Genomic DNA, 112,354 nt, shown 5'->3' on the forward strand with positions numbered 1-112,354 from the left:
GCGTCGGTATTCACACTAACAGCAGCAGGGGCGGTAATGGTCGGATTTTGGTTATCCGTAACGGTTACGATTTGGGTATCGGTAGCGGTATTTCCACTGCCGTCTGTTACCGTCCAAGTAACGGTAGTTGCGCCAAGTGGGAAAATGGCAGGTGCGTTATTGGTAACCGAAGCCACAGAACAATTATCTGCCGTCGTCGGCGTTCCCAAAGCCACACCCGAAGCGGTGCAAAGTCCTGCATCAGCATTGACATTGACAGCAGCAGGGGCGGTAATGGTCGGATTTTGGCTATCCGTAACGGTTACAACTTGCGTAGCCGTTGCGATATTGCCGCTTCCGTCTGTTACTGTCCAAGTAACGGTAGTATTGCCAAGTGGGAAAGTAGCAGGTGCATTATTGGTAACCGAAGCCACAGAACAGTTGTCTGCCGTCGTAGGCGTTCCCAAAGCCACACCCGAAGCGGTACAAAGAGTAGCGTCAGCATTGACATTGACAGCAGCAGGGGCGGTAATGGTCGGATTTACATTATCCGAAACCGTAACGGTGAAACTACAACTTTGTGAGAGCGTAGGACTTACGGCAGTAGCCGTAACGGTGGTAACGCCTAAATTGAAGACTGCGCCGTTTAGGGTGGTAAGTCCAGATGCCGTTGTTGCCCCAGTGAGGTCGTAGGTTAGTCCTGTTACGATAGCACTGACGGTACTGTTCCAAGTATTGTCGCTATGGGTATAAGTACAAGCAAGAGCGACTGTGTTGGCAGTTTGGTTGTCGACGCATCTTATCAGACCCAAAGGATTGGCAGCGTCAGAATATGTCCAAGAGTTTTGTAGGGCAGCCTCCGCAAGTGTGTGTGTCCGTGCGCTTAGGTTTGCCAAATCAGACCGAAATTCCCAAGGAGCAGCAATCGTATTATAGGAAGCCGTGCGCCAACGCTGTAATTGGGTCAAATCTTTGCCGTTGTCTAAATCGGAAAGCCAAGAGAGTGTCAAATCGCGCGTGCCGCCAGCGGTAGTTTCGAAAGTCCAATAGGAGGCAATGCTCGTATTTCCTGCTATGTTAATAATGCCTTGCGTCCCTGTACGACGTGTAAGGGTAACGTTGCCCACATCTGCGCCAGCACCCAAAGTAGCGTTTAGGAAAGTAGGCATCGCCCCTACTCCAATCGGACGCGCCTGCATGACGGCAGTACCTATGATGCGATTGGCGTTGGTTTCTGCGGGATTGAGGGCAGTAGGCGAAAAGAAGATGGTCGCCAAATCGGAAAACAAGTGTCCATTTGTCAGGTCTAATTGTGTATTTATCAAGACCTGATTTTGTAGTTGTAAATGATTGCCTCCGTTATTGACTTGCAAATTTGACAAAGCAATCTGATTTGTGCCTTCGACATTTTGCAGCGCACCACCCACAAAGCGCAACCAAGAACCATTTGCACCTGCAAAAGTACCGTTATTGACCAAGTCTTGTGTTAGCAGCAGTTCGCCACTTAGGGCGGTAGTAGAAGTAGCGGTGGCATTTGTCCATTCGCCACTGCGTACATAAGTACCTGTATTGATTTGTATGCTTGCCCCTTCGTTCCTGACAAACTGCGCCTTTAAGGGCAGCACCGTCAGCAAAAGCAGCAGAAGCAGTATTATTTTTTTCATGAGAGTAAAATTTAGAAGTTTCATTTGAAGAGGCAGGTAGGTGTTTTAGGTAAAAATGTCTTTTGAGGATTATTTGTATTACAAATAAAAAACTTATAAAACTAATTTTTAATAAATTTAATAAATAAATTATTTTTTATAATTTATTTGTTAAATTTATATATGAAAATTAAAGTTTAATGATAACTTATCTACTTTGATTTGCTTTCGCTACCAGAACAAATTGGTTGTTCTCCCTAAAAAGATTACAGGAAGGAGAGCAAAGCAAACTTTACGTCGCAGGTAAGTTACTCTGTTAGCCCTTATCAGAATACACCTTATCTACTATAAGGTCTGCCCACTCTGAAACAGCAACCAAACCGAAAGTTCCATCTTTTTTCTCCCTATAGATAAGGATGGATTGTGAAAAGACCCAAGGCACAAATAATCTGTCGTGCGCAGATTTATCAACTGTCACCTTTTGGGTATTTCTTTCAAAAGTAGAAGATGATTTCTCTAAAACGCTTTTTTGAGAAAAAGTGCCTTCAAGTTTAGCCGCAAGTTTTTTTCCTAACACTTTGTTGTTGGACTCTGCCTCAAGGCTAACTTTTAGAGACCAAAATGATTCGAGTGTTTCTTTGATGCTCGATTGAACATCTACTGTCCTTTCAGTATAGACACTAACACCTGCGGGAATAGATTGAGTTTCGCGAGGATTTGTATTGATAGCGTATCCAGCTACGGCAAAATACCTCTTGACAAAGTATTCTTTCTCATACAAGGTTTGGTATTTTGCATCACCTATGCCATCCCATTCGCGTTTATCAATTTCAATAACCTCGCTACGCCCTACGTAGATTTTTTTAGGTGGGTATTGATATGTTGAAGGAATTTTATCGTATGGGTTAAATTGGTGTGTAGCCTTTATCTCCTCACGAAACATTTCCCAATTTTGTACCATCTCACTTTCATGGTTCATTAGGGAAAGATATTCGGCATATTCGTTATCAAAGTTAATAGCTTGCTCTTGCTCTGAATCGGATAATGCCATTATGGTTATAGTTCTTGTGAACTCGTGTCCCTTGGGGGGAAGGTCTTCCCAACCTTCAACACGAAGGAAGCCAAATGATTTTAAGTGAGATTTATTACTTCCAGAAAAAGGAACATCCACTTTCAACTCTATTGAGCCAATATCTGACTTCCATCGACAAAAACATTCATACCCTGTCCATGTGCCATCTGCGGCACGAATGCCCAATACCTCGATTGTTTTACCTGACGGAACATTGATAGGAGCTCTGTTATCAACGTTATTGAGGTACCAAAATCCCCATTGTAGCCGAGGGTCGTCAACCTCAAGTGTTTTTCCTGTTGCGTTGTGAATATTCAACTTGAATATCCATTTGCGAGATTCTTCCAAACTCAGATTTTCCATTTGTAAAAAAAATATAGAATTGTGCCTACTCTGTTGAGTACGATTTTCAGCCTCCTCGTTTTAAACAGTTTGTTGAAAACTAACCTCTTGAAGGGTAAATACCTTCCAAACAAATGATGTAATTCAAACCTAAGTAAGGCTGCATATTATTGTGTGGTTGTGAACCACCAGCCGAACCAATTGAGGTAGGGGCAAGAGTTGTTGTTGGCGTTGCTCCTGTAACAAAAGAATGTCCTGTTACATTTGTTCCTTCCGAATCTTCTGTACCATTCCAAGTAGCAAGTAAGCCATTTTGAGGCGTACTTGTCGTTGCAGCTCCATTCGCAGCCTGTAATGTATGAGTGTGAGCAGGTATTTGGGGTGTTATGAGCGTAACAGTTGCTTGTCCACCCATTTCTCCTAATTGAATGTTTGGTAATCCAGGACCTTGACCTTGACTAAGAGGCACACGTCCACGCAAGTCGGGCAGAGCAAAAGTAGTCTGACCATTCCCACCATAAGTAGTTCCCAAAATAGAGAACAAGGCAGTGTTTTGAGCTATTGGCAATATTTGCCCTTCGCACAAAGCCCAGCCGCGGGGAGCAAAATTCCCTGCGAATAAAACAATTGAACCGATGAATGCTTCTAACATATTTGAAAAAATAAATGGTTGTGCTTACTCTATTCAGTACGATTTTCAGCGACCTCGTTTTTTACTTTACCCAAATGCAGGCTTAGTTGAGTTTAATGACCTCAAAAAAACCTGAGGCATCAGAAGTATTTGCACTTGTATTATTATGACGAACTCTTATTCGCACAACATCACCAGCGGTTAAAAAGGTGGTTACATGAACATTACCAGTTATAAGTGGTTCGGTAATATTTGTCGCTGTACCACGAGAAATAGAAGTGCCATTCACCTCTAAAAATAGGTTATGACCTTTAGGTAAGGAAGATGCTGCAAAATATGCGTTGATGTAATAAAGACCCGTAGTAGCTACCGTAAAAGTTTCTGTGGTTGTATTAAACTGACTTGACACATTCGTTGTAGGCGTTCCCCAAGCCACTGTTTCAAAGCCTGCGACAGTGTAACTTATGCCTCCCGTTTGGGGTACTCTCAATTGCAAGGTAGGTGTGCTGCCGCCGCCACTTGGAGTAGCCCATTGTGTATTATAGTCTGTGCCATCGATTTTCGTTAACACTTGCCCTGCTGTTCCTCCTGCGGGTACACCTACGCCTGCTGGTCCTGCTGCTCCTGTCGCACCCACAGGTCCCGCTGCGCCTGCTGCGCCGTTTGCACCATTGCATACGTATCGTGTAAGTGCCGCATTGATTTCGCCTGCTTCAAGTGTTCCGTTGTTGTTGGCATCTAAGCCAAATTGGATTCTTACGCCACCATTGGCACAGTTTGCGCCTGCGGGTTCGGCAGTGGTCAGGGAAAGAGAATTTAAGCCATTCGTACCATTTGCGCCTGCTGCTCCTGTCGCTCCCATGGGTCCTGCTGGTCCCATTGCTCCTGTCGCTCCCATGGGTCCTGCTGGTCCCATTGCGCCTGTCGCTCCCATGGGTCCTGCTGGTCCTGCTGCTCCTGTCGCTCCCACAGGTCCCGCTGCGCCTGCTGCGCCGTTTGCACCATTGCATACGTATCGCGTAAGTGCCGCATTGATTTCGCCTGCTTCAAGTGTTCCGTTGTTGTTGGCATCTAAGCCAAATTGGATTCTTACGCCACCATTGGCACAGTTTGCGCCTGCGGGTTCGGCAGTGGTCAGGGAAAGAGAATTTAAGCCATTCGTACCATTTGCGCCTGCTGCTCCTGTCGCTCCCATGGGTCCTGCTGATCCCATTGCGCCTGTCGCCCCTGCTGCACCGTTACAGACGTATCGCGTAAGTGCTGCATTGATTTCGCCTGCTTCAAGTGTTCCGTTGTTGTTGGCATCTAAGCCAAAATCAATTCTTACGCCACCATTTGTACAGTTTGCGCCTGCGGGTTCGGCAGTGGTCAGGGAAAGAGAATTTAAGCCATTCGTACCATTTGCTCCTGCTGCGCCTGCGGGACCGGCTACGCCTGCTGCGTTTATGAACACCCAAACTGTACCATTGAAATAGTAAAACCCTGCCGTTGCGTCTGTTTGGAAAATGAGCAAACCTATGGCGGGTGTGGCAATAAGGTCGCGTTGCGCTTGTGTCATACGCGGCACAAGCATGCCCTTATCGGTTGCTTTTACGTCTAAAATAGCCGAGCCATCAGCGGTAGAGTTGTCGTTATTGATGGCTACGCCTTGTGCGAAAGCGTTGTTTTTGAAAGCGAGCAAGCCTAAGAGTAAGGCTGCGGAATAAATTATTTTTTTCATTATTTTGAAAAATTATGATTAAATATTTGATTTTATTATAAAAATTTTAATCCTTTTTCAACAAAGCTTTGATTTGCTCAATTTCAGCTTTCATTGAACTGAGTTCGCTCTGCAAAGCTGCATTTTGAGTTTCGAGTGTTTTATTTTTCTCGTTCAACTCTTTCACGGATTGCACCAAAGGCATGATGAAATCAGTGTAGCGCAAGGAATAGACTTCTTTGTCGTTAGTCGGCACATCAATCCCCGTAAAATCGAAGCCTGCTTCTTTTGCCGCTTTTTCGACTTCTTGCGCCAAAAAGCCCATTTGACGTGTTTTTTCGATTTCGCTGTGGTCTATTTTGCTTACAAGCGAATCAGGTGTTCCCCAAATTTTATGCAGTTCGGTAGGGCGTACATTGTAGGTTACGGGATTGAGGCGTGTGATGAAATCCAAACCTTTTACGTTACTGCTTACGTTTGTTTTGTAGCGTGCGTCCGAGTAAGCGGTAATCGCGGTTACTTGTGCGCGGATTTGTGATACGGCGGTATTGCCCAAAAGCACTTGATTGCTTGCCGTGCATTGTGCATTAGCGATTCCAAAACCCAAAAGTGTTACGTTGGTGCGGGCAGTAGTAAGATTGGTATTAGCCCCTAAAGCCGTAACTTGAATATGGTTTGCAGTAGCCGTTAAAGTATTGTGACCAATAACGGTATTCTCAATACCGGTGCTAATGCCATTGCCTGCCTGCCTTCCAAAAAAAGAATTACTGTAACCTGTAGTATTATTCCTTCCCGTGTTATTTCCCACAAAAGTATTGGCATTACCTGTTGTGTTATCGTATCCTGCACTATTGCCTGAAAAATAGTTTAAAGCCCCCATTGTATTGGAATAGCCCGCATAATTGCCTGAGAAATAGTTGCTACCGCTTGTCGTATTGGAATACCCCGCCTGATAGCCTGAAAAATAATTTTGACTTCCCGTTGTATTGGAATACCCCGCCTGATAACCTGAGAAATGGTTATTTTGTCCCGACATATTGCTATATCCTGCCTGATAACCAACAAACATATTATTAGCATCTACTATTAAAGAACCATCTCCAAATATATCAATTTGCAAATCAGCATTTAAGCCCGCATCTTTTCCTATAAGGATACTGCCATCTGTACCTTGCCCAAGTTCCAAAATGCCTTTAGGCGTTAGGCGAGCTTTTTCGGTGTTATTGGTGCGAATCACAAAAGGTTCGTTGCTAATAGAGCCAATAAAGTCTGTGGCTGTGCTTGCATTACCCGTCAATCCCCAGCCGCTTGCGGCTGACGCACCTGATTGCAAGCGTACCCACGCCGTACCGTTCCAAAAGTAAAAACCGGGGGTTACGTCGCCGGCGGTTGCGGTGTTATAGACCAAAAGTGAAGCGGCGGGTGCGGCAACCGGTGCGGCAGTTGCGGTGCTTGTCAAGGCAACACGCGGCACGAGCATACCCTTGTCCGTTGCTTTTACGTCTAAAATAGCCGAGCCATCAGCGGTAGAGTTGTCGTTATTGATGGCTACGCCTTGTGCGAAAGCGAATGAGGCAGCAAGCGTAAAAAAGAGCGTCAGTAGAAGTTTTTGTATCGTAAGCATAGAGAATAGATTGGGGATAAGAGAAATGGCTTGAAATCGTCTGCAAGATGCAAAGCCTAAAAATTCCAAATTCGAGAGTGGCGTAAAAAGCCGTTTTTTGTCCGCGAAATGATAGAAAAAGTGGCGTAGAAAATTTTAAGCCTTCGGCGAGGCGTTTGAAAAAATAAGTTTTTGTAAAAAAACGATACCTAAAATGGGTCGCAGGCTGAAAAGAAAGGGTTTGAAAAACCGCGCCGAGGAGCAATGTCAGCAATGTTAAGTTTTGCCAAAGGCTTTGTTTTATCAAATTAGAAAGGAAATAAAATTTGGTCTGAAAGCCTTTTTTATTTTAATCTCACTGCGGATAAGGCAATACCTTATCTCTATATTCGCCCCTAATTTTTAGAATTTAACATCAGTGCAGGCAACGCCACAAAAAAGAAAGAATTTGAAAAACCTCGCCGACGGGCAACGCCCTCGGCGACGGTTTAAATGGTGTTTAAACGCTTTAAAAGTGGCTCTAAAAAATTCTTGCTAATCGGCACTTTATGTTTTTTGAGCGTAAGCATTTGTTCTTTCAAATCTATATCCTCTATGTAGGCAGCCTGAACGATATAACTCCTATGTACCTGCACAAATTCGGTCAGGGGCAGTTTTTCGGATAGCTCTTTTAAAGGCATGCGAATAGAAAAAACATCTTTTTCTGTATATAATTTTATGTATTTGTCATTACTTTCTACATATAAAATTTCACTTATCTTTACTTTTTCTAAGCGGCTTCCCGTCTTGACAAAAAAACTATCGCGCACCATGACATCTTGTTGCCAATTTACTTTTTCGTCTTGCATCGAGGCTTTGCCTGCATAGCGATAAAGGGCAATTTCTATCGTCCTTTGTAGCATTTTTTCATCAAAAGGTTTTACAATATAGGCAAAAGGACGCACCTCACGCGCCCTTTCAAAGGTTTTTTGGTCGCTAAAAGAAGTAATGAAGATAATCGGCACAGCAAATTGCGACTGACTTATCCTTCGCGCCACCTCTATACCGTCCATCGAACCTTTGATATTGATGTCTATCAGTGCCAAATCGGGCTTATTGGCGGCAAAAAGGCGCAACATTTCTTCGGCATTATCTACAATGCCTACTAATTGATAGCCCAGCTCATCAATAATTTGCTCAATCGTGAAAGCAAATAATTTTTCATCTTCTACGGCAAGAATTTTCATCTTTCTTTGTTTATGGTGGGTTTGTGGTGGTTTGAATTAGGAAAAAACACCTTTTGAAGGCACTTTAAAAGGTTTTTAAAGGCTGCAAGAAAGTAAAAAAGGTTTTCTCAAAAGGCAGAAATGGCGTAGAAAGTCTTTTTAGAGGCGTGAAAGATTTAAAAAGTGCCGTAGAAATTTTTAGGTAAAAAATAACTACAAGGCTTTTTCTTGACTTGGGATAGGAAATTTCAGCCTAAAAGTTGTCCCTTCGCCCAACTTACTTTCCACTGAAAGCTCGATATGATTCAGATTTGCAAATTCTTTACACAAATTTAGCCCTAAGCCTACCCCTTTTTCGCCTCGCAGTCCGCGCTCGGATTGAATTTGATTTGGCTCTTGGCTTTGTGCCAAAAGGCGTTTGATTTGCGTTTCGGGCATGCCGCTACCTGTGTCGCTGATGTAAAGCGCAACCGTTTTTCCCTCAAAAACAGTTTTGAGGCTTACTTTACCGCTTTCAGGCGTGTATTTGAGCGCATTGCTCACCAAATTTCGCAAAATGGTATGCACGTGATTGGGGTCGGCTTCAATGAAACAACCTTCGGGGGCAGGCGCAAGTTGCGCCTCCAACGAAACTTGATACGAAATACTCAAAGGCGTGTAGGTGCGAATAATCTCATCTATTTGCGAATATAAATCATATTTTTGTGGTTGAAATGAAACTTCTCCCTTTTGCACCAACGCCCAATTAAGCAAATTAGTCAGCAAATTATTTACATTTTCGGCGGCATCTTGAATCAAGACCCCCAATTCTTGTATGCGTTCGGGCTTATTTTTGCGCAAAAAGAAGTCTATTTGTTTCGAAATACCCTGAAAGGCGATAATGGGGCTTCGCAAATCGTGTGCGATGATGGCAAAAAGTTGGTCTTTCATCTGATTGAGGCTCTCTAATTTTTCGTTTTGTATGGAAATCTCCTCATTTTTTTCTGATAAAATTTGATTGACTTGTTTCCTTCGCTCTCGCTGACGGTAAATCACAACAACCAAAACAAGCAGCAAGCCCAAAATAAGCAGTGTTAAATAAAGCGCATTGTTTCGTAATTTAATTTCATTTTCTTTTAATAAAATTTGTGTTTCTTTTTCATTTAAGCGCAATAAATCTTCGGCATGTTCTTTTTCAGCCCTAATTTTGAGGTTTTGTGCTTCTAATTGTGCCTTTTGCGCCTGATTATAGAGGCTGTCGGCTTTTCGTTTGTCTTTTTCTTGTTGAGCTTCGGCAAAAAGGCGGTCGGCTTCGGCTTGTTTTTGTAGGATAAGAAGCTCTCGCTCGCGGTCTTGTTTTTCCAATCGTTCATTATCCAAACTTTTTTTCTGTAAAAGATTTTCTTGTTCTAATCGTTCATTCTCTAATTTTTTACGCTCCAAAAGCAGGGCATCTATTTGGTTTGATTTTTCTATGTTAAACAAACTATCACGATAAATTTGCTGTGATTTCTGATAGAAAAGAGCCTTTTGTAAGTCCCCAAGTGCTTCATAAGCCACTGCCAAACTGCCCATGTTATCGGCAATAGAAGCCATCGCATTGATTTCTTTGGCAATCTGCAACCCTTGTTCGGCATTTTCTATTGCCTTTTGATATTGCGTTGTCTTATTATAGATTGCGGCTAAGTTGTTGAAAATCATAGCTAAAAGTGCTTTATCGCCCGCCGCTTCTGCTTTTTTTCGCGCTTCTTCAAAGGTTTGTAGAGCAGCTTGATACTGTTTTTGTTCGTAAAAAGTTAGCCCCAAATTGTTGGTAGCCATAAGTTTTAGAGAGGCATGGGGGGAGGTTTCTATTGTTTTTTTTAAATAAAAAGCAGCACTATCATATTGTTTTTCTTGTAAATAGATTGCACCAATGTTATTACAAGCAAAGGCAATGTCGGAGGCAGTAGTAGCAATATAGTTACTTTTTTTGTAGTATTTTAAGGCTTCTTTAAAATCTTTCTGGTAGTAGAATATATTTCCCAAATTACTAAGCGCAGCAGGCAAGTTGTTTGTATCGTTTGATGTTTCACAGACTCGCAAAGCCATCTCAAAATGGGGAAAAGCCTCGTTATACCGTCCCAAACCCTGATATGATGCACCTAAGCCTGTATAAGTTGTAAAAAGCAGGTGTTTATTATCTATTTTTTCATATAATAAAATAGCTTTTTTGTAGGATAAAATAGCTTCTTCTAAGTTTCCTAAAAGCCTTAGAAAAAGTCCTGAATTGTTAAGGCTAATAATTTGTCCGTCAAAATCTCCTACTTGTTGATAGTGATAGTGGGCTTTTTGCATGGCTTCCAAACCTTTTTTGTGTTCGCTTTTGTAGTACCAATACATCGCCTCATTTCGTTTTGCCATAGCCGCACCATTTTCATGCTCGATTTCGCAGCTCAAAACGTATGCTTGTTGGCTAAAATAGAGCGCAGAGTCTAAATTTTGACTTATAAGTTGTTTACTTAATTCATTGAAAATATTTATTTTCTCAAAATTTGTAGATGATTTCTTTTGTAATATGTTTTGTAGGCTATCTATCAAGGCATTTTGTCCAAAAATAGAAAATGGGCAAGCATAAAAACTCCCAATTAGGAAATAGTATTGAAAAAATTTGAGTATCGTTTTCATGTGGCGAGGGATATGAGCGAAGGGAGATTTTTAGATAGAATTTTATCGTGTAGGTAGAAAAAATGATATTTTTAAGAGAAAACTTTATATATTTTATTATATAAAAAATAGTTAAATAAGATAAAAAATAAAGTTTCTCTTCTAATTGATAGCCCTGAATCCTATTTGCGGCAAAATACAAAATAATTTTCTACAAAGCAAAAACTACCTGAAATGTTTTTAAAATTTTCAGATAGTTTTTTATTTCGCTTAGTGAAGAAGTTAGTTTTTGATTTAAAGAGCTACTTCTCCCGCATAAAAAGGGTGTGAAACAGATTGCGTAGCGGATTTTTGCGCGTATCCGAAAGGGGCAGGCGTTCTAAGCCTAAGACGGCTTGGGTAAAATAGGCTTGGTAGCGTTCTTTGGTCGCTTTTCCTACTTCGAGTTGGTCGTAGATTTGGCGTATTGCAGCCACTTTTTCGGCGGGTTTTTGGTTTTCTTGTAGCCAATATTGCAGTTCTTTTGCCGTTTCGCCTTTGGCTTTTTCTAAGGCATCGAGCAGCAAATAGGTCTTTTTGTTTTCTATAATATCGCCGCCTACCTGTTTCCCAAAGGTTTTGGGGTCGCCATAGACATCTAAAAAATCGTCTTGCAACTGAAAGCCAATTCCTGCCTCTATCCCAATTTTACGCAAAAGATGGGCTTCTTCACTATTTGCCCCCCCCAAAATTCCGCCCAATTCTAAGGCAAAACCCAACAAAACGGCGGTTTTGAGTTCTATCATCTTCAAATAATCGCCTTTGCTGATGCCTTCGCTGGTCTCGAAATCCATGTCCAACTGCTGCCCCTCACAAACCTGCGCGGCACAGAGATTGAAGGCTTGTAAGACCGTTTTGAGATGAATATGTGGCACTTTTTCTAATAATAAATCATACACTTTGACAAGCATCACATCACCCGAAAGAATAGCCACATTCGGATTCCACTTTTGATGCACCGTCGCCTGATTCCTACGAAGGGGTGCATTGTCCATCAAATCGTCGTGTATGAGCGTAAAATTGTGAAAAACCTCGATAGAAATGGCAGGCACAAGGGCGTTTTGCCACTGATTATCAAAGAGTTGATAAGCTAATAGGCAAAGCATCGGGCGCAACCGTTTGCCGCCTAATTGCATCATGTAGCGCAAGGGGTCGTATAAATTAGCAGGACTTGTTCCAAATTCGAGCGCGACGATGTCTTTTTCAAGGGCTTCTAAAAGCACTTCGGGCGTAGGATTTTTCATGTCTTGGGTTTAAGAAAAAAAAAGCAGTTTTCAGATAAGTGGCAAAGTAAAATAAAATTTGGTAAGGTGCGTTTGTTTTGCGCCATTTTCTTGTTTTTCGGGTAGCATTTGGCTTTCTACCCAAATCATACCACCATTTTTTTGGACAAATTCATGACAAAGTAGCAATCCTAAGCCTGTTCCCTTTTCCCCTGCCGTTCCTTGTTGTGAATCGGCAAGGCGCAGAAAAAGCCTTTCTTTTTGCCTTGCTTCGATGCCCAAGCCCTGATTCGAAACCGTAAAAAGTGCCATTGGTTTGTGCTTTTGCTCGATTTTCTCTACTTTTATTTCTATTTCACTGCCTTCGAAGGCGTATTTTATCGCATTAGCAAGCAGATTGCGCAGCAAAAGTGCCAAGACCTGCCTTTCTGCCCAAATGCTTTCTTCTAATAATAGTTTAGTTTTTAATGTAAGTTTTTTATCTTCTAAATTTTTTTCAAAAAGTTTGCTTTTATTTTTAATATGAGTCATAGTTTCTTGTGGCAATATTTTTTCAGGCAATATAGCTGCTTGTTGCATTTGATTTTTTGCCCAAAAAAGCATATTTTCTAAAAGGTGTAAATTGACATTTACGTTGGTAGAAAGTTCTTTTAAAACACTTTCAAACTCTTTTTGGGTGAAAAGTCCGCGCTGGGCTAAGGCTAAAATGCCTTTCAAAGAGTGGAAAGGACTTTTTAAATCGTGTGCGATAATAGAAAAAAGGCGGTCTTTGGTCTGATGCAGTTGCGCCAACTTTTCATTTTGTGTCGTAATTTCTTCATTTTTTTCTGATAAAATCCGATTAACTCGCTTCTTTCTTTCGCGCTGCCTATACACTATCAAAACTAAGATAAGCAATAAAAAAAACAATTATAGAACCTAAATACAAAGCATAATTTCGCAATTTGATTTCACTTTCTTTTTCCGAAATTTGCAAAAGGCTTTCCGCTCGTTCTTTTTCTGTCCTAATTTTGAGATTTTGCGCTTCTAATTGTGCCTTTTGCGCCTGATTATAGAGGCTATCGGCTTTGCGTTTGTCTTTTTCTTGCTGGGCTAAGGCAAAAAGACGGTCGGCTTCGGCTTGTTTTTGTAGGATAAGCAGCTCTCGCTCGCGGTCTTGTTTTTCTAATCGTTCATTTTCCAAACTTTTTTTCTGTAAAAGATTTTCTTGTTCCAAACGCTCATTTTCTAATTTTTTGCGCTCCAAAAGCAGGGCATCTATTTGGTTTGATTTTTCTATATTAAACAAACTATCGCGATAATTTTGCTGTGCTTTCTGATAGAAAAGTGCCTTTTGTAAGTCCCCAAGTGCCTCATAAGCCACTGCCAAACTGCCCATGTTATCGGCAATAGAAGCCATCGCATTGATTTCTTTGGCAATTTGCAAACCTTGTTCGGCATTTTCTACCGCCTTTTGGTATTGCTTCGTCTGATTGTAGTTTGCCGCTAAGTTGTTGAAAATCATAGCTAATAGGGCTTTGTCACCTGCTGCTTCTGCTTTTTGGCGTGCTTCTTCAAAGGTTTGTAAAGCAGCTTGATATTGTTTTTGTTCGTAAAAAGTTAGCCCCAAATTGTTGGTAGCCATAAGTTTTAAAGAGGCATGTGGAGAAATTTCTATTGTTTTTTTTAAATAAAAAGCAGCACTGTCATATTGTTTTTCTTGTAAATAGATTGCGCCAATGTTGTTGCAGGCAAAGGCGATGTCGGCGGCAGTGGTAGCAATATAATTGCTTTTTTTGTAATATTTTAAGGCTTCTTTAAAGTCTTTCTGATAGTAGAAAATATTGCCTAAATTGCTAAGAGCGGCTGGCAAATTGTACGTATCATTTGAGGTTTCACAGATGCGCAAAGCCTTTTCAAAATAGGGTAAAGCCTCGCTATACTGCCCCAAACCTTGATAGGACGCACCTAAGCCCGTATAAGTTGCAAAAAAAAGTTGCTTTTTATCTGTTTTATCATACAATAAAATAGCTTTTTTGTAAGCTACAATAGCTTCTTTTAAATCTCCTAAAAGTCTTAGAAAAAGTCCTGAATTATTAAAAGTAACAATTTGTCCGTCGAAATCTTCTGTTTGTTGGTGATGATAGTTGGCTTTTTGCATGGCTTCTAATCCTTTTTTATAGTTGTTTGTATAGTACCAATACATTGCCTCATTTCGTTTTGCCATAGCCGCACCATTTTCATACCCAATGGAAAGGCTTTCTGTGTAGGCTTGTTGGCAGACCAATAACGCCGTATCCAAATTGACCGACTGCCAATATTTTCCTATTTGGTTCAAAATATCTATTTTTTCCTTTGCACTTATTTTCTGGCTCGATAAAACTTGCGTCAGACTATCAAGGGCTTGCCGCTGACACCAAACTGATGATTGTCCAAATAAAGTAAAAAAGTAGATGAAAAGTAATGTCAAAAAAAGATTGCGCATTTTTATAACAATTTGAGCATAACACAAAATAATTTTCATTTTGCCTAACGGCTCTAAAAATAAGGATTTTACCGTCAATAACAAATTTTAGTCTATGTTTCTGTTTCTAAAAGTGGCAAAGTAAAATAAAATTTGGTAAGGTGCGTTTGTTCTGCGCCATTTTCTTGTTTTTCGGGTAGCATTTGGCTTTCTACCCAAATCATACCACCATTTTTTTGGATAAATTCATGACAAAGTAGCAATCCTAAGCCTGTTCCCTTTTCCCCTGCCGTTCCTTGTTGTGAATCGGCAAGGCGTAGAAAAAGCCTTTCTTTTTGCTTTGCTTCGATGCCCAAGCCCTGATTCGAAACCGTAAAAAGTGCCATTGGTTTGTGCTTTTGCTCGATTTTCTCTACTTTTATTTCTATTTCACTGCCTTCGAAGGCGTATTTTATCGCATTAGCAAGCAGATTGCGCAGCAAAAGTGCCAAGACCTGCCTTTCTGCCCAAATGCTTTCTTCCAATAATATTTTAATTTTTAATGTCAGTTTTTTATCTTCTAAATTTTTTTCAAAAAGTTTACTTTTATTTTTAATATGAGTCATAATTTCTTGTGGCAATATTTTTTCAGGCAATATAGTTGCTTGTTGCATTTGATTTTTTGCCCAAAAAAGCATATTTTCTAAAAGGTGTAAATTGACATTTACGTTGGTAGAAAGTTCTTTTAAAACACTTTCAAATTCTTTTTGGGTGAAAAGTCCGCGCTGGGCTAAGGCTAAAATACCCTTCAAAGAGTGGAAAGGACTTTTTAAATCGTGTGCGATAATAGAAAAAAGGCGGTCTTTGGTCTGGTTTAGGGCTTCTAATTTGGCACTCTGTTCGGCGATTTGCTTATTTTTAGCAATAAGATTTTTATTATTACGCTTTTTTTCTTTCATATTGAAAAATATCAAAATCGCTACTACCAAAAGAAAAAGCGTCGTGAGCAGAAAAGAATATGTTAAGTTGCGCTGTTTGCTCAATTCTGCCTCCTTTTGTGCAGCTTTTTCCGCAAAGTGGGCGGCTTGAATCTCTTTTTCTTGGGCTAAAATTTGCCTTGCTAATTCGCTTTTGGTATAATTTTGTGCTAAATCTTGAATAGTAGAATCTTTTTCTTCCAACTCTACCAATCGCAAACGCGCCTCCAACTCTTTTTGTAACAGTGCTAATTCCGTCTGTTCTTTTTCAGAAAGTAAGATTTTTTGCTGATTTTCCGAATCGGTTTGTAATTTTTTCAATTTTTCTTGCTGCACTAATTCGTGAAAAGTACGGTAATAGTTGAAATAAAATTGTGTTTTTTCCAAATCGCCTTTTCGCTGATACGTTTCCGCCAACATGCCATAACAACTGCGAATTTGCTCCAAATCGTTGCGCTCTTTGGCTAAACTAAGGGCTTCTTCCAGCGAAGTCGCCGCCTCGTCGTACCTTTTGAGGTTGTTCTGCACAACGGCAATGTTGAGTAAAGAAGATAAAACCGTTTCTGAATTGCCATTTTTTCGTCTGCCTTCTAAGTTTTTCTGAAAAAAATACAAAGAAGAATCGTATAAATGCAAATCAGAATAAAGCATGGCTAAGTTGCTATAAATGCCATATTGCCCACTTTTATTTGCTACATTTTCATTTAAAAGCAAAGAATGGTTAAAATACGCAATGGCTTTATGTATTTGTTTGTGTTCCCAATAAATTAGGGCTACCTTGTTCATGAGGTCGCTTGCTCCTCGAAAATCCCTCTCTTGTGTGCGTTCTTGTGCGGCTTCCTTGTATTGCTGCACCTGTTTTTTTTCTGTTTCCGAAAGAGCAGTCGGAATAGGCACTGAAACTTTTTGGGGCGTTTGGCAGTAAATTGGTTCTGAATTTGAAAGAAAAAGAAAGAGCATCAGCATAATCTGAATACAAAAAGTTTTCAAATTATACACATGTATAGAAATAAAAACTACCATTAAAATTGAAGATTAAAAAGTCTATACTTGCAGGGGCTTTTGAATAAGACCTGTAACGAACTTGTGTTCGCTCATCAGACTTTGCATATCATCTCTTAGATGGGCTGCGGAGGAAAGAAATTTAATTTCGCAGTGTTTTTGTACTTCTTCGGGAAATTTTGAAAATTCTTTTACAAAAGCCGCACCGTCCATGCCGCTCATATTCATATCCAAGAGAATGAGGGTCGGAAAGTTTTGGTCTAAATTGCCTTTGGTGAGCTGTTTGCCAAGCCACTCTATCGAAACTTTTGCGTTGGAATGAACAAATACTTTTTGCGCCAAGCCTGCCGCTTGTAAGGTTTTTTGTGTAATGAGGTTGTCCATCTCGCTATCATCAATGAGCAAGACCAGACGATGTTTGGTAGTGATGTCCATAATGGGGGTAAAATTTGATGTTTTTTGGATATTTTTTTTAAAAAAGGGTAAGCACTCACGCAAAGATAGCAAAAAAGCATCTGCTCTTGTCAAAAGAGCCTTTGAAATATCATTAAAAGGGTTATTTTGAGCCGTTTGTCTATCCTCTACACTGATTTTTTGAGAAAAAATAGCCCAAGAACAGAATTTTACTTGTCTTGTATGACAAAATAGAGTAGCTTTGTCATATACTTGAATAAGACTTTAATTGCCATGAAAAAACAAAAAAAAATACAACTCTTAATTTTTTTTGCAGCTTTATGCCTTCTCTATGCACCACTTTGGGGGCAGAAACCCGATTCGCTACGGGTACGCAAACACATTGCAAGGCTTTGCGCTCCTGATATGCATGGGCGCGGATATGAGCAAAAAGGCGATAAAGTGGCTGCCGATTACATCAGTGCTGAATTTGAAAAGATAGGCTTAGAAAAATTTGGGACAACTTATTTTCAAAATTTCACAATTTCGGTGAACACTTTTTCTAAAAAAAAGATACAGTTACAGAAAGAAAAGCTAATTGTGGGCAAAGATTATTTGGTGAATCCTATCTCTATTTCGGGCAAAGGCAAGGGCGAAATTTACTACCTCGACTCGGCACAAATGACCTTTCTTTTAAAAGACAAAACTGCACAAACTCAATTTTTAAATCAAAATTTGTCTAAAAAAATAGTAGCCTATCCTGCCAATTTTTATGGTAAGGTGGTAGAACACGCACCTGAAATTTTGCGCCATTTCTATACCAGCAAGGCGGTTTTGAGCATAGAAAACAAGCTAACTGCGACCCTTTCACCCGAAGGATTTGCCCCTGCCACTTTTCAAGTTAGTAAAAAAATATTTGATTCTTTATATCAAATAGAAAAAGAGAAAGGTAAAAAGGTTACGGCAAAATTTCAACTTCAACACCAAACTTTGCCCCAATATCCCACTCAAAATGTGCTTGGATATGTGAAAGGAAAGAAGAATCCGCAACAGTGGCTCGTTTTTTCAGCACATTACGACCATTTGGGGCGCGTTAGTCCCGAACATTATTTTGCAGGCGCAAACGACAATGCCAGCGGAGTGGCGATGCTTTTAGAATTAGCCGCCTATTTCAAGGCAAATCCTGCCGATTATTCTGTGGCTTTTATTGCATTTGGCGCAGAAGAAATAGGATTAAAAGGTTCTTTGTATTACGTACAAAATCCTTATTTCCCACTCAAACAGATTAAGTTTTTAATGAATTTAGACCTACTTGGCACAGGCGATACAGGCGCAACGGTTGTAAATGCAACAATTTTTGAAAAAGAATTTGCATTATTACAAGAAATAAATAGAGAAAAACAGTTTCTACCTCAAATTCTCTCACGTGGCGAAGCTCCCAATTCTGACCATTACTTTTTCTTCCGCGCAGGCGTGCCTTGCTTTTTTATCTACCTTACGGGCGGCATACAAGCCTATCACGACATTTACGACCGCCCCGAAACGCTGCCGCTGACGCGCTTTGAGGAAACTTTTGCGCTATTGATTCAATTTATGTCTAAATTTTAAATTCAAATATATGAGTGCTTCACCTGTCTTTTCGCTGACTTCGCTCAAAAAAGATTTTGAGCCGCTTTCCACTTCCCACATGTTGGTGCGATTTCAGGATTGCGACCCTTTTGGGCATCTCAATAATATTCGCTACTTAGATTATTTTCTCAATGCACGTGATAATCAGGTTACGCACGATTATGGGGTGTCGCTTTACGATTTTATCCAAAAAGAGAAAAAAGGTTGGGTCATTTTAAAAAATGAAATTGCTTATCTACGCGCTGTGGCTTGCGGCAGCGAGGTTACGGTCAGGACGGCAACGGTCTATTTTTCAGACTATGAAGCGATTGTCGAGGGTAGAATGTTGGATAAAGAGCAGCAAAACTTACATGCGCTTTTTTGGATGCGTTTGGCATTTTTTGATACCACCACAGGGCGAAGAATCAAGCATGACCCTGAAATTCAGACTTTTTTTGAAGCCGTCCGCCTGAAAGAATTTGAAGCACAGGATACAACCTTCGACCAAAGATTGCAAGATTTGCAACAATATTACAGGGCTAAAAAAAGGCAATCCTAAGCGACACTTTTGCCAAAATGCAAAGGCTTGCCAAAACATTTTGAGCCTTAAAAGGTTTAAAGCAAATCCTTACCATTTAGGCAGAGGGTTTGCTACTGAATTTCGCTTTTATCTTAATAATTTGAACGTGAAAAATCCCTATTTTAATTCCAAAATATTGCTTTTTGGTGAGTATAGCATCATCAAAGATTCGATGGGGTTAGCTCTGCCTTACGACCTTTTTCAAGGGCGGCTTATTTTTAAAAATGTAACGCAGGTATCTTCTAAAATCTTACAATCGAATCAGGAACTTCGCACTTTCGTTCAATATTTAGAACAATTAACGAAACAAGATGATTTTCCCGTACAATTCGATTTTACCTCCCTGCATTTCGACCTCGAGCAGGGGCTTTTTTTCGAATCTACGATTCCGCAGGGTTTTGGCGTAGGCAGTTCGGGCGCACTCACAGCAGCACTTTATTACGGCTATGCGCGAAATAAAATTAAAATCAATGGGCATATTCCTACCCAAAATGAAATTTTAGAATTAAAGCGTATTTTTGCTAAAATGGAAAGCCACTTTCATGGGTCAAGTTCTGGCTTCGACCCGCTGATATGCTACCTCAATCGCCCCTTGCTTATCAAAAACAAGAGCGAAATAGAGGCTACCTCCCTGCCTGATTTTAAGGGAGATAGAGGGGCTATTTTTATCCTCAATACAGGACGCGCACGCCGTACAGAGCCGCTGGTGAGTCTTTTTTTAGAAAAATGCAAGAGCGATAATTTTGAAGTTGATAAACTAATTGAATATAATAACACCTGCATTAAATCGCTACTCACTGCCCAACTCGATACGCTTTTTGATACACTAAAAGAACTTTCTTATTTTCAGTACAAAAATTTGCAGCCCATGATTCCAACTTTGTACCGAAAAATGTGGAAACAAGGCTTACAAACAAATGATTACAACTTAAAACTTTGTGGAGCAGGCGGTGGTGGTTTTATTTTGGGTTTTACACAAAATTTAGAAAAAACCAAGACGCTATTAGCCGAGCAGCAAATTCGCATTGTTTGTGAGTTGTGAAAAATTGCTACTTTTGCTTTCTGAAAAATAGCTTTCACAACAAACTTTCAAGACCGTCTTTTTTTTTATTTGATATGATGCACTACTCTTTTTCGCAAACGCTTATCTCACAAATCCCCGACTTGCATACGGCGCGTTTTGCAGCAGGCATGGGAGCTACCATTTGCAGTTTTCGCGCTGCCGATTTTGGCTTGTCCGATTTAAAAGAAATTTGCGGTTGGCTGCAAGGCGTGGAAATTTGGGTAGAAAATCCGCCTCTGTCAGATTGGGAGAGCTATGATTTTGTAGCAGGTTTTGTTTTTGATAATGATTTTTATATAAAAAATAGGGCAGAAATTGAGGCTGCAAAAATAGAAAAAACGCTTGCCCTGCGGCTTACCTTGCCGAAAGTGGAAAGCGCAGTCTTTCCCATTGCCAACTTTTCGCAACTCATTTTGGCTTGTGAGAGCGGGCAGGCGTGGCAGAAACTAAATGTGGAGGGCTTGCAAGCCATTGGCTTTGAAGGCTTAGAAAGGGTTTTCATCGAGGGGCAGCCCGATTTTTATAGTTCCCTTTCGCCACAAGATTTTGATAAACAGCAAGTTGCGATTTCTGTGGCAGATTTAGCCGATTTTGAGCCGCTTTATGAGTGGTTTGAAAAATATGAAGCCTAATTTTTCAATTCAAGCCCTAAAAAATCCAACTTTGCTTTTGCAGTTTAGAACCCTGCGCACGATTTTTGCGTATAAAGCGCAAAACCTCATCTTAAAATTCAAACAAAATGTTGTACGCAGACCTCTTCCTCAACCTTTTAGGTACGCTCAATGGCGCAACAAGTGGTATCTTCTCCTTGCTTTGGGCAGCTTTGGCAATTTACGCACTCTACACCCTCTGGACTTCGGCAGCCGACTCCACTGCTAAGGTGCTTTGGTCTTTGGGCATCTTCTTTTTCCCCTTTATCGGTGCGATTTTGTACTTTGTTTTGGGCAGAAAATAGTCCCTTATTTTTCGGAAAATGCTACCGCAGCCTTTGGGTTGCGGTTGTTTTTTGTATAATAGATAAAACAAGATTTACACTTTTTAGCCGCGCTTATTTTTATGGACGACTTATGGGAAACGCTGGTAGAAGTCCTGGCTTCTTTTTTACCGCTCCGCCTTTGGCTCATACTGCTTTTGCTTATTTTGGCAGGAATTGGCTCTTTTATTTTTCTGACGGTTTGAAAGATAGCCTTTTATAGAAGGAAATTTTATAGTTAAACGTTTTTAAAAAAAAAAAGCACCCACAAAATTTTGTAAGTGCTTTTCCAATCTAATTTAAGAAAATAACTTTGCTTACGCCAATACTTCGCGCACCTTTTCGGCGGCTTCTTTCAGGACGATAGCGGGAATGACGTTCAAACCTGATTCTTTGATGATTTTCGCGCCCTCTTCGGCGTTTGTACCCTGCAAGCGGACAATAATCGGCACTTTGATGTCGCCAATGTTTTTGTAGGCTTCTACTACGCCATTCGCAACTCTATCACAACGGACAATGCCGCCAAAGATATTGATAAGAATTGCCTTAACGTTGGGGTCTTGTAAGATAATGCGGAAGCCTTTTTCTACCGTTTCAGCAGATGCGCCGCCACCTACGTCTAAAAAGTTGGCAGGTTCGCCACCCGAAAGTTTGATGATGTCCATCGTCGCCATTGCCAAACCTGCGCCATTGACCATACAGCCTACATTGCCATCTAATTTGACATAGTTGAGGTTGTATTTGCTCGCTTCTACCTCCAAAGGCGATTCTTCGGCTTCGTCGCGCAATTCGGGAAATCCTTTATGGCGGTAGAAAGCATTTTCGTCTAAGGCTACTTTGGCATCTACTGCCAAAATGCGATTGTCGGCAGCACGCAAGGCAGGGTTAATTTCTATCATGCTGGCATCAGAACCTACATAGGCAGCATAAAGCGAAAGTAAAAATTTGGTCATTTCCTTAGCGGCTTTGCCTTCTAAGCCCAAACGGTACGCCATCTTTTGTGCCTGAAAAGGTTGCAAACCTAAAAGCGGGTCTGCCCATTCGCGCAAAATCTTATCAGGGTGCTTTTCTGCCACCTCCTCGATGTCCATGCCGCCTTCGGTGCTGGCAACGATGACATTGCAATTTTTGGCACGGTCTAATAAAACGGATACATAAAACTCTTTGGGTTCGGCTTCGCCCTTGTAATACACATCTTGCGCTACCAAGACCTGATTGACTTTCTTGCCTTCTTCACCCGTTTGAATGGTAACGAGCGTACCGCCCAAAATCTTAGCCGCTTTTTCGCCTGTTTCTTGGGGGCTTTTGGCAATTACAACGCCGCGCGAGCCTGTTTCTTTAATTGTACCTTTGCCGCGTCCGCCTGCGTGAATTTGTGCTTTCACTACATAAAATTCTGTGCCTGTGTCGGCATTGAGTTTTTCGGCAGCCGCCTGTGCCTCTGCTGCATTGCGAGCGATAATGCCCTCCTGCACCGTTACGCCATACTTTTTGAGCAATTCCTTGCCTTGATACTCGTGAATATTCATATCGGGTATGATTGAAGGTTATATGGTTTGAATGGCTAAAACTAAGTACAAAACGGCGAATTTGCAAATGCAAACGCAAAACTTTTCGTCTTTTTTAATCTGCCTCTGCTTTGCTGCCTACTATTCAAAGTCTTTCGCTGCCCATAAAAAGCATAAAAAAAACACGCATACCATTGGTGCGTGTTCTTTCCTTTTCTGCCCAAATAAAAATACCTAAAAAATGGTGGGTCGGGCTATATTTACCCCTTTTTCAAAATATCACACTTTCTTATAGCTGATTGTTTTTTTGGAGAGCCAGTACGAGCTTTACAATTTGGTTGAATAGTTTGGAAAGCCTTTGTGCTTAAAACGAGTGGTTGTCTTTCAAACTGCTTTTGTGCCAAGAAGCGGCGAAGAACTCTCTGCTGTTTGTGGGCAGCCTTCATATATATATGCTCAAAAAAGGCAAAATCTCCCCCCCCTTTTTCGATTTTTTTTCGACTTTTTTCTGTTTTTTTTCGGATAAAAAGGAAAAGTATTAGAAAATGTTGGAAAAGTTATGCAAAAGTGTTGTCCATGTGGGCATGGACAACAACCTGAAAATTACCAAGACAAAACGTATTCGTCTGTGTCTGCATCATAGGAAACACTCACGTTCAAAGTGCAGCTACATGATTTTACGTGAGATAGAATTTTATTGATGCAGGGGCGTGCGTCCCATATAGAAGAAATACGACAACCGCCTAACATGGCTTGCTTGCGTTCCATCGAGCTGTTTTCTTGTCCTATCCGTGCGAGGAGTAGGTTTTCCCATTGTGGCTCGTTTGCGCCTATGGACAACATTGCCTCATACTGACTGATATCCGCTCCCTGATTTTTCATGGCTTCCAACGCTCCTATGGCACTATTGAGCCAATGGAGCGCATTTTTCTCTTCTTCGTCTAACTCGGCATACTCTTCCTCGCTTAGAAGTTTGAAGGAGGGAGGCGTGGCATCTTCTTGTGCTTTGGGTGCTTTTCTAACCTCATCTGATTCCAAATGATTGCAAGAAAAAGCTACCACAGAAAAACATAAGAAAAAAACAAGTTTTTTAAAATTAAATTTACTCATTTTTTTAAAATTTAATGATTAATAAATAAAAAAAGATAGTAGAGAACTTGATAGTAAGTCCTCATATATATATATATATGCCCAAAAAAGCCAAAATCTCCCCCCCTTTTTCGATTTTTTTTCGACTTTTTTCTGTTTTTTTTCGGATAGAAAGGAAAAGTATTAGAAAATGTTGGAAAAGTTATGCAAAAGCCATTTTGCAGAATAAAAAAAACTACTTCTGATACTTTTTAAGTGGTGCGTGAAAGGCTTTGGGAAAATCGCGCTCCTTTTTTAAGGTTTCGATAAAAAGCAAAAGTCCTTCTCTGCCTGCCATCTGATGCCAAGTTCCGACTTGCTTTTTAGCGGTGAGATAGTGCAGGTAGGCATCGCGATTAAAAAATTCGGCAGGGGTGTCCATCTCCTCTAATTCAGGGGCGTAGCTTCCGTTTAGGGTCATCATGTGCCATTCGGTTTCCCAGTTGGGAAAACGCTCGTCTAAAAGCATTGCCAAGCCCTCATCAAACCAAGTAGGAATCTGAAATTCGCGCAAAAACCAGCCTGTACGCGCCATAAGTTCGGCATGGCAGAGTTCGTGGCTTATCACATCTACATTGAGTCCTTCTTTTGCCAAGACAATGTAAGTGCCGACGGGAGAGAGATGCGTCATGCCTGTTTCGATGTTTTCATTGCCAAACAAGCGCATCACTTCGGGGTCGTCGCCTGCTAAAAGATAAGGTTTAGATTCTAAACTGCCGAAAAAAGTCTGCACACGCGCCTGCGCCTGTTGGTAGTTTTGCTCTAAAAGGGCAATCTTGGCAGTGTCTAAATTCCTATCCACATACAAGTTCGGACGCACCTCTTTGAGATAGTAGCTTTTCAGAAAAACGCTACGCGCAAAATTGGGGGAGCGGAAAAAGAAAAAGCCAAGCAGCACGCCCAGCCCAAGGAAAAGGAGCAGGCAGCGTCTTAGCCAAAGTTTGAAGGAGGGGTTTTTCCAAATTCTTCCCCAAAAGCTGTTTGGTTTCTCTTTCATACCCAATCGGAACGGCGAATAATAAAAACGAAGGAGGCACTTTTAGAAGCGGAAGATACGCAATTTATGCCACTTTTATCTGAAAAGATACCTTTGAAAGGAGGCTATATTAAATTTCCACTGCTGTTCCTTCAAAATTGTGAATCGTTTGGTAAAAGTTGTGTAATTTTGGCTGTGCTAAAACCCTTTTTGTCTTTTGTTTCAAAGCCTCTTTTTCAAATTCTAATTAAAAGTCCCGCCTGTAAGTCGGTGCAAAAATTCTACAAGCACTTTCCCAAGGTGTGGCAGGCTTCGGTCTGTTGCGGCTTACAAGGGCAATTTATTATATCGTGGAAAAAAAAGACCTTCGTTTGGCGGCTATCGATATCGGCTCGAATGCCCTTCGTTTTCAGGTGAGCCGCATTATCTGCCAAGACCCGCTGCCTGAATTTAAGCGATTAGAATACCTGCGCTTTCCGCTCCGTTTGGGTAGCGATGTCTTCTCGACGCAATCTTACATTACCCCCGAACATCAAGATGTTTTTGTGCAGGTGATGGGCGTTTTCAAAAGCCTGATGAAACTTTACCACATAGACGACTACATGGCTTGCGCTACCTCTGCTATGCGCGAAGCCGCTAATGGGGCAGAGCTTATCGAGCGCGTCCGAAGCGAATACGACCTCAACATCGAGGTCATCAGCGGCGAAAGAGAGGCTGAAATCATCAACAAGGCTATTTTTCAATACCTCGAAGCCGATAAAAACTACCTTCATATAGACGTGGGCGGCGGCAGTACCGAAATCAATATCTATCAGAACCACCAAAAAATTGCCTCGCGCTCTTTCCGTTTGGGTTCGGTGCGCTTGCTTTCACAAGAAGCCGATGAGCGTGTCCGCGAGGAATGGAACGCCCTAAGAAATTGGATACAATTTTCTATCCGCGACCTAACAGGCGAAATTATCCCCATTGGCACAGGGGGCAACATCAACAAACTGCACGACCTTTCCGAAAAAATCGTCAAGCAGAAAAAGAAAAAGCAGACCGCCCTAAGCCTGAAAGACCTTAAATTTCTTTATACTGAACTTGCCAAACGCAATTATCAGGAAAGGTTAGTAGATTTTTCCCTCAACGAAGACCGCGCTGATATTATCGTGCCTGCCGCCACCATTTACATCGAAGCCCTGCAAGCGATTAAAGCCAAAGAGGTTTTTGTGCCAAAAGTAGGCTTGCGCGAAGGCATTACACAGGTGCTTTTTGAAAAACATTGCCCTTTTTATAGCCAAAAGCATCTTTAAAAACGGCAAAGCATCTTTTTTTATACAAAAATTAGGCAACAAAAAACTAACAGCTTTCTAAAAACTGTTAGTTTTTTTGCTTTTTCTAAAAGCTATTCGTTTTGAATTTACGCATTTTTAGCTTCTACCAACTTGACACTGTTATCGAGCAGTTTGCTATTGTCGGCATTTGCTACCTGAACGGCAATGTCAAATTTTTCTTGGAAGGCTTTTTCGAAATCGCCGATAGTCATTTCGTCTGTAATATCGAAAGCCCCTACTTCTTTGAGCGATTCGCGCTCATCGGCTACTGCACCCAATCGAGCGGCATCATCGGCAAAACGTGCGCCCCTGCCTGCATTGTTGCCCACATAGACGCGCAGGGTTACTCCAAAGGCTTCATTAAATTTTTCTTTCAAAGTTTTGACCGTCATACGACCATCAACAGAAAATTGTGCCATGAGAAAATTGTGGTTTTGAAGGTGAAATAAAAATGAAATAAAAAAGCAGTTTTTTAGACTCTAAGCCCTCTCTGCCTCGCCCTTCCTACAACTGCTGCAAAGGGCGAGGCTTTTAGTCAAGATTGAGGTAAGGTTTTATTTCGCCATTGCTTTGGCAAAATTTTCGGCTACCTTCGCCCAATTTACGACACTCCAAAAGGCACTCACGTAGTCGGGGCGGCGATTTTGGTAGTTTAGATAATAGGCGTGTTCCCAAACATCAAGCCCTAAAATAGGCGTGCCTTTGTCTGCCACTACGTCCATCAAGGGGTTGTCCTGATTTGGCGTTGCCGAAACAAAGAGGCTGCCGTCGGCTTTTACGGAAAGCCATGCCCAGCCAGAGCCGAATTGGGTCTTGGCAGCATTTTCGAAGTGCTGCTTAAAATCACCAAAAGAATTGAAGGTCTTATCAATCGCTTCAGCTAATGCTCCCGTAGGTTCGCCGCCACCATTGGGGGACATGACCTCCCAAAAAAGGTTGTGGTTGTAGTAGCCGCCGCCGTTGTTGCGGACGGCATTGCCGTTTGCGCCTGCTGCCGCCACAATTTGCTCGATGGTCTGATTTTCCAAAGGCGTTCCTGCGATGGCTTTATTGAGGTTGTCGGTATAGGCTTGATGGTGCTTGGTGTGGTGGATAGTCATGGTGCGCTCGTCGATGTGTGGCGCAAGTGCGTCGTATGCGTATGGGAGCTTAGGAAGTTCGAAAGCCATAGAGATATAAGTTTTGAAGTGAAATTGAAAGAAAGGAAATCGCCTTTGTAAAGGCTTTTGATAGCTTGTACCCTTTGTAGGAAACACGACAAGGGGCATTTTGTTAAACAAAATGGCTGCGCTACGCGCCTTTTGTGCCTTTTTGTCTTTGCTTCAAATGTAAGTGTTTTTGAGCGCAAAGTCAAATTTCGCCTTATTTTGATGGCTGCCGAAGGGTTATTTTATTGTGAATTTTTACCTTTTTTCGCGCTTTTTGCTAAAAAAAAGGCAGGCTCTCAAAATTCGTTGCGTCGAAGGTATGGCGCAAAGGCGGCTCTGTTTGAAAAATGGTATCGGGATAATGCACCTGATAGAGATACAGACCCTGCGGGGGAGCGGCTACGCCTGCCTTTTTGCGGTCTTTGGCATCGAGAATGGCGCGAAGTTCGTCGGTAGAAAGTTTGCCTGCGCCTGCTTTTAGAAGCGTGCCGACCATAGTTCTGACCATGCCCCTAAGAAATCGGTTTGCCTTGACGTGAAAAAATAGAAAATCGCGCTGCTGATACCATTTGGCTTCGGTCAGGGTGCAGTCGAAGTGCTTGACATCGGTCTTGACTTTGCTAAACGATTCAAAATCTATGTATTCTAAAAAAATAGCGGCGGCGGCGTTTAATTTTTCGAGGTCTAAATTTTGGCGCAAATGATGGAGTGCAACGTTTTCGAAAAGAAAGCTATTTTTTTGTAGCCCTATTACATAGACATATTCGCGCCATTTGGCATCATAACGCGCATGGGCTTGTGTAGTGGTAGGATAGATTTTTCGCACCGCAATATCGGCAGGTAGCAGGGCATTGAGGCGATAGTGTAGCGTTTCGAGGTCGAGGGCTGTGGGGGTGTCGAAGTGTGCAAATTGCTGCTTGGCATGTACGCCTGCATCTGTGCGTCCGCTGCCTACCACAAAGGCTTGGTGCCGTAATAAGGTACTAAGGGCGGTTTCTAAGGTGCTTTGTACCGAAGGGGCGTTGGGTTGAGATTGCCAACCTGCATAGTTTTTGCCTAAATAAGTCAATTCTATAAAATAACGAAAGGAGGGTAGGTTTTCAGAAGCCTGCGTCATCTGCTGCTTGCATTTAGAGTTTTTTAAACGTTTTTTGGTCGGAAACTACAAAAGGGTGAAATTATTGCGTAAATTTAACCCCTAAAAGGTTCATTTCGATAGAAGAAGCATTTTTTTAGCTCGAAAGTTGGGAAATACTTTTGAAAACGCCAAGAAATGCCTTATCTTTTGCCTTTCATAGCACTCTTTGGCAGTTTGTCTGCTTTTGCGCCAAAAGAGGCAAACCGAATCCATCTTGATTTTCGCAAATCCTTATGAAAATAGACTTCAAAAAGTTGAGCCTCTCGATAGGGCAACGGGTGTTGGTAGGGAATTTGGTCGTAATTCTAATCGCTGTGGTTAGTGCTGCTGTCAGTTTTTTGCAGCTCTATCAGAGCCAAAATGTCATTAATTACTCTTTCCAAACGGTAGCCCCTTCCTTAGACGCGCTCAATACCCTCTCTAATTTGGTCGTCCGCTCACAAATGTATACCACAAATTGGATTTATACACCCGAAAATGAGAGCGACAAGGTAGCCTTGCGCGATATTCAAAACCAGCATTTTCCGCTGCTACGCACCGAAATTAGCAACCTCAAAAGGGAGTGGCGCAACGAAAATCATCGCAATATGATAGATTCTATCGTCGTAGAATTTGATGCCGTTTTGGAAAGGCAACAAAAGGTGATGCGCCTTTTAGATGGCACAGAAGATTATTTAGATGGGGCAAAAAAAGAGAAAGCGATTGAAGAATTAAATCAGCGTATCATTCCAATCTCTAATCAGCTTACGCGCAAAATTTCGGCTATCATCAAAGAAAAAGATATAGAAAAGGAAGCCTATTTCAAACAGACCTCTTTTTCCTTCTCTTGGCTTGAAGTGTTTGTCGCCAGCTTGGGAGTGATTATTATTACCATGGGGCTTACCTCTACTTATCTTATCTATAAAACGGTTTCGCAACCGATAAGACAACTTAATCAGACCCTTCTTGCGCTTTCTTTGGGAAAAAATCCCGTCTTAGACCTCAAAAAAGATTTGGGCAAGCATGAAATTGGGCAAATGTACCTTTCTACGCAAAAAGTGGTAACGGCAATGCGTGCCATTTCCAACTTCGCCACTGCCATCGGAAAGGGCAAATACGACACCAACTTCACCCCCCTAAGTCAGGAAGATGTCTTAGGCAATGCCCTTTTAGAGATGCGCGACAATTTGGTCAGCATTGCCGAAGATGAGAAAAGACGGCGGTGGATTACAGAAGGCGTTGCCCAATTTTCCGAAATTATACGGGTCAATTACGAGCAAATAGAAGATTTTGCTTTTAGCACTTTACGCCAACTGGTCAAATATACAGGTGCAAATCAGGGTAGTATTTTTCTTATCGACGAGCAAAAAGATGTCCTTTATGTGGCTGCCGCTTTCGCTTGGGATAAGCAAAAGTTTCTGACCAAAAACATCAGAAAAGGCGAAGGGCTTACTGGGCAGGCTTGGCAGGAAGGGCAGACGCTTTATTTTACCGAAGTGCCGCCCGATTTTATCAACATCACATCTGGTTTGGGGCAGGCTCCGCCCGACGCGCTGCTGATTGTTCCGCTCAAAAGCAATCAGGTGGTCTATGGTGTGGTAGAGATGGCTTTTTTTGGTGCAGTAGAAGGGTATAAAATCGAATTTATAGAGCGCATCTCTGAAAACTTTGCTTCTACTATTTCTTCGGTTCAAAGTTCGCAACAGACCAAACGCCTTTTGCAGGAATCGCAAATGATGGCAGAGCAGATGCGAGCGCAAGAAGAAGAAATGCGACAAAATGTAGAAGAATTGCAAGCCACACAAGAGGCGATACAGCGAAAATCGGGCGAATTGGAATCCCAACTCAATGCCATCAATGCCGCCGCTGCCATGTTAGAACTCAATCCGCGTGGGGTCATAACGCAAATCAACGACAAATACCTACGTTTGGCAGGATATGCCCATAAGGAATTGCTCAATCAGCCCTATACGCTTTTGCTCAAAGAAGGGCATGAAAGTTCGCGCAAATATATCCAACTTTGGGACGACCTTTTTGCAGGAAAAACCGTAGAAGGCGAATTGGAGCGCAAACAAAAACAGGGCGATACCCTATGGCTTTATGGCACTTTTTACCCCGTCTTAGATAAAAATCGAAACTTAGAACGCATCATTCATATCGTAACCGATATTACAGACCAGAAAAAACAGGCTGAAAAGCTCGAAGTGGTGCGTTTGGAACAAGAAGCCATGATTGAGCAGATGCAAATGCAGGGAGAGGTAGTCTTGCAAGCCCAACAAGAAGCCAAAAAGCAGCAGGAGGAAGCCGAAAAGCTCAACAAAAAGCTCACCTCCAACGAAGCCGTCCTGAAAAAAGCCTTAGAAAAATCTAAAAAGGAGAAAGACGCTTGGCGCAATAGAGAGGCAGAGCTACTCGATACCATAGAAAAATTACAAGCCAAGACCTAATAGGAAGTAGGTCTTTCTTACCTGCCTTCAAGTTTGAGTCAAAACTTGAAGGTTTTTTCTTTCCTTTTGTTTTCTTTACGAATCCGCACGTGAGTATGAATTTGAACCAAAAGACCCCAAAGGTCTTATTGCTTATCTTAGATGGTTGGGGAATTGCCCAAGAGCCGCGCTATTCGGCGATTGATGCCGCTCAAACCCCTTTCATTGATAGCCTTTACACCCAATATCCACACGCACAACTCCGCACAGACGGCGAATTTGTAGGACTACCCCAAGGGCAGATGGGAAATTCCGAAGTCGGACACATGAATTTGGGCGCAGGTAGGGTCGTTTATCAGAATTTGGCACGCATCAATAAAGCCATCAGAGAAGGCGAATTGGCAAAAAATCCTACCCTACAAAAGGCATGGGAGTATGCCAAGACCAAACAAAAAAATATCCACTTGGTAGGATTGGTGTCTGACGGGGGCGTGCATGCCCATCTCAACCATTTGAAGGCGTTAATCGAGGTGGCTGCCCAAGAAGGTTGTGCTGCCCAAACTTTTGTCCATGCTTTCACCGACGGACGCGATACCGCACCCGACAGTGGAATAGGATTTATCCAAGAAATTCACCATTTCGGACAAGAAAAAGGTGTAGAAATTGCGACGCTTATTGGGCGTTATTACGGCATGGATAGGGATAAGAGATGGGAAAGGGTCAAATTAGCCTATGATGCCCTTTGCAAGCGCGTAGGAAAGCGGGCGCAAGACCCTGTGCAAGCACTCGAAGCCGCTTATCAGGCAGGGGAAACTGATGAATTTATCAAACCGATTATCTTACAAAAAAATGGAAAAGATTTGCCTGCCATTGCGCCTGATGATGTTGTAATTTGTTTTAATTTCCGAACCGATAGGTGTCGTCAGATTACCGAAGTGCTTTCACAGAAAGATTTGCCCGATTACCAGATGCAAAAATTGCCGCTGCACTACATCACCTTTACGCGCTATGATGAGCGTTTCGAGAATGTGGGCATTGTCTTCGAAGAGCAGGAACTGACCCTTACTTTGGGCGAGGTCTTGGCAGGGGCAGGAAAAAAGCAGATTCGCATAGCCGAAACAGAAAAATATCCACACGTAACTTTCTTTTTTTCAGGCGGAAAGGAAAAAGAATGGGAGGGCGAAAAGCGGCTTTTATGCCCTTCCCCCAAAGTTGCGACCTACGATTTAGCCCCCCAAATGAGTGCTTTCGACATCAAAGATGCCATTTTACCCGAATTAGAAAAAAAAGAAGCTGATTTTATTTGTCTAAATTTTGCCAATGCTGATATGGTAGGGCATACAGGCGTGATGCAGGCGGCGATTCAAGCCTGCCAAGCCGTAGATGCCTGTGCGAAGGAAGTTGTGGAAACTGCTTTGAAAAATGATTATGATATTATACTACTTGCCGACCATGGCAATGCCGACCAAATGCAAAATCCTGACGGAACGCCGCACACTGCACACACCACCAATCCCGTTCCTTGCATCTGGATTGCAAAAGATTTGCCCGCTTCTGCCGCCATTCGCAACGGCAAATTAGGCGACATCGCACCTACGATTTTGCGCCTGCTCAAACTCGACATTCCCAAAGAAATGACAGGGGAAGTCTTGATAACCTATTAAGGTCAAAAAAAAGCCGCCTTTGCGCTAAGTTGGGCAAATGCGGCTTTGTAGATTGCTAAGTGGCTTGTCGCAAACGACAAAAGTTAAGCCTCAAAAACGCCAAAGAAATGCTTGCTGGGCGAATTTTGGTCTTGGCTCATGTGCAAATCGTAAAACATTTGATAGACCTCCTCGCGCGAAAGTACGCCGTCGCCGTTCAAATCCATGAGGGTGAATACCTTTTCGGCTTCTGCTTGTGAATTGCGAAAGCTACGGTAAAACTTCTGATAGTCGGAAGGAGTCATGTGGTCTTTGCCCGAAGCCACTATCGGAAAAACGCCCTCAAAAAAGGGCTTGATGTGCGCATCGAAGGCAGCAGGGTCGGCAAGTGCCACTTCATAAGCCGCCACTAATTCCTCAAAACTCACACAGCGGTCGCTATTTTGGTCGGCAGATTCTACCAAATCGCGCCACATCTGATGATACACTGCGCGAAAATTGTCGTCATGCTCGCTGCTCCAACCAAATTCTTGGGTAAAGGTATCGCAAATGGCATCGATGTCGCTATATTCTATCACGCCGTTGCCATTGGCATCATAAAATTTAAAAATCTTAGCTATTTTTTGTTTTTGAAAATCGCTTAACATATTGAATAAAATAATGAAGATAAGAAAAAAGTGTATTACAGCCCCAACCGCTGCCCCAATATCTTTATTTTTTTCTAAAAAAACAAGACTTGGCAGAGCTTTTTTTGCTTTTTTTAGGGATATTGTCTGATTTTTTGTACCTTGTACCAAAAGTTGAGAACATGAAGCACTATATTTTCCTTACGGGCAGCAGCAAAGGTTTGGGAAAATCTTTGAAACACCAACTTTTAGAACGCCCCGATACCTATTTATATGCCGTTTCGCGCAGCCCCGAAGATTCGCACCAAAATCAGGAAAATTACCAGCATTATAGCGTAGATTTGGCGCAATTTTCCTCCATAGAGCGTGTGCTGCCTTTCTTTTTTGGCGAAGTAGAAAAGCCTGCTTCGCTGACGCTTATCAATAACGCTGCTATTTTGGGTAAAATCTTACTTGTGGGCGAAGGCTCGTCGCGTGATTTTGCGCGTGTTATGGCGGTCAATGTCAATGCGGTTATGCAGCTCACCAACTTTTTTTTGGATAGATATAGTGAGTATGATTGCCCTAAAACGATTGTCAATATCAGTTCGGGCGCAGGCAAGCGTCCGATAGACGGTTGGGCAGCCTACTGCACTTCTAAGGCGGCTTTGGACATGTTTTCGCAGGTAGTACAAGCCGAACAAGACCTTAAAAATACAGGCGTGCGCGTGATTTCCTTTTCGCCCGGTGTCATGGATACGCCCATGCAAGCCGAAATACGCAGTGCAGATAAGGCGCATTTTAGTCAGTTAGAACGCTTCCAAAACTTACATGCCCAGCAAGCACTACCAAGCCCCGACGAGGTAGCACAAAAGGTTATCGCGCTTTTTCTATAAATGCCACAGAGCCACAACAGAGCCACAATTTTATCCCTGCTTAGGCTTATTTTTTTGCTGCAAAAAACGCATTTTTTTCGTACCTTTCGAAAAAAACGCGCCTTTGCGTCCATTCCTTATTGTGTTTGTATTTTTGATAGAAATTTGTATGATACGAATAAAAAATAAATTCACGTGCCAATATTTCTTTTCCCTACTTTGTCTGCTTTGGGGTATCGGAACAAACCCTTTAAAGGGGCAGGAATCGCCACTAAGCGGCAGTAACGTCCTCAAAATCAAGGTTTTGGAAAGAGGGGTCTATAGAATTAGCGCACAAGATTTACAAAATGCAGGTTGGAATTTGAGCCAAATCACGCCCCAAAATCTTGCCCTTTTTGGCAGTGAAAATGGCATGCTACCCCAAGAAAACGCCTTCTGGACGTTAGAAAAATTGCAACACACCTTAAAAGAGCAGGCAATACAGGTAGTAGGCGGTGAAGATGGGCGTTTTGAGGGACAAGATTACCTCTTATTTTTTGCAGAAAGTAGCGATAAAATGTCATATAATACACAAACTAAACTTTTTGAATACGAGAAAAATTTATACGACGACCACAATTATTATTTTCTTGTCCAAAAAACAAGCCCTGCCTTGCGGATAGAAAAGGCGGCGCAGCCTCAAAATAGTGGCACGCTCCTAACGCAGTACGATAGAATTTGGCATCATGAGTTGGAATTAGCCAACATTCTTTCTTCGGGTGTGCGTTTTGCGCCGGGAGGTTCGGGTAGGAAATGGTTTGGTGAAAGGTTTGATTTTGAAAGAAGTTATCGCCTTGATTTTGAAGCGACTTCCCTAATAGCCGAAAGCCCCTTGCACCTTCGCTTGCGCGTGATGGCGTTATCGGGTTCGCCCAGCAATTTTAATATACGCCTCAATAACAAGGACTTAGGCGCAATAGATGTGCCTTTTCTACCCATTTCTACCTATGCACCCAAAGGCGTAGAAGTGGAAAAAAGCTACCTTATTGCCCCTGCCGAGCTAAACGAGCGCGAACTTTTGCGCGTGGAGATTGAATACAACAAAACGGATAATCTAAACGGCTTTGGCTATTTAGACTACCTTACCTTGCAAGGAAAATGCCTTTTGCAGCGTGGCACAAACCAACTTATTTTTAGAAATACACAAACGCTAAACCTAAGTGAGGCTACTTTTCAAATTCAAAACCTACAAGACCAAGACCAAATTTGGGACATTTCAGACCCCCAAAAGCCTATTTTTATAGAGCAAAGAAGCGGAAATGCGGTTTCTATTTTTACAGAAAATAAATTAAAAGAATTTGTTGTTTTTCAGAATCCGCTTGCACCTTTGGAAATACAAAGTGTTGAAAGTCAGAATCTTATCGGATTGCCTACGCCCAACTTTCTTATCCTAACGCACCCTAATTTTGAAGCACAAGCGCAGCGATTGGCAGATTTTAGGCGTGCCGAATCGGGTTTGGAAGTGCAGGTGGTTAGAATAGACCAAGTCTATCACGAATTTTCTTCGGGTAGGCAAGATGTATCGGGTATTCGCAATTTTATACGCTATTTGTATTTAAAAAATCCTACCAAAATGCAATATGTCTTGCTTTTTGGAGATGCTTCTTTCGACTACAAAGACCGAATTGGCAGCAATACCAACTTTATACCTACCTACCAAGCGCGTGAATCTTTGCACCCTATTCTTAGTTTTTGTTCTGATGATTACTTCGCTTTTATGGACGAAAACGAGGGTTTTTGGGAAGAGAGCTATTCGGCAGACGAGCCTGATTTAGATTTGGGCATTGGCAGACTGCCTGTACGAAATGCACAGATGGCGGAATTGGTTGTCGATAAATTGCTGCATTACGGCAGTATGCCTACTTTGGGCGATTGGCGCAAACGCCTCACTTTTGTTTCCGACGACGGCGACCAAAACATTCATTCCGCTGATACTGAACGCCTTACGAATTTTGTGGAAAGCACCTATCCCGCCTTTAATGTGCAAAAAGTGCATGTCGATGCCTTTGCGCAGGTTTCTACCAGCAACGGAAAAGAGTCTTTTGCCGCACGTGAGCAGCTCGAAGAGATACTCAATGCAGGCACGCTCCTTGTCAATTTTATGGGGCATGGGTCAGAAACGGGCTGGACTTCGGAGCGTATCCTGACGCTTTCTTCTATTAGCCGCTGGCAAAATCAAGACCGCCTGCCGCTTTTCGTAACCGCTACCTGTACTTTTGGTAGGTACGACAACCCCAATGTCGTTTCGGGCGGCGAGCAGCTCATGGTAGGGCGTAGCACAGGCGCAATCGGTTTGGTAACTTCTACGCGCCCTGTTTTTTCTAATACCAATTACCTTCTGGCGCGGGCTTTTTATGAAGCCGTCTTAGAGCCGATTGCAGGCGAAATGCCGCGTCTGGGGCAGGTCATGCGCAAGGCAAAAAATCAGAGTTTGAACTTAGCAAACCGCAATTTTGCCCTCATAGGCGACCCCTCTATGCGCCTTGCCTACACAAGTGAAAAGGCACTTGTTACGAAAATAGAGCGCAACGGAGTGGCGCAAAATCTACAAAATGCTCAAATTGCAGCCCTTAGCAGGGTGCGTGTTTCGGGTCAGATTGAAAAAAATGGGGCTTTGAGCCAAGACTTTAATGGGACACTCTTTGTAAAAGTATTCGAAAAGCCTGCCTCTTTGCTCTCCAAAGGCGACGAAAGCGACCCTTTTAGTTTCCCAAGCTATGAATATGCCATCTTTCAGGGACAGGCTTCGGTTAGGAATGGACTTTTTAGTTTCGAATTTATTGTACCAAAAGATATAGACTACAAATTAGATTGGGGAAAAATTAGCCTTTATGCCCAACATGACAGCCAAAATAGAGATGCCTTAGGACACCAAAAAGTGCTTATCGGCGGCAGCGACGAGGCGGCAACACCTGATAATGCGCCTCCAAAAGTGCAGCTTTGGGTACAAAATAGAAATTTTAAGTCGGGCGATGTCGTACCTTCAAATACGCTCCTACTTGCCGATTTGGAAGATGAGCAGGGTATCAATATCAGCGGATACACTATCGGACACGATATAGAGGCAGTCTTGGAACTCAATTTTGAGCAGGCAGAAAAAGCCCAAACGCAAACTTTTATCCTCAATGCCTACTATCAAACCCTAAAAGACGACTTTACAAAAGGCACATTAAACTATGCCCTACAACGCCTGCCTGCGGGAAAGCATCGCCTTTCGCTGACGGCTTGGGACACACACAACAATTTCACAACCGAAAGCATAGAATTTAGGGTAGAAAACGCGCCTATCGCTGTTGATTTGAAAAAATCATACCCCAATCCTTTTTCCGACCGCCTGCATTTTGAAATTACACAGGATAGGGCAGGCGACGATATAGAACTCATCTTGCAAATTTTTGATGTGCAGGGCAGGCTGGTACGCCAAATTCGCCAAACTTATCTCAATAGCAATTCCCAACTGCAAATCACTTGGGACGGCAAAAGTGAAGGTGGTACAGAGGTTCGTTCGGGGGCTTATATCTGCAAAATAATTGTTTCTTCGCCTACACAAAATGCAGCAGGGCAGGCGATTTTCAAAGCGATAAGAGAATAAATAAGGCAGGTTATTGTCCGATTTTAGCAGTTTCGGGATTACCGTTTTGTTCAGACGTGCGAAGCTGGAGCTTCGCGCTACATTTGTAGGGACAAGGCATTGCCTTGTCCGATTTTAGCAGCTTCGGGATTACCGTTTTGTTCAGACGTGCGAAGCTGGAGCTTCGCGCTACATTTGTGCAAAGGCTACAAAGGGCTAAAAGTGGGTCAGAATTGGAAGCAGGACAAAATAAAACACCCTTACTTCATAGAAGCAAGGGTGTTTTCCTTGTGAACTCGGCAGGATTCAAACCTGCAACCTTCAGAGCCGTAATCTGATGCTCTATTCAGTTGAGCTACGAGTCCGTATTTCAAAAATAAAACCTCTAAACCTTTTAATTTTGTCAGATTTTGAAAAGTACAACTTCATTGCACCAAAAACCAACATAGTGAACTCGGCAGGATTCAAACCTGCAACCTTCAGAGCCGTAATCTGATGCTCTATTCAGTTGAGCTACGAGTCCGTTCAACGCTGCGCGTTTTGTGAGTGCAAAGGTAGGTATCTTTTTCGAATTTGCAAACTTTGGGGCGCAAAAAAATCTTTTTTTTTCATTTTTTTTGCTAAAAGGTTCTTTTTCAGGCGAAAAAGCGGTGCTTTCATTCATTCTTTCTTTGTAGGAAAGGCACAATCCCCTGAAAATAGCTACCTTTGTGGCACGATATAGTTTCTCTTTTCCAAGTTCGAATTCCGAAAAAATGAGTCAAAAACAGAAGAAAACGCCCCTTGAGCCTACCGAATCTAATTCGGAATTGCCACAGTTTTCGCAAGCCGAGTCGCAAGACGTAGAGGAAACAGCGCAAGAGCAAGACGACGCATCTGATGAGGATACTGATGATACGCCCGAAGACATCTTTCCCCTTTCTGCCGCTGATTATCCCGACTTGGAGATAGATTGGGCGGGTGAGGCTTCTTTTGATGCCAACCATAAGGCAGGCTTTGTGAGCATTATAGGCAAGCCCAATAGCGGCAAATCTACCCTTATGAATGCTTTGGTAGGTGAAAAGTTGGCTATCGTTACGCCGAAGGCGCAGACAACGCGCCACCGCATTATGGGCATCTGGAATGGCGAGGATTATCAAATTATTTATTCAGACACGCCCGGTATTATTGCGCCCAAGTACGAATTGCACCAAAAGATGATGCTTTTTGTAGAAAAAGCCTTAGAAGATGCTGATTTGGTGCTTTTCGTAACAGATATTCACGAAAAACACGACCAAACGCACGCCATTGAAATCTTGCAAACGGCGCAACGCAAGCACAAAGACCTGCCCATTTTGGTTTTAATCAACAAGATTGACTTAGCGACAGAAAGCGAGGTAGAGCAGGCATTTGATTTTTGGCAACAGACCCTTTCCCCTGCCGCCGTCATTCCCACTTCGGCACTGCACCTCTTTAATTTGGAGCAGGTAAAGGCACAAATTTTGGCGCATCTGCCTCTTCACCCCCCTTATTTTGCCAAAGACCAGCTCACCGACCGCCCCGAAAAGTTTTTCGCCGCCGAAATTTTCCGCGAAAAGATATTTTTACACTATGAGCAGGAAATTCCCTATTGTTGTGAGGTAAAGATTATGAACTTTGAAGAGGAAGAAAAGATGTATCGCATTGCGGCAGATATTCACGTCGAGCGGCTTTCCCAAAAAGGTATCGTTATCGGAAAAAATGGGGCTGCCCTCAAAAAGGTAAGCACAGAGGCACGCAAAGAAATGGAGGTCTTTTTTGGAAAGAAAGTCTTTTTAGAGAGCTATGTGCGCGTGAGCGAGGATTGGCGCAAAAAAGCAGGTAAATTATCGCGTTTTGGTTATTAGTTTCAACCTATTTTCTAAGAAAGGCACATGACAAATACCACTCCTTTGCCTGCACAGGCTACCATTTGGGACTACCTAAAACTGCATTTTATCGTCTTTATCTGGAGTTTTACGGTAGTATTGGGTAAGTTAATTTCTATTCCTGCCGTAGAGTTGGTCTTTTATCGGGCTACGTTGGCAGGTTTGATAATGGGTGCGTTTTTGCTAATCTGGCGGCGAAAAAGTTTGTTTTTGCCAACAAAGGAATTGCTCAAACTCCTACTTACGGGCGTAGTAGTGGCAGGGCATTGGATTCTATTCTTTGCCGCCGCGAAGGTTTCGAATATTTCTATTTGTTTGGTCGGATTATCGACGGCTTCTTTCTGGACTTCTATCATCGAGCCGATTATCAATAAGCGAGCGATTAAATGGTATGAAATCTTGTTGGGTATTTCTATTATCTTAGGGCTTTATATCATCTTTCAATTTGGCATCAAGGCGGAGTATATCTTAGGCTTGGTGATGGCGGTCTTGTCGGCACTCTTGGCGGCGGTCTTTTCTACACTCAATAGCCGCTTTACGAATCGTTACCAACCGCAAACGATTACAACCTATGAAATGTTGGGGGCAGGTGGTGGAATTGCCCTTTTCTTTCCCTTCTATGGGGCTTATTTGAGTGAAGGCGGCGGCTTAGATTTGATGTTGAAAGATTTGCCTGCTTTTGCGTCCCAAACTTGGGTGAGCTACCTGCCTTTTCCTACCGACGTGCTATTTTTGGCTATCCTCATTGGCGTTTGTACGCTGTATGCCTACTCTGCCAGCGTGGAGCTTTTGCGCAGGATTCCCGTCTTTATGACAAACCTGACGATTAACTTAGAGCCTATCTATGGGATTATTTTGGCAATTCTGTTTTTTAATGAAGGCGAAGAACTCAATCAGCAGTTTTTTATCGGAACGGCGATTATCTTGCTTTCCATTTTGGCTTATCCTTTCATTCGCCATTATGAAAAAAAAACCGAAGCACTACGAATTAGAAAAAGCCTGTAGGGAATCTTTCCCAAAATGCCGTTGCACATTTTTATAGCGCAGCGGCATTTTTTTGGAGGGTGAAAATAGTTATCACTTTTTTCTAAATGGTCTAATTGATTTGCTTACGCTAAGTCTTCAAGGTCGTGCAGCCCCTTTTTTAATTCGGCTATCGAAATTTGGTGCTGGGCAGCCAAATCTTCAATGACTTCTATTTTCCAACTACTGTATTGGCTTTCATAGCCGTGATAGACAATATTGGTCTTGTTGCGATTCGAAAAAAGTAGGCTCTGCAAGTTTTTGCCGCGATAGTCTTTGGCATAATTGCGCAGGGTGTCGAAGATTTTTTCACGCGCTTGCATCTGTTTGTGAAATTTACGCTTGGTTTCTACCACCTTTTTCTGACTTGCCTGCACTTCGAGCCAAGTTGGATAGTAGGGACTTTGTTCAGGTTTTTGCGACTTGACAAAACACTCGTGTAGGCGTTGCAAGTTTTCCGCTGTTTTGAGTTCGGGGTGCAAGCCTTTGCTTTTTTTCCACCCTTCGAGGGAAAGGGGCGGATTCTGAACCAAGTACAAAAGGTTGTTGTTGTGCGTAACTTTATAGGGCGGAATGTTGAGAAATTGTGCCACCTGATTGCGCAAGTGCCAAAAAGCTACAAAAAATAAGACCTGCCGCAGTTCTAAGCCGTTTTTAATGGCAAAATGATAAGCGTGGTGAGGGTCTTCCTCGTAATGTAGGTTTTCTAAGGCTTTGCGTTCGGATTGATACCAATCGAGGGTCTGATGTGCCTCCAGCTCTGCCAAAAGCAGCGTTTTGAGTTCGAAAAGGTAGGCTACGTCGGTGGCGGCGTATATAATTTGCGATTCCGAAAGTGGGCGGCTAATCCAATCGGATACCTGTTCTTGTTTGTCTAAGGTGATATTTAGTTTTTCTTGTAAAAGATTTTGCAAACTAATGTCGTTGTTGATGACAAAAAGGAAACGGTGCATCATCGCCGTATCGTCTATGTTCTTGACTCGACAGTGGTAGAGTTCATCTAAGATGAGCAAGTCGGAGGTGCAGCCATGAAAGACCTTGTTGAGGTTTTCGTCGGTTAGAATCGCCAATAGTTTTTCTATTTGTGGCTGCCTGACGACATCGAAGATAAAAATCTGTTCGCCATCAAAGACTTGCACCAGCGAAAGGTGCCGTCCGTAAAATTTATTGCTATCATCAAATTCTAAATCAATCGCCAAACTCTGCGCATTTCCGATTTTCTCGACCGCCTGCTCATAGGAATTTTTTTCCTCGATGTGCAGGATAGGGATTTGCAGATTGGGCAGCAAAAGTGGGGCAAGTGCGGGCATATCAGCAGGGTGCGTTTTTTGCGTAGCCTGCCACTCCTCTAAGGAAAAACGTTTTTTAGACATGGGACATCACGACCTATTTTGCACAAAAAAACAAAAAGATTGGCAGTTTTTCAAAAAAAGTTGCTATTTGCTTCTAATTCTTTGCCGTAGCAAGTGGGTAGGGGTAGTAAAAAGCGGCTTCTTAGGGGCTTTGAGTGGCTATTGGCACAAATTTTTTCTTTGTGCAAAAACAAATCTATGACATTTTTTCGCCTTTTCCCTTCTCTTTTCCAAAAGCCTATTTCTGTTTTCAGGTAGTTTTGCTGCCCTGCCTCGCCACTTTTAGTAGTGTGGGCATCAAATAATAGAGGCATAAAAAGAAAGCGAAAGTCCATTTTTTTGAGAAATATTCACAATATTTGTCTTTTTCGTCTTACCTTTGTATTTTTGAGATAAACTTCAAAACAATGGTAGTACAGTTCAAAGTAGGCAATTATCTATCCTTTAAAGAGGTGGCGGTTTTTAGCATGGTGGGGTATATGCCCATAAAGGAGCATGAAACCAGTCCCTTCCTTTCTAATGTTTTTTATGACCCAAGCGAGAAAATAAAGTTACTTAAAAGCAGCGTGCTTTATGGCGCAAACGGGAGTGGAAAAAGCAACCTACTTTCAGCCATGCACTTTTTTAGAAAATTTATCCTCACCTCTTCTAATCAAAGACAGGCAGGCGACCAAATCAAGGTGCTGCCTTTCCTACTTTCTTCGGAAACAGAGGGGCTACCTTCTTTTTTCGAGATGATTTTTTATATAGAAGACACGCGCTACCGTTTTGGCTTTGAAACAGATAACCAAAACATTCATGCGGAATGGCTCTTTGCTTTGGGAAAGGAATCTTCTACTAAGGAACTTAAATTATTTTCCCGCCAATTTCAGCAGATACAGCCCACAAAACATTTTAAAGAAGGCAAAGGACTCGAAGACAAAACGCGCCCCAACGCACTTTTTCTATCAACAGTGGCACAACTCAATGGCAATATTGCAACAAAAATATTGAGATGGTTTCAAGAAAATTTTAATGTCATATCAGGTTTAGAAAATACAACAATTTCCTACACCGTTTCCAAATTTCAAGAAGACGAAGATTTTAGAAAAATAGTCATTGAATTTTTTAAATCTATTCAAATCGGTTTTGAGGAACTTGCGATTTTGGAAGAAGAGGCTCTTTTGGATACCACTTTGGCAGCACTCCCAAAGGTTTTGCCACAAGAGATGGATACAATCCTAACGCAGCTCAAAAAATTGCAAGAAACCCTAAGAGTTGCCCAAGAAGGCAAGTCAGAAGCAAAGAAGGTGGCTATTTATACCCAACATAAGAAGTTTGACAAGGCAGAGAACTTTTTGCGCTACGAAACGCTCGATTTCAACTTGGAATCGAAAGGGACTCAAAAGATTTTTAGCTTATTAGGACCCATCTTCGATACCATTCAGAAAGGAAAAGTTTTGGTAGTAGATGAGTTAGACTCACGTTTGCATACCCTATTAACAAAAGAGTTGGTCAAATTTTTTCATTTAAAAATAAACAAAAAAGCGCAACTTATTTTTGCCTCTCACGACACAAATCTCCTAAGAAAAGATATTTTTAGGCGCGACCAAATTTGGTTTGCAGAAAAAAATAAGTTGGGCGCAACTGATTTATATTCGCTCGTAGAGTACAAAGTCAATCAGGCGACTGTTCGCAATGATGCTTCTTTTGAAAAAGACTATTTATTGGGCAAATACGGGGCAATTCCTTTCTTAGGCAATATCCAAAAATTTAAAACTGACTTTTTCGATGACCCACAAGAGCAAGAAAAATAAGAACTTTGAGGCGTTGGGTGCGTCCCTCGAACGAAAAGCCAATAACAGAACCGAACGTAAGGTAGCAGAAGAAAAGCCGCTTATGCTGTTTAGTTTTAAAGATTTTCAGTATAATGCTCAAATTCCCCCTGGACAATCTTATGAACAATGGCAGCAGGAGAGCTTATTGGCTTATATGTTGGAAAAGTTTGGTTATATCTGTGGGGTGAATAGAATTGAGGCAGAGCAACAGAAATTTTTAAAGGTATATGGCGGCTTTCCCCTTCATTCCGAATTTAGCAATCCTTTTCCTGATAGAGAACTTGTCTGGGCTGTTATTATGAATTTGGGGGGACAAAAAAGGCGCGTAGTAGGTCATCTTATCGGACATGTCTTTTATGTAGTTTTCCTTGACGCAGAACATAGGTTTTATCCATCTTCTAAAAAAAATACCTAAGCAAGACCGTTTTTTATGTGCTTTTGAAAACCAAATTCCCCCATGAATATCGCCATGAATATCGCCTATCTTTCCACTTTCTACCCCTTTCGCGGCGGCATTGCCCAATTTAATGCTTCCCTTTTGCAAGCCCTTGCCAAAACTGAACAAGTAGAAGCCTATACCTTTAAAAGGCAGTATCCCGAATTGCTTTTTCCCGGCTCCTCGCAATACGTAACGCCCCAAGACGCACAAGCCGAAGTCATCAATTCTTTGCCCCTTTTGGATACCATCAATCCAATAAGCTATTGGACGACCGCTAAAAAAATCCGCGCCTTTGCACCCGATTTGTTATTGATGAAGTTTTGGATGCCCTTTTTCGCGCCCAGTTTAGGCACAGTAGCTGCCAATATGCTGCCCAAGACCAAGCGTGTCGCCATTCTCGACAACCTCATTCCGCACGAAAGTCGCTTTTTTGATAAAAGTCTGATTGCTTATTTTCTGAAAAATACCGACGCTTACGTTGTCATGAGCCAAGCCGTACTCGACGATTTGCTGCATTTCAAACCCCAAGCGCAGTACCTCCTTTTTCCACACCCCTTATACGACCATTTCGGACAAAAACTAACGCGCCAAGAAGCCTTAGCCCATTGGGGAATAGAAAAAGATAAAAAAGTCTTGCTTTTTTTTGGTTTTATACGAAAATATAAAGGACTTGATTTGCTTCTCGATGCCTTCGCACATCTAAGTCAGGACTATGTTTTGCTCATTGGGGGCGAATCGTATCTTGCTGAAAGCGAACGCCAAGCCTTGCAAAAAAGCATCGAAACACACCCTGCCGCCGAGCGCATTAAGGCGCATATTCGCTACATTCCCGATGAAGAAGTGAGCCTCTTTTTTTCTGCCGCCGATGTCAATATTCTGCCCTATCGAAGCGCGACCCAAAGCGGCGTAACGGCGATTGCCTATCATTTTGAAGTCCCCGTTTTGGTGCATGACGTGGGCGGCTTGCGCGAAATGGTAGAGCCATACCAAACGGGCGAAGTCTTGGAAGCACCTTTTACGCCCCTGCGATTGGCAGAAAAGATAACGCATTTTTTCGAAAAGCAGAATCCAAATGATTGGAAACAAAACCTACGCAACTTCAAAACCAACTACTCTTGGGAAAAATTGGCGCAAGCGATTGTAAGTCTTTAAAGGCTATTTGTTTTTTTGGTCTGAAAAACTTATTTTTGTGTTATCTCTCCTCTCCATTTCTTCTTAACAGACGCACCTAAACAAACAACATGAAAAAACGAAACCTTTTAGACACTGCCCTTATCGCTATCATTGAGCAAAAAAATAAGCTGGCAGATTTAGACTACAACGACCCCCTCTACGACGAAGTAGAAAACAAACTTCACGAAATTGAAGATGCCTTTGTAGAACATTTCGGCGACGAATTAGAAGAAATCATCGAGGGTCTTTACGAATTGCATCACTTTCAGGGCGAGGTGCTTTCCCCCATTTCTTATTTGGCGCGTAAGTATCAGGTAGAAAAAACGCCAAAAGAAACGCGCTATGCTGCCGATAAAGAAGATGCCCTACAAATTGATGCCCAAAATCACTTGGTCTTGTTGCCCATGCCGCCCCGAATTTGCCTTTTAGATGCCGCAGGGAACAGCGTAGAACTTTGGGCTGACCGTTAGGAACAAATGCCGCTCTCTTTTCGTTTTGGGTAAAGAATGATGGAAATGATAGGTTTCCAACAAAAAACGCGCCTTTGCCCAAAAACGAAAGTCCTGATTTTCAAACCTTTGAAGCAAAAAAAATAAGCCAACAAAAAAAAGTAGAAAAAAGTCGAAAAAAAATTGCCGCCACATTTGGCAGATTCAAAAAAAAGACCTACCTTTGCATCACGATTTGGGAACGATACCAAATCAAAGAAAAAAAACACAACGCTCCATTCGTCTAGCGGTTAGGACGCCAGATTTTCATTCTGGTAGCAGGGGTTCGATTCCCCTATGGAGTACGAAAAAAGAGGTGCAATGCCTCAAAATGCTTTTTCGTAGTCGGAAAGGCAGCAGAGCAAAAGATGCTCCATTCGTCTAGCGGTTAGGACGCCAGATTTTCATTCTGGTAGCAGGGGTTCGATTCCCCTATGGAGTACAAAAAACTCATGATAACTTGGAAAACGCTCTAATTTTTTAGGGCGTTTTTTTTATGCTTTTATCTTTTCTGCCACTACTTGCTTTCGTGCCTTACTTCCAAATTTCCTTCTTATGCCAAGTCCTGTCAAGCCCAAAAAACAGTTGGGGCAGCATTTTCTCACCGACGAAAATATCGCTAAAAAAATTGTCAATCTTCTTCCTTTGCAGCAGGGCGAAAAGCCTATGCGCACGCTCGAAATTGGGGCAGGTACGGGGGTTCTGACTAAGTATTTGCTCGAAAGAACAGACTTGGAGATGTTTGTCGTTGATATTGATGCCGAATCGATTGCCTTTTTAGCACAGCATTTTGAAGCCTATTGGAAAAACAACGACCGCCCTGCGCACCTAATTTCAGGCGACTTTTTGGCACTCGACTTAGGACAACGCTTTGAAAATCAGCCACTTTTTATTATCGGCAATTTCCCTTACAATATCTCCTCGCAGATTTTCTTCAAAGTCTTGGCGCATCAGGAGCAGGTGCAGCAAGTGGTGTGTATGATACAAAAAGAAGTGGCGCAACGCTTGGCAGCGAAAGAGGGCAATAAGACTTATGGCATTTTGAGCGTCTTGCTTCAAACTTTTTACAAAATAGAATACAGTTTTAGCGTTGGGGCAAAGGTCTTTAATCCGCCGCCGAAGGTAGAATCTGCCGTTATTCGTTTGGTTAGAAATGGTAGGAAGGAATTGGGGTGCGCCCAAAAGTTGTTTTTTCAGGTAGTAAAGGCAGGTTTCAATCAACGCCGCAAGACCTTACGCAACGCGCTCAAATCCCTTTTGCCACCTCTTTTTTCCGACCCACAGCAATATCTGGACAAACGCGCCGAACAACTTAGCGTAGAAGATTTTATCGCCCTTACGCAGAGCATAGAAAAGGCGCGTCAGTCTGAAAAAATGTAAAAAGCGCAAAAAATATCATTTGAAGCCTAAAAAATAGAAGTACCCGAAAAGTTTTGATGCCAAAATTTCTGACGCAACGAGCAGAGGCACTTTTCGGATAGACTTGGGATAGCGGAATGGCGCAGGGGCTTCGCGCCTTCCTTGCACCCAAAACATCTATAGCACCTCGCGTAGCACTTGCAGGGCTTCGCTGCTCAAAGGTTTGGTGAGAAACTTGATGACGTTCTGATTTTCGAGCATTCTATCGATGTCGCGTTTGTTGTCGGAGCTGGAAAGGACTACAATTTTACACTTCTGACGAATTTGTTCGGACATCTTATCAAATTCATATAAAAAGATAAAACCATCTACAATCGGCATATTGATGTCCAAGAAGACTAAATCGGGAAGGTTGTCGAGGTTGTGTTCGTTTTCGGTCAGATATTCTAAGGCACTCTTTCCTGAATTGCGAATTTCGATGCGCTGGGCAAATCCTGTAAGCTCGATAATGCGCTTGCTGATGAAATTGTCGGTGTCGTTGTCGTCTATCAACATCACGAGTCCTAATTTTTCTTGGATAGCCATAATTTTATGGAGGTGTTAGAGATGGAAAGGATTTTTGAGGGAAAAACGGCGTTTGGGTTTGTTTTGGCAAGTTAAGAAATTTTAGCTCTTTTTACCATAGCAAACCTGCTTTTTGCCTACTTTTAAGGTTAAATTTTGCATTTGGTTGCAAACAAGTGTTAGAAATGCAAAGATGGGGGTTTTTTCACCGAAAGATAAGCCAAAAAGCCTTATGGGGCAAATTTTTTCCACAAAATAAGGGCAACTTCGACGTGTTTAGCGGGTCTTGCTTACCGTTTGCCGCGCTCATTCGTCCTTTGCCAAACGGCTATTGCGCAAAGCTGCCGCTACCAAAAAGAGGGCAATCGGCACAATTAGGTGCAAAATCGAACTAAATAGTGCCACAAAAGCGTCTATTGTGAAGAGGTATTGGTGGTTAAAATAGCTCCATGCCATTTGTAAGAGGCGGATAATATCGGTAAAAAGCCAAACGACAGAGGCTAAGGCTAAAAAAAGTGCGGCATCTTTGAGTTTCATATTGAAAAGGGGAAAAGATGGGAAAATATGGGCGTTGTTGCAACGATAAAAGTCTTAAATGCACCCTACCCCAAACCTCGCCCCCATAGGGCGGGGCTTTTATTTTCGATATCATTTTTTTGCATTTATGCAAAAAAATGATTTGGTTTTCGAACCCTCCCCTATGGGGGCAGTAATGTTAAGTTCTGTAAAAAGCCTTGTTTTATCAAATTTGACACGAAATAAAATTTGGACTGACCCCTATTTTTGGGTCTGAAAGTCCTTTTTTATTTCAATCTCACTGCGGACAAGGCAATGCCTTGTCCCTACATTTGAATCTAATTTTTAGAATTTAACATTACTGCCTATGGGGGTAGGGCAGGGTGGGGGTTCAGGAGGCTTATGCGAAGCACAAAACTCCGTTTTTTGACCTTCTGACCGTTGTAACAATGCCAAAATATGACAAAAAGTTAGAAAATACAAATCTATCACACTCCATAGAGCAGCCTTGCTACGGAAAAATAAACGGCTAACCCTATCAAATCGTTGGCAGTCGTAATAAAAGGACCCGAAGCGACGGCAGGATTGATGCCCATTTTGGAAAGAATAATTGGCGTTAGCGTACCTGAAAGCGAGGCTATCATCACGACGGCAAAAAGGGCAATAGAAACAACGGCGGCTAATTTTATATTTTGGGTATAAAGCATATTAAATCCGAACACGACTCCTGCAATGACAATCCCACTAAAAAGTGCTACTAAAAGCGACTTCAAAAGACGGCTTGCCAAACTCTCTTGCAGGGCAGATTTTTCGGCTAAAGTCTGCACTACCAGCGTAGCGGATTGGATTCCCACATTGCCTCCTGTGGCAGTAATCAGGGGAATAAAAAAGGCTAAGGCAGGTATCAGAATGAGGTCTTGCTCGAAAAGCCCCATAAAACGCGCTCCCAGCAGTCCGCCTGTCATGCCGATAATGAGCCAAGGCAGACGCGCCCTTGTGAGCTTCCAAACGCTATCGTCTTCTTCTACATTTTCCGAAATCCCCGACATGGCTTGCCGTTCCAATTCTGCCTGTTCGCTCATCACATCTACTACGTCATCAATCGTGATACGCCCCAGCAGTTCGCCCTGCACATTCACGACGGGGACGGCTTCTAAGTCGTATTTTTTCATCAGCTCGACGATATTTTCGGCACTGTCATAAGAATTGACCGCCACTACATCGGGTTCGTAAATATCAGCGACCTTCGTTTCGGCACGGCTCAAAATGAGCCTTTTGAGCGAAACGCGCCCCAAGAGGCGGTTTTGGTCATCTACTACATAAACGGAGTGGATTTTCTCGACGTTCTCTGCCTGACGGCGAATTTCCTCGATGCACTGCACTACATTCCAATTGATATTTGCCTTGATAAGTTCTTTTGCCATTAAGCCGCCTGCGCTATCTTCCTCATAGTGAAGCAGGTCTAAGATATTTTTTCTATCTTCTTCATCTACAAAGGCGATAATCTCCTCGCGCGTTTTGAGGGGTAGTTCGCTTAAAATGTCGGCGGCATCGTCTGAATCGGTGTGGTGTAGGAGGGCGGCAATTTGTTGGGGTTCAAATTCTTTTAGAAAGTTGGTGCGTATGTCGGGGTCTAAATCGCTGATGATGTCCGCGCTGACATCTTTATCGAGCAAATTGATGACATACTTGCAGGCTTCGGTATCTAATTCGTCTAAGATGGAGGAGATGTCGGCAGGGAAAAGGTCTTGTGTAGCCTGCACAATCCAAGCCTCCTCTTTTTTTTCGATGGCTTGGATAAATTGGTCGAGAAAGTCTTGGGTCAGGACAAAGTTCAAGGCGGTGGGGGTTTGTGGTGAAAAGAGAGCGGTTTCACTTCTAAACGGCTTCGGAGAAAGCCCCTTGCTACATTTCGAACAAAGATAGGGCTAAAAAATGGCTTTTGGTGCTTTTGGGGCTTGTTATTTTTTGTGTTTTAAATTTCAGGTAGCAGGGTCAGACCTTTCCCAAAAAAATCCTAACTTTGCGCCTTTTAAGGGTCGCACTATGAAACATATTTTGCTTTTGGGCGCAGGTCGCTCCTCATATTCACTGATTCAGTATCTTTTAGCGCACGCGCCAGCGGCGGATTGGCACATTCGCATTGGCGACCAAGACCCTGCTTTGGCGGCGGAAAAAATAGGCACACAGGCGCGGGCGCAGGCATTTGCCTTTCGCGTAGAAGACCTTGCCCAATGCAGGCAAGAGGTAGAAAAGGCAGACCTTGTGATTTCGCTCCTGCCTGCCGCGCTGCATTTGGAAGTTGCCAAGACCTGTGTTGCTTTGGGCAAACACCTGATTACGGCTTCTTACGTGTCCGAAGGCATGCGGGCTTTGCACCAAGCGGCACTTCAAAAAAACGTCCTGCTCCTCAATGAAATGGGTTTAGACCCTGGAATTGACCACCTTTCTGCTATGGCTATCTTAGACCATTTGCGCCAAAAAGGGGCAGAAATTACCGCCTTCCGCTCCTCGGCAGGAGGGTTGGTTGCGCCACAATCCGATACAAACCCTTGGGGCTACAAATTTACGTGGAATCCGCGCAACGTCGTTTTGGCAGGACAGGGAACGGTCAAATATATCCAAAACCGACAGCTCAAATTTACGCCCTACCATCGCCTCTTCGAATCTTCACAACCCATTGAAATACAAGGCGTTGAAGGCAATTTTGAAGTCTATCCGAATCGCGACTCACTTTCCTACCGCAGCGTTTATCAGCTCGAAAACGTGCCTACTATGTTGCGTGGCACTATCCGACGAAGCGGATACGGAAAGGCTTGGCAAGCCCTCGTAACTTTGGGCATGACTGATGATAGTTATACCCTTGAAGTGCCACAAAATTTTACCTATCGCGACTTTACTAATTCTTTCCTCGCTTATGATACCCAAAAAACGTTGGAAGAAAAGATTTGCGATTTGCTCCAAATTACGCCCCAAGATGCCGTCTTTCAGAAACTCGAATGGTTGGGACTTTTCGAAAACAAAGCCCTCTTGATTCCCCATGCCGAAGGCAATCTTTTTTCACCTGCTCAAATCTTACAAGCACTTTTAGAAACAAAGTGGAAACTCGAAGCCGCCGACAAAGATATGATAGTGATGCAGCACCAAATCAAATATCTTTTGGAAGGAAAGGCATACGAACTAACCTCCGATTTAGTGGTTTTGGGCAAAAACCAGCAAGATACGGCAATGGCACAAACGGTAGGACTGCCTTTGGGAATTGCGGCTAAGTTGGTCTTGGAAGGCAAAATTCCGCTGCGTGGGGTCTGCGTGCCTGTGCAAAAGGAAATCTACGCGCCTACTTTGGCAGCCTTAGCCGAATTTGGTATCGCTTTTTCCGAACAAATAAAAGAAATTGCGACAGAAGCAGTGTATTCCTAAAAAATAAATGCCGCCAGAAGGCTTATTTTGTGGTCAGAAAGTACGCGCCCTTTCAAGCAAAGTAGGGACAAGGTCTGAAAATAGAAGTGGCTTTGTCCCTACCCAAGTGCGTACTTTTTTGTAAGTGGAATGGGATTCTCAAAAAATAATGCTCCTTTTGGCTTTGTAAATAGTTTGACTATGGCAAGAAAAAAATTGATTCGTTTTGGAGAAAATCTCACGCGCTCCAACGTCTTTGAGCCTGAAAAAGAGGGTTATACCGAACTTATTGGCACTTGGCGTGAAAAGGTTTTCCAAAATACAAATCCCTTGATTTTAGAATTAGCCTGTGGCTATGGCGAATATAGCGTCGGTTTGGCGGCACAAAAGCCCGACCAAAACTTTATCGGCATCGACATCAAAGGCGAGCGGCTTTGGAAAGGCTCTACTGATGCTTTAACCTTGGGGCTTTCGAATGTTGCCTTTTTGCGCACCCAAATTCACCATTTGGAGCGTTTTTTCCTACCCAACGAGGTAAGCGAAATTTGGCTCATTCACCCCGACCCCCGTCCGCGCAATCGCGACATCAGAAGGCGACTAACGGCAGAACGGTTTTTGAGTATGTACCAAAAAATCCTCAAACCCGAAGGCGGTTTTCGTTTGAAAACAGATAGCGATTTGCTTTTTGAATTTACTTTGGAAACATTAAAAAAATATCCCATCAAAAACTTAGAATATACGTGGGATTTATACCAATCGCCCCTTTTAGAAGAACATTACGGTATCACAACCCGTTATGAACGCAGAGCGCAGGGCGAGGGGCTGACCATTAAATTCCTCAAATGCAATTTTGAAAAATAGCCTTCAACCACAAAAAGACAAACCCAAGGCGCAGCGAAAGCTCATTTTCGCCTCTTTCCTTACATCAGGCGCGTTTTTAGTTTTTATTTTTGGACAACATTTTGAGTCTTTTAAACATCAAAGGTTTTCTTTTGTACTTAATAACTAAAAATATGAAAAGGTTGGCTCTGCTTTCATTACAGATACTATTTTGGGTAGGATTCTTTGGGCTTTCTCCGCTTGCGGCGCAAGTGGAAGAAGACCCCACCTCGTTTTATTGGCAGGGGTTGTCGCATTTGGAAAAAAAGGAATATTTGCAGGCGATACGCCATTTCACGACTGCCATCAGCCTCAATAATGCCTATGCAGAGGCGTACTACCAGCGTGCGATTGCCAAAAACGCCCTCAATAAAGAGTTGGGCTATTTGAGCATCGAGCATTGCCACGACCTTATCAAGGCGATGAATGGCGGCAAGCCCGAAGCCGCCGAAATGCTTTTGGAACACGTAGCCGCCGAATGTTTTAGCCTGCAAGCGGCGAAGATGCAGCCCAAAATTGTCTTCTGTGCCGATTTTTCTACCCATGGGCTAACCGAAATTCCTGCTAATATTACAGACTTTCCTTTTATTGTGCAATTAAATTTAGCCGAAAACGAACTCACGACCCTCGACTCTGCCCTTGCAAGGCTCGAAAATGTGTTGGTCTTAGATTTGAATAATAATCGTTTGAACGAACTTTCTGCCAATTTTAGCCAACTTTCGCATTTGCAGTTTCTAAATTTAAGCGATAACAACCTCAAAGAATTGAATAGCGATTTTGGCAATCTCAAAAATTTGCGCGTGTTACAAATCAAAAACAACTACCTTTCCGAACTGCCACTCTCTTTTGAGAAGTTGGAAAATCTCGAAAATTTAGACATTTCTTACAACCAACTAAGCCAAGTGCCTGCCGTCCTGCTTCGCCTACAAAACCTGCGCGAACTGCACATAGAGGGCAATGCTATTCCAAAAGAGGAGATAGAAAAAATTAGAACTGCCCTGCCCAAAACAGAAATCTTTTTCTAAACGCCCTGCACAGGTAGCTGCGGCTCTACCATCACCACTTCTTCGCGCTCCACCAAAACAGCACCCACTTCCGCGCCTTTGGGCTTTCGCACAAACTTTTTAGGCGTAACGATAACAGGGACAAGGGTATCGGTCTTGCTCTTCGAATAATAAGCCGCAATTTGCGCCGCCACCGTTATCGCGCTTTTGGGAAAGGGCTTGCCTGCCCTATATTTGAGAATGACGTGCGAGCCTGCTACGCCACGCGCATGAAACCAAAGGTCTTCTTTGTAGGCAAAACGTTGGGTAAGTAAATCGTTATTTTTGGCATTTTTGCCTACCCAAATTTGAAAACCCTCACTTTCAAATTGTTTGAAGGGAAGGGCATCTTCCTGACTGTCAGCCCCTTGTTCTACCTTAATTTGATGCGTTTTGAGATATTGGCGCAAATTTTTAAGGCTTGTAATGGCATCGAGGGCGTTGAGGTGCTTCTGAATTTTAACGGCTTCTTTTTCTTTTTGGGCGATATTTTCTTCTAATTTCTTAATTTCTATTTTCTGATTTTTGGCTTTTCTATAAAAATTTTCTGCATTTTTTTGGGGACTTATTTGCGCTTTGAGTGGAATGACGATATTTTGGTTTTGGTAAAAATCAAAAAGCGTAACTTCTTTTTCATAACCTTGTATCAAATGCAGGTTTGCCATCAGGATATGTCCGATTTCTTCATAACGCGATTTGCTTTGGATTTGGTCTAATTTTTCGTAGTTTTTCTCGATGTAGTTTTGGGTCTGGCGTAGCTTTTTTTCCAAACTCTTTAAGGCTTTTTGTTTTTCTTTTTGTAGATAAAAAGTTTTAGAAAATTCACTATAAAAGCGATTTGCTGCCTCTATGGGGTCTTGGGTTTGGTATAAAATGTTTTCTTTTTCGAAAAAGGAAAGCGAAATTTGTCCTTGCTTTTCGAGGAGATAAAAAGTAGGGCGTTTTAGATAAAAGAAAAAATCTTGTAAAATTTCCCAACTTTCGGCACTGGTTTCGTCGCTTTTCAAGCCCAATTCTTTGAGCAATTCTTTACCCAAAGTAGGAAAACTTGCGCCTACGCCTTGTTTTTGAAATGCCTCCCAAGTGGTTTCCCTTTTTTTGTGCAACGCCGTTTTTTCGATGTCCCAGTCTTGGGAGCGGCTTTTGATAAAAAGGTCTATTACGGTTTCGCCTTCGAAGAGCAATAAGTTGGGACTGGCACTAAAAAATTTACAAACTAAAGTTTTGTTATTATTTTCACTATCTTTTAAATCAATACCCAAAGCGCGTTCATTTTCGAAAACATAGACCCTTTCAACTTCTAAGCCTATCATATCGGGAAAAAGGTCGATGCTATTGCGCTTGGCGCGTGCAAAATCGGTAGGGAAACTAAGCGTTGTCAGTTCGGGCAGCAGCGAAAAACGCAGCCAAAAATCGCGCTTTTCGCGCTCCGAACTAAATCCAATTAAAAGCTCATCTTTATTTTGTGAAAAAGCCGTTTGTATTTCAAACCCAACCAAAGAATGATTTAGCGATTGGGCAAGGGCGGTAAGAAAATAGTAGTTGTGGTGCATTTTTAAAAGTGATTCTACTTGTTTTTTTAAAGTTCAACTAATTGTTTTTTTTTGTTCTAAAAGAAGGTGCAGGCGTTCTAACTCCTTTTCTAAAAAGGCGATTTTTTCTTGTAAGAACTGATTTTCCTGCTCTTTAAGTTTCAGTTTGCGCTCTAAAAGGCAAACGGTGCTAATTTCTTTTTCTTGCTTTTCCGATAGCGGCGGCATTTCTTTATCTAAGAAGCCTCTAAACAAAAGTGATTCTGGTAGAAAATCCTGCACAGAAACTTCTAAGGTTTGCGCAATGCGTATGATTTGCTCAAATTCCAAACTGCTTTCGTCGCGCTCGATGCGCGAATAGGTAGCAGGGGAAACCCCTAAAAGTTCAGCCATTTCTACCTGCCTGAGCTTGCGCTCTTGGCGAAAAGTTAAAAGACGTTGTCCAACTCGCATTTTCATTCTCAAAAAAAGATTGTGTGTTTTCAAAAATTGATTTGGCAGTATGATAATATAATCATTCTTTTGTAACCAACAATCGCATCTAAAAAGGAGAATGCTTTATCTTTTCTTGGTACGCGAGGATAAGAGCTTTTCCAATTTTTACATGTCCGACCAAACAGCCTTTTCTTTTAAAGAGAAGGTTGTTTTTTTTGTCCGCTCAAACTGTAGCGCGAAGCTCCAGCTTCGCGCTTCTAACTTGTTTGCGCTTGAATTGCCTCAAATTTGGCAGGCAATGAAATTAGACTTGCCCCCTTTTTTATTTGAACCGTACAACTGTAGCGCGAAGTTCCAGCTTCGCGCTGTGTTCAAAACGCCTTGTAGAGGCACATTCATTTTTCCAAATAAAAAACCCAAGTACAACCTAAAATATTGCACTTGGGAAAGAAAAAAGACTTTTACAGACAATAGACAAGTGCCTTTTAAGCGGTCTTTAAAGGCTTTTTAATAGCGATAATAAGAGGGCTTAAAGGGTCCTTCGGGCGTAACGCCGATATAAGCGGCTTGGTCTTCGGTGAGAACGTCCAACTCGATGCCTAATTTTTTGAGGTGCAAAGCGGCTACTTTTTCGTCTAAGTGCATAGGAAGCGTATAGACGTTGTTTTCGTAGTTTGCGCCATTTGTCCAAAGCTCGATTTGTGCCAAGACTTGGTTGGTGAAAGAATTAGACATGACAAAAGAAGGGTGTCCTGTGCCGCAGCCCAAATTGACCAAACGACCTTCGGCAAGAACGATAACTTGCTTGCCGCCTTCGAGGGTGTAGATATCTACCTGTGGTTTGATTTGAACTTTGTGCTTGCCGTAGTTTTTGTTGAGCCACGCCATGTCGAGTTCGTTGTCGAAGTGTCCGATATTACACACGATGGCTTTGTCCTTGATAGCCAAGAAGTGTTCGCCTTTGATGATGTCCTTATTGCCTGTTGCCGTAACGACGATGTCGGCTACCTGAATGGCTTTTGCCATAGGCATGACCTGAAAACCGTCCATAGCGGCTTGTAAGGCACAGATAGGGTCAATTTCGGTAACGATAACACGCGCACCTGCACCACGCAAGGAGGCGGCAGAGCCTTTGCCTACGTCGCCGTATCCTGCTACTACTGCCACTTTGCCCGCCATCATGATGTCGGTAGCGCGGCGAATGGCATCTACACAAGATTCTTTACAGCCGTACTTGTTATCAAATTTCGACTTCGTAACCGAGTCATTGACATTGATAGCAGGCATCGGCAAAGTGCCTTTCTTGACACGCTCATACAAGCGATGTACGCCCGTAGTGGTTTCTTCCGAAATGCCTTTGACGTGTGCAGCAAGTTCGGGGTATCTATCTAAAACGACATTGGTAAGGTCGCCGCCGTCATCGAGAATCATATTCAACGGCTCACGCCCTTCGCCAAAAAATAACGTCTGCTCGATGCACCACTCATATTCTTCTTCGGTCATGCCCTTCCACGCAAAGACGGGTACGCCTGTGGCAGCAATCGCAGCAGCGGCATGGTCTTGTGTAGAAAAAATATTGCACGACGACCACTGTACGTCCGCACCTAAGGCTACTAAGGTTTCTATCAATACGGCGGTCTGGATAGTCATGTGCAAACAGCCCGCTATGCGCGCTCCTTTCAAAGGCTTGCTTGCGCCATACTCTTCGCGCAACGCCATCAAGCCCGGCATCTCTGCCTCTGCTAATTCCATTTCACGTCTGCCCCATTCTGCAAGGGTAATGTCTTTTACTTTATACGGAAGTCTTGTCTCGACCATAATATGCGTATGATGAAAATATGAAAAGATAAAACCAAGCCATAGAAGCGCACTTCTATTGCTTTGCACAAAGTTACGAAAAAAATAGCAAACCAAGCCGCTACTGCCCATAAATATTTGAAAAACAGACCATAGCAGATAAACATAGAGTCGTTTTGAAAACCCTAAGGGTCTCCAAGACCCTTAGGGTTTGAATTTCACAAATGCAAATGTAGGGACAAGGCATGCCTTGTCCGCAGGGCGGAATTGAAAAACTTTATTGTTTCATTCGCGCATAGTTCGGACAACGCGGTGCGTTGTCCCTACGAAAATGCAAATGTAGGGACAAGGCAAATAACTCATTTTTGTTTGGAAGTTTAAGAAATATTTGGTAGGTTTGCCCTGCAAATAGCTTGTTTGCAGTCTTTTTTTCAAGTAAGAGAAAGACTTTTAATTGTATAACTTTTGTAAAAAATAAAATAACTATTATGTTTTCTAAACATGTTTCACAACTGACATACGATGACATTGAAGATTTAGTTTCTGTTCGAAAAGAACGAGAAGGCTATCACTTAGATTTTAAGGGCGAGTTTGGTAATCCTGACAAAGCAAAAAAAGAACTTTCAAAGGATTTTACCGCCTTTGCAAATTCGGGAGGTGGCTTTTTAGTTATTGGGGTTGATAAAAATTACAATATAATAGGAGTTGATAAAAAAGTTAATAATAAAGACATTGATGAGTGGATAAATCAAATTATTAGTACAAATATAGAACCGCCAATTTTTTATTTTGACCCCAAAACTATTGAAATACCTAATAGCGATAAAATTATTGTCGTTATTTATATTCCTGAAAGTACAAAAAAGCCACATATTACAACCGAACATAATAATTATTTCATTAGATTGAATGATAGCTCAAAACCTGCAAACCATAACCAAATCAGAGATATGTTTGAATTTTCAAAAAATAGAACGGACGAGTTTAATGCTTTCCTCAAAAAAAGAAATCTTGAAGATGAAGATGATGCAAGTTTTGGGTTAAATAGAAATTCTAAAAGTTTATTTTCCACAGTAGTTAACGAAACAAATTTTCCAAAACCTCTCGTACTTTTTTCTTTAATTCCAAAATTTCCTAAGGAAGAAAAAATTAACTTATCTGTTTCTGAACTTAGGGATTGGCTTAAGCGAAATGCAACTGGTTACTATCCAGACCCTTCAAAGTCATTATACCAATCTTCTTATTTTTATGATTTAAAACTTGATGGGATTTTATTAAAAAATATATTAGTTTACGAACGTGAAATAAATTCTTATTTTGAAATTTTGAATAATGGTTTTGTTGAAGCAGGATTATCAAATTCAATAATTTATCCATATAAAAATAAACAAACAAATAATGATGAAGTTGCAATTCATTTGACAGATATTATTACGTATGAGATGCTTTTATTAGGATTTTCAAAAAAGTTCTACGAGTTGATAAAATATTATGATGACGTACTGCTTCAAATTAGTTTTGTAAATATGTTAAATTTAAAACCTTATGGATTTCATTATAATTATGATAATTTTCGAACAAGAGAGTTAGATTCTCTTTATAATAAACAACATAATAATTTTAAGCTAAATTTTAGATTTAATCCAAAAACACTCACTGAAAACGATATTTTAACAATAGCCAAAAATCATTCAGAAAAAATTGGTAGAGTGTTTGGGCTTGAATACGACCGTTGTTTTGTTGATGACAAATTGAGTCCAGTGCGAGGTAGTCTTATTTGAAACGTAGTTTTACCTAAAAAACAGCAATAGCGTTTTAAAACGTGGCTTTCAAAAAACCTCGCCGACGGTTCAAAGTCCGTATAAATCGCGCACACGCGCTTCTATTTCGGCATCTCTTTGGTTTATTTTTTGTTTGAGGTCGGCAACTTGGGCAATAGACTGCTCAAAATAGCTTTCCCATTCGGCTTTTTGCGAAAGCGAAAGCGATACTTTTTGTTTGGCAAGGGCTGCCAAAAAGTCTTTGTAGGAAAGGGAAGCCCAATCCGACAAGGCACGCGAAAGGCTTTCTAAGCCAAATTCTCGACGCAGGTTGCCCAAAAAGCCATTTTGTAGTTGCGACAATAAACCATAATCCGACAACATGCCATCACACAAAGACTCGAAAAGCGGCAAGTCCGAAGCGGAAGGTTCGGGAATCGGGATATTTTCAAAAACAACTTTGCGCAATTCTCTTGTGCCGCCCTGCAATTCGGGGCAGTTTTCACGTATCCATTCCTTCGCAAAATTTGAATTAAAATAAACTAAAAAATATTTTAAACTAACGTCATTGTTTGATGTTAAGATAAAGCCCTTGTCATTGATGTAATAACCTTTCGTATCATACACAAAAGGCAGGTAGAGCGTCATGTTTGGGTAAATAATCTTTGGTTTTTCAAAATCTTGGTAATATCCAATTTGGTCTTGTGTTTCAAACCATTTATTAGAAGTTTTCTTACGTGTTTTTTGTAAAATTCCGTTTTCGTCTTTGTAAGATTCGCCTGTTTGGTGCAATTTTTCACCAAAACTTTCTAAATAATTTTTGATAGCAGGATATTGTTCTATGTCCAAATTGAGGGCGGGAAAAGTAGCGATCAAATACAAATCTGCAAATTCGGGTACATACCGCTGCACATCTCTGCCTCTCAAAATGGGTTTGAGTAGCTCTGCCGACTTGGGGTCTTGTCGGATAAGCTCGTCGCGCTTTGCCTTGTCGATGATAAAAGCCTCATTGTAGCCTGTCTTGATGCCATAATTGATTTGTACGTCCCAATCTTTGAGCGGCTTTCCAGCGGCTTCAATTTTTCGCTTTCTTTCCAGCGTTTTGGGGTTTGCCAGCGTCCAGATGTCGTTTGGTTGTGGTAGGAAGTTTATTTTTTGATTTTGATAAATTGTAAAATCGGAAAAATCTTTTTCCTTTGTTAGGTCTAAGGCAGTAAAAGGTTTGGGATTTTTATCTTCTTCTAATATGCAATTTGTTTTTTCAAAAATCAGAATATTAGAATCTACGGTCGCACTTTCAAAAATTCCTGCCCCCAAATCTACGAGCAGCAGGGGCTGCGTCTGCCTACGCACATATTCGCGCAAGGATTTTCCATAGCCTGCCCGAAGCCATTTATTAGAGGTGATATAGCCCAAAAGTCCGCCATTTTTTAAAATAAGATTGCCTTTTTCATAGAAAAGACAGTACAAATCGCCTGTTTTTTCATAGGTCTGATAGCCCGCCTTTTCCAAACTTAGCGAAAGTTCGCGCTGCGATTGTAGCTGCACATACGGCGGATTTCCAATAACGACATCAAAACCGCCCTTTGCAAAGACCTGCGCAAATTCCTTTTCCCACTCAAAACCGAGCAGCGAATTTCCACATTTTATGTTTTGGTTTAAATCATTTAGTTTTCTATTCGGTCTTGCCGTTCTTAGCCAAAGTGAAAGTTTGGCAATTTCTACACTTTCTTCATTGATATCAACGCCAAAGAGGTTTCGCTCCAAAATGCTGCGTTCTACATCAGAAAGCACCAGCGCGTCGCCCAAAAGTTTGGCTTGTAGTTCGTCTATATAATAATGTTCTTCAATCAAAAAATTAAGTGCTTCATTTAGAAAAGCCCCACTACCGCAGGCAGGGTCTATGATGGTAATTTCTAAAAGCCAACTTCTATACTTTTTTAATAGTTCTAAAAGTGCTAATTTTTCTTTCTGATGTCGTTTTTTGTCGGCTACAAAATCTTCTTCTTTTAGCCCTAAATCGTTTTTCTTTTCGTTACAAAGTTTGCCTACTGTTTCGGCTATGATGTACTGCGTAATAAATTTGGGGGTATAAAAGATGCCGTCTTTTTTGCGCTTGGTTTGCTTTTTTTCGGTATTCTCCCCTGCAAAACGCGCCTTTACTTCCTCCCATTCGTGCAGGGAATTTTCAAAGATATGCCCCAAAATATTGACATCTACTTCACTTGCAAAATCATATTCAGATAAAAGCAAGGTATGATGGTACAAAATTTCATCATCAATTTGGACATTATCCAATACCTCGTCGGGCTTGAAAAGTCCGCCATTGTAGGGGAAAATGTGCAGTTCGTCGTTTTGCAGTCCTTCGTTTAGAAACTGAAAATAGTGGCGATAGTGCGTATATAAAGGCAGGTAGTAGTTCCAATTTTTCATGCGCTTCCATTGCGCCAGAATTTCGGAAATGGAATGTGGTTGTAAAAGTTGTCTATCTTCGGCAAAAAAGATAAATAAAAACCTATCTAAAAGTTTTTGCGACTTTTTGAAAAGTAGCAGCGGCTCATAGTTAGGATTTTTAGCGACAAGGTTCTCAAAAAGTTGTTCTTTAAAAGTAGAATAATCTTGATATAATTTTTTTGTAATGACATCTTCCTGATTTTGGGACTCTTCTTTAATTCGTTTGGGCAGGTGGTCTTTCAAATTTGGATAAGCCAAAAGCAGGTATAGCACCTGAAACTCTTTTTCGGAGAGCTTGAAAAGGTTAAATTCTATATGCTCAATGGCATTTTCTACATACAATCTTATCTTTTCAAAATTCGAAGTCAGGACGTAGGTGCATTTGGGTTGGTTGTTTTTGTATCCAAAAGCCTGCGTTTCAATTTTGCCCAAATCGGTCGTTTGAGTGCCTTTTAGCTCTATGACCGCCGCCACGTAGGGGTCTTTTTTGGGGTCTTGTGCGTCTTTGAGTAGGATTGCGCCGTCTGCTTTTTTGCTATCTTTTACATTTTTGAGTTCGGTAGTGAGGTTAAAATCGGGGTTTGGGTTCTTGGTATATCCCAAAACTTTCACGAAAAGGTCTATTAAAAATTCACCTTGATACTGTTCTTCCTTACTATTTCGGATATTTTCCTGCACTTTGGGGTTGTGGAAATGGGCTTTAAAATTGCGCCAAGCGGTCTGGACGCGCTCCTTTTGGGCGGCATCTTTTTCTTGCGCCTGCAAATATTTCTGCAAAATGGTGGTTTGGAAGAGCATGGTTTTGGTTTATTTTTAAGTAACTTTTACCCAAAAGTGATGCAATTTGAGTGCGGTATTGTCTATGCGGGTGTGACGGGAAAGGTGTTTATCGTTTTGGTTAAGGTATTTTGGGGTAAGGCACTCTTCCACACACCAACCTGCCTCTAAAATCCATTCATTTATTTTATCAAACCAATGTTCAAATGTTTCTTTTTTGATGTAGGCAATTATGGCGTTTTGTTCCAAAAGGTTGTTTTTGTCATCTAAACCATGCTTATTATCTTTAAACCTTTGTATTGCGCCTCCTTTTCCATAGACATATTCATATTCTTTCCTATCGCCTTTTGGAGTAGGTAAGATTTTGGCTTCAATTACAAAAATCAAAAGACTCCCTTTGTATACGCCTATATCAACAGTATAACTTCCTTTTTGAGCAACTTCTCTTTGGAAACTGTATTTAGACCTGCACTTCGCCTGCATAAAAACAGAGAAAGCCTGTGTGTGTTGATTTTCATTTTTTTTAAGTTTTAAAATATCGATAAACTCCTGTGAGTTAGGAAAATTATGTAGTTCTTTTTCTATAAATTCTATCAACCTCTTGATAGTTGTTTTTCTATCATATTTGTGTTGTGGATTAGGTTTATTCATAACTCGCTTATTGTTTAGTAACCAATTTCGAAATAGTCAGTAAAAGTATCATCTGCATCTCTCAATGCAATAGAATTGAACCAGTAGCGCATTGTATTGGGTTTGATTAACCATACAAAATCATATTCTTCATTACTGCCATAATATCGCAGCACACGAACAAAGATAGCACTGGAATTTTCTTCTGTATTAAAAACAAGGTTTTGCAAATGCTGCAAATCCGTTTTTCTAACTTCAAATATACTATTATTTTGAATTTCACCAAAAATAAACTGATAGGCAACAAAACTATCAGTTTCATAAACATTACCTATTTGCCAAGCCCTATTTTCTTCGGCGTGGTCGTGTTCCTCATTCATGGTATTGCAAAAAATCTCCCCAAATTCTTCGAGTTGGGCTTGGGTTACTTTTGTATAAAGTTTTTTTGCATCACCATTTACAGATTTGCCTAAATGCCTATAATATTCCAAAACATCATTTTGAATGATTTTTTCGGTTTCGGAAAGTTGTAAATATTCTTCATTTTCGGGGAAAGGAAGTATTAATAAGTCTTCTTTACTAAAAGTGTTTTCTTTGTTAATTAAAGTTTCTGCACTTATAGCTAATAAGATTAAATGATACAGAGATTTAAAATTATATTTAAGGTTAAAGTATATTTTTTGTAAGTCTTCACGATATATTTTAGGTGCATGAAGTCCTACTATTCTATCTTTAAATCTTATAGCACTATCTAAAAATGCAATAGGAATATTTTTTTTCCCAATCAAACATTTAATAATTAACAAAGGTGGTTCAAATAACAGAGGCTTTCGAGGCTCAGAGCATTTATCTTCTGTTTCAATTCTTGTTTTAAAAGTACCATCTTCTAAGAAAGTTTCAGTAATAATAGATTCTTTCATATAGATATGAGGGGCATCATACTTTTTTTTACTTTTACCTACAATATACCCAATATTAAAAATCCATTCATTGTCAGTTGTGCTTCTTTGTTTGATGAAACTATCCAAATTTTCCAACAAACTCAACCGATAAATCAAATGAAACAAACTTCCTCCGCCCAATAAATTGGTTTTCCAAATAAATTGTTTGGTTTCGTCTGTTGCCCAATCCCAACGCACAAAATGACGGTCGTAATGGTCTATCTGAAAAGCAATTTTCTTTTCGGTAGTTTCAATTCTGTGAATAATCGTGTGTTCAATGGGCTTTTGTTCAGATTTTTTGTTTTCTGAAATAATGGCACAAACAGGAACTTCTGCGTTTCCGAATAATATTCTTCGTAAATGTGTAAAATCAAAAATTTTATGAACTGTAAAATCTGTAAAAATATCTTTGCGATATTCTTGTGCATTTTTGTTATATAACAGTACATTTGAAGGTATAATCAAACAAGTTTTTTTACCCAAAGCCATTGCGCCCTCAAAAAACAAAAGAGCAAATTTGTTACCTTCCTTATTGTAATGTTTTAAATTTAGTTTTGTTACTTGCTGCTCAGTGAGTTTAATATTTGCATTAGCTGTCTGATTTTCCTTATTAAATGGAGGATTCCCCACTACCAAATCAAAATCTTTGCTTACGGTACTTGCCCACTCAAAAAAGTTTTGGGTTTGGATATTTTCTCGCAAATCATTGAACTTCAAACCATTCCAAATTTCTTTGGGCGTAAGTTTGTTCAAAAGCGTAGTTGTCAAACTAAAAATAGTAATCAAGGTAGCCGTTGGTTCAATATCCACCCCAAAAATATTTTTTTCCAATAAAGTTTGGCAGACTTCTTTGTCAGGAAACTGTAATTTTTCTTTTGTGGAATGTTGTATAGTCCACCAATCCAATAATCTTTTGTAAGCCGCTACCAAAAAAGCACCTGAACCGCAACTTGGGTCAAGAATTTTAAACTCATTATTTGGGGATAAAGCAGGTTTATCTAATGGCATTATTTCGTCAATCAAAAAATTGACTAAGAAAGGAGGCGTATAAACTACGCCTTTTTGTTTGGGCAAGAAATTTTCGTAAATCGAACTAATCAGCTCAACAGGTAAATGATTAAAATTATACTGTTCCCAAATAAAAAATTGTTTCGTTTTAATATCAAGTTTTGCACGTAAAAATTGAGCTAATAAACCGATAGTATTGCTATTTAGGATTTCTGTTTTTTCATCATCCAAAATAGTAAATATTTGTCCATTAAATTCTTTTGCCAAATTATATAAAATGGAAAAGAAGCTATCTAAGTCCTTTTCTAAGGCTTCTTCTAAGTTATTAACGTCTAAATCTCTATAAATAGCTTTTAAAGTATGTTTTCCGTCGTCGTCTTGTATGCCTTCCAAAAATTTGATAAGCACGCAAATAATAATCAGTCTATCGGTAGTTTTTTGATTTACAATTTTAATCGTTTTACGAGTTTCTAATAAATAGTCTAACAACTGATGAAAAGGCGTATTTTCTTCTTTTAAACGATTTTTATAAAATAATTTGGCTTTTTCACTTCCAAAATCCTCCTGCTCCCAAAACATTCCTTTCCCAAAAATGTGGGCAGAAAAACGTTGGTCGTTGAAATTTTCTAAGGCATCAGCCCAAAGTTTTAAGCCATCAAGACTTAAAGCATTATCTTTTATTTCGGCAGGACGGCGAGCATTGATAATTTTGAGTTCAGTTTTGCCCACAATCATATATACCTCAACTTCGCCTGCACTCCAAATTTTGGCGTGAAGTTCAGTGGCTTTTGTGCCATTTAAGTTCAATAATTCCTCATCATCAAAAATATAGACGCTTGGTTTCGAGTTTTTATATTCCCCATCTAAATCATAAAATCTTCTAAATAAAATTGCTTTAGCACCTAATTTTTTAGCAACAGTGGCTACTTGCAATCGCTCGGCATCATAGCGCACCGCTTCGAAGCTATCGCAAAGGACAAGCCCATTTTCTTCCTTAAAATCAATCTTTTCGAGATACCTAAGAGCCTTTTCCATCTTTCTGTGCGCTTTTTTAACACTACCAAAATAAAGGCAAATAACGGCAAAAAAAAATATATTTGCAAGAGAAAAGAGCAAATTCTGCACTTTCTAATTATTTTTAGATAACAAGTGTTGCGCAGCTACACAAAACAAGTTGGGCAAGAGCAAAGACGGCGAAAAAAGACTCTCTAATCTTCTACAAATTCAAATTTTGCATCTCTATAATTGTATAAAAAATAGATATAAGAAAGAAGTTCGCTCACCTTTTCTCCCATGCGACCGAAAGTAGGTAGTTTTTTGGCATGAATGATTACGCGCGTTTTTTTTGCCCAACTTTTCAAAGCATCGATGACATTTTTAGCATCTTCAAACGTCAGATAGATGTTTATTTTGACAGTTTGCGCCTGCTGTTGCTCGTCTTTATAGGCGATTTCGAGTGTAATGTTTGTGTCCTTCACATCTTCATAACCACTTACCAATACCTGCGTTATGCCTTCCATGCTTATGTGCGCATACATAGATTTTTCTAATAGGCAGATTTCTTGGTTATTAAGCCAAATTAGTCTTTCGTCTTCTTGGGGATATATTACAGTCAGGAGCTCTCTTGTTGGTTTTTTTTTGTCAGTAAAAAACACAGTTAAATAAATATATAATAAAAAAGTTAAAAATGTAATATTAATAAGTATTATTTTTTCAATAAGAAAAATATTGAAAGTTAATGTTAAAAAAAATAGAACAAAATTTAAAACTGTTAATATCATAAAAGATATTTTTATAAATAATTTTTTATTTTCTTTTTTTTGTTTTATTTTATCTTCTGTTGTTTTTTTAAATATTGTCGTCTTCGTCTTCCAGCCCCTCAAATTGTCTATGTCTTTATCAATATCACACCTGAACCGCATTCTATATCGGTACAGGTCAAAAGCGTTACTTCGAATGTTTAGATGTTTTTCTGTAGGAATTTGGGGCAAGGTTTCTTGCTGATGACAGTGTGTATTACCAAGATATTCCCAGGTTTCTTGCAGGAAAACCGACTTGCAGGCAGCGCAAAAAACGACCGTATCACCACTTTTGATGACATCGCCTGTAACGGGGTCTTGGCGGGCTTCCTGCAAAAAGGCGTGATGGGTTGTGCAGTCTATGCGGTGTAGGTGCATGGGTTTTATCGTTTGCGGAGTTCCTCTGTGTGAGTAAAGACTTGTAAATCAGGCTTGTACGCCTTTAAGCTATCTATATTATCTTTTGGTAGATTTTCTTTTTCAATCTTTAGTTGTTCTATAGAAGTATTTTTTGCTAAATCATAAGGTATAAAATTAATGTTGTTTTTTGTTATATAAAGTCCACTTAATTTTTTTAAATCTATTATTGAGTTTGGAAATTTATTAAGTTTATTTTTAACTAACCAAAAAGTAATAAGATTAGTCATACTTGAAAGATTTTTAGGTAAATCTGTGATTTGATTATTACTAATATCCACTATTCTTAATCTTCGCAGTTGTCCAAAACTTTCAGGCAGATTTGAGAGCTTATTGTTCGCCAACGTTAGATAGCTAAGGTTTTCTAAATTGCCAAAATTAGAGGGTAATTTATTTAAGTTGTTGCTTATCAGATTGATATGCAGTAGATTTTTACACTCCCCAATGGACTCTGGAAGGCTTGTTATCCTTGTTCGAACAATCTCAAGGTACTCTAATTTTTTCAGTTTACCGAAATTTTGAGGTAATTTTGTCAATGCTTGAGCTTCTCTTATATTGAGATAAAGTAGGTTCTCTAAATCGCAAAATTCTTCGGGCAGGTTTGAGAATTTCGTATGATGAAAGGAAAGAACTTCTACCGACTTGAGAAGACTGATATTTGAAGGAATATGAGTAATACTACAAGCTACAATATCAATAGAAGTTAGTTTTGATAGTTTTGATAATTTTTCAATATCTTTAGAAAAATCTTTAAATATAATATTTTTAATAAAAATTTTCTTTAAGTTTTTAAGTTCAACTATTTCGTCTGGAATAGAGGTGAGGTTTCTTTCTTTTAATCCTATACATAGCTCTTCTATTTCTAAAGGGTTTTGCAACGCCACTGCCAAAGAAGGGGCGGACTTTGTTGTATCTATAGGAGGCGTATTAAGATTGATTCCTTTTTCCCTTGCTTCCCAAGCAAGTGGATTTATAAGTAATTTGTTTTTATCTACGAGCATATAGTTATGATAATTTTCATTATGGGTAACCCAAGGAAGTTTACTTTCAAATAAGGGCAAAAGCAAGTCGTTTGCATCTAAGCTGTCGCGCACTCGATTTTTAGAAAACTCTTGCGGAGATGAGTTTTGCGTTTCTTTGTTGGAGTAGGTCTGTATTAAAAAACTACTTATAGAAAGTAGTAGTATAAAAATAAATAATATTTTTTTCATTTTTGTTTATATTTTTTATTGATAAAATGTAACTTGTCTTAAAGCCTATCGGCACAGCAAAGATAAAAACTTTATCGGAAAGCGGTGAAACTTAGCACAATGATTTTTGGTGTAGATAAAAATAATGGCTAAATTTGGGTGCTGCAACCCCTTTCACTCATTTTTTCGTATAAGGCAGCAGGAGGCAATGCCCCACTTTTGAATTTATTTGAAAAAAACATAAATAAAAAAATGATGAAAGCAATTATCTTACAATCTGAAAATGAAGCCGACCTAAGCCTATTAGTGGCTTTGGCAAACCGTCTGGGGGTTTCTTGTCAGGTCTTTGTGCCTGAAGAGCAGGCGCAATCTGCCCCTTCGCCCCATTTGGAAGCAGATACCTATAATTCCGACGCACTCTTTGAAGGGCTTGGATTAGATGAAGAAATAACGCCCATTACCTTCGAAGAGTTTTGCCGCGAACCACTTTCCCTCGATACAACGCCAAATGCAACCAATATCTCGGAAGTTTTGAAGCAAGTAGGAGGTGCTTGGGAAGATGATGACGAGGAAACTTTGGAACAATTACTAAATCAACTTACACCTTAATTTATATAGCATGCAGTTTATTTTAGATACAAATGTTGTTATCTTAGCTATAAAAAATAGTGCATTTAGTCGCTATTTTGATGAAACGTATCTCCATGACTCCACTAAGACTTTTTATCTAAGTGTTGTGAGCGTGGGTGAGATAGCCTCTATTGCACGTCAGAATAAGTGGGGCAGCCAAAAACTTAAAGATTTAAGTTTGTTTTTAAATAAGATGATTATACTTTCGCTTGACAAACGTACCTACGTTGATGCCTACGCCTTTGTAGAAACGTATAGTCAGGGAAAGCTCGAAGGGCTGCCCTTGCCTGCGGGTCTGACTCCGCGCAATATGGGTAAAAACGATTTGTGGATTGCCGCCTTTGCCAAAGTATTAGGCGCGACCCTTATCACGACGGATAAAGATTTTAACCATTTACAACCCCATATTATTTCGGTAGATTACATAGAGGTACAAAATTTTAAGTAAAAATAAACAAAAAATAAAAAGTAAGTATCAAATAGTTTGCCTTGCCTCAATTTGGCAAAATCCCTTGAAAGGCTTATTTTTGTGGTGCTACAATTTGGTAGCGATTTGAGTACGATATAATCGCCATTCCCTTGAAAGTAAAAGTTCAACTTTTGGGTACAGGAACTTCGCAAGGCGTTCCCGTCATTACTTGCGACTGTGCCGTCTGCCGCTCTTCCGATAGACGCGACAACCGCCTGCGTGCTTCGCTTTGGGTAGAAGTAGCAGGGCAATCTTGGGTCATCGATACGGGTCCCGATTTTAGGGCGCAAATGTTGCGCTTAGGGGCAAAGCGTTTAGATGCCGTTCTTTTTACGCATCAGCACAAAGACCATACAGCAGGTTTAGATGATGTTCGCGCCTTTAATTTTCGTCAGAAAAAAGATATGCCACTTTATGGTCGTGTCGAGGTTTTAAACCAAATAAAGGAAGAGTTTGCTTATATTTTTGCCGCCGTCAAATACCCCGGTATTCCGCAGGTAGAGCTGCACACCATTGAAAACAAGCCCTTTGAGATAGGCGGCATCGAGGTAATTCCCATCGAGGTCATGCACCATAATTTGCCCGTTTTTGGGTTTCGTATTGGCGATTTTACCTACATTACTGATGCCAACAGAATTTCGCCACACGAATTAGAAAAGATACGTGGCACAAAGGTCTTAATCATCAACGCCTTGAAACAAGAAACGCATATTTCGCACTTTTCCCTCGAAGAAGCCTTAGCCGTTATCGCCGATTTGAAGCCCGAATGTGCTTATATCACACACATAAGCCATCAAATGGGTTTGCATGCCGAAGTGGAAAAGACGCTACCGCCACAGGTCTTTTTAGCGTATGATGGTTTGTCTTTTGAGGTATGATTTATTACTTTTCCTGATACAATACCCATCTCCATAGGTCTTTGTAGCCAATTTTTTTGCCATAAGACAAAATGCCAATCCTATAAATTCTTGCCGCTACCCAGACCATTACAAAAAAAGAAAGCACCAGAACTGTCATAGAAAGTCCAAGCTCCCAAGCCGCTACGCCAAAGGGTATGCGCACCAGCATGACGATGGGCGAAGTAAAGGGTATCATAGAAGCCCAAAAAGCCAAACTGCTTTCGGGGTCATTTACCACAGCACTCGCAATGAGAAAACCTGCAATGAGCGGCAGGGTAATAGGCAGGGTCAGATGTTGATTGTCTGATTCGTTGTCTAAAAGCGCACCTATCGCCGCTGAAAGTGCCGCATAGAAAAGGTAGCCGAAAAGGAAGAAAAAGAAAAACGAAGGCAGAATAAGAAGCCAATCCAAACTGCGAATCCCCGCCTGCACTTCAAGAAGGGCATTTAAGTTGGGGTCGGCAAGGCTACCATTGAGGCTTTCGGTGGGAAAGTTGTCTGTTTTCTCTATCGCGCTAAGGCTTTCTAAATGGCTACCGCCTTTTGCACCGATAAAAAGCCCAAGTGCAGTAAAAACCCCCATGCCGAGCAACACCCAAAGCACGAACTTTGAGAGGGCAACGGCTGCAATACCCATAATCTTGCCCATCATAAGTTCGAAGGGCTTGACCGAAGCTATCAAAACTTCGATGATACGGTTGGTCTTTTCTTCGGAAACAGCCTTCATGACCATTGTACCGAAAAGAAAGATAAAGAAGTAAATCAGCAGCGCACCGCCATAGCCCAATCCCATCGCAAAGGCAGAGGAAGTCTGTTTTTCTTCCTGCGCAAGGGCTTGTGTCGTTAGGCTAACCTTCGTCTGCACTTCTGCCAGCACCTTACTATCAATGCCCAAACGCGAAAGGCGCAGGGTTTCGATATGATTTGCCAATTTTCGCTCTATCTTTTTCTGTAAAACCAAAGGGACGGTTTTTTCAGCGATTAAGCGAATTTGGGTCGGATTTTCTAAGTGAAGGTCAGGCGGAATGATTAAAATAGCGTCATAGTCGGTTTGTTTGCTCAAATAGAGGCTATCGAGAAAAGGTTCTATTTTCAAATTTTGTGCGTCGGGTGCAAATTCGAAAACAATCGCTTCTTCGGCATCGAAGGCGGTGAAAGCGTCCGAAAATTTGCCTGTTTGGTCTAAAACATAAACGCGCCTTTCGCTTTCTATCAAATAGTCTATCAGAATTGGAATCAGCCCCATGCCTACCAAAAGCAAAGGCATGAGCAACGCCGTAACCCAAAAAGAGAGTTTGCGCACCCGTACAAGGTACTCACGCCAAAAAATCAGGCGTATCTGACGAAAAGAAGCCATAAAGAATGGAATAGGGTAGGATTTTCTAATGCAGTGCCGCTCTAAAAGCGTTCCCTATTGGTAGATATTGGTAGGGAAAAGTTACTGCCTTGTCCGAATTTTGATTGAAATAGCGTGTTTTTTCAAACCAAAAACAGGCACAACGCAATTTTTGTACTTGATTTGAGCAGGAAGAGGATTTGAGCAGGAAGCACCCAAAAGAACGGCAATTTTGCCTACCAAAGTTTTTCTATGATTTGTTTGGCGGAAAGATTTTCGGCTTCTGCTTTAAAATTGCGTACAATGCGATGCCCCAAAACGGCTACCGAAACCGCCTTTACATCTTCAATATCAGGCGAATATTTGCCATGAAGCAGGGCATGGCATTTTGCACCCAAGATAAGATACTGCGAGGCACGAGGTCCCGCTCCCCAATCTAAATAATCATTCGTCAGGGCGGTAGCCAGCGGCTTATTAGGGCGCGTCTTATGTACCAAGCGGACGGCGTATTCCATGACATTATCCGCCACAGGCACGCGGCGAATCAAATCCTGAAAATAGAGAATTTCCTCGCCATTGATAATCTTATCGAGGCTTACTTTTTTATCCGAAGTCGTATTTTTTACTACGCTTAATTCTTCTTCAAAAGAGGGATAATCGAGATAGACACTAAACATAAAACGGTCTAACTGCGCTTCGGGTAGCGGATATGTCCCTTCCTGCTCGATGGGGTTTTGAGTCGCTAACACAAAAAAAGGCAATGGCAGCGGATACCTCACCCCTGCCACAGTAACGGCATATTCTTGCATCGACTCCAAAAGTGCCGCCTGCGTTTTGGGCGGAGTACGGTTGATTTCGTCGGCTAAAATGATATTAGAAAAAATCGCGCCTTTCACAAAACGTAAATTTCGGTCTTTGTCCAATGTTTCCGCACCTAAGATGTCGGAAGGCATCAGGTCGGGGGTGAATTGGATACGGTTGAATTGTAGGTCTAAAACCTGTGAAAGCGTGCTAATGAGCAAGGTCTTTGCCAAGCCCGGCACCCCAATCAGCAAACAATGTCCGCGCGAAAAGATGGCAGTCAGGAGCAGACGCACCGTTTCGTCTTGTCCGATAATAACCTTACCGACTTCACTTTTTAAAGTCTTGTATTTTTGATGAAGGGCATCAGCCGCTTCTACGTCGGAAGCATAAGCAATCATAGTAGCCAAAAGAAAGAAAGTAAAAGAGAGAAAGGAGTCTGAAAATCGAAACAAATAAAAGCGAAACTACACAATTTTAAAGAAAACGCCAAATAACCCGCCCTAAGATGCCAACTTTAACAAACTTTATCGCTTTCGAACCTACCCAAACCTTCTGACGCGCCTTTTCTACGCCCTTTTCGAAAAAAAAATGGACGGCTACCTAACCTATGTAGCCGCCCGTAGTTTCAGCAGGACTCGAACCTGCAAAAGCATAACGCTTACCGAATCCTGAGTTCGGAGCCTTTTCCAATTTGGCTATGAAACTGTTTTTAATCGAACTGGAAAAGATACCAAAGCCCTCTTTTTACTTCAGATACCCTTGCTCTGCCACTGAGCTACGCCCCTATGTTTGTTTTTTTAAGATAAGTGCCTGATTCAAAAGGCTTTACAAATCTTGTAGAGGCGGGTGGATTCGAACCACCGCACTTAGGCAAGTAGCGGACTTTTCCTTTCCAAACGATTCTCAAGCTAAAACTACAGAGCGAAACGCTAAGACTAAGCGGCTTTTTTTCTTATGAAGAAAGAGAGCCAATTTTGAAACTAAACTTAAATCTGACGCTATCTCTGTGTTTTTTCTTTTATTTGAACATATCTTTTTGGATATAATCAAAGATTTTTTTCCCTAAGTAGGTCTTGACTACTTCTACGTTGTTTGCCTTGGCGCGTGCCACTTTTACGGCTTCTAAGAGTTTTTCGATGCGCCTGACCATCTCATTTTTTTGCGCCACGCTCACTTTTCCCGAAAAGTAGGTAGTTTCATATTTGCCCACTTGAAAGTCTAAGTTGAGGAGTTCGGTTTGGGCAGGGTGCTTGTCGGTAGCCTCGTATTTTACGATAACTTTTGGGCGTTTGACGCTGCGAAACTTGACTTCTTCGTCGGTCTTGAAGATATTGCGTTGGTTGTCAAAATGCCATTTTCGGGTAGAGTCCAAAATAGGAATGGCTTGGTAGAGGTCTAAGATGCGATTGAGCTGTGCTTCTAAGGCTAAAAGCGTAGTGGCGGAAAAAGTGCCAAAATGGGTGTCTTCCACGATAAGCTCTGCCTTTGCAGTGTTCGAAGCATTGGTTTCTTCCTTCGAAACGGTTGCATCGAGGGCGGCGACAATATTTTGCTGCACCTCTTCGAGCTGCTGCTTAACGGTCTTGACTAATTCCTTGCTTTCGTCGGGTATTTGTTCGGCTTCTTCTTCCAAAGAAACGTACTTTTTTATCATGCCATCGAAGTAGGGGTCATTTTTCAAAAAGGTCTTTTTGGCTTCGCCTACTGATTCGTTTGCCTTATTTTTGCGGTCTTGCTCTATGGCGAGCAATTCGTGTAACTTATTTGCCATTTGAGAAAAAATAAAATGTTGGGTGGAAGGAAATTTGTGTGCGAGCTAAAAATGCGTCAGACACAGCCCTAACAAGTGGCGGTTTGTTTTTTGTTCCCGCTTTGTTTTTTTTCAGAAAAAAATCATAGAAAAAAGTCGAAAAAAAAATAGCCAGTTCCGACGCATCACTACTTATCCTTGCTGCCTTCCGACTCTGGGGAGGTTCATAGGAGCTGCCGAACTGACTACGGTGCAAAGGTAGATACTTTTTTCGGATTTGCAAACTTTTGGCTCGCGAAAGGCGAAAAAAAACGAACTTTTTTTTCTAAAAAAAGAGCCACTTAGTTTTTCAAAAAGCTAAGGATTTGATTTTGAGCCAGATAAAGGCTTTCTGCTATGGCATCAATGTAGGGCAAGATGTCGTCTTTGGGTGGCTTTGCGCTGATAAAAATTGTTTTCGCCCCTATCTTTTTTCCGAATTGCATATCCGAAAAGCTATCGCCTATCATGATGCTTTTTTCAAAATTTATGTCGGGGAACTCTTTTTGGGCTTGCGTTGCCATGCCAACTTGCGGCTTGCGCAGGGGCGAATTTTCGGCGGCTAAGGCAGGTGCAAAGTAAATCGCATCGAGATAAACGCCCCAAGTTTGGAGATAGGCGCGTAATTTTTGATGAACGGCTTGCAAATCGGCTTCGCTCATGAGTCCTTTTCCAATGCCCTGCTGATTGGTTACGACTACCATGCGTCTGAAATAAGGGCGCAAGGTGGCTAAGGCTTCGCCCACGCCTTCGAGCATTTCAAGGGCATCAGGGCTTTTTACATAATCGTCTTCAATCTTGCGATTCAAAACGCCATCTCTATCTAAAAAGAGCGTCCATTCGGTCGTCATGGTAGTTTTTGGGGAAAATGGGATAAAATTTTGGGTAGGAAAGAAGTCGCTGCTTTTTCTAAAAAACGCAATGAATTGGGTACGGTTTGCAAGTTTGTGTATTTTGTGTTAATTTTGTGTTAAACTTTTTTGCGCCAAAATCCGTTAAGGGAAAACAGTCCTTTCTAAATCCGTAGGGCTTTTTCCTTTTTTTTACCAAACTTTAAAACACGTGATACAAATTGAAAAAGAATCTTACTCTTATGCTGGCGTTATGGCTTGGCGCATCAAGCCTTTGGGGACAAATTGTCGCTCATTCCGAGATGGGAGCGGCGCAACAGGTGGCAGTATCGGCTAAAACCGCCCCTAAGTCGTCTTCTAAACAAGCCGTTCAAAGTCCGATAGCTGCCTTTTTATGGACTTCCCCTACTTTTTCGCCTCACCTGCGACACCACTTTTTTTCGCAAGCACGTGCAGAGGCGGCTTATGCGCACTTAGCGCAATTTAGTTTTGAAATGCGCGAGCGTTATAGCCGTCTTGCGCCAAAGGAGGCATTGCGTCGTCTTTTTTTCAGCGTACAGAAGCGGTTTCTCAAAAGCTATGAAGCCTATCCGCTTTTGGAAGAAACGCTTTTAGAGGGCAAATACGACTGCCTTTCTGTTACGGCACTCTTTGCCTTTGTGTTGGAAGAGATGCAGATGGCGCATCAAATATACGAAACGCCTAACCATGTCTATCTTGTCGTGATTTTTTCAGAAAAAGACCGCGTTTTGATAGAAACTACCGACGCTTTGAATGGTTTTGTGGATAATGAGGCACAAATAACCGAGCGGATTCGCCTTTATAGCCAAGCGGAAAATGAATTGGTAGGCAGAGAGCTTAACAGTTTATTAACATTAGAGGAATTGGCAGGCTTACAGCTTCATAATCAAGCCATTAAGCAGTACCAAGCAGGCAAAAAGGCATTGGCTTTGGCATTGGCAGAGCAAGCCGCCACCTTTTACACAAAGGCGCGAAATGAGAATTTGAGCCGCTTTTTGATAGATGAATTATTGCAAGACCCTCAAACTTCGGTGCAGGAGAAGGTGCGTTTGTTTCGCCTGCGCCAAACATTATTTGGTGAGGCGGGCTAAAAAGAAAAAAATCATACAAGGGCATTTTCCCAAAAAAAATGAAATCGGCGAAGCGAAAGGCACTGTAAAAGTTGCTTTTCGCTTTTTGTTTTTAAGTTTTTTTGCGCCTTTTTGGGGCAAGGCAGCCACTTTTTACCTCGCTAAGGGGCTTAATATTAGCAATTTCTTAATATTTACTAAGAGCGGTTTTTTTCAAAATCCCCTACCTTTGCAGCGAATAAAATACCTAAAAAGGCACGTTCCTTTTGGGATTATGTTTCTCCAAACCTATACTTCTCCATGAGAAAGATTTTACTTCAACTCTTGAGTGTGGCGATGTGCTTATTTTTAGCACAAACCGCCTTCGGACAAGGTGTAACAACCTCAAGTATGAGCGGCTTCGTTACAGATACCAAAGGCGAAGCACTGCCTGGGGCTACTGTTGTTGCCGTTCATGAGCCTTCGGGTTCGCGTTATGGTTCTGTAACCCTTGCAGACGGACGCTACAATATTCCTAATGCACGTGTGGGCGGTCCTTATACGCTTACTGTTAGCTCGGTGGGCTATAAAGAACAAGTCCATAAAGACATCTACTTGAGCTTAGGCGTTGCTTTCAATGCTGACTTCAAACTATCGGAAGATAGTGAAGAACTAAGTGAGGTGGTGGTTACGGCAGAAACAGACGGACTAATTAGTTCTGACCGTACAGGTGCTTCTACGAATTTGGACAATCGTGCGATTAATTCTTTACCTACCATTAGCCGTAGCTTAAACGATTTCACACGCCTTACTCCACAGAGCAATGGAACAAGTTTTGCGGGTCGTGATAACCGTTTTAATAATTATACCATTGATGGTAATATCTACAACAACAACTTTGGTTTGAGCAGCGACCAATTTGCAGGTAGCAACCCCGTAAGTTTAGATGCGATTGAAGCAGTACAAATCAACCTTGCTCCCTACGACGTGAGAACGGGCGGTTTTACGGGTGCAAGCGTAAATGCGATTACTAAGAGTGGTACTAATGAATTTTCAGGTTCTGCTTATACATTTATTCGCAATCAGTCTTTTCAAGGCAATAAGATTGGTGAGAATGAACTTACCTTTGACGATTTTAACCAAAATATCATTGGCGCACGTTTGGGTGGTCCCATCATCAAAAACAAACTTTTCTTCTTTGTCAATGTAGAAAGTGAAACTTCTACTCGCCCTGGACAGCAGAACTTAGCGGCAGCTCCTGGGCGCGAAGGTGATAACGTTACACGTGTTCCTGCCGAACGTTTGGATTTTATCCGCACTTCACTTCGTAATATATACGGTTACGACCCTGGTGCTTATGAGGGGTATGATTTCGCAACAAAAAACTTACGCTTGAATGCACGTATTGATTACAACATCAGCGACAAGCACAAACTTGCCGTGCGTTTTAATCGATTTACAAGCATAGATGATACTTTTATCAATGCTTCAAGTACCTCTAATTCCTTGCCTGGTGGATTCGGCAATCGCAATTCGCTCAATTCAATGCACTTTGCCAACTCCAACTACACTACTGACCAAACTACTAATTCCTTCGTAGCGGAATTGAACTCTATGTTCAGCAGCAAAATCGCTAATAACCTCAATATCGGCTATACTTCTTTCTTCCAAGAGCGTGGTATTCCCGGCGACCAAGCGTTTCCTTTCATTGAAGTTGTTGAAGAGGGACAGTATTATACGGCTATGGGAAATGAACTTTTCTCTGTTGCTAATAATGTCCGCAACAACACTTTCAACGTTACAAACAACTTAACCTACTTTGGCAACAAGCACACCATTACTGCTGGTTTCAACTTAGAGTTAATGACCTTTGAAAACTCCTTTAATCGTTTCTTCCATGGGGTGTATCGCTATGGCTCTTACAACGACTTCGTAGAAGCGGTAATTAACCGCAATCCTGACGTACAACCGACAGGCTTTGTACAAGGCTTTGCTTTCGGCTCTAATCCTGGCTCGCCTGCTGTTGATGAAACAGCTTTCGGACAATTTGGACTTTACGTGCAAGATGAGTTCCAAGTAAATCGTAACTTTAAACTTACTTATGGCTTGCGTATGGACGGACAATTCTTCCCTAAGGAATTGGCTGAAAACCCTGCTATTCGCGACAACTTCAAGTTTGCAAACCCTGCTGGCGGCGATTCGCTTGTCGCAGATGTGTCTGCTTTGCCTAAATTTACCCCTCTTTGGTCGCCTCGCGTAGGTTTCAACTGGGACGTTTTGGGTGATAAGAGTCTACAAATTCGCGGTGGTTCGGGTATCTTTACGGGTCGTATTCCTTTTGTTTGGATTTCTAACCAAGTCAATAACAATGGTATCTTGCGTGGTTTCTATGTATTACAACGCAATGAAAACCGCAACGACTTTGATGCCAATCCACGTCCGTTCAATCCTGACGTGCGCGCATATTTGCCTGAAAATCCACAGCCTTCTTCGCCAAGTGGTGACTTAGCAGTAACAGCAGACGACTTCCGCTTCCCACAAGTTTGGCGTACCAATATTGGTATCGATAAGACCCTTCCTGGCGGTTTGGTAGCAACGTTAGAAGGTATTTACACACGCAATATCAACGACGTTTTGCCACAAAACATTAACCTTCCCGCTTCCACAGGTACTTTCGCAGGGGTAGATAACCGTCCTTTCTACGGTAGCAATCGCATCAATGCGCCTTTCAATCAGGCTATCTATCTGACCAACACAAACAAAGGCTACTATGCCGCTGTTACTCTACAAGTGCAAAAGCCTTTCGACAATGGTCTTTTTGCAAGTCTTGCCTATACCCGTAGCGTATCGCGCGACCAAGGCTTGACAGGTGGTTCTACCGCTGGTTCGCTCTGGACAAACCCCGTTCTTTCAGACCGCAACAACCCCGAAGTGAGCTTTACTCGTTTTGATACGCCTCATAGAGTTGTGGGTCTTGTGTCTTATTCAAAAGAATATGCAGGTTTTGCTAAAACTACTATTTCTCTCTTCTATCAAGGTAGTGCTGTGGGCGCGTTCAATGAAAACCGCTTCAGCTACGTTATCGGTGGTAACATGATGGGTGATAACGGTACGCCACTCCTTTTTGTACCAAATTCTGCTGAAGACATTATCTTTGTAGATATCGTACAAAACGGTGAAACTCGTTTCACAGCACAGCAGCAACGCGACGCTTTTGAAGCTTACATCAATCAAGACGACTATCTTTCTGGTCGTAAAGGCGACTATGCAGAACGCAACGGTGCAGTATTCCCTTGGGTACACCGTTTCGACCTTCGCTTCTTGCAAGATTTCTACGTAAAAGTAGGCAAGAACGAAAAGCGCAATACTATCCAACTTAGCCTCGACATCATGAATTTCGGCAACTTGCTTAACTCTGAATGGGGAGTACAAAGCATCGTAAATCAACAGACTCTTTTGCAGTATCGCGGCAGAGATGCTGAAAACCGTCCTACTTTCATAATGAACTTGGATAGAGGCGAGCTTCCTACTGAAACATTCCGTAAGAACATCAACGTAAGCCAAGTATGGCAGATGCAATTTGGTATCCGCTATATCTTCAACTAAACTATCCAACGCTTTTTCTTTCTCAAAACTTGCTCCTGCAAAGGGGCAAGTTTTTTTTTGTCTAATTTTTGTCCTGATATTTTTGCGTGTGCAAATCCAACAAAAGACGTACCTTTGCGGTTTGAATGTTTAGATTTAGACCAAATAAGTGATATGAAAAACACAACCCTTTTGACGCTGCTCGGATTGGCTTTGCTGCTGGGTGGTCTGATTTGGCAGAGCCTACAAGTGAGCCGTTTGCAGGAGCAAGTCTTAGAAATGAACGGCAAGGCGGCTGCGCCTTCGGAAAAAGAAGCTACTGCGGCGGTGGCTTCGCCCAAAGAAAATGAACCCAAAGAAAATGAACCCAAAGAAAATGAACACTACGAATTAGCCAAAGCAATGGGCTACATGCAGCGTTTTGCCGAGAAAATCTATTGGGCAGGCAAAGAAAAAAATTGGGAACTTGCTGCCTTTTATGTCCATGAAGCCGAAGAAACGGCAGAGGAGATTATCGCCCACAAGCCCATCAAAAATGAAAAAGAGATAGCACCTTTGGTAGCGCAAATGTTTATCCCTGCCTTAGAGGGCTTGGAAGAAGGCATCAAGGCGCAAGATGCTTTGCTTTTTGGTCAGAAATATCAGACCCTTATCCAAACCTGTAATGCCTGCCATGCGGCTTCGGGCTATGGCATCATCAAATTGCAAGTACCTACTCAAAATTCATTCCCCAGTCAGGTTTTTGCGCCCTAAGTTTTGCGCCCAAACTGTGCGGCTTTTTTTATTTGTATCGGGCAAGGCACTGCCTTGTCCAAACCTATTTCCCAATAGCAGCGAATCCTAAAAGCCAAAACCTTTTGTAATGAAGGCACAATTTTTAGCCTATCAGGATAGCAGAAAGCGCGTTTTTTTCGAAAAATGCGTATCTTTGGGGCTACGCAAAAATACCTTCGAGTTTTCTAATCTCTCGCTAACGATGAACTTCCCAACTACACGCATAGAAACCTTAGTAGAGCAAGACTACATGGTCGGAGCTGCCTTGCACCGCTTTGGCATCGATTTTTATCGTTATGAAGACAAAACTTTTTCGGAGGTGTGCAGAGAAAAAGGAATAGATGCGCCACTTCTTTGGCAACAAATAGAAAAGACGGCGCAAAAGATTAGGCATCAAGCCCCCCCAAAAAACCTATCTAATTTTCCTATTCAGGTGATTTTGGATTATCTCTATCATACGCACCGTATTTTTATCCGACAGCAAATTCCCTACATGGCTGCACTGGTAGAGGCGATGAAGCCTTTGCAGTTGCCCCGCCATTTTCGCACGATAGTAGAAGATTTGAAGGTAGCCTTTCCCCTTTTTGCCCAAGATTTTATTCACCATATCTTTGAAGAAGAAGCGCACCTTTTCGAGTACATTACGCTTTTAGATAAGGCACTTTTAGGGCAGGTTTGTATCTTGAAGACTTATTTTCCGATGGAAAAATTTTCCTTAGCCCAAGCCGCCCACCAGCATAGCCAAGATGATGACGAAATGGAGGGGATTCGCCTGCTTACTAATCAGTATGAACTCTTGCCTTATACACCCTTGATTATCAGGGTCTTATATGCAGAATTGCAACATTTTGAAAAGTTGCTTTCCTTGCATGCTGCCATAGAAGATGATATTTTGTTTCCCAAAGCCTTAGTATTGGAACAAAAAGTAAAAGATAATTGGCAGCAAATTGTAAAATGGTCTTGAAAGACAGAAAAATGCCCCTATTGTGTTTTCCACACGAGGGGCATTTTTAGTAGAAATGGTTTGCTTTTTATACCACCACGTCATTTTCGCGCAGGGCTTGGTTGAGGGAAGTTTTCAAATCGGTGCTTTCTTTGCGCCTGCCAATGATAAGGGCGCAAGGCACTTGATATTCGCCTGCGGGGAATTTTTTGGTATAACTACCCGGTATCACCACCGAACGCGGCGGCACATATCCCTGATGCACAATCGGCTCTGTGCCTGTAACATCAATCACTTTTGAGCTACCCGTAATGACGACATTCGCACCCAAAACGGCTTCTTTGCCTATGCGCACCCCTTCTACCAAAATGCAGCGCGAGCCAATAAATGCGCCATCTTCTACAATTACAGGGGCTGCCTGCACAGGTTCTAATACGCCGCCAATGCCTACGCCGCCACTTAGATGCACATTTTGCCCAATTTGGGCGCAACTGCCCACCGTTGCCCAAGTATCGACCATCGTACCCGAACCGATATAAGCACCGATATTGACATAAGAAGGCATCAAAACGACTCCTTTTTCAATGAAAGCCCCATAACGCGCTACCGCAGGCGGCACTACACGCACCCCCAAGCCTGCATAATTGCTTTTAAGCGGGATTTTGTCGTGATATTCATAGATGCCTACTTCCTGCGTTTCCATCTTTCGCAAAGGAAAGTACAAAATAACGGCTTTTTTCACCCAATCATTGACTTGCCAAGTCTGGTTTTGCGCTGCTTTTGGGTCTGAAATGGGTTCGGCGGTGCGGATTTGCCCTTTATCTAAGGCAGCGATAACGCTAAAAATAGCCTCTTGTGTTTCGTGTCGGTCTAAAAGGCTACGGTCTTCCCAAGCCTGCTCGATAAGAAGTTTGGTTTCGAGAGTTAGCATGTGTTTTGAGTCGTTTGAAGAAAATAGATAAAATATGAATCTTTTTGTATAGGCACAAAAAAAACTTTGTCAAGCGTTCAAGCCAGACAAAGTTAGTTTTTTTATCGCAAAAGCCGCCACCGAAGGCTGCCTTTATCGGTCTTTATTTGATGGGAATGGCAAAACCTGCGCCCCAGTTGATGCCGCGATTGCGAGTCTTGACGATGTCGCGGTTGTTTTTCTCTATGTTGGCAAAGCCATAATACCCTTCTGCATCTAAGGTAAGCCAGACATAGCGCGAAATTTTAATCATATAGGTTACGCCCAAAGTAGCACCGTAGTCAAGTTTGGCGTAGTTGCGCGAAAGTTCTTGGTCTATGTCCTCTACATGAACGCTGGCAATCAGGCGCACCACAGGGGCAGCCTTGACAAAGAAACGGTTGAAACTTGCCTTAGGCGCGACATTGACAATCACCGAAGGTTGAAATTGGAAATAACGCAAGGTATGGCGTTCGAACTTGTTGATTTTGACCTGATACGAACCGCCCGACTCGGCGTAGAGCAAATCGGCACGCAAGCCTACGCGCTCGTTGAACTGCTTTTGTACGAAAAAGCCCGCCTGAAAGCCGAATCGCGCCCTGCTGTTGTGTCTTGTCAAAGCACTATCGTAGCGGATTCCATTGACAGTGATGCTATCTACCTTGACAGTTGTGGCTAATTGCGTAACGCCAATACCTGCTCGCATGCCGCTAAATAGCTTTGTATAAGGGTCTTGTGCCTGTACTTGGGAGGCAGAGAGCCATGCCAAAGACACCAAAAGAAGTAAAAAGATTTTTTTCATAAAGCAATCTGATAGGAATCTGATAGGAATAAAGAAGGTCTTAAAAATCGGTGTGGGGCTACTTGCTGCCGTAGTATCACGCCAAAGCGCGTTTTATTAGTAACGCTTTGAAGGCGAAATTATGATTTTTTAGGGCTAAAAAGACGGCTTTTTTTACAAAGGCGCGATTTTTTCGTATTTTTCGCTACCCAGATAACAAGCCCAAGATTGGTTTTGGGGGCGAATATGAATAGAATATTTCGTTTGGGGGCTTTTCGGTAAAACAAAGATTTTAACAGACCAAAATTTTGCAAAGACCCAAATAAATTCCTTATCTTTGCACAATCCAAAAAAGATAAAAAAAGGACTGAAAGGAACTAAAAACGTCCGCAAGACGTTTAGGCTGCCTTTTTTTCTTTTTTAGCCCTTTTTAGAGCTATCCTCACTAACAACGCTTCAACTTTACCCATAAAATTTTGCTTATGAAATTCCTACCAAAAGCTCTTTTGTTCGCTTTCTTGATAGGAGGTAGTAGCACCTTTACCCTACACAGTGTTTCAGGACAGACTTCATACCAGACCCTTCCCAATCCTTTTGAAAAGGCAGAGAGGCAGCATAGTTTGGTCTTTCAAAAGAATCCGTCCGATAAATTAGACAAAGAAAATCCCCATTCGCGCAAAAAAAATAAACCAAGTAAGCATAAAAACCAGCACAAAAATCAGCAAGCAGCGCAGGCGGCGATTCAAAATCAAGAAGTAAGTTTTGCACAAAATAACAAACCCTTCGTAGTAGAAGACTTTTGGCTTATGCCGACCCCTGACACGACTTTACTGCAAAACCATTCGTACCAAAATTTTCAGCCTACCTTAGACTTTCGCGCTTCTTCCGAGCCACAGCTACAAATGGAGTGGCTTGCCTTAGGAGATGAGCCTACGCCTGCCGACATGGAGCGGCTTTTGCGTCAGAAAATTGCAGGTATGCAGATTTTTGCCGAGTTTGTGTCTTTTGTGAGCCTTTCGAAGGTAGAATATAAGCAAAAATTGGAAGAGGTATTGGCAGAGGAGGCGTTAGCCGTAGATGAGGCACTTTTTTTCAACCCCGACGACCCCAATATTTGTTTGATAGAAGATATTGAAGTGGATTATTCGCTGCTCCCTGCCCTTAGTGATGCAGAAATGCAGGCGCGTCTGAAAGCCTTAGAAAAGGAAATGCCACTCAATTATACGCCCGAAGTCCGCAAATTTATAGACAAGTATGGCGTGCATTATCGCCACTATACGGCTGAATTGATTAAACGCTCAAACCGTTATTTTCCACTTTTCGAGCAAATCTTAAAAGAGGAGGGCGTTCCCGAAGAACTCAAATATTTGGTTGTGGTAGAATCTGCCTTTCAGCCCAAAGCGATTTCGCGAGCAGGCGCAGGGGGGTTGTGGCAATTTATGCCCAAGACAGGCAAAATCTTCGACCTGACCCAAAACCATTACATAGATGAACGCTTCGAGCCGATTGCTTCCACACGTGCCGCAGCGCGTTTGCTCAAATATCTTTATGAGATGTTTGGCGATTGGGAATTAGCCTTAGCGTCCTATAATTGCGGACCTGGCAATGTCAAGAAAGCCATGCAGCGTTCGGGAAAGAAAACCTTTTGGGAGATTTATGACTACCTACCGCGTGAAACGCGCAATTATGTGCCACTTTATACTTCATACGTCTATCTTTTTAATCATCAGGAAGAGCATAGTATTTTCGCTTCCGAGTTGCACCCTTCCTTAGATATTACACAAATCGAGGTGTATGAAGCGATTAAATTGAGCAAATTAGCCGAACAACTCAATGTCTGTGTAGAAGATTTGGAAGCCATCAATCCGCATCTGAAAAAGGGATTCATTCCTGCCTATCGGACGGCTTGTAAGGTCAATATTCCTACCAAACGCAAAACCTTTTTTGAAGAAAACGAAGCGGCAATTATCTTAGCCTGCAAAGGAGGGACTGCGCCTATCAAAACCAATACGACGCAAACAAGTACCAAACAGCAGACGCTTGTCGCTCAAAATCAGCAAGTTAGTCAGAAAACCAGCATCAAAACAAGCACTACTGCAAAGGCAAATCAGGATTTTCATACGGTAAGCAAGGGCGAAACACTTTCGCAAATTGCGTTGCGTTACAAAGTCAGTGCAGAGGACATAAAAAAGTGGAACGGCATGAAGTCGGCTGCCATTTATACAGGTCAGAAAATAAAAGTTGCAGGTGCTAAAACAGAAGAAGCCTCAACCGTTACGGCAAGTACAGCCAAGAAAACATACACTTCCAAAACCACTACTGCACGCTATCATACGGTACGGGCAGGCGATAGCCTTTGGAAAATTTCGCAGCAGTACACAGGGCTTACCGTAGAAAAACTCAAAAAGCTCAACGGCTTGAAGTCGGATAAGCTCAATATTGGGCAAAAGTTGCGCGTCTTGTAAGTTTTTACTGCCTTTCTAATAAATTGTTTCGCCAACGCAAGAGATACCAAAATTATCCTTGCGTTGGCGAATTTTGTTAGCTTTTAATAAGTGTTTAAAAAAATAAAACCTTTGTTACAAGATTTTTTGATAGATATTATTGCACTTTCTGAAAAGAAACAAAATAATTCACCCAAAAATACCAAAGGAAAAAGACAAAAAGATAGACTACAAATGTAAATAAATAATGGTGATTGAAGTCTATACTTTCGGGAAAATAATAGGCATTGAGCGTTAGGGCGGCGACACGCAAAACATTGATACCAAAAATAAAGACGATTCCCATAGGAATATACCAGATTTTGTGTAGATGCGACATGGGCAAGGCTATAATAAAAAGTGAAAACACTACAAAAATTTCTAAACCATTGCAGGGCGCACCTACCGAAACGCAGGCTTTTTCGCCCAGATAGACTGTATGGTAGCCCACATGATAGAAGCCTTCCCACCCAAAAAGAGCCAAAAGCCACGCACTACTTCTGCCAACTTTTTCTATCAGAAAGCTATCAAGAGCCGTTTGTGGAGCTATCCAAAAATCATACAATAACAACCAACAGACGTAAAGCAGGATAAAAATAATAATAAAAAAAACTATTTTTTTTTGACTTTTCATGACGTTTGGCTTTTTTTTATAGTAAAAAAGAAAGATTTTGGAGCAGTGATAGGTTAAAATGTAAAAAACGAAGAAGCTATGCGTTGAAAATTACAAAAAAAGTCGTAACTTGACTATGCTTACTGCGTATAAAACCCAAGTCCTTTTTGTTTTTTTTAGAATTGGGGGCTTCAAAATTGTACAGATAAGGTTAGAAAAACACAAAATCATACCTAAAATATCCTTATTCAATCAGCGTTTTTCTAAGAGGTATCAATACTTCCTCTCGTTTTGGCGACAAACAATTTAAATCCTTTTTGCTTCTTTGTTTTATAGCTGCCTTTTTGTATTTGTCTTTTTTCAAAATCCAAACAAACTATGCACACTCCCTACTCCTTTCCCAAGTGGCTGTGGTTATTGGGCTTGCTTTTATTTAGCATGCCTTTGCTGCAAGCCCAGCAGCAAACCGAACCCTGCGCCACCGACATCATTCACCGTCGTAATATGCAAAACAACCCCGAATATGCGGCAAACTTCAACCGCATGCTTGATGAGGTTCACGACTACTTACAAAAACAAGAGGCGGCAGGTACGCTCAATAAAACGCAAAGTACGGTCTATACGATTCCCGTTGTTGTCCATGTCATACACACTGGCGAACCTATTGGCGACCTTTACAACCCTACTGACGCAGCAATTATTAGCATGGTCAATGGACTGAATGATTGGTTTAGAAATACGGGAGCAAATAATAGCCCTCTTGGAGTAGATATCGAAATTGAGTTTGCTTTGGCACAACGCGACCCCTCTTGTCTTCCTACCAATGGCATTGTACGGGTAAATGGTAGTGGTGTGCCTAATTATGATGCACAAGGTATTCAAGCACAAAGTGCTACGGCTGCCGACGAAGTAGCGGTTAAAAACCTAAGCCGCTGGCCTAATACCGACTACTACAATATTTGGATTGTCAAGGAAATTGACAATGCAAATGGTACAAGTGGCTCTTTTATAGCAGGCTACGCTTATTTTCCCGGTGCTGGAGCTGCCGTAGATGGTACAGTAATGCTTGCTTCACAAATCGGACCTACGGACACAACCCTTCCCCATGAGATTGGACACGCGCTTGGGTTGTTCCATACTTTTGAAGGGTCGTCGGGCGCAGGAAACTGCCCTGCTAATGCCACTTGTGCAACACAAGGCGATAGAGTTTGCGATACTGCTCCCCATGATGCAGACTATTTTCAGTGTACGAGCAACGCTTGTAGTGTAGACCTAACGGTATTGCAAAACATTATGTCCTATAATTGTGCAGACCGTTTCACACAGGGACAGAAAGACCGCATGCGAGCGGCTCTTACAACACAAAGAGCCTCGCTGATTTCTTCTTTGGGTGCAACGCCGCCTCCTGCTTCTACGCCTGCTGTGGCTTGTGTGCCTACCGCTACGGGGACTTTTTCAGGATTTGGTGTTACAAGGGTACAGTTTAATGGCTTAGATGTCAGTTCTGGTACTTCGGCGGCAGAAGGCAATTACATTAACCGCACTTGCGCACAAGGAGTTACAGTAGATGCAGGTACTTCTTATGGCGTTACGGTGCAAACTTCTGTAAACGACCACCGAGTGCGCATCTGGATAGACTACAATAATGACGGAGATTTTAATGATGCAGGAGAAGAAGTTTTTGCAGGCACAAGTACAGGGGCGAACCCCAAAACCGTAAATGGGTCTATTGCTATTCCTGCTTCTGGCATAACCCTGAATCAACCTCTGCGTATGCGTGTGGCAGCAGATTGGGTAGGTGACCCCACGCCCACGCCTTGCGCTCTTTCCGAAGGGCAAGCCGAAGATTATTCTATCATCATCAATGGGGCGGCTTGTGCCATTACTGCCCTAAGTGCGGGTACGCAAACGGCGTGTAATGCGGGCGATAACACTTATACACAACAAGTAACGGTTACTTTCAGTAATGCACCTGTGGCGGGCAATCTTTTAGTGAACGGACAAAGTTTTGCCATTGGCGCGAGTCCGCAAACGGTTACCCTTACAGGGTTGGTATCAAATGGGGCTGCGGTCAATGTAACCGCTTCTTTTTCAGCTACGCCTACTTGTACCTTTACCCAAAATAACCTCTTTACTGCGCCTGCTTCTTGCGCCCCTACTACTTATTTTTCTTCGGGCGCGAACACTAATTGGCACAATGCAGCCGCTTGGTCAAGCGTCTGTGGAGGTGCAGGCGGAGCGGGTATTCCTACCGCTCTCGACAATGTTGTAATTTGTGCAGGACATACCGTCAATCATTCGGCGGCTGCCGTTTGTAACAATCTGACTATCAATGCTACAGGTCGTTTGAATACGCGCGATAATTACAATTTCACCGTTAGCGGAAATACCATTGTAAATGGCATTTATAGAGAAACAACGCAAGCAGGCGGGGGTGCAACCAAAACCTTCACAGGAGACGTAACTATCTCAAATACAGGCGAATTTGGCTCAAATGGCGTTCTTACCAATGCAAACTATGTCTTTAATGGTAGTCTTATCAATGCAGGCACTTTTGACAATCGCAACAATGGCAACACTACCTTTGGCGGTGCAAATGAAAGTATAGAAAATAATGGTACAATGGTCATCAACCAAGATGCCTCTGGTGCTACCTTCTTTGCAGCAAATTACACCCTTTTAGGTTCTGCCGAAATTCGCTTCTTTGCAGGCTCTACTACCATCAATAACAACGTTGTCGTTACAAATCAGGGCAATGTGATGTTTTTCTACGGAAACGTATTGGCAGGCAATGCAAGTAGCCATTTTATCAATGCCGCTAACGCGATTGTGAATTTTAGAGGTTCGGGTACAATTCCTATGAATGGCGGTTTGCTTACCACTTCGGCTGCTGGAAATACGGTCTATTACAACTACGGCGGCGATAGCCCTGTGCGCGGCAATCAGACCTATCACCACTTGGTCGTCTATATCGGAAATAAGACCATTACAGGCGGCAATATCGTAGTGAATGGCAACCTAACCATCAGTAACGGTCCCGTAACGACGCTTACGGCAAACAATTTCAACATCGAAATCAAAGGAAATTGGGTAAATAATGGTGTTTTTGCTTCGGGTACAAATACCGTTACTTTTTCAGGAGCTGCTGCTCAAACCATTACAGGCGCGACTACCTTTCACAACCTAACCATCAATCAAACTGCCGCTTCTACTGTAACGCCCAATGCGGCTCAAACCGTTACGGGGCAGCTCAATTTGCAGAGTGGTAGGATTGTGTTGGGTGCAAATAATTTGACGCTTTCTAATGCAACGGTAGCAAATCAAATTGCAGGCACTTTTGCCAATAGTTGGGTAGAAACCAATGGCACAGGTGGGCTTATCCGAAATGGGAATTTGGCGGCTTTGAGCGATTTTCCTGTCGGAAATAATACAAGCGTGAAACTTATTTCGCTTAGTGCCATTTCGAATACCAAAGTGCGCTACATTGCACCTGCTACCCCTGCTATTCCTGCGGGACTTTTGGCGGCAGGTCTGAACGCGACTTGGCGCGTAGAAAGTTCGGGCGCAGCTTCGGGAGATGTGCGCATCACCAACCCCACAGGTAGCACTACCCCAACTTCTACCATCAGACGATACAATGGCTCGCAATGGGTAGAATTAGCGACTACCTATAATGCAACGCCTTATTATCAGACCAGCGGCATTGCCATTGCAGCAGCAGAAAACTATGCAGTTTTGGCGGCTTGCGCCCTTACTGCCAATATCACCGCAGGTGGAGCTACTACTTTCTGCCAAGGTGCAGATGTGGTCTTGACTGCTACCCCTGCCACAGGCGTAACCTATCAGTGGAAAAACGGTGGAACAGACATCGGAGGAGCTACCAATGCTACCTACACTGCCACAACAAGCGGCAACTATACGGTCTTGCTCACCGATACAGGCGACCCTACTTGTACTTCCTTGTCTAATGCAATCGCCGTAACGGTGAATCCCTTGCCTAACGCGCTAACGATTGTAGCAAACCCTGCTTCGGTAGTGAGTGGAAACGCCTCTGCGATTGAAGTACCTACCTCTCAAAATGGCGTTTCGTATCAGTTACAAAACGTAACGGCAGGCAATACCAACGTCGGTGCGCCTCAAAACGGCAACGGTGGCACGCTTACCTTCCCTACAGGTGCGCTTACGGCAAACACCGATTTTAGAGTCGTCGCAACCAATACCACTACCACTTGTAGCCAAACCTTGAACACCGTAACCGTAACTGTTACGGGCGGCTGTACCCTTGCGCCCAACATTACCGCAGGTGGAGCTACTACTTTCTGCCAAGGTGGAAATGTAGTCCTGACCGCTACGCCTGCCACAGGTGTAACCTACCAATGGCGCAGACACAACATCGACATCGCAGGAGCGACTGCCCAAACTTATAGTGCCGACCAAAGTGGCGACTATACGGTTTATGTAGAGGAAAATGGCAATCCTTCGTGTAATGCCGTTTCCAATACGATTGCCGTAACGGTGAATCCGCTTCCGAATGATATTGCCATTGCTGCCAATCCTGCCTCTGTTCCTATCAATACAGGTTCTAATATTGAAGTTGCCAATTCTGAAAATGGCGTTTCGTATCAGTTGCAAAATGTAACGGCAGGCAATACCAACGTCGGTGCGCCTCAAAATGGCAATGGTGGGCTGCTTACCTTCCCCACAGGCAATTTGGGAACAAGCACTGAATTTAGAATTATCGCAACCAACACAACGACAACTTGTTCGCGCACACTAACAGCAACGGCTAACATCAGCGTAGGTGATATTTGGAATATCCAACAGGATACCTATTTTACCACAATCCAAGCTGCCGTCAATGCCGCTATCGCAGGACAAACTATCAAGATGCTTTCTTTCCGTAATTACCCTGAAAACGTTTTGGTAGATAAATCCCTTACCTTTACCTCTGATGCTACTGCTTACACACAGGTAGAAATTACGGGTATCGAGATGAACGGCGTAGGTGCAACGCTTACAATAGAAGGCGATATGTGCCTAACCGAACTTCTGAATATGCAAAATGGTGATGTAATTATCGATGCAGGTGCAAATTTTGCCCTTCGCTCTACCGCAGCGGCTACGGCAATGGTCATCAATGCCTCGCCTACCAATACCGTTCAAGGCAATGTCATTGCTGAACGCTATATGCCCTCGGTGTCTGATTTAGGTGGTTATGATGGTGTCGGTGGTTATCACGTGCTTGCTTCTCCTTTTGCGGCAGCTCCCCTTTCGCAGTTGGGTGATGACATGACCTTGATTCTGAATACAGCCTTCAATACGGCTGCCGAACCAGGGCTGACCAATCCATTCCCAACTTTGTACGTGTATGACGAAAATCACCCTCGTACAGGTATTGCGACACAATATTACAACGGCTTCCAAATGGGCTTCTTTGTGCCTACTACTGCCGATTTTGAAGTAGGGCGCGGCTATCAAGCCAACATTTCGGCAGGTGGTACAGTAGATATGAATGGCATACTCAATAATGGCAATTTGGGAACTTTAAACCTAACACGTAGTTCCAACGGCTTGCATTTATTGGGCAATCCTTATCCTTCGCCTATCGTTTGGACACAACTCTTGGCAAATTCGAGCGGTATTCAAAATGCCGTTTATATCGACATTCCTACAAGCCGTTATGGTGGCAATTACGCAAGTTTTGTCAATGGCGTAGGTACAAATGGCGGTACAAATCAAATTGCCTCGATGCAGGGTTTCTGGGTAGAAGCAACGGCAGGCGGCGGTAGTATTACCTTCGATAATTCGGTGCGTGTGAATAGCTACCAAAATCCACGTTTCTTTAAAACAGACGAAAAAGGACTCAAAGAGGGGCTTCTCAAACTCACTTTGAAACAAGGCGAAAACTTGCAAGATGAAGCCGCGATTTATTTCGAGGCAGGTGCAAGTCCTCAATTTGATGGTGTTTATGATGCCCACAAATTGCGCCTCCATGATGGCAAATCGCCGTCTTTGTATAGCTATTTCGCCTACCCCGAAGGGCAGACCAATGCAAAGGGCGAAACCGCCGATTATTTTTCTATCAGCGGCTTGCCTTCTTTGGAAGGAAAAACGATTGTACCTTTGGCAGTGGATATCAAAACCGAAGGCGAACATCAAATTTCTTTGAGCGAGTTTAAATATTTCCACGATTTGCACGTCGTTTATTTGTACGATTCGCTTACCCAGACGCTTCACAATTTGCGCCAAAATGCCGATTACGTGTTTGCAGCTAAAAAAGGCATAGACCAAAACCGTTTTGTCTTGCTTTTTGATGCACCTGCCAATGCAGATTTCTTTGTGGATAACAAGTTGAATGTTTATCCAAATCCTGCCTCTACTGCGGTTTCGTTTAGCCTGAAAAATAACCATGAAGGCGCGTATCAGATTCGCCTTTTGGATATGGTAGGCAAAGAAATTTTGAGCAGCGAAAAAAACAAAGAAGGCGCGTTTTTGCAAGGCACAATAGAAATTGGCAACCTTGCCAATGGCGTTTATTTCTTGCAAATTAGCAGCGAAGCAGGCATCGAGCAAGTTCGCTTTGTAAAAGAATAAGCGTATTTTCTTCTTTTTCATAGAAAAAATTAGTACAACAGGATAAAAAAAGCCACCGACAGGGGCAGACGCTTGTCGGGGCTTTTTCCATCTCAAAAAAATCAAATATGAACAAAAAGTTTTGGATTTCCTTTGCTTGGGCTTTGGTAGCCCTTACGCCTTCGCTTTTGGCACAGCCGGGTGGTGGCGGTCCTCCTCCTGTCGTAACGGCAGTGCCGATAGATGGCGGTGTTACCTTTTTGCTTGCCGCAGGTGCAGCCTATGGTGCAAAAAAATTATACGACTATCGCAAAAGTCAAAAGGGCGAGGCTTAGTGGCTCACCTTTGTCAAATAAAAACCCCGTCGGTAAGGTCTATCTCTTGCCGACGGGGTTTGTTTTTAGGCTGTCTTTTAGGTTGTGATACAATCGCAAATAAACTTGATAAATAAACTTGACAAATAAGTTTAAAAAATAAGATTTGACAAATTAGGCTATTCATCAAAACGATGCACATTTACTACGCCTTCAATCCGTTTGATGTCCTCTACCAGATTTTGCACCTGTTGGGAATTAGATACGCTCACCGTAACGCGCCCATCGAAGACGTTTCCATTTTGTGTGCCAATGTTCAAGGAGCAGATATTGACTTTGTGCGCGTGTGAGATGATATAAGTCAGGTCGTTGATGAGTCCTTGTCGGTCTGTGCCGATAATATGCAGGCTTACATCAAACTTGTTGGGCTTATCCTTTGCCCATTGTACCTTGATGACCCTATCGCCAAAAGAGGCAAGCATAGCCGTTGCGTTGGGGCAGTCGGTACGGTGGATTCGAATCCCCCTGCTTACCGTTACGATACCAAAGATGCTATCGCCTGCAATGGGTTTGCAACATTGTGAAAGTACATATTCTACGCCTGCTTTTCCGTCGCCGATAACAAGCACGTCTTTTTGGTGTTCCTTTTGTAAAATTTCTTTTACCTCTTTGACATCTTTGGGCGCGTCTTTGTGCTTTTCGCTTTCCTCTCTAAATTTTTTGATTTGTGTGTGGTCGATTTCCCCTTTTCCTACTTTGATGAAAAGGTCGGTGGGCGTAGAAAGCCCAAAATAGTCAGTAAGCTGCCCCAAGACCTCGTCTGTCATCTGAATTTTGAGCTGTTTGAGCTTGCGTGAGATGATTTCCTTGCCCGAATCGGAAAGGGCTTTGTGGTCTTTTTTGAGTGCCTGCTTGATTTTCTGTTTGGCACGCGCCGTATAAACAAATTTGAGCCAATCTTCATTTACCTTAGGTTTCGAAGATTTCAAGATTTCGATTTGGTCGCCGTTTTGAAGTTGATAGTTGAGCGGTACAAGTTTGTGATTGACTTTGCCGCCCAAACAGTGTTCGCCTAAGCCCGAATGAATGTCGAAGGCAAAGTCGAGAATGGTTGCGCCTTTGGGAAAGACTTTTAAATCGCCTGTGGGCGTGAAAACATAGATTTCCTTATCAAAGAGTTCGGCGCGAAAGTTATCGACCATCTCTAAGGCAGAAAGGTCTTGATTTTCAATCGTTTCACGCACTTTGGCAATCCATTTTTCTATACCCTGCTCACCTTTGTCGTTGCCCCCTTTGTACTTCCAATGGGCGGCGTAGCCTTTTTCTGCAATTTCGTCCATGCGGCGTGTGCGAATCTGGACTTCTACCCACTGCCCTTTTCGGCTCATGACCGTTGTGTGCAAAGATTCGTAGTTATTTGCCTTTGGCACACTCACCCAATCGCGTAGGCGGCTTACATTGGGCTGATAAAAATCGGTAACGATAGAATACACGCGCCAACAGGCGGCTTTTTCGTCATCGCCTTCGCTCGTATCGATGATGATACGAATGGCAAAGAGGTCGAAGACTTCCTCGAATGGCACTTTCTGCTTTTGCATCTTGTTCCAAATAGAGGAAACGGCTTTGAGGCGCGATTTGATGTCGTATTTCAAACCTAAGCGGTCGAGGGCTTCGATAATGGGCTTATTAAACTCATTGATAAAGCGTGTTCGCGCACTTTTGCTTTTGGCAATTTTAGAGATAATGTCCTGATAAACTTCGGGGTTGGCGTATTTTAGACACAGGTCGTCGAGTTCGGAACGGATATTATACAAGCCCAAACGGTGTGCAATGGGCGCGTAGATGTATTGGGTTTCTGCCTGAATTTTGAGCTGCTTTTCCTTGCTCATGCTCTCTAAGGTGCGCATGTTGTGTAGGCGGTCGGCAATTTTAATCAAAACTACCCTAATATCTTCCGAAATGGTCATCAAGACTTTGCGGAAAGTTTCGGCTTGCGCCGACTTATTGATACCAAACATCTGGGTAGGGGCAGGCACTTTGGTTAGCCCATCGATGATGCGCGATACTTTCTTTCCAAAGACCTGTTCTATATCTGCCAACTTGACTTCGGTATCTTCCACTACGTCGTGTAGTAGGGCGCAAATGATGGACGTTGTGCCTAAGCCCATCTCCTCTACGACAATTCGCGCCACTTCTAAGGGGTGGTAGATGTAAGGTTCGCCCGATTTTCTGCGTACCCCTTGGTGCGCGTCGTGTGCAATTTCAAAGGCTTTCTTGATTTTTTTGGCATCATCGCCGCTTAAATGAGGGCGGGCAATGCGAAGCAGGGCGCGATAGCGGCGCAAGATTTCTTTCTTCTCCTGTTCTTGGCGTTGTTGGTCTAAAAAAGTGGGCGGACTCGACGGCACAGCATCAGGCAGGGCAGACTCTAATTCTTTTGTTTGGGTAATTGATTTGGGTGCTTTCATATCTTTTCTCTATAAACTGTTGTTTTGTAAAAGTAGTTTTGTAAAATAAGAAGGATAAACAGGATTGGGAAAGCGTGAGTAGGGTGAAAAAACACAGAGAACGACAAAGAGTAGGGAGGCAAATTGCGAATACAAGCCCTCGCTTACTGGTGGTTTTATGCTCAATTTACTAAAAAAAAATGAAATTTCCATCTGCTTTTCGCAAAAGCCCAAAAATAAAGTTCCTTGCCAGCGATTTTTCCTTTTTTCAAAACAACGTACAGACGTATGAAAATCCTGCTTTTTGCTGCTCCCCGATTTAATATAAATTAAGACTTGGCTTGTTTTTTGAAAGCAAGACTTTGAAATCTATTTGTTAAAGCCCCTTTTTTCACCCTTCTAAATTACTCGCCTTCTACTGCATCTTGGCTTTCAAGATTTTGTCATACAAAGTTTTTCTACATTTTTTCTTCAAACTTCCTTATATCACTACAAAAAGCTAACTTTGTTTGTTCAAAGTTTAGTACCTACGAAGCCTCTTTGCGTTTTATTCCCCACCTAAGCCTTTCCACAACACTTGAAACATTGCTACCTTTGCTTTTAAAATCTTTTAAGTCTTTGGTGCTGCCCTTCTTTTGATACACAACCGCTAAAACGTGCGCTTTTGTTTTAGATGGCTTGATGCCTACAAATGGCAGCGGCTTCAAATTTCTTTTCTATATGAAAATAGGAGTTGTCATAAATTCGGCGTGGAATATCTATAATTTCCGTCGTGGCTTGGTTTGCGCCTTGTTGGAAAATGAGCATCAGGTGGTTGCTATTGCGCCCGAAGATGGCTATGGAAAGCGATTGAGGGAGATGGGCTGCGATTTTGTACCCCTTCGCATGGGCAACAAAAGCACCAATCCTTTTTCCGACCTACAACTCATCTATCGTCTTTATCGCATTTATCAGGAGCAGGACTTAGATGTCGTCTTGCATTATACCATCAAACCCAATATCTACGGCACGTTGGCGGCTAAAATTTTGGGTATTCCCACTATCAACAACGTTACGGGCTTGGGAACGGTCTTTATCAGAAAAGGACTTAGCTCTAAAATTGCGCATCTCTTGTATCGCATTTCTTTTCGTTTCCCCGATGTGGTATTTTTTCAAAATGGCGACGACAAGCAGCTTTTTTTAGAAAAAAAATTAGTAAAGGCAGAAAAAACCGAAATCCTACCCGGTTCGGGCATCGATACCCAATATTTCAGACCCACTTGGGTACAAAACCCCCTTCCTACCCAAAAACGCGAACCCTTTAAATTTTTGATGGTGGCGCGGCTTTTATACGATAAGGGCATCTTGGAGTACATCGAGGCAATTCGCTTGCTGCGCGATAAGGGCATACATGCCAAATTCCAACTTTTAGGTAAAATAGAAACTTCTAAGGGCTTGGGTATTAGCGAAAAAGAATTAGACAAGTGGCAAAAAGAAGGGCTGATAGAATACTTGGGAGCGGTAGAAGATGTGCGCCCCATTATGGCACAAGCCGATTGTGTTGTCCTGCCTTCGTATCGCGAAGGTACGCCTCGCACACTCTTGGAGGCGGCAAGTTTGGGAAAGCCGCTTATCGCTACCGACGTGCCAGGGTGTAGAGAAACCATCGACGACGGTTTGAATGGTTTTCTTTGTGAAGTGAAAAACGCTTATGATTTGGCGGATAAAATGCAAAAATTGCTTTCCCTACCCGCAGAAGCGCGTGAGCAAATGGGAAAACAGAGTAGAAAATTGGTAGAAATGCGATTTGACCAAAAAATTGTCATCGAAAAGTACCAACAAGCCCTACAAATTATTACCTTGCAGTAAAATAGACGGTAGCAGACCGCTTTTGTCGGCATGAGCCTTCAAAGGCGGTTGGGCAAGCGTTTCTATGCCGTTTTTGCCAAAATTTTTACTAAAATTTTACTAAAACTTTATCCCCAAAATAAGATGGTAAATCTTCTAACTACAAAGCGTATTCGCGACCAAATCAATGCCACACCCGAACAAATCCAAGAAATCATCGATGCCTGTGAGTATGGCATTTGTGTTACAGATGAAAATGGCATTTTTGTAGCCGTCAATAATCGCTATTGTGAGTATTACGGCTATGCGCGTGAGGAGTTGGTGGGACAGTCGTTTCTTATCGTTGTGCAGAACAATGACCAGACTTTGCTCAAAACCCTGCACGATAAGTTTATTGATGAGCAGCGCGAAATTTCACGCACCTGGACGGTAAGACGAAAAGATGGCTCTTTGATGAACATCAACGTAGATGCTCGCTATACCAACGCCCTCGACGGAAAGCCACACAAACTCACTTTCATCGAGCCTTTCGAGGCAAAATAAAGGCGGAATTGTCTTATTTTGTCTTTACTTTTTTTGTCTTGCCCTTGCCAAATTTTGTTGGGTTTGGTCTGATTTTATCGCGGCTATCATTTTCCACTGCACTGTTTTTTTGTATCTTTGTCGTTGAAAACTTTTCCCACACCGACACTTTCTCGATTTTCAATTCTCAAAGATATGACACGCGATACCCAAATTTTTGACCTCATCGAGCGCGAAGCCCATCGCCAAATGCACGGCATTGAGCTAATTGCCTCTGAAAATTTCGTTTCTCCGCAGGTGATGGAGGCGGCAGGAAGCGTCCTGACGAATAAGTACGCCGAAGGGCTACCCAAAAAACGCTACTATGGCGGCTGCGAAGTGGTAGATGAAATCGAGCAGTTAGCGATAGACCGTTTGAAGACGCTCTTTGGCGCAGCCTGGGCAAATGTGCAGCCTCATTCGGGCGCACAGGCAAATGCAGCCGTTATGTTGGCAATTTTAAATGCAGGCGATAAAATTTTGGGCTTCGACCTCTCGCATGGCGGACACCTTACGCATGGCTCTACCGTCAATTTTTCGGGTAAATTATACCGCCCCTCTTTTTATGGTGTGGAGCGTGAAACAGGTCTGATAGATTGGGAAAAAGTGGCAGAAAAGGCACGTGTAGAGCAGCCCAAACTTATCATCTGTGGTGCTTCTGCCTATTCGCGCGATTGGAACTATGCGCGTTTGCGTCAGATTGCCGACGAAGTGGGGGCTTTGCTATTAGCGGATATTTCGCACCCTTCGGGGCTTATCGCAAAAGGCTTGCTCAATGACCCCTTGCAGCATTGTCATATCGTAACTTCCACGACGCACAAGACCTTGCGCGGTCCTCGTGGTGGAATTATTATGATGGGCAAAGATTTTGAAAATCCTTTCGGTGAAAAGGATATGAAGGGCAATCTCAAAATGATGTCGGCACTTTTGGATAGTGGCGTTTTCCCCGGTACGCAGGGCGGTCCCTTAGAGCATATTATTGCTGCCAAAGCCGTTGCGTTTGGCGAAGCCCTAACCCCACAATATGCCCAATATGTCAAGCAGGTGGCGAAAAATGCCCAAGCGATGGCAAAAGCCTTTACAGAGCGCGGCTATCAAATTATTTCAGGTGGCACAGATAACCACTTGATGCTTATTGATTTGCGCAACAAAAATCTAACAGGTAAGATTGCAGAAAATACGCTCATCAAAGCCGACATCACCATCAATAAAAACATGGTGCCTTTCGACGACAAATCGCCTTTCGTTACTTCGGGCATGCGCATTGGCACACCTGCCATCACGACGCGCGGCATGGGCGAAAGTGAGATGGAGGCTATCGTAGATTTGATAGACCGCGCCCTTATGCACCATGAGAACGAAACCGAACTATCAAACCTTAGAAAAGAGGTCAATCGTCTGATGCAAGGCTTTCCACTTTTCAAGATGGAAACCGAAACGGTCTAAAAGCCTTATTGTAGCGTGCGAACACAAAAGCAGGCAGACCCCAAGCGAGAGGTGTTTTGGGGTTTGCTTTCTTGTTTTTTTCTAAAAAACTTACTTATCAAATCTTACCAAAAATGAATATCGGCGATAGAGTGCGTCTGCTTTCAGGCAGAGAAGAGGGGTTTATCACACAAATCATAGATAAACAGCAAATAGAGGTAGAAATAGACGAGGGCTTCCGCATACCCGTTTTGCGCAGTGAAGTGGCAATCGTACAAAAAGACGAGGAGCGTTATTTTAAAGATGCCAAACCTGCTCAAATAGAGCCGATTGCGCCACCAAGTCCTACCGTTTTGGCACAAAGTCGCGCCATCGGGGAAGGCGTTTTTTTGGCATTCGCACCCTTCAACGACAAGTTGCTCAATTTATACATCATCAATCATACGCCGCACGAACTACTTTTTACCTTTGGCGAACAGCAAGACCAAAACTTTTTTGGGATTCAGGCAGGAAAAATAGAAAGTCAGAAACTACAAAAGGTGCATGTCCTGCCTTTGGAGGATTTTAAAAATTGGAAGCCTATCTATGCGCAAGTTATCTTTTTTAAGCAAACCTTACATGAGCCACAACTGCCACTGCATTTCCTACTAACCTTCAACACTTCGTTTTTCAAGACCAAGCGCATAGCACCTCTGCTTCATAAAGAAGCCTTTTTATACTCTTTGGATAGCCGCTACAAACTGCCCGACCCCATCGAAACGCCGCCTCTGCGCCCTGTGGAGGCAGAAAAATTGAAGGAAATTATGATGGAGCGCAAAACCGTTTTCGAAAAAGCATTTGAAATAGAACGACCTGCGCGTGAAATCGACCTTCACATAGAAGCCCTCACGCCACACTACGACATCATGACTTCGGAGGCGATTCTCAAAATGCAAATAGAACATTTCGAGCATATCTTTGATAGGGCGATTGCTTCGGGTATGGAAAAAATTACGTTTATCCATGGCGTAGGGGCAGGTATTTTGAGGGCTGAAATTCAAAAGCGTGTGAGCCGCAATCCGTATGTGAAGTATTACGAAGATTCACAACGCGATAAATTCGGGTATGGCGCAACTACGATTACTTTTAAATAAAAAAACTAAAAATTATTGACACTTGTAGGGGTAAAGTTTGCCCTTGTCCGAATTGAGATTGAAGTAAAAACGATTTTTTAGACCCAAAGTAAGATTTGAGCCAAATTTTATTTTGGGTTAGATTTGAAAAAGTGGCGTTTTCATAGAATTTAATGCCCTTCTCTATTGGGCTTTCGGATTTTGATTGCAGCAAAAGTGCCATCAGCAGGCTTTTCTGATAGGTAAAAAATATTTTTTCGCATTTTTTTCAGGCTTTCTATGGAATCTGACAAAGGGCTGCATCTTAGTAGCAAAACAAAGCGACACCCTGTTGGCTACGTTTTACTACCTAACTTGAACCTTTTAATACTTCATACCATGAAAGCTCCTCATTTTTTCTCGCTTGCGCTTGTTTTTTGTCTTGCCCTGACGCTGACACCCTTGCAAAATAGTTTTGCACAAACAGACGAATTTTCTACCCTTTGGCGTGGCGAAGAAGGCTACAATGCCAACTCGTTGCGCCCTGTGGCAGAGTCGGACATCGCTCTCCAAAAGACACTTTGGTATCGCCTTTCATTGAAAGAAAAACAAAACAAGCCGCTTTTTGCACGCCAAAATGAAATTACGCGACTGCTTATCGAAGCCACTAAATTAGGAATTATTCGTCCCTACGAAAACGATTCGCTTCGCACGCGCATGAGTTATGAAACTTTTTTTCAAAGGCTCAAAATTCCTACCGAAGGGTTGCCCGAAGACCCCCTTATCGAGAGCTGGGGAACAGACGAAACGGACTGGGTAATGGAAGGCTGGGATACCGAAGCCGCCGCCGAAGTGGAAGCGCAGGAATTTATGCCGCAACAGCTTTATATTTTGGAGCTAAAAGAAAATCTTATTTTTGATAAAAAACGCGCCCGCCAAATTCACGACATTCAAGCAATTACGCTCTATATCCCTGCCGAACTCAATCCGAACACAGGCTTGGAAATGCCTTTGGCTACTTTTAGCTACAAAGAAGTGGTAGAACTGCTTTTTCGCGACAATCCGAAAGCCATTTGGTACAATGCTAAAAATGGCGGCGAACATAGAAATCTGGAAGAAGCCTTCGACTTGCGCCTTTTTAGTGCCAAAATCATCAAATACGATAACATAGACGACGAATATCTCATCGACCTTGTGCAAGGTGATAGCCATCAAGCACTTATCGAGAGCGATAGGTACGAAGCCCAAACGATAGAGCGTGAAAACAACCTATTTGAAAACTAAAAAGCACACCTTCAATTTTATTTCGCCTATTTTATTTCACTTAATAGAGTGCCTCAATGGGGGGGCAAACCTCAAAGATAGTCTTTTCATTGAAAAGGCTATCTTTTTTTATTTTTCAAAACTATCTCTTTTTTACAATTTGGATTTGGAGAGCCGAACAACTTTACACAAATTTGGCTTATCTATTTAGATGCACTACTTTATACGGAAAAACGGCTTTTATTCACTTTTTTCCCTGCCTTTTATCGATTTTTAGCGAATAGTTTTAAGAACAAACCTGCTTTTAGGCTACTCTTTTCTTTTTAGACCGCCTTCATTTTTTAGCTCTAAAAAATAAACCCCAACTTATTTGGGGCTACTCTGCCTTTTCCTACCCAATACCAACACAGACCAATTCCAACACAGATGAAAAAAATCCTGAACCGCTCTTTGTTTTTCCTCGATAGCCTCAATGAATACCTCGGACGCGCTTTGGCTTGGCTTACGGTGGCATTGGTGGCAGTCGTTTGTATCGATGTCTTTGCGCGTTATTTGCTTAAAACGGGGAGTGCCTTGTTTCCCGAATTAGAATGGCATCTCTTTTCTATGATTTTCCTTTTGGGGGCAGGCTATACCCTTCGCAACGAACAACACGTGCGCGTAGATGTGCTGTATAGCAATTTTTCGCCGCTGGGAAAGGCTTGGCTTAATCTTATCGGACATCTGGTCTTATTGCTTCCTTTTTGTATTGTGCTGATTTACATTTCGCAACCTTTGGTCTATAATGCTTGGGTAACGCAGGAGGTTTCGCCTGACGCAGGCGGGCTGCCTTATCGTTTCCTTATCAAATCGGTCATTCCTGCTTCCGCCGTACTGCTTTTGATACAGGGCTTGGCGCAGATGGGAAAGTCGCTTTACTTTATTTTCTACAAAGAAGATTTTGAAGCCACAAAATAAAGCGCAAGGCTTCTCTGCCTTACTTCTATTCAACACATTCCAATAAAAACAATAATTTACTATGAGTTTAGAACTACTTGCCATTTTGCTTTTTTTGCTCATCTTGGCGGTCTTATTTTCAGGCTACCCTGTGGCATTTACCTTAGGTGGGGTTTCTATTTTGGTAGGAATTGCACTCTTGGGGATTGGGTATTTAGACCTTTTGGCGTTGCGTATTTATGGTACAATGCAAAATATTGTGCTTTTGTCTGTCCCTCTTTTTATTTTTATGGGCGTGATATTAGAAAAATCGGGCATAGCCGAAGACATGCTCCAAACCCTAACTCTGATGTTGGGCAAACTCAAAGGCGGCTTGGCTTTGGCGGTGATTGTAGTGGGGCTTTTATTGGCAGCCTCAACAGGGGTTGTCGGCGCAACGGTGGTAACAATGGGGCTTATTAGTCTGCCTGCCATGCTCAAAAGGGGCTACCCTGCTACCCTTTCCACAGGCGTAATTGCCTCGGCAGGCACTTTGGGGCAAATCATTCCGCCCAGCGTGGTCTTGATTTTGTTGGGTAGCGTCATCAATGTGCCTGTGGGCGATATGTTTATGGGGGCTGTCATACCAGGGCTGCTCCTAACTTTTGCCTATATGCTCTATGTGCTAATTTTTGCCTACCTCAAACCGCAATCTGCCCCTGCTGCCACTGATGAAGAGTTAGCCGAATTTCGCACCGAAGGACAAGGTAGCCGCATTTTTTCGGCGTTCATCTTGCCTTTTTTACTTATCCTAACCGTCTTGGGTTCGATTTTTACAGGCATCGCAACCCCCACCGAAGCGGCAGGCATTGGCGCATTTACGGCAATCTTGATGGCACTTTTAAGGCGCAAACTCTCCTTCAAGATGTTACAAGAAACGGCGCGTACTACCACTTTCCTAACTTCTATGGTCTTTATGATTTTGGTAGGCGCATCGGCTTTTAGTCTTACCTTTCGCGAACTCAAAGGTGATGATATGATTGTCAATGCCGTAACACAAAGCGGACTTTCTGCCCCTATGTTTGTGTTGGTAGCCATGCTTGGGATTTTTATTGCAGGTTTTTTTATAGATTTTATAGAAATTATTTTTATTTTCGTTCCGATTCTCACGCCCATTTTTGCAGCCTACGGCTTAGATTTGCTTTGGGTCGGGATATTGATAACGATGAACCTACAAACCTCTTTCCTAACGCCGCCTTTCGGCTTTTCGCTTTTCTACCTCAAAGGCGTTGCGCCGCCTTCGGTCAAGACCAGCGATTTATACAAAGGCATCATTCCTTTTCTGCTCATTCAAATTGCACTCTTAGCAATCGTTTATTTCTACCCTCAAATTGCTACTTGGCTGCCCAACTACCTCAATTCTTAGTCAAATTTCTCTTTTCTAACCCAAAACAACACAAAAGATGCAACCTCAACACACTCCGCCACAGCCGCCGCAATCGGAAAATAAAGAAGAGCAAAAGGCTTCTTCGCGCCGCAAGTTTCTTTCGCAGGCTTTGAAAGGCTCGGCTGCCTTTTCGCTATTAGGATTAGCCGCCTGCCGTCAGGATTTGAAACAAGAAACCACAACCGAAAATACCGCCGCCACAGGTGCTGCCAACGCCGCCACAATAGAGTGGAAATGCGCCACTACTTGGCCTCCCAACTTTCCCGTTGTGGGTGAAGGCGTGCAGCTCATGGCTGATTGGATAGACAAAATGTCGGCAGGACGGCTCAAAATCAAGGTCTATGGCGGCGGTGAATTAGTCCCTGCCCTCGAACTTTTTGATGCCGTAAGCAATGGGGCTATTCAGATGGGACATGGTGCTTCTTATTATTGGGGGGGCAAAATCCCTGCAAGCAACTTTTTTGCCGCTGTGCCTTTTGGTCTGAACGCACAACAGATGAACGCTTGGCTAATTAGTGGCGGCGGCATGGCTCTTTGGGAGGAAATCTACACGCCTTTCAATGTGCTGCCGCTTCCTGGGGGCAATACAGGCGTGCAGATGGGCGGCTGGTTCAATAAAGAAATTAAATCCTTAGCCGATATGAAGGGACTCAAAATGCGCATGCCCGGCTTGGGCGGCAAAGTCGTTACCGAATTGGGGGGCGCAACTATCCAAATTGCAGGGGGCGAAATTTATACAAGCCTCGAACGTGGCGTAATCGACGCTGCCGAATGGATTGGTCCTTATCACGATTATACCTTAGGTTTCCATAAAATTGCGAAATACTACTACTATCCAGGGTGGCACGAACCGGGAACAACCCTCGAAGTTATCATCAACAAACAAGCCTTCGAAAAACTGCCTGCCGATTTGCAAGAAATTGTCCGCACAGCCGCCTATCGTGCCAATCATTGGATGCTTTCACAATTTGAAGCCAAGAATAATGAGTACCTACAAAAACTTATCAACGAGGAAGGCGTAAAATTGGTCAAGTTCCCCGACGAAGTTTTGAAGGCTGCTAAAACCGCTACTGACAAAATCCTAAACGAAGTAGCTACACAAGACGCTGCCGCCAAAAAAGTCTATGATAGCCTATTGGCTTTCAAAAAAGGCATCAGTGCTTGGAATCAGACTTCGGAAGTTGCCATTCAACCCTATTTATAAGCCCAAAACAAACCCTTCTCTTAGTCGGAGAAGGGTTTTTGAGTACCTTTTTCAAACAACCTACTAAAAAATAGTGGCTAAGGCAGCGAAAACTTAGGTCTTACCCGAAGTGGATTGAAATAAGAAAGTATTTTCAGACCCAAAACGGATTTAAACCAAATTTTATAGGTCGGTATGGCTCAACCATTCGTCGAGCTTTTGATAAACTGCCTGACTTGCAAGCAGTTGCAGGTGGTTGATGCCCTTTAAGGTGTATTGACGATGGGCGGGAAAATAGAGTTGCCATTTTTCGTCTTGATGCTTGCCCAGCGCACTGCCAAGTGGTACTAAGCCATCGCCTACCCATTCGGGTAGCAAATGGGCTTGATTTTCCTGCGAAACAAGTCCTGCTATGGCATAAGAAGCCAAGCGTGTAGGCAGGGGAATAGGCTTTGACCTACGCAAGTTGGCATCAAATTTATCGCCATCTTGCCAATCTTCGTCTATGATATTGCCATAGCGAAGGTCGGTAATGCCTGCGCTTCTGATTTTGCCCAAACGCGCAAAGGGCGCACTATAAGGGTGTATTTCCAAGATGTTGTCTATCTGATTGCCTGCCCTTTCGAGCGGTGCGCCATGGTGGGGTGTGCCGAGAAAAAAGAGTTTGCGTACCTTTCCTATCCAGTGGTGCTGCACCAGATTGCCATAATACAAAGCACTTCGACTCACAAGTCCGCCCATGCTATGCGTGAGTAGGTAGATTTCAGTGATTTGGGGGTAGCTTTTTTGTAAATTTTCTAAGGCGGCAGCGAAACTTTTGCCATTTTCAGAAATATGTCTGCCTGTATTGTAGTGCAGATAAAGCGTCGTGAGGTTGTGTTTTTGGGCAAGAGCTTCGCCATGGTTCTGACCTTTGTAGAGCCATTGTAAGTCGTTCATACAAAGCCCATGCACCATAATCATCAATCTGCCCTTTGTTTTTTCCAAATCTTCCGTTAGGGTAAGATTTTTTAGCGAGATGCCATTTTTTCTAAACTGCATCATAATTGCTAACGGGTTTTTCCTGCCTTCGAGGTAGTCGCCCAAAACCCCATTGAGAGCCGAAACGACAACTTCGCGAGCTTGTGAAGAGGAGGTCTTTTTGAGTATTTTACCAAGCCGCCCAAGCGATTTATCTACACCTGCCCCCACTAAAAGGGTAATGCGGCGGATAAGCCAATACACAAAACGCGCAATGCCGCTGGTTCTTTGCAGGCGTGGATTGCCTTGTAGAAGTGCGGTGGCAGATATGCGGGCGTGTAGGGCTTCAACAATTTGCACAATCCCAAGTACCGCTTCGGTAGAGAGCTGCCCTGCACCTCGTAAGTCTTCGGTTATCGTGGGAGTAGGATTTTTATGGTCAGATGGCATAAAGAGAGGGAAAAGGGCGAAAAGTTTTTCGGTAAGAAAAGCAAGTTACGACAAAGAATTCAACTTATCTTAACTTATCCTATGAAGGGGCTGATTTTATTTTTCTAAGGCACAAGAAAAAAACTTCACAAGGCAAAGGAAAAATAAGCTACGCCCAATTCCACGTCTTTTCTTTTTGTCAGATGTTTGCGGTAGAAAGCGATTGCGTCTTGGTCGTCGGCTTCGGCTTGCACAAAGATTTCAGATATATTTTCTTTTTTAAGGTAAGATTTTGTAAAGTCTAATAATTTTGACCCTATTCCCTTGCCTCTATGTTTTTCCACAACGGCAATATCATAGAGATACGCCAATTTTTTGTCTTGGTTGTGATAACAATCTTCGAGCAGGTAGAGTGTAAGTCCGCCCAAAATGAGGTTTTCTTTTTTGGCTACAAAAGCCCTAAAATCGGGTCTTGCTAAGATTTTTGTTGCTTTTTCTTCGGAAAGCAGTTCGAAATGAGGCGTTTCAAAGGCTTCTGCCAAAAGGCAAACGAAGGTGCGAAAATCTGCCACAGCAACAGGCGAAAGTAGTTCAATCTGTATCATTTAAAGTCTGTTTGAAGTCTGTTTGAAGTCTGTTTTGGATTTTTTTCGAAAACAACAACAACAAAATCCTTGCTTTGGGTTCGAGGCAGCATCAGATTCTGCGGCGGCTTGTCCCCTTTTTTCCGTACCTTTGCGAAAAAATCCAGAGTTTTAATCAAAAGTTTCTAATCGATACCCTTCCCATGTCCGACCTAACCGAAATTTTAGACGACGAGCAATCTCTCTCTTTCAATCCCACCGATGATGACGACGATGAAATGCTCCACGAACACCATCGCATCTTGGTTGATGGCGGGCAGGAGCCAATTCGTTTAGATAAGTTTTTGGTCATTCGCTTGCATCGCGTTACGCGCAATCGCCTGCAAAATGCCATTAAGGGCGAATTTGTCAAGGTCAATGAAAAAGCCGTCAAGCCAAACCACTTATTGCGCCCACACGATGTCGTTACGGTCTGTTTGCCCGAACCTGTGCGCGATATGAAGAATGTAGAGCCAGAGGCAATTCCGCTTTCTATTTTTTATGAAGACGACGATATTTTGCTTATCAATAAGCCTGCAAATTTGGTGGCGCACCCTGCTTCCGAAAATTGGTCGGGTACGCTTGCCAATGGCGTAGTGCATTATTTACAGCAACAGGGGCTACCTTTTTTTGGCTTGTCGCACCGTTTGGATAAGGATACCACAGGGCTTTTGGTCGTACCCAAAAATGAAAATGCACGCGATAAATTAGGCAAACAGTTTTTTCACCATACCATCGAGCGCACCTACTACGCCTTAGTTTGGGGCGAAGTCAAAGAGGACAAAGGCACGATACGCGGACATTTGGCGCGTTGGAAAAACGATAGGCGCATTATGATAGTAGAAGAAGACGGCAGCAGAGGCAAACATGCCGTAACACACTACCAAGTCTTGAAACGATTGCGGTATGTAACTTTGGTCAAATGCAACCTCGAAACAGGCAGAACGCACCAGATTCGCGCCCACATGAAGCACCTCGGACATCCGCTTTTTGGAGATGCCCCCTACGGTGGTACGCGCATTATCAAGGGTTCAGTGTTTTCCAAGTACCTTGCCTTTGTTCAAAATTGCTTTGATATTTTGCCCCGACAGGCACTGCACGCCAAATCTTTGGGCTTTAAGCACCCAAAAGATGAGCGTTGGGTACAATTCGAATCCGAACTACCCGAAGATTTTACCACTGTTTTAGAAAGATGGGAAAAGTATGTTAAATATGTATAGGATTTGCAACCGTCGCCGAGGGCGTTGCCCGTCGGCGAGGTTTTTTCTTTACAACTAAACAATAAGAGCGTTACCCGTCGGCGAGGTTTTTTTTCCAACCATCAATAAGAGCGTTGCCCGTCGGCGAGGTTTTTTCTTTTCCCTGCGCTTTTCTATCCAAAAAAGTGCTAACTTTAAGAAATTTGCCTTTACACAAGTTTTGCTTGCTGTTTGTTTCTAAAATTTTGCAGTTGCCCACACCCTTTCTCAAACTTGCTTTTCTATGGAACTTCTCTTTAATAACTTCGAGGCTTGGAAAAAATATTGTCAGCAGGAGCAGAAAGCCCTTTATGTGCCTGTTTTAGACTATGAAATGAATTTGCGCGGACGCAGCGAAGCCGAAATTTGGGCGCATTTGCGCAAAGCCTATCGCGTCATGAGCGAAGCCGTAGAAACGGGTTTGCAGGAAGACATGACCTCGCGTTCGGGTATGATAAACAATGGGGCAAAGCGTGTCTATCAGTACCCTACGCCTGTCTTATCGCTTGAATTTCAGCAACTTATCGCGCGTGCCTTAGCTGCCAAAGAGGTCAATTCTTGTATGGGGCGTATTGTAGCTGCACCCACAGCAGGGGCTTCTGGCATTTTGCCCGGTACGCTTTATACGCTACAAAAAATTCACGACATCGAGGAAGAGCGCATCTTAGAAGGCTTGTTGGTGTCGGCAGGTATTGCGCTTATCATCGAGCAGCAGGCTTCTTTGGCAGGGGCGGTCGGTGGCTGTCAAGCCGAAACGGGCAGTGCGGCAGCGATGGCTTCGGGGGCAATGGTCTTTATTTTGGGGGGCGATATTGATGCTGTCTTCAATGCCGTTGCGATTACGATACAATGCATGTTGGGGCTGGTCTGCGACCCTGTGGCAGGGCTTGTAGAAGTGCCTTGTGTTGTCAGAAATGCGAGTGCGGCGGCGATAGCCTTTTCTTCGGCACAAATTGCCTTAGCAGGCGTAGGGGCGGTTATTCCCGTAGATGAGTGTGTGGCGGCGATGGGCGAAATTGGGCAAAGCATGGAGGTGCGATACAAAGAAACCGCTTTGGGCGGCTTGGCGGCTACTCCCACAGGGCAGCGCATTGCCAAAAGTGTCCTGATTAGCGATATTGAAATGATGGAAGACGAGCAAGAATCGGAAAAGTAAATCTTTCTAAACAAAAGGAAATAACATTTCCCAAAGAGATGTTATTTCTACACCATTTTTTCGATAGGATTGCGGAAAAAAAACAATTCTACGCCTTTATTCCCGTATAAAGTTTAGGGAAAGGGGGGGGGTGGTGTACCAATCTGCTTTTTCAGAAATATACTGCTGCTTATTGGCTTTATTTCTGCTTTCTTCTGATTTGTTCTGTATTTTTTTATTTTTGATAAGTATTCTAAAATACGGACATTTGCCATTTATAGATAAGTCTTTTCCATCATTGCCTTTTCTGAATTTAATAAGTTCAAATTGTTCAGGATTAAATTTATGTAGAAATGTTATCGGTACTCCCCGTTGGGCGTAGTCTCCGACTACGACCTGTCAATAGGGCAAATCTTAGATTTGCATTGCAAGATACTGCAAAAATAGCAAAAAACTTATACAAAATGCTATTTTTTAGATGTTTTGATAGTAACAGTCCTGCAAATCTAAGATTTGCTGAATGGATAAGTCTTAGTCGCAGGCTAAGCCTAACACTTAGTTTATTCTTGGGTTATGGGAACACTGCAAACAACGGGGGGGTAGGCTTTTCACCGTTGCAAGTTACACCTTTTCCCCAAAGGGCGCAAGTTTTTTTCACTTTTTTGTTGCCAAAATTTGTAGGGCTATTCGTAAGTAAATAGTTTTCTGTTTTTACAAAGATACAAAAAAAGAAAAAGCAAGTCCCAATATTGAGAGCATGTTTTTTAGTTTGGATATTATTGTGTTTTTTTAATCCACATAGGTTTCCTTGATGACTGCTTTCACTTCTTCAATGGTTTCTTCGCCTAAGTGTGTTATCGTTTTTGTTATCCTACTCTTGTCTATGGTGCGAATTTGGTCTATGACTATCCAATTCTCTTGCCCTTCCAAATCAAAACTTATCCTTGTTGGATAGTTTCTTGATTGCGAAGTTATCGGACAAACTACAATCGTTGCCAAATACTTGTTCATTTCATTGGGCGAAACAATCAGGCAGGGGCGTTTTTTCTTGATTTCACTGCCTACTGTTGGGTCTAAATTGACAACAACAATGTCATACTGCAAATAATTTATCATTTTAGTCCCAATTTTCGTCGTCAAGAACACCATCAATGAGTAACGTGTCGTCCCCGTTACGGTGCATTTCTGCAAAGGCAGCTTCCCAATTTTTTCGGGGTTCAGAAATAGGTTTTAAGATGATATAATCATTCTCTAAAATAAGTTCTACTTTGTCAGTAATTTGATACTTATCTAAGAGGTTTTTACTTATCCTGATGCCTTTTGAGTTGCCAATCTGTATTACTGAAACTTGCATAGTCCTTAGGTTTTGCATTGCTTGTATTTACAACGTAATTACTGTTTGTTTGGTTGTACTTTTTGTACTTTGCTTTTGCAGTGGGGCATAACGGAAAAATCCTTGCGAAGGGCGGATTTGATACTACTTTCCTTTCTACTCACAAAAATTTATAGAAAGTGCAAAAGTTTAAATTAAGCATATCTGTTTGCCTTTTGGCAAACTTAATGTTTTCATCGGTTTTGCTTTTTTTCGTTACGCAAAGCCTCTACTTGCTCAACTGTTAAACCTGTGTGCTTGCTAATTTCTTTATTTGAAAGTCGTGTTTCCAAAAGACTTTTCGCAATCTCAATTTCTCGTTCCTCGATTGCCGTTTCTCTGGCTGTTTCAATCGCACTTTTCATGCCCCAATATTGAATAAGATTTTCTTCATAAATGGCACGCTGTTCGGCACTTAAACCTGCTAACTCCGCAGTTCCGAAGGCTTTTTGAAAAATAGGCTCGTTAAGGATACTTGGAATATGGTCAAAACTTTCTAAGTTTTTCAAAAAGTAGCACCATTTGTCAAACTTCGTTTTCAGTTCGTTCTCCTTCAAATTGAACAAAGGCATTTGCAAAAACTTGAAATGCAATTTATCAAAAAATACATCTCCGTCTTGGTCTTTCAAAGCCACATCACGCCTAAATTTTCGCCTTTCCTCTGCCTCATCATATTCAAAATCCAAAATTGCTACAAAATAAATGGGTTCTAACCTAAAATTCCAATCACCCTGTTGGGCTTGGTCTCTAATGGGAAAAGTTACGTAGAATAAACTTCGGTCTTTGAAGTATTTTACTTTTGCCTTTTGCATTTCTACGATAAACCGCTCGCCTGAAACAGCCTTGCAATGAATGTCAAAGATAGCCTTTCTTTCTGCGAAATTCCATTCACCCGTTAGCCTTGCAATGAATGTCAAAAATAGCCTTTCTTTCTGCCGACAAATCAGCTAAACTTTCTACGTTGCGAAAATTCAACTCTGCAATTTGATGATGTGTAGGCAAAAGTTGGTTCAAAAAATCAATCAAAAGGTCTTTGTTCGCTTCCTCGCCAAAGAGTTTTTTAAAACCAAAGTCTGTATATGGATTGATGTACTTTGCCATTGTAGTATTTTGTTATCTGTTATTGCAAAGTTACAAAATTTTAGAATGTTTTTTGAGAACTCGTTTTTTTAAAATTGATGACAACGGAAAAATCCTTGCGAAGGGCGTACTTGATACACTGCTTTCTTTGCACTGCGTAATTAGGTACAGTTTTTATTCTTTCGTATTTCGCAGTTGCTCTATTTGTTCAATACTTAAACCTGTTAGTTCTGCAATCGTTTCACTATCAAAACCTTTCTTAATGGCAGTTTTCGCAATCTCAACTTTCTCTTCCTGCTTTGCTTCTAACTTTGCCGTGTATTCCACACTGATTTCGATACGCCTATTTTCCTGAAAGCGGTCATACATTTTCTTTTCCTCGTCGG

The 112,354-nt window shown here is 42.2% G+C and carries 90 protein-coding genes, 5 tRNA genes and 2 pseudogenes; 45 read left to right on the forward strand and 52 right to left on the reverse strand.

The window, feature by feature from the left end; genetic code table 11:
• From G500_RS24250 to G500_RS0118875, 13 genes are all read right to left on the reverse strand, one after another.
• The coding region (locus tag G500_RS24250) for an HYR domain-containing protein (RefSeq protein WP_035758112.1) at positions 1-1,643 on the reverse strand (1,643 nt) is incomplete at its 3' end.
• A gap of 295 nt (positions 1,644-1,938) precedes the next feature.
• A complete protein-coding gene (locus tag G500_RS25300; RefSeq protein WP_051203898.1) occupies positions 1,939-3,057 on the reverse strand; it encodes a hypothetical protein in 1,119 nt (372 codons plus the stop codon).
• A gap of 79 nt (positions 3,058-3,136) precedes the next feature.
• Entirely contained in the window at positions 3,137-3,688 is a 552-nt protein-coding gene (locus G500_RS0118825) for a phage tail protein (protein ID WP_027003665.1), read from the reverse strand.
• A gap of 82 nt (positions 3,689-3,770) precedes the next feature.
• Positions 3,771-5,387 carry a DUF7151 family protein gene (locus tag G500_RS25305; RefSeq protein WP_027003666.1) on the reverse strand — a complete coding sequence of 539 codons (1,617 nt, stop codon included), beginning with the start codon at positions 5,385-5,387 and terminating at the stop codon, positions 3,771-3,773.
• Positions 5,388-5,433: 46 nt separating this feature from the next.
• Positions 5,434-6,990, reverse strand: a complete 1,557-nt coding sequence (locus G500_RS25310; protein WP_086047973.1) for a tail fiber domain-containing protein — start codon at positions 6,988-6,990, stop codon at positions 5,434-5,436.
• On the reverse strand, positions 6,905-7,234 hold the full coding sequence (locus G500_RS26090) for a hypothetical protein (RefSeq protein ID WP_161626162.1): 330 nt from the start codon (positions 7,232-7,234) through the stop codon (positions 6,905-6,907). The genes G500_RS25310 and G500_RS26090 overlap by 86 nt, the downstream gene beginning before the upstream one ends.
• Before the next feature lie 223 nt (positions 7,235-7,457).
• Positions 7,458-8,195: a LytR/AlgR family response regulator transcription factor gene (locus G500_RS0118845; RefSeq protein WP_027003669.1), complete on the reverse strand. Its 738-nt coding sequence runs from the start codon at positions 8,193-8,195 to the stop codon at positions 7,458-7,460.
• Positions 8,196-8,387: 192 nt separating this feature from the next.
• Entirely contained in the window at positions 8,388-10,820 is a 2,433-nt protein-coding gene (locus tag G500_RS0118850) for an ATP-binding protein (RefSeq protein WP_027003670.1), read from the reverse strand.
• 281 nt (positions 10,821-11,101) lie between these two features.
• Complete coding sequence (locus tag G500_RS0118855) at positions 11,102-12,082, reverse strand: polyprenyl synthetase family protein (RefSeq protein WP_027003671.1); 981 nt, start codon at positions 12,080-12,082, stop codon at positions 11,102-11,104.
• A gap of 30 nt (positions 12,083-12,112) precedes the next feature.
• Positions 12,113-12,958, reverse strand: a complete 846-nt coding sequence (locus G500_RS0118860) for a sensor histidine kinase (protein WP_154657227.1) — start codon at positions 12,956-12,958, stop codon at positions 12,113-12,115.
• Positions 12,930-14,525 (reverse strand): tetratricopeptide repeat protein, encoded by a 1,596-nt coding sequence (locus G500_RS0118865; RefSeq protein WP_161626163.1) that lies wholly within the window; start codon positions 14,523-14,525, stop codon positions 12,930-12,932. The genes G500_RS0118860 and G500_RS0118865 overlap by 29 nt, the downstream gene beginning before the upstream one ends.
• Positions 14,526-14,617: 92 nt before the next feature.
• Complete coding sequence (locus G500_RS0118870; RefSeq protein WP_086047974.1) at positions 14,618-16,483, reverse strand: tetratricopeptide repeat-containing sensor histidine kinase; 1,866 nt, start codon at positions 16,481-16,483, stop codon at positions 14,618-14,620.
• Positions 16,484-16,504: 21 nt separating this feature from the next.
• Entirely contained in the window at positions 16,505-16,897 is a 393-nt protein-coding gene (locus tag G500_RS0118875) for a response regulator (RefSeq protein ID WP_035758187.1), read from the reverse strand.
• Positions 16,898-17,149: 252 nt separating this feature from the next.
• Here G500_RS0118875 and G500_RS0118880 point away from each other — a divergent pair, with 252 nt between their 5' ends.
• From G500_RS0118880 to G500_RS26515, 6 genes are all read left to right on the forward strand, one after another.
• The gene (locus G500_RS0118880; RefSeq protein WP_154657229.1) at positions 17,150-18,463 is read left to right on the forward strand and encodes a M28 family metallopeptidase; all 1,314 of its coding nucleotides are present in this window, start codon (positions 17,150-17,152) and stop codon (positions 18,461-18,463) included.
• A 10-nt stretch (positions 18,464-18,473) separates the two neighbouring features.
• On the forward strand, positions 18,474-19,022 hold the full coding sequence (locus G500_RS0118885) for an acyl-CoA thioesterase (protein WP_027003677.1): 549 nt from the start codon (positions 18,474-18,476) through the stop codon (positions 19,020-19,022).
• Between the two features lie 127 nt (positions 19,023-19,149).
• A complete protein-coding gene (locus G500_RS0118890; protein WP_027003678.1) occupies positions 19,150-20,085 on the forward strand; it encodes a mevalonate kinase family protein in 936 nt (311 codons plus the stop codon).
• A gap of 74 nt (positions 20,086-20,159) precedes the next feature.
• Positions 20,160-20,738 carry a hypothetical protein gene (locus G500_RS0118895; protein WP_027003679.1) on the forward strand — a complete coding sequence of 193 codons (579 nt, stop codon included), beginning with the start codon at positions 20,160-20,162 and terminating at the stop codon, positions 20,736-20,738.
• 107 nt (positions 20,739-20,845) lie between these two features.
• Positions 20,846-21,061 carry a PLD nuclease N-terminal domain-containing protein gene (locus G500_RS24270; protein WP_035758116.1) on the forward strand — a complete coding sequence of 72 codons (216 nt, stop codon included), beginning with the start codon at positions 20,846-20,848 and terminating at the stop codon, positions 21,059-21,061.
• Positions 21,062-21,162: 101 nt separating this feature from the next.
• Entirely contained in the window at positions 21,163-21,285 is a 123-nt protein-coding gene (locus G500_RS26515; RefSeq protein ID WP_281169349.1) for a hypothetical protein, read from the forward strand.
• A 111-nt stretch (positions 21,286-21,396) separates the two neighbouring features.
• On the opposite strand, the gene sucC is transcribed toward G500_RS26515, so the two are convergent.
• From sucC to G500_RS25315, 3 genes are all read right to left on the reverse strand, one after another.
• Entirely contained in the window at positions 21,397-22,608 is a 1,212-nt protein-coding gene (gene sucC / locus G500_RS0118910) for an ADP-forming succinate--CoA ligase subunit beta (RefSeq protein ID WP_027003680.1), read from the reverse strand.
• 582 nt (positions 22,609-23,190) lie between these two features.
• Positions 23,191-23,697, reverse strand: coding sequence for a hypothetical protein (locus G500_RS0118925; RefSeq protein WP_027003681.1), 507 nt, complete (start codon positions 23,695-23,697; stop codon positions 23,191-23,193).
• Between the two features lie 214 nt (positions 23,698-23,911).
• Positions 23,912-24,712 carry a hypothetical protein gene (locus G500_RS25315; RefSeq protein WP_154657230.1) on the reverse strand — a complete coding sequence of 267 codons (801 nt, stop codon included), beginning with the start codon at positions 24,710-24,712 and terminating at the stop codon, positions 23,912-23,914.
• A gap of 329 nt (positions 24,713-25,041) precedes the next feature.
• Between G500_RS25315 and G500_RS0118940 the strand changes: the two genes are divergently transcribed.
• Entirely contained in the window at positions 25,042-25,986 is a 945-nt protein-coding gene (locus G500_RS0118940; RefSeq protein WP_035758193.1) for a Ppx/GppA phosphatase family protein, read from the forward strand.
• A 107-nt stretch (positions 25,987-26,093) separates the two neighbouring features.
• Here the strand turns inward: G500_RS0118940 and G500_RS0118950 are convergent, their stop codons facing one another.
• The 3 genes from G500_RS0118950 to truA all read right to left on the reverse strand — a co-directional run bounded on the left by G500_RS0118950 (position 26,094) and on the right by truA (position 28,272).
• A complete protein-coding gene (locus tag G500_RS0118950; protein WP_027003684.1) occupies positions 26,094-26,426 on the reverse strand; it encodes a hypothetical protein in 333 nt (110 codons plus the stop codon).
• Between the two features lie 135 nt (positions 26,427-26,561).
• Positions 26,562-27,176, reverse strand: coding sequence for a superoxide dismutase (locus tag G500_RS0118955; protein ID WP_027003685.1), 615 nt, complete (start codon positions 27,174-27,176; stop codon positions 26,562-26,564).
• A 256-nt stretch (positions 27,177-27,432) separates the two neighbouring features.
• Positions 27,433-28,272 carry a tRNA pseudouridine(38-40) synthase TruA gene (truA, locus tag G500_RS24280; protein ID WP_051203905.1) on the reverse strand — a complete coding sequence of 280 codons (840 nt, stop codon included), beginning with the start codon at positions 28,270-28,272 and terminating at the stop codon, positions 27,433-27,435.
• 254 nt (positions 28,273-28,526) lie between these two features.
• On the opposite strand from truA, the gene G500_RS24285 reads away from it, so the two are divergent.
• On the forward strand, positions 28,527-30,719 hold the full coding sequence (locus G500_RS24285) for a PAS domain S-box protein (RefSeq protein ID WP_035758119.1): 2,193 nt from the start codon (positions 28,527-28,529) through the stop codon (positions 30,717-30,719).
• 95 nt (positions 30,720-30,814) lie between these two features.
• The gene (gene gpmI, locus G500_RS0118975; RefSeq protein ID WP_035758122.1) at positions 30,815-32,362 is read left to right on the forward strand and encodes a 2,3-bisphosphoglycerate-independent phosphoglycerate mutase; all 1,548 of its coding nucleotides are present in this window, start codon (positions 30,815-30,817) and stop codon (positions 32,360-32,362) included.
• Between the two features lie 83 nt (positions 32,363-32,445).
• Here the strand turns inward: gpmI and G500_RS0118980 are convergent, their stop codons facing one another.
• Entirely contained in the window at positions 32,446-32,988 is a 543-nt protein-coding gene (locus G500_RS0118980; protein ID WP_154657231.1) for an EF-hand domain-containing protein, read from the reverse strand.
• Between the two features lie 161 nt (positions 32,989-33,149).
• On the opposite strand from G500_RS0118980, the gene G500_RS24290 reads away from it, so the two are divergent.
• Both G500_RS24290 and porU read left to right on the forward strand, forming a co-directional pair.
• Complete coding sequence (locus tag G500_RS24290; RefSeq protein WP_035758199.1) at positions 33,150-33,842, forward strand: SDR family NAD(P)-dependent oxidoreductase; 693 nt, start codon at positions 33,150-33,152, stop codon at positions 33,840-33,842.
• Between the two features lie 148 nt (positions 33,843-33,990).
• Positions 33,991-37,452 carry a type IX secretion system sortase PorU gene (gene porU, locus G500_RS0118995; protein ID WP_086047975.1) on the forward strand — a complete coding sequence of 1,154 codons (3,462 nt, stop codon included), beginning with the start codon at positions 33,991-33,993 and terminating at the stop codon, positions 37,450-37,452.
• A gap of 270 nt (positions 37,453-37,722) precedes the next feature.
• Here porU and G500_RS0119000 read toward each other — a convergent pair.
• Both G500_RS0119000 and G500_RS0119005 read right to left on the reverse strand, forming a co-directional pair.
• Positions 37,723-37,796: transfer RNA gene (locus G500_RS0119000), tRNA-Arg, on the reverse strand.
• 84 nt (positions 37,797-37,880) lie between these two features.
• Positions 37,881-37,954 (reverse strand) — tRNA-Arg (locus G500_RS0119005).
• Between the two features lie 232 nt (positions 37,955-38,186).
• On the opposite strand from G500_RS0119005, the gene era reads away from it, so the two are divergent.
• Complete coding sequence (gene era, locus G500_RS0119015; protein ID WP_086047976.1) at positions 38,187-39,296, forward strand: GTPase Era; 1,110 nt, start codon at positions 38,187-38,189, stop codon at positions 39,294-39,296.
• A gap of 27 nt (positions 39,297-39,323) precedes the next feature.
• Positions 39,324-40,322 carry a DMT family transporter gene (locus G500_RS0119020; RefSeq protein ID WP_027003690.1) on the forward strand — a complete coding sequence of 333 codons (999 nt, stop codon included), beginning with the start codon at positions 39,324-39,326 and terminating at the stop codon, positions 40,320-40,322.
• A 104-nt stretch (positions 40,323-40,426) separates the two neighbouring features.
• Here G500_RS0119020 and G500_RS0119025 read toward each other — a convergent pair whose 3' ends face one another.
• Positions 40,427-41,713 (reverse strand): ribonuclease D, encoded by a 1,287-nt coding sequence (locus G500_RS0119025; protein WP_027003691.1) that lies wholly within the window; start codon positions 41,711-41,713, stop codon positions 40,427-40,429.
• 50 nt (positions 41,714-41,763) lie between these two features.
• Positions 41,764-42,027 carry a hypothetical protein gene (locus G500_RS0119030; RefSeq protein WP_027003692.1) on the reverse strand — a complete coding sequence of 88 codons (264 nt, stop codon included), beginning with the start codon at positions 42,025-42,027 and terminating at the stop codon, positions 41,764-41,766.
• Positions 42,028-42,099: 72 nt separating this feature from the next.
• On the opposite strand from G500_RS0119030, the gene G500_RS0119035 reads away from it, so the two are divergent.
• The 7 genes from G500_RS0119035 to rsmA all read left to right on the forward strand — a co-directional run bounded on the left by G500_RS0119035 (position 42,100) and on the right by rsmA (position 46,989).
• On the forward strand, positions 42,100-43,488 hold the full coding sequence (locus G500_RS0119035; RefSeq protein WP_027003693.1) for an AAA family ATPase: 1,389 nt from the start codon (positions 42,100-42,102) through the stop codon (positions 43,486-43,488).
• The gene (locus G500_RS0119040; protein WP_027003694.1) at positions 43,463-43,924 is read left to right on the forward strand and encodes a hypothetical protein; all 462 of its coding nucleotides are present in this window, start codon (positions 43,463-43,465) and stop codon (positions 43,922-43,924) included. Before G500_RS0119035 ends, G500_RS0119040 begins: the two co-directional genes overlap by 26 nt.
• A gap of 42 nt (positions 43,925-43,966) precedes the next feature.
• Positions 43,967-45,100: a glycosyltransferase gene (locus tag G500_RS24295; protein WP_051203907.1), complete on the forward strand. Its 1,134-nt coding sequence runs from the start codon at positions 43,967-43,969 to the stop codon at positions 45,098-45,100.
• Between the two features lie 89 nt (positions 45,101-45,189).
• A complete protein-coding gene (locus tag G500_RS25320; RefSeq protein WP_051203908.1) occupies positions 45,190-45,591 on the forward strand; it encodes a hypothetical protein in 402 nt (133 codons plus the stop codon).
• A 251-nt stretch (positions 45,592-45,842) separates the two neighbouring features.
• Positions 45,843-45,914, forward strand: a tRNA-Glu gene (locus tag G500_RS0119060).
• Positions 45,915-45,979: 65 nt separating this feature from the next.
• Positions 45,980-46,051, forward strand: a tRNA-Glu gene (locus G500_RS0119065).
• Positions 46,052-46,164: 113 nt separating this feature from the next.
• On the forward strand, positions 46,165-46,989 hold the full coding sequence (rsmA, locus tag G500_RS0119070) for a 16S rRNA (adenine(1518)-N(6)/adenine(1519)-N(6))-dimethyltransferase RsmA (RefSeq protein ID WP_027003696.1): 825 nt from the start codon (positions 46,165-46,167) through the stop codon (positions 46,987-46,989).
• Positions 46,990-47,145: 156 nt separating this feature from the next.
• Here the strand turns inward: rsmA and G500_RS0119080 are convergent, their stop codons facing one another.
• The 3 genes from G500_RS0119080 to mgtE all read right to left on the reverse strand — a co-directional run bounded on the left by G500_RS0119080 (position 47,146) and on the right by mgtE (position 49,886).
• Positions 47,146-47,553 carry a response regulator gene (locus tag G500_RS0119080; RefSeq protein WP_027003697.1) on the reverse strand — a complete coding sequence of 136 codons (408 nt, stop codon included), beginning with the start codon at positions 47,551-47,553 and terminating at the stop codon, positions 47,146-47,148.
• Positions 47,554-47,838: 285 nt separating this feature from the next.
• Positions 47,839-48,069 carry a hypothetical protein gene (locus G500_RS0119090; protein ID WP_027003698.1) on the reverse strand — a complete coding sequence of 77 codons (231 nt, stop codon included), beginning with the start codon at positions 48,067-48,069 and terminating at the stop codon, positions 47,839-47,841.
• Between the two features lie 467 nt (positions 48,070-48,536).
• Positions 48,537-49,886 carry a magnesium transporter gene (mgtE, locus tag G500_RS0119100; RefSeq protein WP_027003700.1) on the reverse strand — a complete coding sequence of 450 codons (1,350 nt, stop codon included), beginning with the start codon at positions 49,884-49,886 and terminating at the stop codon, positions 48,537-48,539.
• A 208-nt stretch (positions 49,887-50,094) separates the two neighbouring features.
• Between mgtE and G500_RS0119105 the strand changes: the two genes are divergently transcribed.
• The 3 genes from G500_RS0119105 to G500_RS25325 all read left to right on the forward strand — a co-directional run bounded on the left by G500_RS0119105 (position 50,095) and on the right by G500_RS25325 (position 53,351).
• Entirely contained in the window at positions 50,095-51,468 is a 1,374-nt protein-coding gene (locus tag G500_RS0119105; RefSeq protein WP_027003701.1) for a saccharopine dehydrogenase C-terminal domain-containing protein, read from the forward strand.
• Between the two features lie 180 nt (positions 51,469-51,648).
• On the forward strand, positions 51,649-52,308 hold the full coding sequence (gene trmB, locus G500_RS0119115; protein WP_027003702.1) for a tRNA (guanosine(46)-N7)-methyltransferase TrmB: 660 nt from the start codon (positions 51,649-51,651) through the stop codon (positions 52,306-52,308).
• Between the two features lie 152 nt (positions 52,309-52,460).
• Positions 52,461-53,351 carry a leucine-rich repeat domain-containing protein gene (locus tag G500_RS25325; RefSeq protein WP_051203910.1) on the forward strand — a complete coding sequence of 297 codons (891 nt, stop codon included), beginning with the start codon at positions 52,461-52,463 and terminating at the stop codon, positions 53,349-53,351.
• On the opposite strand, the gene G500_RS0119130 is transcribed toward G500_RS25325, so the two are convergent.
• The 3 genes from G500_RS0119130 to ahcY form a co-directional block, all read right to left on the reverse strand.
• Entirely contained in the window at positions 53,348-54,922 is a 1,575-nt protein-coding gene (locus G500_RS0119130; protein ID WP_027003703.1) for an NFACT RNA binding domain-containing protein, read from the reverse strand. The genes G500_RS25325 and G500_RS0119130 overlap by 4 nt on opposite strands.
• A 33-nt stretch (positions 54,923-54,955) precedes the next feature.
• Positions 54,956-55,360, reverse strand: coding sequence for a helix-turn-helix domain-containing protein (locus G500_RS0119135; RefSeq protein ID WP_154657232.1), 405 nt, complete (start codon positions 55,358-55,360; stop codon positions 54,956-54,958).
• 483 nt (positions 55,361-55,843) lie between these two features.
• Positions 55,844-57,154 carry an adenosylhomocysteinase gene (ahcY, locus tag G500_RS0119145; RefSeq protein WP_027003706.1) on the reverse strand — a complete coding sequence of 437 codons (1,311 nt, stop codon included), beginning with the start codon at positions 57,152-57,154 and terminating at the stop codon, positions 55,844-55,846.
• 467 nt (positions 57,155-57,621) lie between these two features.
• Here ahcY and G500_RS0119155 point away from each other — a divergent pair, with 467 nt between their 5' ends.
• The gene (locus tag G500_RS0119155; protein ID WP_027003707.1) at positions 57,622-58,914 is read left to right on the forward strand and encodes an AlbA family DNA-binding domain-containing protein; all 1,293 of its coding nucleotides are present in this window, start codon (positions 57,622-57,624) and stop codon (positions 58,912-58,914) included.
• Between the two features lie 69 nt (positions 58,915-58,983).
• Here the strand turns inward: G500_RS0119155 and G500_RS0119160 are convergent, their stop codons facing one another.
• The 5 genes from G500_RS0119160 to G500_RS0119180 form a co-directional block, all read right to left on the reverse strand.
• Complete coding sequence (locus G500_RS0119160; protein WP_027003708.1) at positions 58,984-62,145, reverse strand: Eco57I restriction-modification methylase domain-containing protein; 3,162 nt, start codon at positions 62,143-62,145, stop codon at positions 58,984-58,986.
• Positions 62,146-62,160: 15 nt separating this feature from the next.
• On the reverse strand, positions 62,161-62,775 hold the full coding sequence (locus tag G500_RS0119165; protein ID WP_027003709.1) for a hypothetical protein: 615 nt from the start codon (positions 62,773-62,775) through the stop codon (positions 62,161-62,163).
• Between the two features lie 14 nt (positions 62,776-62,789).
• Positions 62,790-65,828, reverse strand: a complete 3,039-nt coding sequence (locus G500_RS0119170) for an HsdM family class I SAM-dependent methyltransferase (RefSeq protein WP_027003710.1) — start codon at positions 65,826-65,828, stop codon at positions 62,790-62,792.
• A gap of 83 nt (positions 65,829-65,911) precedes the next feature.
• On the reverse strand, positions 65,912-66,880 hold the full coding sequence (locus tag G500_RS0119175) for a hypothetical protein (protein WP_027003711.1): 969 nt from the start codon (positions 66,878-66,880) through the stop codon (positions 65,912-65,914).
• Positions 66,881-66,885: 5 nt separating this feature from the next.
• The gene (locus tag G500_RS0119180; protein ID WP_027003712.1) at positions 66,886-68,130 is read right to left on the reverse strand and encodes a leucine-rich repeat domain-containing protein; all 1,245 of its coding nucleotides are present in this window, start codon (positions 68,128-68,130) and stop codon (positions 66,886-66,888) included.
• 231 nt (positions 68,131-68,361) lie between these two features.
• Here G500_RS0119180 and G500_RS0119185 point away from each other — a divergent pair, with 231 nt between their 5' ends.
• The 3 genes from G500_RS0119185 to G500_RS0119200 all read left to right on the forward strand — a co-directional run bounded on the left by G500_RS0119185 (position 68,362) and on the right by G500_RS0119200 (position 70,086).
• Positions 68,362-68,718 (forward strand): hypothetical protein, encoded by a 357-nt coding sequence (locus tag G500_RS0119185; protein ID WP_154657234.1) that lies wholly within the window; start codon positions 68,362-68,364, stop codon positions 68,716-68,718.
• Between the two features lie 10 nt (positions 68,719-68,728).
• The gene (locus G500_RS0119190) at positions 68,729-69,187 is read left to right on the forward strand and encodes a type II toxin-antitoxin system VapC family toxin (protein WP_027003714.1); all 459 of its coding nucleotides are present in this window, start codon (positions 68,729-68,731) and stop codon (positions 69,185-69,187) included.
• A 131-nt stretch (positions 69,188-69,318) separates the two neighbouring features.
• Positions 69,319-70,086 carry an MBL fold metallo-hydrolase gene (locus tag G500_RS0119200; RefSeq protein WP_035758135.1) on the forward strand — a complete coding sequence of 256 codons (768 nt, stop codon included), beginning with the start codon at positions 69,319-69,321 and terminating at the stop codon, positions 70,084-70,086.
• 4 nt (positions 70,087-70,090) lie between these two features.
• Here G500_RS0119200 and G500_RS0119205 read toward each other — a convergent pair whose 3' ends face one another.
• The 5 genes from G500_RS0119205 to G500_RS0119240 form a co-directional block, all read right to left on the reverse strand.
• Positions 70,091-71,464 carry an ABC transporter permease gene (locus tag G500_RS0119205; protein WP_035758137.1) on the reverse strand — a complete coding sequence of 458 codons (1,374 nt, stop codon included), beginning with the start codon at positions 71,462-71,464 and terminating at the stop codon, positions 70,091-70,093.
• Between the two features lie 215 nt (positions 71,465-71,679).
• On the reverse strand, positions 71,680-72,642 hold the full coding sequence (locus G500_RS0119215; protein ID WP_027003717.1) for an AAA family ATPase: 963 nt from the start codon (positions 72,640-72,642) through the stop codon (positions 71,680-71,682).
• Between the two features lie 225 nt (positions 72,643-72,867).
• A tRNA-Leu gene (locus G500_RS0119220) sits at positions 72,868-72,952 on the reverse strand.
• Positions 72,953-73,265: 313 nt separating this feature from the next.
• Positions 73,266-74,018, reverse strand: coding sequence for a DUF7873 family protein (locus tag G500_RS0119225; RefSeq protein WP_027003718.1), 753 nt, complete (start codon positions 74,016-74,018; stop codon positions 73,266-73,268).
• 320 nt (positions 74,019-74,338) lie between these two features.
• The gene (locus G500_RS0119240) at positions 74,339-74,887 is read right to left on the reverse strand and encodes a D-glycero-alpha-D-manno-heptose-1,7-bisphosphate 7-phosphatase (protein ID WP_027003720.1); all 549 of its coding nucleotides are present in this window, start codon (positions 74,885-74,887) and stop codon (positions 74,339-74,341) included.
• A 242-nt stretch (positions 74,888-75,129) separates the two neighbouring features.
• Here G500_RS0119240 and G500_RS0119250 point away from each other — a divergent pair, with 242 nt between their 5' ends.
• The 4 genes from G500_RS0119250 (at position 75,130) to G500_RS0119280 (ending at position 81,280) form a co-directional block, all read left to right on the forward strand.
• Positions 75,130-75,999 (forward strand): hypothetical protein, encoded by an 870-nt coding sequence (locus tag G500_RS0119250; protein ID WP_027003721.1) that lies wholly within the window; start codon positions 75,130-75,132, stop codon positions 75,997-75,999.
• Between the two features lie 279 nt (positions 76,000-76,278).
• On the forward strand, positions 76,279-79,563 hold the full coding sequence (locus tag G500_RS0119260) for a TonB-dependent receptor (RefSeq protein ID WP_027003723.1): 3,285 nt from the start codon (positions 76,279-76,281) through the stop codon (positions 79,561-79,563).
• Positions 79,564-79,716: 153 nt separating this feature from the next.
• Complete coding sequence (locus G500_RS0119270) at positions 79,717-80,295, forward strand: hypothetical protein (protein ID WP_027003724.1); 579 nt, start codon at positions 79,717-79,719, stop codon at positions 80,293-80,295.
• Between the two features lie 109 nt (positions 80,296-80,404).
• Positions 80,405-81,280 (forward strand): hemerythrin domain-containing protein, encoded by an 876-nt coding sequence (locus G500_RS0119280; RefSeq protein WP_051203913.1) that lies wholly within the window; start codon positions 80,405-80,407, stop codon positions 81,278-81,280.
• 67 nt (positions 81,281-81,347) lie between these two features.
• Here the strand turns inward: G500_RS0119280 and G500_RS0119285 are convergent, their stop codons facing one another.
• Both G500_RS0119285 and G500_RS0119290 read right to left on the reverse strand, forming a co-directional pair.
• The gene (locus G500_RS0119285; RefSeq protein WP_027003726.1) at positions 81,348-82,190 is read right to left on the reverse strand and encodes a 2,3,4,5-tetrahydropyridine-2,6-dicarboxylate N-succinyltransferase; all 843 of its coding nucleotides are present in this window, start codon (positions 82,188-82,190) and stop codon (positions 81,348-81,350) included.
• A 142-nt stretch (positions 82,191-82,332) separates the two neighbouring features.
• Positions 82,333-83,010, reverse strand: coding sequence for an outer membrane beta-barrel protein (locus G500_RS0119290; RefSeq protein ID WP_027003727.1), 678 nt, complete (start codon positions 83,008-83,010; stop codon positions 82,333-82,335).
• A gap of 461 nt (positions 83,011-83,471) precedes the next feature.
• Between G500_RS0119290 and G500_RS24315 the strand changes: the two genes are divergently transcribed.
• Entirely contained in the window at positions 83,472-85,454 is a 1,983-nt protein-coding gene (locus tag G500_RS24315) for a lytic transglycosylase domain-containing protein (RefSeq protein ID WP_086047978.1), read from the forward strand.
• A gap of 136 nt (positions 85,455-85,590) precedes the next feature.
• On the opposite strand, the gene G500_RS25330 is transcribed toward G500_RS24315, so the two are convergent.
• Positions 85,591-86,106 (reverse strand): archaeosortase/exosortase family protein, encoded by a 516-nt coding sequence (locus G500_RS25330; protein WP_027003729.1) that lies wholly within the window; start codon positions 86,104-86,106, stop codon positions 85,591-85,593.
• Between the two features lie 357 nt (positions 86,107-86,463).
• Here G500_RS25330 and G500_RS0119310 point away from each other — a divergent pair, with 357 nt between their 5' ends.
• Positions 86,464-92,679 (forward strand): M43 family zinc metalloprotease, encoded by a 6,216-nt coding sequence (locus G500_RS0119310; RefSeq protein WP_027003730.1) that lies wholly within the window; start codon positions 86,464-86,466, stop codon positions 92,677-92,679.
• Positions 92,680-92,786: 107 nt separating this feature from the next.
• On the forward strand, positions 92,787-92,993 hold the full coding sequence (locus tag G500_RS0119315) for a PID-CTERM protein-sorting domain-containing protein (RefSeq protein WP_035758140.1): 207 nt from the start codon (positions 92,787-92,789) through the stop codon (positions 92,991-92,993).
• 158 nt (positions 92,994-93,151) lie between these two features.
• Here the strand turns inward: G500_RS0119315 and G500_RS0119325 are convergent, their stop codons facing one another.
• On the reverse strand, positions 93,152-95,440 hold the full coding sequence (locus G500_RS0119325; RefSeq protein WP_027003732.1) for a RelA/SpoT family protein: 2,289 nt from the start codon (positions 95,438-95,440) through the stop codon (positions 93,152-93,154).
• Between the two features lie 699 nt (positions 95,441-96,139).
• Here G500_RS0119325 and G500_RS0119340 point away from each other — a divergent pair.
• From G500_RS0119340 to G500_RS0119390, 9 genes are all read left to right on the forward strand, one after another.
• Positions 96,140-97,267, forward strand: a complete 1,128-nt coding sequence (locus G500_RS0119340; RefSeq protein ID WP_027003733.1) for a glycosyltransferase family 4 protein — start codon at positions 96,140-96,142, stop codon at positions 97,265-97,267.
• Positions 97,268-97,390: 123 nt separating this feature from the next.
• Positions 97,391-97,789, forward strand: a complete 399-nt coding sequence (locus G500_RS0119345) for a PAS domain S-box protein (protein ID WP_035758223.1) — start codon at positions 97,391-97,393, stop codon at positions 97,787-97,789.
• A gap of 174 nt (positions 97,790-97,963) precedes the next feature.
• Complete coding sequence (locus G500_RS0119350; protein WP_035758142.1) at positions 97,964-99,253, forward strand: serine hydroxymethyltransferase; 1,290 nt, start codon at positions 97,964-97,966, stop codon at positions 99,251-99,253.
• Positions 99,254-99,366: 113 nt separating this feature from the next.
• Positions 99,367-100,365: a Smr/MutS family protein gene (locus G500_RS0119360; protein ID WP_027003736.1), complete on the forward strand. Its 999-nt coding sequence runs from the start codon at positions 99,367-99,369 to the stop codon at positions 100,363-100,365.
• A gap of 357 nt (positions 100,366-100,722) precedes the next feature.
• Positions 100,723-101,607: a type IX secretion system ring subunit PorN/GldN gene (porN, locus tag G500_RS0119370; RefSeq protein WP_027003738.1), complete on the forward strand. Its 885-nt coding sequence runs from the start codon at positions 100,723-100,725 to the stop codon at positions 101,605-101,607.
• Entirely contained in the window at positions 101,597-101,797 is a 201-nt protein-coding gene (locus G500_RS0119375) for a hypothetical protein (protein WP_027003739.1), read from the forward strand. Before porN ends, G500_RS0119375 begins: the two co-directional genes overlap by 11 nt.
• Positions 101,798-102,012: 215 nt before the next feature.
• Positions 102,013-102,543, forward strand: coding sequence for a TRAP transporter small permease subunit (locus tag G500_RS0119380; RefSeq protein ID WP_027003740.1), 531 nt, complete (start codon positions 102,013-102,015; stop codon positions 102,541-102,543).
• Positions 102,544-102,604: 61 nt separating this feature from the next.
• On the forward strand, positions 102,605-103,927 hold the full coding sequence (locus G500_RS0119385; protein ID WP_027003741.1) for a TRAP transporter large permease: 1,323 nt from the start codon (positions 102,605-102,607) through the stop codon (positions 103,925-103,927).
• Between the two features lie 37 nt (positions 103,928-103,964).
• Positions 103,965-105,152 carry a TRAP transporter substrate-binding protein gene (locus G500_RS0119390; protein WP_027003742.1) on the forward strand — a complete coding sequence of 396 codons (1,188 nt, stop codon included), beginning with the start codon at positions 103,965-103,967 and terminating at the stop codon, positions 105,150-105,152.
• A gap of 162 nt (positions 105,153-105,314) precedes the next feature.
• On the opposite strand, the gene G500_RS24325 is transcribed toward G500_RS0119390, so the two are convergent.
• Both G500_RS24325 and G500_RS25335 read right to left on the reverse strand, forming a co-directional pair.
• Positions 105,315-106,541 (reverse strand): alpha/beta hydrolase, encoded by a 1,227-nt coding sequence (locus G500_RS24325; protein WP_035758145.1) that lies wholly within the window; start codon positions 106,539-106,541, stop codon positions 105,315-105,317.
• Between the two features lie 125 nt (positions 106,542-106,666).
• Positions 106,667-107,125 (reverse strand): GNAT family N-acetyltransferase, encoded by a 459-nt coding sequence (locus tag G500_RS25335; protein ID WP_051203922.1) that lies wholly within the window; start codon positions 107,123-107,125, stop codon positions 106,667-106,669.
• A 182-nt stretch (positions 107,126-107,307) separates the two neighbouring features.
• Between G500_RS25335 and G500_RS0119405 the strand changes: the two genes are divergently transcribed.
• On the forward strand, positions 107,308-108,363 hold the full coding sequence (locus G500_RS0119405) for an RluA family pseudouridine synthase (protein WP_035758147.1): 1,056 nt from the start codon (positions 107,308-107,310) through the stop codon (positions 108,361-108,363).
• A 262-nt stretch (positions 108,364-108,625) separates the two neighbouring features.
• Entirely contained in the window at positions 108,626-109,537 is a 912-nt protein-coding gene (gene sdaAA, locus G500_RS0119415; protein WP_027003745.1) for an L-serine ammonia-lyase, iron-sulfur-dependent, subunit alpha, read from the forward strand.
• Between the two features lie 96 nt (positions 109,538-109,633).
• On the opposite strand, the pseudogene G500_RS26595 reads toward sdaAA, so the two are convergent.
• The 6 genes and pseudogenes from G500_RS26595 to G500_RS26095 form a co-directional block, all read right to left on the reverse strand.
• Positions 109,634-109,885, reverse strand: a pseudogene (locus G500_RS26595) (adenine-specific methyltransferase EcoRI family protein); the annotation flags it as partial.
• 420 nt (positions 109,886-110,305) lie between these two features.
• Positions 110,306-110,632: a type II toxin-antitoxin system PemK/MazF family toxin gene (locus G500_RS0119425; RefSeq protein ID WP_035758150.1), complete on the reverse strand. Its 327-nt coding sequence runs from the start codon at positions 110,630-110,632 to the stop codon at positions 110,306-110,308.
• Between the two features lies 1 nt (position 110,633).
• On the reverse strand, positions 110,634-110,870 hold the full coding sequence (locus G500_RS0119430; RefSeq protein ID WP_027003748.1) for an AbrB/MazE/SpoVT family DNA-binding domain-containing protein: 237 nt from the start codon (positions 110,868-110,870) through the stop codon (positions 110,634-110,636).
• A gap of 212 nt (positions 110,871-111,082) precedes the next feature.
• A complete protein-coding gene (locus G500_RS24335; protein WP_211220179.1) occupies positions 111,083-111,805 on the reverse strand; it encodes an Rpn family recombination-promoting nuclease/putative transposase in 723 nt (240 codons plus the stop codon).
• Complete coding sequence (locus G500_RS26315; protein ID WP_211220180.1) at positions 111,777-111,989, reverse strand: PD-(D/E)XK nuclease family transposase; 213 nt, start codon at positions 111,987-111,989, stop codon at positions 111,777-111,779. Before G500_RS26315 ends, G500_RS24335 begins: the two co-directional genes overlap by 29 nt.
• 153 nt (positions 111,990-112,142) lie before the next feature.
• Positions 112,143-112,354, reverse strand: a pseudogene (locus tag G500_RS26095) (hypothetical protein); the annotation flags it as partial.

The sequence above is a fragment of the Hugenholtzia roseola DSM 9546 genome (assembly GCF_000422585.1).
In the GTDB taxonomy this organism is placed as follows: domain Bacteria; phylum Bacteroidota; class Bacteroidia; order Cytophagales; family Bernardetiaceae; genus Hugenholtzia; species Hugenholtzia roseola.

Bases quoted from the DNA above. Each gene is read 5' to 3' on its own strand.
- G500_RS25300 (WP_051203898.1), bottom strand. From the start codon at position 3,057: ATGGAAAATCTGAGTTTGGAAGAATCTCGCAAATGGATATTCAAGTTG.
- G500_RS0118825 (WP_027003665.1), bottom strand. From the start codon at position 3,688: ATGTTAGAAGCATTCATCGGTTCAATTGTTTTATTCGCAGGGAATTTT.
- G500_RS25305 (WP_027003666.1), bottom strand. From the start codon at position 5,387: ATGAAAAAAATAATTTATTCCGCAGCCTTACTCTTAGGCTTGCTCGCT.
- G500_RS25310 (WP_086047973.1), bottom strand. From the start codon at position 6,990: ATGCTTACGATACAAAAACTTCTACTGACGCTCTTTTTTACGCTTGCT.
- G500_RS0118845 (WP_027003669.1), bottom strand. From the start codon at position 8,195: ATGAAAATTCTTGCCGTAGAAGATGAAAAATTATTTGCTTTCACGATT.
- G500_RS0118850 (WP_027003670.1), bottom strand. From the start codon at position 10,820: ATGAAAACGATACTCAAATTTTTTCAATACTATTTCCTAATTGGGAGT.
- G500_RS0118855 (WP_027003671.1), bottom strand. From the start codon at position 12,082: ATGAAAAATCCTACGCCCGAAGTGCTTTTAGAAGCCCTTGAAAAAGAC.
- G500_RS0118865 (WP_161626163.1), bottom strand. From the start codon at position 14,525: ATGCGCAATCTTTTTTTGACATTACTTTTCATCTACTTTTTTACTTTA.
- G500_RS0118870 (WP_086047974.1), bottom strand. From the start codon at position 16,483: ATGGTAGTTTTTATTTCTATACATGTGTATAATTTGAAAACTTTTTGT.
- G500_RS0118875 (WP_035758187.1), bottom strand. From the start codon at position 16,897: ATGGACATCACTACCAAACATCGTCTGGTCTTGCTCATTGATGATAGC.
- G500_RS0118880 (WP_154657229.1), top strand. From the start codon at position 17,150: ATGAAAAAACAAAAAAAAATACAACTCTTAATTTTTTTTGCAGCTTTA.
- G500_RS0118885 (WP_027003677.1), top strand. From the start codon at position 18,474: ATGAGTGCTTCACCTGTCTTTTCGCTGACTTCGCTCAAAAAAGATTTT.
- G500_RS0118895 (WP_027003679.1), top strand. From the start codon at position 20,160: ATGATGCACTACTCTTTTTCGCAAACGCTTATCTCACAAATCCCCGAC.
- G500_RS24270 (WP_035758116.1), top strand. From the start codon at position 20,846: ATGTTGTACGCAGACCTCTTCCTCAACCTTTTAGGTACGCTCAATGGC.
- G500_RS26515 (WP_281169349.1), top strand. From the start codon at position 21,163: ATGGACGACTTATGGGAAACGCTGGTAGAAGTCCTGGCTTCTTTTTTA.
- sucC (WP_027003680.1), bottom strand. From the start codon at position 22,608: ATGAATATTCACGAGTATCAAGGCAAGGAATTGCTCAAAAAGTATGGC.
- G500_RS0118925 (WP_027003681.1), bottom strand. From the start codon at position 23,697: ATGAGTAAATTTAATTTTAAAAAACTTGTTTTTTTCTTATGTTTTTCT.
- G500_RS25315 (WP_154657230.1), bottom strand. From the start codon at position 24,712: ATGAAAGAGAAACCAAACAGCTTTTGGGGAAGAATTTGGAAAAACCCC.
- G500_RS0118950 (WP_027003684.1), bottom strand. From the start codon at position 26,426: ATGGCACAATTTTCTGTTGATGGTCGTATGACGGTCAAAACTTTGAAA.
- G500_RS0118955 (WP_027003685.1), bottom strand. From the start codon at position 27,176: ATGGCTTTCGAACTTCCTAAGCTCCCATACGCATACGACGCACTTGCG.
- truA (WP_051203905.1), bottom strand. From the start codon at position 28,272: ATGACGCAGGCTTCTGAAAACCTACCCTCCTTTCGTTATTTTATAGAA.
- G500_RS24285 (WP_035758119.1), top strand. From the start codon at position 28,527: ATGAAAATAGACTTCAAAAAGTTGAGCCTCTCGATAGGGCAACGGGTG.
- gpmI (WP_035758122.1), top strand. From the start codon at position 30,815: ATGAATTTGAACCAAAAGACCCCAAAGGTCTTATTGCTTATCTTAGAT.
- G500_RS0118980 (WP_154657231.1), bottom strand. From the start codon at position 32,988: ATGTTAAGCGATTTTCAAAAACAAAAAATAGCTAAGATTTTTAAATTT.
- G500_RS24290 (WP_035758199.1), top strand. From the start codon at position 33,150: ATGAAGCACTATATTTTCCTTACGGGCAGCAGCAAAGGTTTGGGAAAA.
- porU (WP_086047975.1), top strand. From the start codon at position 33,991: ATGATACGAATAAAAAATAAATTCACGTGCCAATATTTCTTTTCCCTA.
- era (WP_086047976.1), top strand. From the start codon at position 38,187: ATGAGTCAAAAACAGAAGAAAACGCCCCTTGAGCCTACCGAATCTAAT.
- G500_RS0119020 (WP_027003690.1), top strand. From the start codon at position 39,324: ATGACAAATACCACTCCTTTGCCTGCACAGGCTACCATTTGGGACTAC.
- G500_RS0119025 (WP_027003691.1), bottom strand. From the start codon at position 41,713: ATGTCTAAAAAACGTTTTTCCTTAGAGGAGTGGCAGGCTACGCAAAAA.
- G500_RS0119030 (WP_027003692.1), bottom strand. From the start codon at position 42,027: ATGGACTTTCGCTTTCTTTTTATGCCTCTATTATTTGATGCCCACACT.
- G500_RS0119035 (WP_027003693.1), top strand. From the start codon at position 42,100: ATGGTAGTACAGTTCAAAGTAGGCAATTATCTATCCTTTAAAGAGGTG.
- G500_RS0119040 (WP_027003694.1), top strand. From the start codon at position 43,463: ATGACCCACAAGAGCAAGAAAAATAAGAACTTTGAGGCGTTGGGTGCG.
- G500_RS24295 (WP_051203907.1), top strand. From the start codon at position 43,967: ATGAATATCGCCATGAATATCGCCTATCTTTCCACTTTCTACCCCTTT.
- G500_RS25320 (WP_051203908.1), top strand. From the start codon at position 45,190: ATGAAAAAACGAAACCTTTTAGACACTGCCCTTATCGCTATCATTGAG.
- rsmA (WP_027003696.1), top strand. From the start codon at position 46,165: ATGCCAAGTCCTGTCAAGCCCAAAAAACAGTTGGGGCAGCATTTTCTC.
- G500_RS0119080 (WP_027003697.1), bottom strand. From the start codon at position 47,553: ATGGCTATCCAAGAAAAATTAGGACTCGTGATGTTGATAGACGACAAC.
- G500_RS0119090 (WP_027003698.1), bottom strand. From the start codon at position 48,069: ATGAAACTCAAAGATGCCGCACTTTTTTTAGCCTTAGCCTCTGTCGTT.
- G500_RS0119105 (WP_027003701.1), top strand. From the start codon at position 50,095: ATGAAACATATTTTGCTTTTGGGCGCAGGTCGCTCCTCATATTCACTG.
- trmB (WP_027003702.1), top strand. From the start codon at position 51,649: ATGGCAAGAAAAAAATTGATTCGTTTTGGAGAAAATCTCACGCGCTCC.
- G500_RS25325 (WP_051203910.1), top strand. From the start codon at position 52,461: ATGAAAAGGTTGGCTCTGCTTTCATTACAGATACTATTTTGGGTAGGA.
- G500_RS0119130 (WP_027003703.1), bottom strand. From the start codon at position 54,922: ATGCACCACAACTACTATTTTCTTACCGCCCTTGCCCAATCGCTAAAT.
- G500_RS0119135 (WP_154657232.1), bottom strand. From the start codon at position 55,360: ATGAAAATGCGAGTTGGACAACGTCTTTTAACTTTTCGCCAAGAGCGC.
- ahcY (WP_027003706.1), bottom strand. From the start codon at position 57,154: ATGGTCGAGACAAGACTTCCGTATAAAGTAAAAGACATTACCCTTGCA.
- G500_RS0119155 (WP_027003707.1), top strand. From the start codon at position 57,622: ATGTTTTCTAAACATGTTTCACAACTGACATACGATGACATTGAAGAT.
- G500_RS0119160 (WP_027003708.1), bottom strand. From the start codon at position 62,145: ATGCTCTTCCAAACCACCATTTTGCAGAAATATTTGCAGGCGCAAGAA.
- G500_RS0119165 (WP_027003709.1), bottom strand. From the start codon at position 62,775: ATGAATAAACCTAATCCACAACACAAATATGATAGAAAAACAACTATC.
- G500_RS0119175 (WP_027003711.1), bottom strand. From the start codon at position 66,880: ATGCACCTACACCGCATAGACTGCACAACCCATCACGCCTTTTTGCAG.
- G500_RS0119180 (WP_027003712.1), bottom strand. From the start codon at position 68,130: ATGAAAAAAATATTATTTATTTTTATACTACTACTTTCTATAAGTAGT.
- G500_RS0119185 (WP_154657234.1), top strand. From the start codon at position 68,362: ATGATGAAAGCAATTATCTTACAATCTGAAAATGAAGCCGACCTAAGC.
- G500_RS0119190 (WP_027003714.1), top strand. From the start codon at position 68,729: ATGCAGTTTATTTTAGATACAAATGTTGTTATCTTAGCTATAAAAAAT.
- G500_RS0119205 (WP_035758137.1), bottom strand. From the start codon at position 71,464: ATGGCTTCTTTTCGTCAGATACGCCTGATTTTTTGGCGTGAGTACCTT.
- G500_RS0119225 (WP_027003718.1), bottom strand. From the start codon at position 74,018: ATGGCAAATAAGTTACACGAATTGCTCGCCATAGAGCAAGACCGCAAA.
- G500_RS0119240 (WP_027003720.1), bottom strand. From the start codon at position 74,887: ATGACGACCGAATGGACGCTCTTTTTAGATAGAGATGGCGTTTTGAAT.
- G500_RS0119250 (WP_027003721.1), top strand. From the start codon at position 75,130: ATGCTGGCGTTATGGCTTGGCGCATCAAGCCTTTGGGGACAAATTGTC.
- G500_RS0119260 (WP_027003723.1), top strand. From the start codon at position 76,279: ATGAGAAAGATTTTACTTCAACTCTTGAGTGTGGCGATGTGCTTATTT.
- G500_RS0119270 (WP_027003724.1), top strand. From the start codon at position 79,717: ATGAAAAACACAACCCTTTTGACGCTGCTCGGATTGGCTTTGCTGCTG.
- G500_RS0119280 (WP_051203913.1), top strand. From the start codon at position 80,405: ATGAAGGCACAATTTTTAGCCTATCAGGATAGCAGAAAGCGCGTTTTT.
- G500_RS0119285 (WP_027003726.1), bottom strand. From the start codon at position 82,190: ATGCTAACTCTCGAAACCAAACTTCTTATCGAGCAGGCTTGGGAAGAC.
- G500_RS0119290 (WP_027003727.1), bottom strand. From the start codon at position 83,010: ATGAAAAAAATCTTTTTACTTCTTTTGGTGTCTTTGGCATGGCTCTCT.
- G500_RS24315 (WP_086047978.1), top strand. From the start codon at position 83,472: ATGAAATTCCTACCAAAAGCTCTTTTGTTCGCTTTCTTGATAGGAGGT.
- G500_RS25330 (WP_027003729.1), bottom strand. From the start codon at position 86,106: ATGAAAAGTCAAAAAAAAATAGTTTTTTTTATTATTATTTTTATCCTG.
- G500_RS0119310 (WP_027003730.1), top strand. From the start codon at position 86,464: ATGCACACTCCCTACTCCTTTCCCAAGTGGCTGTGGTTATTGGGCTTG.
- G500_RS0119315 (WP_035758140.1), top strand. From the start codon at position 92,787: ATGAACAAAAAGTTTTGGATTTCCTTTGCTTGGGCTTTGGTAGCCCTT.
- G500_RS0119325 (WP_027003732.1), bottom strand. From the start codon at position 95,440: ATGAAAGCACCCAAATCAATTACCCAAACAAAAGAATTAGAGTCTGCC.
- G500_RS0119340 (WP_027003733.1), top strand. From the start codon at position 96,140: ATGAAAATAGGAGTTGTCATAAATTCGGCGTGGAATATCTATAATTTC.
- G500_RS0119345 (WP_035758223.1), top strand. From the start codon at position 97,391: ATGGTAAATCTTCTAACTACAAAGCGTATTCGCGACCAAATCAATGCC.
- G500_RS0119350 (WP_035758142.1), top strand. From the start codon at position 97,964: ATGACACGCGATACCCAAATTTTTGACCTCATCGAGCGCGAAGCCCAT.
- G500_RS0119360 (WP_027003736.1), top strand. From the start codon at position 99,367: ATGAATATCGGCGATAGAGTGCGTCTGCTTTCAGGCAGAGAAGAGGGG.
- porN (WP_027003738.1), top strand. From the start codon at position 100,723: ATGAAAGCTCCTCATTTTTTCTCGCTTGCGCTTGTTTTTTGTCTTGCC.
- G500_RS0119380 (WP_027003740.1), top strand. From the start codon at position 102,013: ATGAAAAAAATCCTGAACCGCTCTTTGTTTTTCCTCGATAGCCTCAAT.
- G500_RS0119385 (WP_027003741.1), top strand. From the start codon at position 102,605: ATGAGTTTAGAACTACTTGCCATTTTGCTTTTTTTGCTCATCTTGGCG.
- G500_RS0119390 (WP_027003742.1), top strand. From the start codon at position 103,965: ATGCAACCTCAACACACTCCGCCACAGCCGCCGCAATCGGAAAATAAA.
- G500_RS24325 (WP_035758145.1), bottom strand. From the start codon at position 106,541: ATGCCATCTGACCATAAAAATCCTACTCCCACGATAACCGAAGACTTA.
- G500_RS25335 (WP_051203922.1), bottom strand. From the start codon at position 107,125: ATGATACAGATTGAACTACTTTCGCCTGTTGCTGTGGCAGATTTTCGC.
- G500_RS0119405 (WP_035758147.1), top strand. From the start codon at position 107,308: ATGTCCGACCTAACCGAAATTTTAGACGACGAGCAATCTCTCTCTTTC.
- sdaAA (WP_027003745.1), top strand. From the start codon at position 108,626: ATGGAACTTCTCTTTAATAACTTCGAGGCTTGGAAAAAATATTGTCAG.
- G500_RS0119425 (WP_035758150.1), bottom strand. From the start codon at position 110,632: ATGATAAATTATTTGCAGTATGACATTGTTGTTGTCAATTTAGACCCA.
- G500_RS0119430 (WP_027003748.1), bottom strand. From the start codon at position 110,870: ATGCAAGTTTCAGTAATACAGATTGGCAACTCAAAAGGCATCAGGATA.
- G500_RS26315 (WP_211220180.1), bottom strand. From the start codon at position 111,989: ATGGCAAAGTACATCAATCCATATACAGACTTTGGTTTTAAAAAACTC.